Genomic DNA, 115343 nt, shown 5'->3' with positions numbered 1-115343 from the left:
TAAATCAACACTAACAGTTAATACTTTTACATTACCAAGAGTAGACGCTTCTTCGTTAAAACGACGCGTTTGAGCATCACAAACACCTGTATCCAGTGATGGAACCACACTGATTAAACGTACAGAGCCTTTTGAATCTGCAAGTGTTACAGGCGATAAATCATTTGCAAGTACTGTAAAGTCTGGTGCTTTATCTCCTACTTTCACTTCAGAACCTAATAAAGTAACTGGATTTCCCTTAAAAGTAACATTCGCCATAATAAAATCCTCCCTTAAAATATGTATACACAGTGTAAATGATATCCATAATTGGAGTCGAATGCAATCATTATGAATATTAACTCTACATTGAAAAGTTCTATATTTTTATTAATAAATCCTTTTTATTGCAGTAAAAAAGTTAACTGTACACTTTATACAGTTAACTTTTTAGACTATATATCAAAGTCCTGCTTAGAACTATCCTGGTTATTTTGTCCTTGATCTTTGTTATGTCCTTGTCCCTGGTTGCTCTTTTTCATCATTTGCTGGATTTTTTCTACAGCTTGAGGAGCTAAATCAAGTAATTTTTCGAATAAATGCGTACTCTCATCTAAATGGAGCATTTTTACACCCTGAGAACTTACAATTAAGAAAGCAATTGGTGTGATGGATACTCCACCCCCGCTACCTCCACCAAATGGAAGTTTTGAGTTTTGTTTTCCACCCTCACTATCTTCACTATCTTTTCCACCCCCACCTTGAGTTTTAAATTCACTACCACCCGCAGCAAACCCAAAGCCTACCTTTGAAACCGTAAGAATCACGCTTCCATCAGGTGTTTCAACAGGGTCTCCGATGATTGTATTAACATCAATCATTTGTTTTAAGTTTTCCATCGCAGTCGTCATTAAACCCTGTATTGGATGTTCAGACATATCTAATTCCTCCTGACTCTCTACACTGATTTTTTATTAGAATCTGTACCGTTCAATTTTGAAAGAAGTGGGGATTTGAACCTCGGTACTCCACCTCTCCACTTTTTAATCAATCTGATTCCTGCTACCATAGCATGCCCGATTCGAAAGTGAAACATGCATACAAGCTTAGTTTCAGAAACAGCTCTTTGAAAGGAAGGAGTTATAGAATATTCAGGATGTGCCTTTAGTTTCATATAGTTACTAATTAATCCTACCAAGGTACCTTTTATTGACCAGCCGAGACCTGCTAATACCCCTGTATGGGCTGCGTCTCCAACACCTATATGACTGTGCCACTCAAGCTTTGAAATGGTGATTTTAGATATAAAGTCCTTTATAATGCTTGTCATACCAATTACCCGCTCTAAGATAGTTCTTGAATCCTGGATACTTCCTAAGAATTCACTGAAAGAATATTTCTTTTTCTTCTTTGATTTCTGTTCTTGAACATTTGCCTTCTTTTCTTCTTTAAAAACAATACTTGGTGTATCTTCATCAACTTTGACCATCGGTATTTTTATGGTATATCTAAGGAGTCCAAACCAAATACTGAATTTTATTTTAATGCGATCATCATCTTGTGAGTGATTTAAATCTATATATATGGTTAATTTAGTAATGGCAATTAGAAGGAGGATAAGTATTAAGATTATAAAAATAAGTAATAGCCATTTCACGCACTCACACCCTTTCAATGTACCATTATCGCCTTTTAACTAATAAAATAAACAAAAAAGCACATAGGGTTTTACGTGTAAATAAAAAAGGATAGGAAACAGAGTTCCTATCCCATACAATTATTTTTCATGAATTACCGTTGTATCTGCAAACATATCATGTATTCCTTGCTTCTTTGGAAGGAACGCAACTATGATATAGCCAATAAAAAACAGTTTTGATATATATCGTCCTATCCATTCTCGGAAGATAACGGTTTGCCAAGTGAGCGGCTTTTCGTTTAATGAAACAACTCTTAGTCCAAAAACCATTTTTCCAAGAGTTTGCCCAAAAAACTTCGTTAAAAGAATAAAGTACAAATAAAAAACAATTGCAGTTACAATAGTAGCAGCACTAAATATCTCATCTTTATCTGCTGATATGTCTAGAGCTCTAAATACCGGGTAAATAAGAATACGGTTCAGGCTTCCAATTACAATCAAGTCGAGCAAATATGCCCAAAAACGCATCCAAAATCCTGAGTACCTAATACTTGCTTGTGTAAGAGGTTGACTATTATTATCATTTACATATTCATTTGGTAAACCTTCACTAGTTAGATCCATTTTTAGTCCCCCCTACTCTGCATATAAGTACATCATACGTGGTGAGTTAGGCTGTGACAAAAGGTGTACCAGAGTAGCCATTTCGATGTCCTCTGCGAATAATTTTTTAGCACTCATTGTAAATAAAGAACCAAACCCGTAATTAGCACTATATTCAACAACCGATGCATTTTCTAAGTTATGATCCTTCTTCATTCCTTCAATTGTGTCCTCAAAAAATCCTAACTCGTCTATTAAATCAATTTCTTTTGCTTGGCGCCCATCATAAATACGGCCATCTGCTATTTCCCGCACTCTGCCTTCGCTCATATTTCGACCGCTTGCAATTACATCTACAAACCCTTGGTAGGCATTATCAACCATGTCTTGCATGATCTTTCGTTCATCATCTGTCATTTCTCGACTTGCGGACATAATGTCCTTGTATGGACCACTTTTTATGGTCTCAAATTTAACACCATATTTCTCAGCAAGACCACTGTAATTAATCCCTTGCATAATTACGCCTAATGAACCAGTCATAGTGTCAGGAGTTGCATATATTTTATCTGCAGGTGCAGAAATATAATACCCCCCTGAGGCAGCCATTGCACCCATAGAAACATAAATTGGTTTCTTTGTAGATTCCTTATAGTCATTTAGCTTCTTATGTATTTCTGCACTTTCTACAACACCGCCACCAGGTGAATTTATTTTAAGAATAATTCCCTTAATACTTGAGTCTTCTTCTGCCTGCTCAATCATCTTGAGAAAAGAGCGGTGCTGATAACCGGCTGTTTGAAAAAAGGAGGTAACATCTTCCCCTGTGTCCTGTATCACCCCATCAACATGCAAGACAAGTATCTTATCTGTCCCCTTACCTTCAACAATAATGTTTTCTAAAAACTCGTCGTCAGCTGCTGCAAAGAGTTCGTCAGAAAAACTACTAAAATTATTCGATGCTAAATTAGTTGCTACGTTGAAGATAATTGAAAAAACAAATATGACAGCAGCTATTCCTAATGCTGCCCAACGCTTCCCATTCATTTAAAATTCCTCCTAATTGTGTGGATACTATTCAAATAATGTTCAAAAATAAATACGAATGACTTTCCAAATAGTTTCAAAATAATGTTACACTTTTACCAATTACTAATTGTAACAGATAGTTTTTAGTTATTTTACTTTATGAGATAGATAATGAAGGAGGAGAACATATGAATCGTCGTAATGTTTATTTTTTCTATAAAAAAGAGGATGATACAATAGAATATGTAAAAAAACTACATAAATTGGCGGATGAGAATCAATTTACAGTGGTTGAGGACCATGCAAAAGCAAATGTTATTGTTAGTATTGGTGGGGATGGTACCTTTTTACAGGCAGTTCGAAAGACTAACTTTAGAGAAGATTATCTTTATGCCGGTATTTCAACAACAGGTTCGCTTAATCTTTACTGTGATTTCCATGCGGACGATACTGAAAAGATGCTAGAAGCAATGAAAAATGAGTTAATCGAAGTACGTCGATATCCTACGATTGAGGTAAAGGTTGACGACAATCCGTCATTTTACTGTCTAAACGAATGTTCAATTCGCTCAGCAATTATTAAGACCTTGGTTCTTGAAGTGTATGTTGATGATTTGCATTTTGAGACATTCAGAGGGGATGGCTTGATTATCTCCACACCTACTGGTAGCACCGCCTATAATAAGTCTGTAAATGGTGCAGTTGTTGACCCGCTACTTCCATGCATGCAAGTAAGTGAACTTGCCTCTTTAAATAATAATCAATACAGAACATTGGGATCTTCTTTTATTTTAAGTGATACTAGAAAGTTAGTCTTAAAAGATGTTCAGGATGGCAATGACTTTCCGACTATCGGAATGGATAATGAAGCACTTAGTATTCGAAATGTACAGCAAATTGAAATTAAACTGAGTGAAAAAAGAATAAAAACTGTAAAACTAAAAGATAATTCATTTTGGGAGAAAGTAAAACGTACATTTTTATAGAAGATGTAGGGCCAAGCACAGGTTTGGCCCTTCCGTTTTACATTGCTTTATTTGCTTTTCTTTTTCTTTCAAACATGATTGTATTGTCTACTACAGTCTTCATTACTTTAACATCTATTATTTCATCTTCAGGAATTGAAAATAGGTCTTTATCTAGTATAGTAAAATCCGCCTTATACCCAGGGGCTATCTTTCCCATTCGATCTTCCTGTCCAATGGCATAAGCACTTCCTGTAGTAAATAAACTTATCGCTTCAAACATTGAAAGTGTCTCCTTAGGTATATAACTACCACTATCCTTATCATCTGGATTCTTTCGTGTCACGGCTGCATGAATACCTAGAAGAGGGTTAACAGGTTCAATAGGTGCGTCAGAGCCACCGGCACAGTGAAAGCCTTCTTTTAAAAGAGTTTTCCATGCGTAGCAGTAAGAAAAATTTTCTTCTCCAATTCTATCAATAACCCATGGGAAGTCTGATACTACAAACCTTGGCTGAATATCCAAGATAATTGGTAAATTTTTTGCTCGTTCAATCAAATCCTTTCTCAAAATTTGCGCATGAATTAGTCTGTCTCTTTGCCCACTTATTCCCGGGTACTCCTCAATTACATCTATAACATATTCAAATGCTAAGTCTCCAATGGCATGAACTGCGATTGGCATTTTATATTCCCTCGCCTTTTTCACAAGACTTTTCAGTTCCTGTAAACTATGAATAGCAACTCCAGATGTATCAGGAGAGTCATTATAAGGTTGACTTAATAAAGCTGTTCTTCCACCTAACGCACCATCAGCAAATATCTTCATAGCCCCAAATTCGACGAATTCTGTTCCATCTTTATATGAGTAACCATCATGGTGCATGTCATCAACCGCTTCATGATGAACCAGTAAATTTGTTCTGAATTTTACTTTTTGTCCATCTATCACTTGTTGAAAAGCATGAAATGTTCGGTGAAATCCTCCATAATAATGTAGGTCCTCTGTATGTGCACCTACTAGTCCTAGTTCTAAACAATTTTTAATTGATAGAGTCAGGGCTTGTTTTAAATAGTCTTCAGAAACTGTAGGTATTACATCCATTACTAAGTCCTGTGCTCTATCCTTTAAATAGCCTGTTGCTTTTCCTGCTTCATCTCTAACTATAACTCCCCCAACAGGATCTGGAGTTTCATCCGTAATACCAGCTAATTCTAAAGCTGTAGAATTTACAATTATAGCATGCCTGCAAATTCTCTTTAACACCAACGGATTGTTAGGTGAAAGCTCATCTAATTCTTCTCGTTTGAAAATTTTTTGATCTGGGAGGATATTTTCATTCCATCCTTCTCCTGTTATCCATTCACCTTTATTTGCCTTACTCACATGTTCTTTAATGGCATCTATAAGTTGATGGGAAGTAGTCATTTCAGAGAAATCCAGTTTCATTAGTTTCTCTCCATGCCCAATGATATGCATATGACTATCTACAAATCCCGGATACATTGTGCATCCTACTATATCAACGACATGTTTCACTCTATCTTGAAATTGTTTTCTCAACACAGCTTCCTGCCCTGTTGCAATTATGATTCCATTTTCTACAAACACTGCTTCCACTTTTTCATTTTCTTTTACGAAAGTATAAGCTTGTCCACCAGTCCATAACGTTCCCATAGAATCAATCCTTACCTAGAAGATTTTTCCTTACTACCTTATCATAAGAAAAGCGCAAGCGCCTTGGTCAGCCCCGAAAAGCGCTGGCCGGCTAACGTGCCACGTCCTGTGGCAACGCCGGCACTAGCACGTCCTGTGCGTCGAAACCCTGACGAGGAGGCTCTAAAAATTGCTAAAGCAATTTTTCTGCGAGGCTTATGCTCACGAAGCATTCCTTAGTGTTGCCGCCGCAGGAGGGGTGAAGCGACCTCGAGGGGCTAGGCGCTGGAGCTAGACATCGAGAATTCAGTTAAAATCTTTATACATTCTTATCATTTCTAAAAAGGCAGATAGTAAATTTACTATCTGCCTGCTGCTTATCACGCTCTTGCTTTATTAGCTTCATGCTGTCTAAGTTCTATTCTTCTAATCTTACCAGATGTTGTTTTTGGCAAATCCTCAACAAACTCAACTTTCCTTGGATACTTATAAGGCGCTGTTAATTGTTTTACATGATCTTGAAGTTCCTTTACTAAACTTTCTTGATTAGCACCAATTCCATCTCGTAAAACAACATATGCCTTTACGATATGGCCACGTATCTCATCAGGACTTGCCACTACTGCACATTCTTTAACTGCAGGGTGCTTAACGAGAGCATCCTCCACCTCAAATGGCCCAATTGTATACCCCGAGCTAATGATAATATCATCCCCACGACCTTCAAACCAAAAATAACCGTCTTCATCCTTTTTTGCTTTGTCTCCAGTAATATAAAAGTCCCCCCGGAACTGCATCTTAGTTCTCTCAGAGTCTTTATAGTACTCCTTAAACAATGCTGGAGTATCAATATGTACTCCTATATCTCCTACTTCACCAACTGCACATGGTTTACCAAATTCATCAACTATTTCAACATGATTACCTGGGGTTGGTTTTCCCATCGAGCCAGGTTTGATTTCCATCCCCTTCAATACACCAACTAATAATGTATTCTCTGTCTGTCCATAACCATCACGTACTTCAATACCAAATTCTCTCTTAAAAGTATCTATTACCTCGCGATTTAATGGTTCACCCGCTGAAACAGCACTATGCAAATGCGGAAGCTTGTACTCCGATAAATTATCTACTTTTGCCATAAGACGGTATTCTGTAGGTGTACAACATAAAACATTTATTTGATATTGACTAAGTAGCTCAAGATATTTATTAGGATCAAATTTACCATAAAAAACAAACCCGGCTGCACCACTACCTAATACTGATAAAAACGGACTCCAAATCCACTTTTGCCAACCCGGACCAGCTGTTGCCCATACTGTATCTGTCTCACTAATACTTAACCAATGTGCAGCTGCTGTTTTTAAGTGTGCATATGCCCATCCATGAGTATGAACAACACCTTTTGGATTTCCAGTAGTTCCAGATGTATAAGATAAAAAAGCAGTATCGTCACGAGTCGTTGCTGCTCGTTCAAATTCCTCGCTTACTGATTCCATCTCCTTATCTAAAGATATCCAACCGGGAACTATTTCTCCAATTGAAAATGCCAGCAAGTCATTTTTATCAATCTCAGTAAACTGCTCGATATATGGAAAATAACTAATGACAGCCTTAACATCACCGTGAGAAATACGATATTGTAAATCTTTTGTACGTAACAATTCAGAACTTGGAATGACAACTAATCCAGCCTTTAATGCACCAAGGTAAACCATATAAGCCTCTAAAAGACGTGGAATGATTACTAGGACAGTATCTCCTTTTTTCAAACCTTTTTCTTTAAACACATTACCTACTTTATTTACTTTTTTTAATAACTCTATATATGTAATTTCTTTTTTATTACCTTGTTCATCTTCCCACTTTAAGGCAACTTTTTCAGGATTCGTAGCAAACTTTTCAACTTCTTGTACTAAGTTATAATTTACTGGTGCAATTAAATCTTCTCTTTTCATGATTTTTCCTCCCAGTTATTATTATTTATATTTCTAATTATACAAAAATTTTAATGAGTTTGGGTGGATATCTGTGAATTTTTTATGAGTAAGTTTTATTACCAGGTCATAAATATTTAAAAACATAAAAAGGACGGGATTTCTCCCGTCCTTGTAGCCATCTATTTTTTATTTTTAGAAAGAACCGCCACTCATATTTTGTTGAGCGAAAGATACTAAACGCTTAGTAATTTCTCCACCAACAGAACCGTTAGCGCGAGAAGTTGTATCTGCACCAAGGTTTACACCAAACTCTTGTGCAATTTCGTATTTCATTTGGTCGATTGCTTGTTGAGCACCAGCTACTAGAAGTTGATTACTATTGTTGTTGTTTGCCATGTGCTTTCACCTCCTTGTGAGTATATATTGTGTAAAAACACATGGCATCATTCATTTTAGTAGTTGGTAATTCTTCACAACAATTACACGATTTTCTAACAAGATACAGCTTACTAGTTAAAACAAATCATCAAGATCGTTATCATTAGCACTCTCATAGGTAAACACAAGAGTTTCTGTATGTTCAACAGCTTTTTGGATTAAGCTTTCAAAATCCACGAAACTTTCGTAATACGTAACCTTTTCCAATTTTGGTCTTGTTTTTGGTGCAGCTGGAGCAAAAATGGTACAACAGTCCTCGAAAGGACGTATGGAAATATCATGAGTGTTTATCTTTTTTGCTATATTAATTATTTGGGTTTTATCTGCTGATATTAGCGGTCTAATGATTGGAGTCGATGTAACATTGTTAATTACATACATACTATCTAATGTCTGACTTGCAACCTGGCCTAAACTTTCACCGGTTGCAATTGCCAATCCATCATGTTGTTGTCGTATCGCATCAGTAATGCGAAGCATCATTCTTCTTGTTGAGATCAACGAGTAGTTTTCCGGAACCTGCTTTTGTATCACTTCTTGAATCTCTGTGAATGGTACAATATGCAACTTAATAGAGCCTGAGAAATTTGTAAGTTGCTGTGCTAGGTCAATGACCTTTTGCTTTGATCTCTCATTTGTGTATGGGGGACTAAAGAAATGAACTGCTTCGATCTCAAGTCCTCTTTTCATGGACAAATAGCCGGCAACCGGACTGTCCAATCCACCTGACAACATAAGCATTGCTTTACCACTTACACCAACTGGTAGGCCACCTACTCCCAGTTCGTCTTTAAATGTGATATATGTTGCTTCCTGACGCACCTCAACCCGAATGTCTATATCAGGGTTATGTACGTCAACACGTAATCCTTCAACACTTTTTAAAAGATGGCTACCCAGTTCATAGTTTAATTCATTAGTATCTAGGTGAAATGTCTTATCAGACCTTTTGGTACTAATTTTAAACGTCTTATCTTTATACTCCAATTGTGATAATGCAGCTAATACTCCTTGTTTAATTTGAGTTAGTTCACTTTCCGTTTTCATAGCAAGGCTGAACGATTGAATCCCAATAATTGTTTTTAAATTGTCCATTATTTCCTCATGAGGGTCACCATTTAGTTTTATATAGATCCGATCGCGAGTTTTCTCAAAGCGTATTTTTTCATACTTTGTAAGCTTTACTTGAATATTCCTGGTCAACTTATTAATAAAACGACCACGGTTTCTTCCTTTTGTTGTGATTTCTCCAAATCTTATTAAAATATGATCATATTCCATAACTATTACCTCATTACATTTTTCAGTTTTTCTAATGCACCTTGAATGGTTTCAATCAAAATAGAGACATCTTCAAAGCGATTTTGAGCTGATAAACTTATTCGAATAGAACTATTTGCTAACCCTTTTGAACGACCCATGGCAAGTATTGTTTTACTTGGTAAATTCTTTTTCGAGGAGCATGCAGAAGTTGTTGAAACATAGATTTCTTTTTCTTCTAATAAATGAACAAACACCCCTGGCTTTAGCCCTTCGATAGAAAAATTAATAATATGTGGAGCACTCTTTTTATAAGGGGTATTAATTGATACTCCTTCTATCTTAACTAACTCATTAATAATTGACTCTTTTAAATGTGTAAGATAGGTAATCTTCTCTTCTTTATCCTGTAAAGTAAGACGCAAGGCTTTTGACAGTGCCACAAAGCCTGCCACATTTTCCGTCCCAGCTCGAACCATCATTTCTTGTTCTCCACCAGCAATTAGTGGCTTTAATCTAATACCCTGACGTATATAAAGCACCCCTGTGCCTTTTAGACCGTTAAACTTATGGGCAGAGATGGTGCACAAATCAATATTTGCTTTATATATATCCAGTGGTACTTTTCCAATTCCCTGCACGTGATCCACATGAAATGTAATTTTAGGATATTTTTCTAACATGCGTCCAATTTCTTCTATAGGTTGAATCGCTCCAACCTCGTTATTAACATGAATAACAGAAACAAGTATTGTATCATCTCTTATTTCATTTTCTAGGTCTACTATAGAAACCATTCCATTATTATCTACAGGAAGATACGTAATTTCGAACCCTAATTCTTCAAGTTGATAACATGCTTCACTTACAGACGGATGCTCAATTGAAGTTGTAATAATGTGTTTGCCTCTAGATTGATATTGTAGTGCAATCCCTTTAATAGCTAGATTATTCCCTTCAGAGCCTCCAGAAGTAAAATAGACCTCCTGAGGTTTTGTTCCCAGCAGACTTGCAACCTGACTGCGCGCCTGACTTAGAAGCTTTTCAGCTTGTCCACCAATTCCATGAAGTGAAGAGGGATTTCCAAAATAGGAACTTGCCACTTTTGTATAGGATGCAATTACTTCTTCAAATGGTTTTGTCGTCGCACTATTATCAAGATATATCATATATTTCACCTCACATAGGGCAGAAAATTATTCAATTTGGTCAATATCTATCTTTTGATTGCATCAAAATCATACCATACTATTGTTTTGTAAGAAAAACAATTCTATCTACCTAAACGCAAAAAAATAAAGGCCTTAGCAGGCCCTTATTATTCTTTCTCTAAAAGTTTTTCAATTTTCTTTAATGCACCAGGATCAACATCTTCAATAGCAGTTGCTGCTTGTTCAAGTGCTAATGCATAATCGTAATTTCTAAATGAAAGCTCAGCCTCAATTAAACTGCTCGCAATTCTGTAATTTTTACTGCGGTATCTATTTCCATATTGAATTACCTTCTCTGCAAGATAAACTTGATCAATCATCTCTTCTGTTGTCTCAAATGTTTTGGTTACGAGATCGAGTGCTTCTTGTAGAGCTTGATTTACAGCTGACATATTGAGCGGTTTCTCTTCCAATCTTGCCATTACTTGACTTAAACTTACATTTGACTCAGACATAAGTTCCATATACTTTGGTGGAAGTCCAGGTATGTTACTCTTAGCAATAGTTCTTTTCGAGTCAATTAACATTTTTTTCATTTTTGAAATTTGTTCTCTTGCATGTAGCTCGTCTTTACGAAGAGTTTGAAGCATCTCGGAATAGTTTAGATGATCTTCTTTCACTTCTTGAATATCTTCATACACTTTCTCCAGCTCTGCCCTTACCAACGAATACGCTACTTGGTCTTCTTCTAACTTAGTTTGAACTGCTACATATTGTTTAACCAATTGTTTAATTTGTTTTACAATGTTACGGTGTCTTTCCAAATCCTGTTCAGTAAGATGATAACTTTGTTGAACAAAAGCCGTTTCCTCTTCCGTCTTTTTGCTACCTTCAACTAATAGATGTAAATCTTCTTCGATTTTGTCAACCTCAGTAGCAACAAATTGATTTGCCTTTACTTCCTTCTCCAATAAGTCATATAAAGTTTCTATTGATTCTCTAATTTCTTCGATTCCATTTTTCACTTCGTCTAATTCTAACTCTTCAGTAAGTGTGATGAAGTTGGCTAATTGCTTTCTCATTCTCTCAATTTCTTTATCTACTTGAATATGTTCAAGTAAGTACCCATCATTCCCCATCTGACTATATCCTTCATGTATTTCATCCAGTTGGTTAGGCAGTATACTTTGACACTCCTGTAAAATATGTGGAATCTCATCCATTTGGACTTGAGTAACAGCCAAGCTGTCCTTTATAACCAATACAACCTCTCTTGCTTCAAGATAATTCCCATTGGTAGTTGCTTCCTCAAAGTCCTTAAATTTATCATTAACATCATCCAGTTTTATTTCTAACTTAATCTCAGCTCTTCCAAAAGTATGCCGATGTGCCAATAAAGTCTTCTTTAATTCTCGGTAGAGCTTATTTAACTCGTCTACTTCAGTTCGGTTTTTTTCTTCACTACCCACTAAATCCTTTAATTCATCTAGTATGACTGAAATATTATTTTCTGCATCATTTAAAATAGCTTCGATCTGACTTAGTACACGTTTCGCCTTAGAAAATCGATACTTATCAGCATAATCTTCAGCATCAAACAATAGTTCCTCAACATCTGGTAATGAAACAGTTACAATTTCATCCCATTGCCTTCTCCACTTTTCAAACAATTCTTCTGTTTGGCCAGTCATATTTAACTCTTTCACCTTAGAAATCTCATCCGTTACAGGCCGATTCATCATATCAATCTTCCAGGCCTCGAGTTTATCTACGGCTTTATATATTTTTTTCCTTGAATAGAATCCATATATTGCAATTCCACCCACTACTAGTATTATGCCGATTATGATTTCCATAACTTGGCCCCCTTGCTCCACGAATCATCTATCATTCTAAAATTTATCCCGGTGTAACCGCACCTAAAACATCTACTCATAACATGAAGTGAAAAGGTGTTTAGGCGGGCAATAACGGACACTAACATCTATATTGCTGAGATGGTCTTTTTAGGGCTAGCCCTTAGAAATATCAATCAAGATTTTCGTTACTAACACTTAACAGAAATGATCAAATAACCCACTGATTGATGTTTAAAATTATGTAAAAACCATCATTATCTCGATAAATTTATATCAGAAGTTTTTTTAATGTATTTATAATGTATTTATGATACCATGTAAACGACATTTTTTGACTAAAACTTTTAAAATTTTTTACAAATTTTATTTAAAAATGAGGGATTTGTCGATGAAGGCAGACGGTCACATCCATACTCCATTTTGTCCACATGGAACAAAGGATTCATTTGAGAAGTATATTAAGAGAGCAATTCAATTAGGTTATCGTGAAATATCATTCACTGAACATGCTCCGCTTCCTAGGAATTTTGTGGATCCAACTCCTGATAAAGATAGTGGAATGGATATAAATAGACTTGGGGAATACTTTGCAGATTTATCTTTTCTAAAGAAAAAATATGCTTCTGAATTAAAAATTAATATTGGATTAGAAGTAGATTTTATTATAGATTTCGAAAAGGAAACAAAATCCTTTTTGGATGAATATGGGCAGTTTTTAGATGACAGCATTCTTTCAGTACATTTCCTAAAAAAAGATCAAACATACTATTGCATGGATTATAGCCCAGATGTATTTCAGGAAATGATTGTAGCATTTTCATCAGTAGAAGCTGTATACGAGGCGTACTATGATACTCTTTTACATTCCTTGGCAGCAGATCTAGGAGTCTATAAACCTAAGCGAATTGGCCATATTACACTCGTTCATAAGTTTCAAAAAAAATTCCCACCCACTTACCGTTTTGAAAGTAAAGTAGGGCAGGTATTGGACCGCATTGCAAAACAGGGGTATAGCCTTGACTATAATGGGGCCGGAATTAATAAGCCGCTCTGCAGGGAGCCTTATCCACCTAGTAGCGTAGTTAAAGAGGCAATCAAACGAAAAATCCCTCTAGTCTATGGCTCTGACTCTCATAGCTCGAAGGATTTACATCAAGGTCATGATTTTCTTTATCCAGAGGCGAATCTAGTATCACCAACTCAAAGTTAGTAATTTACAGGTATCGGTGACAATTTATCCTTTACTTTTTGAGTTGGGAGGCAAATTGTATAATTGACCCACTTCTCAACTTCCCTGCTATACTGTTCTGTTACATACACCTCATATGGCATAATATGTAGAACTTCGGACATATATTGCGGGTGTAGGTATGGCATGGAGAGCATACCTTTAAGCTGCATAATGGCATAAGGAATTGGCACCATGTTGAATTCTTGTTGTTTGATTCCTGTTTCAAAGATAACTTGGAAATAGTACTTTTCCTTCGTCATATATGTCGTCATAATTTCGCGAATTAAAGTGGTATCGAACGTAATTTCTCTCAGGACAAACCTTGTAAGATGACGATTTTCTTTTTGGTAGTTCATGATTCCTCTTATAACCAACAATAAACATTCGCGTGCTGAACGACTATCTAATTCAATATAAGCTCTTTCAATAATGGCTACATATCCTTCTAGATAGGAGGATACAAGATATTCTAGTAGACCTTCTTTGTTACCAAAATAATAGGAGATATTAGCAACATTACAATTCGCCTTCTTGGCAATTTCACGGACTGTTGTGCCATCATATCCTTTCGTATTAAATAAAAATGCAGACGAATCAATAATTCTTTGCTTCATACTCGTATTTTTCATAACCGCCTCACCTCACCCGTATAGTTATATATATACGTTTCTAGAAGGAAAGTAAGATTCCTTTAAGATTTTATCGACAAGTCATGCGGATATTAAGATATTTTGATATGATTATGTAGTATTAACTCAATTGGAGGGGGATTTTCATGTTTAATGTCGAACAATATAAAGGCAAAAAAGAAGAAAATTATCAGCTTGTTATAAAACAACTACAAGCTTTAATAGAAGACGAATCAGACCAAATTGCAAATTTAGCAAATGCTTCTGCATTACTTAATCAATTTTTAGATAATATCAATTGGGTTGGGTTCTATCTCACAAAAGAAGATGAGTTGGTATTAGGACCATTCCAGGGGTTACCAGCATGTGTGCGAATTAAATTTGGCCGTGGAGTATGCGGAACGGCTGCCCAAAACAAACAAACAGAAAGAGTAGCAGATGTACATTTATTTCCAGGACATATTGCATGTGATAGTGCGTCCCAATCTGAGATAGTAGTACCTATGGTTAAGGACGGACAAGTTATTGGAGTTCTCGATATCGATAGCCCAATAAAAGATCGCTTTGATGAAGTCGACCAAAAATGTTTAGAAGAATTTGTTGAGGTTCTTGTAAAGTACGTATAATATGAAAACCACTTTTCACTCTAGAAAAGTGGTTTTTTTACTAACTCTTTTGATTTACCTGTCTCTTTTCTCCACTCAGCTTTTTCATTAAGAGGACAAGCGTATCAATATCTTCTGGACTTAACTCCTCATATCGGTCTAATTCTCTTTTTATAAAAACAACAGTCGTATTCTCAACCTTTTTATCTCGAATAAAATATGTAGAAATTGAGCCAGTTACCATTCCAATTAAACCAATTCCAAATAACATTAAAACAATTGCTATAACCCTGCCAAATCCTGTTTCGGGAGAAATATCCCCGTACCCAACAGTGGTAGCTGTTACAATAGCCCACCAAATTGCATCTTCATATGTAGCAATATTAGGTTCTAATAGTTTAATTGGAATTGCAGCAATAAATATTAATAAAAATGTCCATACAATTACTTTGTCAAGATTGTTCGTCTTTAAGATTTTCCCCATTGGTAAACGTGAAAATATGGCAAGTAAACGAAACAATCTAATAAGCCTTGCAAACCTTGCAAAACGAAATATTGAATCTAAAGGAATTATTGCAATAATGTCAAATGGGTGAGTTTTGATGTACTCCCACTTCTTCTTACTTTTGAACAGTCTAACCGAAACATCTATTACAAATATTCCCCAAATAAATCGGTCCACGAGCAACCAACTAGGTTGATTAAACCATATACCTATTACAGACGTAATAGCGAGTATACCCATAAAAGTTTCATAGTACAGCTCCTTTTTATTCACTTATACGCCCCTCCCAAGTATTTTGTATATGGTGGTAAACAAAAGACCAAATCACATGATTTGGTCTTTTTAAAACGTATTACTAATTGCAAGCTATTAATTAAATTTTATTCAGCGCCTGTTCTAAATCATTCCAAATATCTTCCCAAGACTCGAGCCCTACTGATAAACGAATTAAGTTATCGGTAATGCCCATTTCTAGTCTTGCATCCTCTGGTACAACTGCATGTGTCATGGTTGCAGGATGTTGAATTAGAGTTTCTGTATCTCCTAAACTAACTGCTATCTTAATCAATTCGAGCTTGTTAAGAAATAACTGGGCATCCTGTTTAGTTCCATTTATCGTAAAAGATATTAATCCCCCAGGTTTACGCATTTGCTTTTTCATAATCTCATAGGCAGGATGTTCTTGATCGCCTGGATAATAGATATTTTCTATATTGTTATGTTCCTTTAATAAGGATGCAATTTTCTCTGCATTTTCACAATGTCGGTCCATACGGACTGGAAGTGTTTTTAACCCACGTAATAAAAGCCATGCATCAAAGGGTGATATAATTCCACCAATGTCTTTTCTAGTTGTCATTGCTACTTCTTGAATGAACTCGCTTTTACCTACAACAAGCCCAGCAATTACATCACCATGCCCGCCAATATACTTTGTTGCACTATGGATAACGACATCACACCCTAACAATAGAGGCTGTTGCAAATAAGGCGAACTAAATGTATTGTCTACGACTACCAAAAGATTATGTTGCTTCGCTATAGCTACAACCTTCTTTATATCTATTAATCTCATTGTTGGATTAATCGGAGTCTCAATATAAATTAATTTAGTTGTAGGTTTAATCTTCGAGACAATCTCATCTTCATTCGTCATGTCGCTAAAATCATGCTCAATGTTGTACTTTTCCTCCATTAACTGCAATAAACCAAACGTACAACCATAAAGGCCTTGTGAACATAAAATATGATCTCCAGACTTTGTTAAAGCAAGCAATATTGCAGACACAGCAGCCATTCCTGAACCAAAGGCTAATCCTGCCTCGCCACCCTCTAATAACGCTATACGCTCCTCTAACAGCCTAACTGTGGGATTACCGAGTCGTGAATAAATGAAACCACCTTCCACTCCCGCAAAACGATCCTCTCCTTGTTCAGCTGTTTCGAACGTAAATGTGGATGTTTGATACAAAGGTGGTGTCAGACTTCCACTTTGTGCTGAAGATGAATACCCTCCATGAATGGCTAACGTATCAAAACTTTTACTCTCACTACTCATTACCTTTCCTCCTTGGCAACTCTGTTACTATATTTAGCATATGACATACAAGCTTGTATTGAAAGCGTTTTCTTTTTTCGTAGCGGATTACTCGCTTTTTAGAAATAATAAAGTAATGCTCTAAAGGGATAAATTGGAATTTAAAAAGTCGGTTTATACTTAGACCTAAAAAAAGACATCCAAGATTGGATGCCGTTCTTAACAAACTGTATTTTCACTTGCAATAACCTGATTTTTACCTGATTGCTTAGCCATATATAAAGCATTATCTGCCCTATGGAATAGACTTTGAAACGTTTCTTTGCATTCCTTATTCCATGTTGCAACACCACAGGAAATGGTAATTTTAGGATTAGAGTGTATTTCTACCCTCTCTACTAATCTCTCAGCGACTATTAATCCAGCCTTAAGATCTACCCGTGGTAAATAGATTGCCAACTCTTCGCCGCCCCACCTTGCTCCAATATCATCATCACGGATATTCTCTTTAATAAGGTCAGCAATTTGAACAATGGCAGCGTCACCAACTTGATGCCCATACGTGTCATTGATACCCTTAAAATTATCAATATCCACTAAAATAAAAGTACCATAAGCATCGGTGTCCATTGAATATTGAACCATATTCTCAAGATGGTTTCTAGAATATAATTTTGTTAAATAATCAGTTATAACCAATTTTTCTAGTTCTTCTCGTAAGATAGAATTAGAAAAAGCTAATGAAGAATGATGAATCAGAGACTGTAAAAGCTTAAACTTATCAAATGAAAAATAATATGGACTTTCGTGAAGTACAATTGCTGCACCAATTATTTGATTTTGTTGAACCATCGGTACAGACATCATTGATCGATAAATACTATCCATGAAATGAGAATCAGTCTGCAAGTCTCCTATAAAGAGGGGTTCATTTTCATTGAAAACTTTGTAATAGCAATAATCTATATATTTTTTTCCATGGTCGTCCTCAAAAAATTGTGTACTCCCAGGCAAGACCTCCATATGCTCTTTTCCAAATAAAAAGAACCCTACTTCTTTCGCACCGAATGATTTTTTTATTTGAGTAGACATAAAGGTCATTGTATCGGTTAAACGTAAGTTGGAATTTAGTCGATGGGATGTTTCATTTATTAATTGCAAATCTGCAATTAACTGTTTAGATTGTTGATAAAGTTGGGCATTTTCAAAGGCATTTCCAGCAGTATTTGCTAACAATTCGATAAACTTTATCTCTGATTCCGGGAATTCCAATGCATTATGGGCATTAATTTGTAAGACTCCATAGATCCCTTGTCTACCTTTTAAAGGAGCATACAGATTCGATTTCTTTTCAGCAATTGAATCCTCAATCTGAATAGTCCCCGAAACAAATGCCTGCATTACTGCAGTATTTTCACCGTTTTCATGATGCTGAATTGCTTTAATCGGAATAACATTATGACTGGTATTGTCATGTGCCAAATATAATGTGTATGTAAATGATGGGTATACATCTTGTAATGTATGTATAACCTCCTCAAGCACAGCATCTATATCCATTGTCGAATGAAACTTAGCAGTTACCCTAAATAACTGCTCATATCTCACTTCATCATTTTGAAAATTCATTTTTATCACCCATCTACCATTTGAAGATACTTCTTCTATATAATACTATTATATACATAACCGATGGATTTTTCTTTAAAAAAGTATAATTATATTCTCAAAAATTCAAATTTATTGTAAAAACAAACAGAAAAAGGTAATTTTAGCTCAAGTTTTCGTTATATATCCTCAATAAATAGAAAGACTCCACTTACTAATAATTCTTCCTAATTTGCTTTCTTACAAGACTACTTGACTTCACCTCGTAAAAATCATATAATGGTCGTTGTGTAAAATATTGCAGCAAATGTGAGTAGGTTTTTGTTCTATTTTGTTCCTCTGCGAGTTTTTAAAGCTCAAAAGAAGGTGTATCTTGTAACTCTCTGCTGCTAGAGCGAGGATACATGAAAACAAAATAGCCAGGAACATCTAGCACATCTGTTTTTATTTTACAACAAAATAAAAACATTGAAGGAGGAGTCATTCATGGCTCGTTATACAGGTCCAAGCTGGAAATTATCCCGTCGTCTTGGCATTTCATTAAGTGGTACTGGTAAAGAATTAGAAAAGCGTCCTTACGCTCCTGGACAACATGGTCCAAACCAACGTAAGAAGCTTTCTGAGTATGGTTTACAATTACAAGAGAAGCAAAAGCTTCGTCATATGTACGGTATGAATGAGCGTCAATTCCGTAACTTGTTCGACACTGCTAGTAAAATGAAAGGTATCCTTGGTGAAAACTTCATGATTCTTTTAGAATCACGTTTAGATAACCTAGTTTACCGTCTTGGTCTTGCTCGTACTCGTCGTCAAGCACGTCAATTAGTTAACCATGGTCATATCCTAGTTGATGGAGCTCGTGTAGATATTCCATCATACCGCGTTAAACCTGGTCAAACAATTGCAGTTCGTGAAAAATCACGTAACCTATCTGCAGTTAAAGACGCTATCGAAGCAACTACTTTTGTGCCAGACTATGTAACATTTGATGCTGATAAATTAGAAGGAACATTCACTCGTTTACCTGAGCGTTCTGAACTACCAGCTGAAATTAACGAAGCATTAATCGTTGAGTTCTACTCACGTTAATCATCCTAAAGAAGAGGATGGGGACATGGTCCCTGTCCTCTTTTTGGTTTTATTCTGAAGCTCGATGGAATATACCACGTTCCTAATTAATGACAATCACATACGCTTGTTGAAGGAAATTACGAACTAAAAAAGCAAACGGCTCAAAGAACCGTTTGCCTAAATGTTAATATTTAATTAAATAATATTTCTTCTTACCTCGACGGATCACTGTAAATTGTCCTTCAATTCGTTGTGCTCCTGAGATCACAGCATCAACTTCTTGAATTCTTTCGCCATTCACATATATTGCACCGTTAGCAATGTCTTCTCTTGCTTGACGTTTTGATGGAGAAATTTTACTCATAACTAATAAATCTACTAGACCAACTTCAGCATCTCCCTGATACTCGAAAGAAGGCACATCTTTGAATCCTTGAATAATTTCTTCAGCACTTAATTCACTTATTGTACCACTAAATAATGCGGTGGAAATTTTCATAGCTTGCTCTAATGCCGCTTCGCCATGAACCAACTTGGTAACTTCTTCAGCTAATGTCTTTTGTGCGATACGTTTCTCAGGTGCTTCAGCCATTTCAGCTTCAATTTTTCCAATTTCATCTTGTGTTAGGAACGTAAAATATTTTAGATAACGAATCACATCTCGATCATCAGTGTTAATCCAGAATTGGTAGAATTCATATGGAGATGTTTTTACTTTATCTAACCAAATCGTTCCACCCTCTGTTTTACCAAATTTAGTACCATCTGCCTTTGTTACAAGGGGAATCGTTAATCCAAATGCTTTTGCATCATCTACTGATTTTCGAATTAACTCTAATCCTGCAGTTATATTTCCCCATTGATCACTTCCACCAATTTGGAGCTTACATCCTTCATTTTCATATAACTTCAAGAAATCATAAGATTGTAAAATCATATAACTAAATTCAGTAAAAGAAATACCAGCGTCTAAGCGAGATTGTACTGAATCCTTGGCAAGCATATAATTCAATCCAAAGCTCTTCCCAATATCACGTAAAAATGTGATTAGATCCAGGCTACCAATCCAATCGTAGTTATTTGCAATTTGAGCTGGATTTCCTTCAGCTTCAAAATCTAAAAATCGAGAAAGCTGTCCTTTAATACTAGCACTATATTGCTCAACTACTTCCTGTGAATTCAGTGTTCTCTCAGCCTTTTTCCCACTAGGATCACCGATTAATCCGGTCGCTCCACCAACTAATGCAATTGGTTGATGCCCAGCAATCTGGAATCTTCTTAAACAAAGAATTCCAACTAAATGTCCAATATGTAAGCTATCTGCTGTAGGATCAAACCCACAGTATAATTTTACCTTTTCATCTTTTAATATGGTTCGCAATCCATCTTCATCTGTAACTTGATTTATAAGGCCTCTAAATGCCAAGTCCTGTAATACATCCATGAGCAAATCTCCTTTTACCTTTATTAGAGTGTAGTCCTCACTATATATGTGGGTTTTGATAGAAATACTTTCGATTGCTTTCATATCCACGGATGCCCAAATTTTATAAGTTTGCCTCTAAAACATATTAGAAAACTCTGGGCAAATATACGCTGAGTTGTATTTGATTGATATAGCTTTTTCTAACATATACCGTTTGTTCTTGTCAAATTAAATACTGGAAATTTACAAAATAATACTAATATCTACACCGTATATGCTATAATGTACTTGATTTTAGGGGGATGATTATGAAATTAAATAAATCACAAATTTTTGAAAGAATAAGATCTTTTTGGCAAAGCATTTATACAAATAAATTCATTAAAGGAATAACAAGTAGAAGATTGCGTAAAGGCGCTAGAGTTACATATGGTGTCGTTTGGAACCTATTTTTACTCTTCTTTATAATAGGGCTTATGGGATTGGGCTTTGCTGGTGGTGCTGGCGCAGGCTATTTTGCTTCTTTAGTAAAGGATGAACCTATACGTACCTATGATAGTTTACGCAAAGACATCTATAACTACGAAGAAAACACAGAACTGTATTTTGACAATGAAGTCTATTTTGGGCAACTAAGATCGGACTTACAGCGTGAAGAGGTTAAACTTGAAGATGTTTCGGACTATGTCATAGATGCTGTAATCGCAACAGAAGATCAGTATTTTTATGTTCATGATGGTGTCGTTCCTAAGTCAATCTTACGTGCTATTGTTCAAGACGTAACTAACTCTGCTACACAAACGGGAGGAAGTACGTTAACTCAGCAACTAATTAAAAATCAGATATTATCAAATGAAGTATCATTTGATCGTAAGGCAAAGGAAATTCTAATTGCCCTTCGACTTGAAAAGTTTTTTGACAAAGATGAAATACTCGAAGCATATCTAAATGTAATTCCTTATGGACGTAATTCATCCGGACGTAATATAGCAGGTGTTCAAACTGCTGCTAAAGGGATATTTGGAGTTGATGCTAAAGATTTAAATTTACCACAGGCGGCTTATATTGCTGGGTTACCACAAAATCCTTATGTATACACACCTTTCTCTAATAAAGGTGGACAGGTAAAAGAAAATCTGGAGCCCGGACTAAATCGAATGAAAACAGTATTAAATCGAATGCTCTCTGCGGGATTTATAAATGAAAAAGAATATGAAGAGGCATTAGCCTACGATATTACAGCGAATTTTGCACCTCCTAAGTTTGAACCTACAGAACAATATCCTTGGTTAACGGCTGAGGTTGAAAAAAGAGCTACAGAAATTTTATTACTAAAAATTGCTAAAGAAGACGGCTACGAAGAGGCTGATTTAAAATCAAATAATGAACTTTATAAATATTATGAAGCTGTGGCGGATAAAAATCTTCGCCAAAACGGCTATAAAATTTATACAACCATTGACAAAGAAGTTTATGATGTAATGCAAGAAGTTGCTAGAAACTTTGAATACTATGGCCCTGATAAGGAAGAAACAAAGAAAGATCTAGAAACCGGTCAAGATGTTAAAGTTATGGAACCTGAGGAGCTAGGCTCTGTATTAATTGAAAATAAAACAGGTAAAATCATTAGTTTTGTTGGTGGTCGTGATTTTGAACGTGAACAGACTAACCATGCTCTAAAGGCTAAGAGATCTAATGGTTCAACAATGAAACCACTACTTGATTATGCACCTGCTTTGGAAAGCGGAAAAGTACAACCTGGTAGTGTCATTGCTGACGTAGTTTTTCAACATGGCGTTTGGGCACCGAAGAACGTAGGTGGCTCGAATGACTTTGATGGATTAATGTCTGCAAGACACGCATTAAAATGGTCAAAGAATATTCCTGCTGCAAAAGTCTATCTTAGTAATTTAGATAATAAACCTATCTCTTATTTAGAGAAAATGGGCTTTACTTCTTTACATGAAAGTGACTATAGTGCCCCTTCTCTGTCTATTGGTGCAATGACAGACGGCGTGTCAGTTGAGGAAAATGTTAATGCATATGCAACATTCGCAAATGAAGGAAAATTCATTGATGCTTATATGATTGAAAAAATCGTTTCAAACGATGGTGAAGTCATTTATGAACACGAGGTAAAACCGGTTGAAGTATTCTCACCACAAACAGCTTATTTAACGCTCGATATGATGCGTGACGTTGTTAATGGTGGTAGTGGTGCTGCTCTAAATGGTTATTTAAAGTTTAACGCTGATTGGGCAGGTAAAACTGGGACATCTCAAAACTGGTGGGATATTTGGTTTGTTGCTACAAACCCAAATATTACATTTGGTAACTGGATAGGATATGATACTCCTAAAAAAGTAGAAAATGCAAAAGGACTGAATTACTCAAGAAGAAATATCCTTTTATTTGCAGAGCAAATGAACGCAGTTTTTGATATTCGACCTGATTTAGTTCAACCAAAAGAAAACTTTAAAATGCCAGGTGGAATTGTAACTCGTTCTTACTGCGGACTATCTGGATTGCTGCCTTCTGATTTATGTAGAGAAGCTGGATTGGTTCAAACAGATATTTATAATGCCAAGTTTGTTCCGAATAAGGTTGATGATAACCTGGTTAGAGGTAAGTATATAGAGGTCGATGGTAAAGCATACCGCGTTCCAGAAAGTGCTCCTTCTGAATTTGTTCAGGAAGGAATCATGATAAAAAAAGAGTTCCTTGAACTACATGATTTAAAAGATGATACAGCTATACGCCAATTACTACCAAGTAATAATAATTGGAGTAAATTAGTAATAACTGAAACAGACGAGTTAATAGATAATGGCTCTGTCCCATCTCAAGTCAAAGGTGCATCTATAGCCTCCGGAGTATTGAAGTGGGCTAAGCATGAACACAACGACGTGATCGGCTATCGAATTTATGCAGCAGCTAATTTTACAACTGATTTCAAAAAGATTGGGAGCATACCAGCTACAAAGGTTCTCCAATTTAATGTTGGAAATACTGTGGCGGCTTATTATATAACTGCCGTCGACGTGTCAGGTAACGAAACACCACTTACCAACTCTGTTTTAATCAAAAATGGGGATTATCAACCGGAACCTATTGAAATTGCACCGCCAGTTCCCGAGGAAGATGGAAATGATGAGGGGACCGGCGATGGTGAAGGTAATGGAAATGGAAATGGGAATGGCAGAGGTAATGGTAGAGGTAATTAAAAGAGAAAGAGGTGGTCCAATGGACCACCTCTTTTTTACCTTTATTCAGCAGAAACCCCCTACTTTTATAAGTAGGGGATGGAATGTAAAAAGAGTATACAATTCAGTCGGGGTACAAACTCCGACTGAATAAAGTTAAAGCCCCGGCGGATGCCTCGATTTTTAAAAGGAAAATTTTCCTGTGGGCTGCAACTAACAATCAGTGGGGAACGCAGAACCCCCACTGATTGAAGTTTCACTTTATCGAGCAAGCTCGAAAAAAACGGACGCATTTGTAATTTCTATTAATCTTCCATTGTAGATAAATCACCAGTAGGTAAATCTAATTCCCAAGCTTTTAGCACGCGTCTCATTATTTTACCACTTCTTGTTTTAGGAAGTTTATCCTTAAACTCTATTTCACGAGGTGCTGCATGTGCTGCTAGACCTCTTTTAACAAAGTTTCGGATTTCTTCTTTAAGTTCATCTGATGGTTGATGCCCTTCACGAAGCGCAACAAAAGCCTTAATAATTTCCCCTCGAACAGGGTCTGGTTTTCCGATAACGCCGGCTTCTGCTATTGCCGGATGCTCCACAAGCTTACTTTCAACCTCAAATGGGCCTACACGCTCTCCTGAAGTCATAATTACATCATCTACTCTTCCTTGGAACCAGAAGTAGCCATCTTCATCCATATAAGCAGAATCACCTGAAACATACCAGTCACCAGGCATGAAATATGATTCATACTTGGCTGGGTTATTCCAGATCTTATACATCATTGATGGCCAACCTTTCTGAATAGCCAAGTTACCCATGCGATAAGGTGGCAGTTCATTTCCTTGGTCATCAACAATTGCTGCTTTTATACCAGGGAATGGTTTCCCCATTGATCCGGGTTTAATGTCCATACACGGATAATTACTAATCAATTGCGCACCAGTTTCAGTCATCCACCAGTTATCATGAATTCGTAGATTAAAGACTTTAGCGCCCCATCTTACTACTTCAGGGTTAAGAGGTTCACCAACGCTTAGGACGTGGCGAAGAGAACGCAAGTCGAATTGTTTAACAAGTTCATCACCAGCACCCATAAGCATTCTAAAAGCTGTTGGTGCGCTATACCACACTGTAATTCCGTAATCTTCTATTGTTTGGTACCAGCTTTCTGGTTTAAAACGCCCTCCTACAATTACATTAGATGCACCGTTAAGCCATGGTCCAAAGATTCCATAAGATGTACCAGTAACCCAACCTGGGTCTGCCGTACACCAATATATATCATCTTCTTTTAAGTCAAGTACCCATTGTGCTGTTTGATATTGTTGAATCATCGCATTGTGGACATGTAATACACCCTTAGGCTTTCCTGTTGAACCTGAGGTATAGTGCAGTAGCATTCCATCTGTACGTTCAACCCACTCAATTTGAAGGTCTTTACTAGCTGTTTTCATTCTTCCTAAGAAATCAACAAAAGGTCCGTCCTCTTTAACATCTTCACCAACTAACACAATGTGCTTTAATGATGGCAATTCTGTAAAAGGTACTCGGTCAACAAGCTCTGGTGTTGTTACAATAACCTTCGCTTCACTATCCTCTAAACGGTCTCTTACTGCACCTTCCATAAATGCTTCAAAAAGTGGTCCCACAATGGCACCAAGCTTAATAGCACCAATTACTGTAAAGTAAAGTTCAGGAGAACGTGGCATAAAGACAAATACACGATCACCTTTTTCAACATCTGCTGCCTGCTTAAGCACGTTTGCAGCACGGTTTGAATTTTCCTTCATTTCTTTAAATGTATATTTTTCTTCCCTGGATGGATCACGGTAATACAATGCTACTTTATTTTTTCTTGCCCCTTCTGCATGTCGGTCAATTGCTTCATAAGCAATATTTACTCTACCTGTATCCGACCAAGAAAAATTCTTCTCTACATCCGACCAATTAAAACTTTCATAAGCTAGATCATAATCTTTTAAATTAAAATCGCCTTTTGTTGCTGGTAGCGCTTCCACTTTCACTTGTTTATCCCCCTTATGTAAGTATTATCTATTATATTATAGTACAATTTTTTCCTTTTCTCAATTTTTTAAATTTTTTATATATAATAATAGTAGCTTCAATTGTATAATAAAAGTGAAACAACTATTAGGTGGATTACCTTAATAGTTGCTTGTTTAGAATGATTGCGTACATGTCATAAAATGTGGACTACTGTTCATACCTGTTAAACGTAACTTTATGTGAAAACGCTTTATTACGAATTAATTCATGTATAATGGTAGATGAAATAATTAACGGTGGTGAAATTGTGGAACATAAAAAAACATATAATGCAAAAGAGCTTAAGACACCGTATGGGAGTCTCATTATAGAAGGACCAATAACTGGCGAAGCACTTGCTGGTTATGAGTTCCATCATGATTTAGTTGCTTTTCGTCCGCCTAATCAACAGCATAAAGCATTAGTAGAAATCGCAGACTTACCAGAAGGAAGAATCATTATTGCCAGAGATCAACACACTGTTGTTGGATATGTTACATACCTCTACCCAGACCCGCTAGAACGTTGGTCAGAAGGAAAAATTGAAAATTTAATAGAATTAGGTGCGATTGAAGTTATTCCAAAATATCGGGGTTGTGGAGTTGGTAAAAACCTTCTAATTGTTTCAATGATGGATGATGCCATGGAAGACTATTTGATTATAACTACCGAATATTATTGGCATTGGGACTTAAAGGGTACTGGCTTAAATGTTTGGGAATATAGAAAAGTAATGGAGAAAATGATGAACGCAGGAGGATTAGTTTGGTTTGCAACTGACGATCCTGAAATCAGTTCTCATCCTGCAAATTGCCTTATGGCCCGGATTGGTAACCGTATTGATAGAGAAACCATTGAAAGATTTGATAGACTCCGATTTATGAATCGATTCATGTATTAGGTATTGAATATTCTTATCCCAATTACCTAAAGAACAAGGGGGATTTCATCATGATTATAGAAGAGATTATGAAAAAAACTGTGACGACACTCTCATCCACAGATACAATTGCAACAGCAATTAAAATAATGGATGCACAAAAGATAAGACATATTCCAATCGTGAATCCAGGTAATGAAATTGTTGGGTTAATCAGTGATCGAGATATTCGTGATGCAAAGCCATCAAAATTAGACTTTACAGATCAAAAAAAATTACTGGATACACAAATTATTGAGATTATGGTCAAAGATGTTATAACAGGTCACCCATTAGATTTTGTAGAAGAAGTTTCTGCTATATTTTATGAACGACGGATAGGCTGTTTACCAATTGAGTCTGATGGAAAGTTAGTCGGGATAATTACTGAAACTGATTTACTTCATACATTAGTACAACTTACTGGTGCACATCAACCAGGATCCCAACTTGAAGTAAAGGTACTAAATAAAACAGGTGTCCTTGCAGATGTAGTAAATGTTATAAAAACTCAAAAAGTTAATATTAATAGTGTTCTAGTCTATCCCGATAAGGATCCACAATATAAAGTATTAGTATTTAGGATTCAAACAATGAATCCTACGGGGATTATTACTAATCTAAAAAAAGAAGGTTACACTGTTATGTGGCCTAATATACCAGGGATGCATTATGAATAGAGAATCTGTGTTTGTCTATTCCGATCAATTTCTAAAATACAGATTTAGTAATGACCATCCCTTTAATCAGACTCGGGTAAAACTTACATATGATTTATTAAAGAGCTTGAATGTTTTAGATGACAATCAAATTATTGAACCACGAATAGCTACTGATGAAGAATTAGAGCTTGTCCACGATCCAAAATTTATACAGGCAGTAAAGCTTGCTGGAGAAGGAAAGTTGCCAGAAGAGACAGCAAATAATTACGGAATTGGTACAGAGGACACACCTATTTTCCCTGGAATGCATGAAGCAAGTGCATTACTTGTCGGAGCAACTTTAACTGCTGTTGACGAGGTAATGTCTGGAAAATCGAAGCATGCTCTTAGTTTAGGAGGGGGACTTCACCACGGTTTTAGAGGGAAAGCATCCGGATTTTGTATTTATAATGATAGTGCAGTAGCTATCCGTTATATGCAAAAAAAATATAATGTCAAAGTCCTCTATGTCGACACTGATGCTCATCATGGAGATGGTGTACAGTGGACATTTTATGATGATCCTGATGTTTGTACTCTGTCCATCCATGAAACTGGACGCTATTTATTCCCTGGAACAGGCAATATTAACGAAAGAGGAGCCGGCAAGGGGTATGGGTATTCTTTTAATATACCTGTAGATGCCTTTACCGAGGATGATTCATGGCTGCACGCTTATACAACAGCATTTAGGGCAGTAACTGAGTTTTTCAAGCCAGATATCATCTTTACTCAGAATGGTGTAGATTCACATTATTATGACCCTTTAACCCATTTATCTGCAACAATCAAAATTTACCGAGAAATTCCAAAACTTGCCCATCAATTGGCACATGAATATTGTGATGGTAAATGGATAGCAGTTGGTGGAGGGGGCTATGATATTTGGAGAGTTGTACCAAGAGCTTGGTCGTTAATTTGGCTGGAGATGATTGATAAGTCAGACATAACTGGTCCACTACCTGAGGAATGGATTAACCAATGGCAACCAAAAACAACAGTAAAGTTACCTTCGCATTGGGAAGACGACCAAGATCTCTACCCACCTATCCCTCGTAAACCGGAGATAGAAGAAAAAAATGCATTAACAGTTGAAAAGGCACTGTATCCAATCCGAAAGAATACAAATAATACTTCAATATAAATGCCTGCTCAACAGGATCAAACCAGATTAACCCTTACAATTCTGAAAGTGGGAAATAGGATTCATCATCAGTCATCGTTCCTTTAATGAAGTTACTCTTTATTAAAGCATAAAAAATCACGGCAACATATTGTATTTGCCGTGATTTTTTATTTATTGCTTCGTAGAATCTCTATACTCAATACGATGTGGAAGAACAACAATTTGTTCGTCTACTTGCTCTTTATTCATATATTTAGTTAATAATCTCATTGCCACAGCTCCAATATCATACATTGGCTGTACTACTGATGTTAGTTGTGGACGGACCATTAACGCAAGACGAGTATTATCGAAACCAATAATTTCAATATCATCTGGTATTGAAATCCCGAGATCTTGCGCACTGTGAATAACTCCTAGAGCCATTTCATCAGTAGCAACAAAAATTGCGGTTGGTTTATCTGCTAACTCATTTAGACGTTCAAAGCCCTCTATTCCAGAATCATATGTATAGTCACCCTCAACAACATATTCTTCATTAAAAGAGAGTCCAGCAGTCTCAAGTGCACGCTTATATCCCGCTAACTTTTTCTCTGAATTGACTGGCTCACTCATCGGTCCACTTACGAATGCAATTTTTTTATGTCCTTTAGCTGCTAATTCAGAAACTGCATCAAATGATGCTTGTTCAGAATCGATGGTTACAGAAGGAACCGTATTACTTCTTTCAACAGTCGCAGCTAAGACAATAGGAACTGGCGACTTTTCAAATTCGCTAATATGTTCCTCAGTGATATTACCACTCATAAAAACAATACCATCTACTTGTTTACCAAGCATTGTATTCAATAAGTGGAATTCTTTGTCCTTATTTTGGTCTGAGTTACTAAGGATAATATTATACTTATACATCGTAGCGATGTCTTCGATTCCTCTAGCTAATTCAGAATAAAAAATACTTGAAATATCAGGGATAATTACCCCAACGGTCGTTGTTTTTTTACTTGCCAAACCACGCGCTACAGCGTTTGGACGGTATCCTAGTCTCTCAATTGCTTCGAGTACCTTTTTCCTTGTAGTTGGTTTAACATTTGGATTTCCGTTTACAACACGAGAAACGGTTGCCATGGAAACATTCGCTTCTCTGGCTACATCATAGATTGTCACATTCATTGACAACACTCCTTATATCTAGTTACCTATAGTATATATTAACATCTATTAAACAAAACATTGTCATGTTTGCTCACTTTATGTAGATAATCATACGATATTAACGACGTAAAGAGCAACGTCTTTGTGCACTTTTTAACAAAATAATTATTGAAACCGTAAACAACCCCAGAATAAAATGAAAACTCCTACTTACAGTAGGAGTTTTCGATAATACATTTATTTACACACGAACAGTTTGTAAGGATTTTAGTTCAGTGATCCATCGATCGAACTGATCAAAATCCATCTGCTGAGCAGAGTCTGATAATGCAACTGCTGGATCTGGATGAACCTCTGCCATCACTCCGTCCGCACCAATTGCAAGTGCAGCCTTAGCACATGGCAATAATAAGTCACGACGTCCAGTTGAATGAGTTACATCCACAACAACAGGTAAATGAGTTTCTTGCTTAAGAATTGGAACAGCAGAAATATCTAAAGTATTACGAGTTGCTCTTTCGTAAGTACGGATACCTCTTTCACAGAGAATAATTTGATCATTCCCCTGTGCTATGATATATTCAGCTGCATTGACAAACTCATCAAGAGTAGCAGCTAATCCACGCTTTAGTAAAACTGGTTTTTTCACTGAACCTGCTGCTTTTAATAATTCAAAGTTTTGCATGTTACGTGCACCGATTTGAATTACATCAAGATATTCAACTGCTACCTCAATATCTGCAGGGTTAACAATTTCACTTATTACTGCCATATCATATTCATCTGCTACTCGTTTTAAAATTTTTAATCCTTCCAAACCTAATCCTTGGAAATCATATGGGGATGTTCTTGGTTTGAACGCTCCACCTCGAAGTAATCGTAAGCCATGCTTTTTTGCCACCTCTGCAACAGCAGCAGTCTGTTCATAGCTTTCAACTGCACACGGACCTACAAAGAAGAACTGATTTCCATTCCCAATTTTTTCACCTTTAACATCCACAATTGTATCTTCGGGCTTTTTCTTTCTAGAAACAAGAAGAGCTTTACGGTGATCATCTTCCTGTATTTCTAATCCCGCTTTAAAAATTTCTTTAAAAATATGTTGAATAGTAGATGTCTCAAAAGGCCCCTCATTATGCTCCAAAATATTATTTAACATTTTTCTTTCACGTACAGGGTCATAACGATTTACACCTTGTGCTTCTTTTACTTTCCCTATTTCTTGAACAAGTTTTCCACGTTCACTTATCAAATTAAGGATTTGAAGATTAATCTCTTCGACTCTTTCGCGTAAATTATCTAATTCTACTTTACTCATCTCACTCTTCCTTTCTCACCTTGTTTAAATCACATAATTAAAAGAATATATTGCATTTTTTAGTAATTAGAATTCATTATAAACGAAATGATTCTAGTTGTCACTAATAAACTTTATTAATTAAACGCTTTTAAGCGATAAAGTATTGTATGTTATTGACTATAGGTAGGTGAAGAAAAATTCCAACATAATTATCTTTATTTTCCTATAGAAGAGTAAGATCTATTCTAGTGTGTTTTATAGGTTATTTTACTATAAAAGGGACTCTTTTAATTAGTAATTTTTTGTTTCCTTGTAATTAATAGCTAATTATATATAAAAAGCCCTTGGAGTTATCCAGGGACTTTACTTATCTTATGCACTTGCATTCGCTAACGTTTCTTTAGTTATTTTACGATGTGAGGCATCCCACTTAACTGCTCCACCTTCAAAAAGAAGAGCTTGTGGAGATTCATGTCTAATCGAAAATGTCTCAGCAATAAAGTTTGATAAAGGCCTTGCTTCTTGTACATAAAGATAGTATGTAGGTATACTCTCATTTTGAGATACAAAGTCCTCATATTCATCAAACGCCGCCTTACTAATTGGACAAGTTAAACTGTGCTTTACTAAAATAAATTTCTGCTCTCTTTGAAGAACTTCGTTAAATTCATCAATTGTTTCAAGTTTTTGTTTACCCATTAGTATCCTCCTTATTAATTAAGTATGAAGTCCATTCTCAGCGTCTTCCAGAGCTTTTTGCGCTTCGGCTAGTTTTTCTTGGAAAAGCTGTTCATTCGATGAATCCTCAACTTGAATGCCAGGCTCGCTATTATCAACCTCATCGAAAACCTCTTCAATGGCAGGTTCCTTAGGTTCTTTTGTTTTGGTAAGTAGTTGATTTGACTGTTCAGCAAGTGTTTTTGAAAATGAGTTAGTCTTTTCTTTTACAATGGACGCTTGTTCATTCAATTTTTGACGAAGTTCCTGTCCAGTTTTCGGTGCTAAAACAAGAGCTGTTGCAGCTCCAACAATTCCACCTACTATTGCACCAAGGATAAAAGTAGACCCATTACTTTTCGACATACAAACTCCCTCCTACTGTTTTTGTTTCTTATCTTTCCATTTATCCCAAATCTCTATGACAGCATTACTTACTTGAATAACCTGTGAGATTTTATCTTTATTTCTCTCAACTTGGTCTGTGACTTCAGTTGACACTTTTCCGATTGACTTGTTGAATTTTTGGATTGATGTACCTACATCTTTTATGGCATCAACAACAGTATTTAAACTCTCGGATTTCTGCTGAATATCATCTGCAAGCTTATTGGTCTTATTTAAAAGAGCAGTGGTTTCGCTTGTCACTCCCTCCATTTGCTGTTCAAGGCCAGATAACGTGCCAGCAACATTATCTAAGGTTTTTTGCAGTGAGTTTAGAGTTCTTGATAAATAAATGACTAAAATTAAAAATGCGACTGCAATAACTGCAACGCTTATGTATACGATTAAAATCATATTAGTAGTTGCACCTCCTTATCTCTTTCTTACCCCATTTTACTGCTTATAAACAGATTGTCCATATTCTTTTACTTTCGACATAATTCTTTTATTTCCTTCACCTAATTTTATGCCTCTCATATTAGTAACATTTTTATCTTTTTTCGGTTACAATAAAAGTTGTACATATGAAGAAAACACGGAGACAAATTAGAGTCGAGCCGTTGTTATACTTAAAACTATTTATATTGGAGGCATTTTGAATGAAAGATCCACGTATTGAAACATTAGCTCGTAACTTGATTAATTATTCTGTACGTCTGCAAAAAGGAGAAAAGGTTCTTATTGAAAACTTCGGGCTTCAACGCGAATTAGTAATTGCTCTTGTAAATGAGGCGTACAAAGCTGGTGGCTATCCATTTGTATCATTAAAGGATCATCAAGTTGACCGTGCACTATTAATGGGAGCACAAGAGGAACAATTTGAAATGAAGGCAGATTTCGAAGCAAATGTTATGGGTAAAATGGATGCTTACATTGGGCTTCGCTCAGGAGATAATATAAATGAACAAGCTGATGTACCTGATGAAAAAATGAAAATCGAAGGTAACACGGTTGGTAAAAAAGTACACCGCGAAATTCGTGTTCCAAAAACTAAATGGGTAGTACTACGTTATCCAAACTCTTCAATGGCTCAACTCGCGAAGATGAGTACTGAAGCATTTGAAGATTTCTACTTTGATGTATGTAATCTTGACTACGGAAAAATGAGTAATGCAATGGATGCGCTTGTTGAATTAATGGATAAAACTGATAAAGTCCGTATTACTGGGCAAGGTACTGATTTATCGTTCTCGATCAAAGACATTAAGTCTATTAAATGTGCTGGGGAGATGAATATTCCTGATGGGGAAGTCTATACAGCACCTGTACGTGACTCTGTTAATGGAACACTAACTTATAACACACCTTCTCCTTACCAAGGCTTTACATTTGAAAATGTTTCTTTAACTTTTAAGGACGGTAAAATTGTTGAAGCATCTTCAAACGACACTGAACGCCTAAATAAAATTCTTGATACAGATGAAGGCGCTCGTTATATCGGTGAATTTGCAATTGGGGTAAATCCATTCATCCAACATCCAATGCAGGATATTCTATTTGATGAAAAGATTGATGGAAGCTTCCACTTCACACCTGGACAGTGCTATGATGACGCTTATAATGGAAACAAATCAAATATTCACTGGGATATGGTAAATATCCAACGTCCTGAATATGGTGGTGGCGAAATTTATTTTGATGATGTGCTAATCCGTAAAGACGGACGATTTGTTATCCCTGAACTTGAAGCGCTAAACCCGGAGAATTTAAAATAAATATAGTAAAAGGGACTTTGCAGTTGCAAAGTCCCTTTTCTTTAAACAAGCACCTTTTCATAAGCATCCTGAAATTTTTGAATATCGCCGGCGCCCATAAATATGAGTACACTGTTTTCATGTTTTTTAAGTACGGACGTATTATCTTCTGTGATTAGATCAGCATCCTGAATTTTAGACTGCAAATCAGCAATTGAAAGTTCGCCTTTGTTTTCACGTGCTGATCCGAAAATATCACATAAGTACACATAATCAGCTTTTGAAAGACTAGAAGCAAACTCCTCCAAGAATGTTTGAGTTCTCGTAAATGTATGCGGTTGGAAAATCGCTACGATTTCACGGTCCGGAAACTTTTGTCGTGCTGCTTCTATTGTTGCTGTAATTTCGGTTGGATGATGGGCATAATCATCAATTATAATTTGATCTCCAACACTTTTTTCAGTAAATCTTCTTTTTACTCCCTGGAACGTTAATAAACGATCTTGAATAATGGAGACATCAATATTTTCATAATGGCAAAGAGCAATTACGGCCAGTGCATTTAACACATTATGGTCACCATATCCACGTGTTGAAAAACTCGCAAAAAATGTGTTTCGTACGAATACATCAAATGTTGAACCTTCTGTGCTTTTTATTATATTACGTGCTTGGAAATCATTTTCTTCCCCAAATCCATAAAACACCATAGGAACCTTTGATTGAATACTTTGAAGCTGTTCATCGTCGCCACAAGCAATTATTCCCTTTTTCACTTGAAGTGCCATCTCTTGGAATGCGTTAAAAACATCCTCAATATTAGCAAAATAATCCGGATGGTCAAAATCAATATTTGTCATAATTGCGTAATCTGGATGGTAGCTTAAAAAATGACGTCTATATTCACACGCCTCAAATACAAAATATTTATTATTTTCGGCACCTTTTCCACTACCATCTCCAATTAAATAGGAGGTTGGTTCCGCTCCATCCATAACATGTGCAAGTAACCCGGTAGTTGATGTTTTTCCGTGAGAACCTGTAATAGCAACGCTCGTATATTTCTTCATAAAATCACCTAAGAAACGGTGATAACGAATAACAGGAACTCCTAATCTGTTTGCTTCTTCAATTTCTTCATGAGTATCTGGATAAGCATTTCCGGCAATAACCGTTTGACCTTCACGGATGTTATCTTTACTAAATGGCAAAATTTGAATACCTCTAGCCTCTAGTGGCTTTTGAGTAAAATAGAACTTTTCAACATCAGATCCTTGGACCTCGTGGTTCATATCGTGAAGTATCTGTGCTAATGAACTCATGCCAGTACCTTTAATTCCAACGAAATGGTAAACTGTCATATAAAGAACCTCCAACAATGTCTATCTGTAAGACAGTATATGAAATTCATCTTGTTTTGATAATTGTACCCATTAAATGAGATGAATGACTCCAAAACAGAACTTATGTATACACTATCATCTCACATTTTTTCATTATAGCACTAATCAACTTTGAAGACCATTAGGAAAAGATAACTATTATGTTTCAGAAACATGTTAACTGTAATCTTTAGTACTTATGTAGCATTTTTTTATTATTGACCTTGTGAGTTATAAATAATCTATGATTTGGTGTTTTTTGGAACATATTTATAAATCGTGTTCCTTTTATTTAAACATGCCAATTACACATATATGCTCAATGAAGGAGATTATGCATTTAATCATGTCGGAAACAAGTATATTGGCTGTTTTTGGTTCTTTTATTATGTATGTAATTGGAATCTTGTTACAATTGGTTCATAGAGCATTTCTGTCTTCCCTTCAACATGAATTAACTGGTTTGAAAGGCTCGTAGAATACTTCTATTTTACCTTCAGAAGAGTTCAACTGCTTTGAACGGCTCATAGAACGTTTCTATCTTACCCTCAGCTGAGGTTAACTGCTTTGAACAGCTCATAGAACGTTTCTATCTTACCTTCACCTGAGCTTAACTACTTTGAACGGCTAATAGAATACTTCTATCTTACTTTCAGCTAAGAGTAGCTGCTTTAAAAGGCTCATAGAACGTTTCTTTACCTCAGCTGTTTTTGACTCTTTTTAAGACACATTGAACTCCTCTTTTCATAATACCAACCTTGTACCCCACACTAACTTTAACCGTTCCCAAAACCATAAGACTGCTTGCTTATCGCTTTATTACCTTCTCATCGACCAAAACAAAAAGCCGATAACAAACTAAATGTTATCAGCTTCACTTCTTTCTTAGTTCTCATATATATTTGAAAGTTCTTCCTCGGTTATTAGGACTTCTCTCGGCTTACTCCCACGTGATTCAGAGATAATACCTTGTTCCTCCATCATATCAATTAATCTTGCAGCTCGGTTATAGCCAATGCGGAAACGACGTTGCACACTTGAAGTGGATGCTCCTCCGTGTTCCAAGACAAATTCACATGCTTCTAAAAATAATTCATCTTCCTCATTCGAAATCGTTGCCTTTTTTAAGAGTTCCTCTTGCTCAAACATATAGGTTGGCTTCATTTGTGTTTTGACAAACCCTACAACATGTTCAATTTCATCATCGGAAACAAAGTTTCCTTGAACACGGATTGGTTTTGAAGAACCGTTTTCAAGGAACAACATATCCCCTCGTCCCAGAAGTTTGTCAGCACCGCTAGAATCTAAGATTGTTCTTGAATCAACTTGAGATGATACTGAAAAAGCAATACGTGTAGGTATATTTGCCTTAATTAATCCAGTAATTACATCAACGGATGGGCGTTGAGTTGCTAGTATTAAATGAATACCACAGGCTCTCGCCTTTTGTGCGATACGGCAAATAGAATCTTCCACTTCACCAGGTGCAACCATCATTAAATCAGCAAGCTCATCGATAATAATCACGAGATATGGAAGTTTGCCACTTTTTTCATCATGCTTTTCAACCATTTCATTGTATCGGCCAATATCCCTTACACCTGTATGTGCAAAGAGCTCATATCTTCTTTCCATCTCTTCAACTGCCCACTTTAGAGCTGCAGTGGCAGCCTTTACGTCTGTAATTACAGGGCTCACTAGATGGGGGATATGATTATATGGTGCCAGTTCCACCATCTTTGGATCTATTAAAAGTAGTTTAACCTGGTCTGGAGTAGCCTTATAAAGCAAACTAACTAACATTGTATTGATACATACGCTTTTTCCAGAACCTGTAGCCCCTGCAATTAATCCGTGAGGCATCTTCTGTAAGTCTGTTACGATAGGCTTTCCTGAGATATCAAGCCCCAATGCCACCGTAAGTGGAGACCTATTTGTGGAGAACTCCTGACTTTGTAGAATTTCTTTTAATAATACTGCCTTACTTTTTCTATTTGGTACTTCAATCCCAATCGTGTTTTTGCCTGGGATTGGCGCTTCAATACGGATGTCTTTCGCTGCTAGACTCAGTTTTATATCATCAGATAGATTGGTAATTTTATTTACCTTTACCCCAGCTTCCGGGTGAACTTCGAATCTAGTTACAGCTGGACCTTGCGTTACATTAACAACTTTAGCACGCACCTTAAAATTACGTAAGGTTTGGTCAAGGGTTGTTTTTTGCTCATAGAGCCAATGATTATCATCAACGTTTTCAACAGGAGGTGTATTTAAAAATGATAAGCTAGGAAATGAATATACTCCAACCATTCGTTTATTGTCATCTACTTTCTCAGGTTGAGGTTTGAATTCACTTACTTCAGATTGCTCTTTCGTTACCTCATGTTGAAGCTGTTCATCTTTTGCGCCTTGTTGTGGCGATTCTTTCCGGATTTCATCTTGGGGTTGTACGCTTCCCCCTTGATGTTGTCTCTCTATCTTTATGTTTTGTCCGGCAACTACTTCTTGCTGACTCTGCTCTGTCCGACTTTCTTGTCGAGGTTGCACGTTCTCTAACTCTCGTAGAGGCTGTACTTGTTTTTGTTGATTTAGCCTTTGCTTATCCTTCTTAAACATCAAGACATTGAAAGGAATTGAAGTTTGCCTTCTACGTGTCTCGTCTCGGGATTTCTCCACTTTCTCTTGTATTTGCTCAGTTTCAATGTGTTCTTGTTTTTCAGTAGTTATATCATTAAAATCTTCTACCACATCAATCTGTGCAACAACATCATTAAAATCTTCTCCCGCATTAATCTGTTCAACAACATCATTGAAGTCTTCTTCTACATTAATCTGTTCAACAACATCATCAAAACTCGCTACAGGATTACTTGTAGTCGGTGAATTAATTGTTTGGTCTTCATCTAACAATTCCCTAATTTGTTTCGGAATTTCTTTCTCTTCTTGCTCAGTCACATCACTGCCTATTAGTCTAGTAGTTTCAATACCAGCATGTTCCGAATAAATGAAATCAGCTTCTTTTGCAGGAACTTCTTCATACAATTCCTCAGAAATGGTTGCAGCTACTTCAACTTGTGCTTGGTCAGCAATATGTATGTTTTTTCTTGAATTTGCGGTTGGTAAGGTAGGTAATTCATATTCAACCACTTCTATCAGCTGTGGTTTAGTAAGTCCATATACAGGAGATGGCGTCTCTGTTGGGCGAAAAGGTTGTTTGTTCTCGCTTTTGTTAACGGGAATCGGTCTCTGTTGCTGTCTTGTCTCTCTTTTCTTAAAGGAGGTCTCATGGTTTTGATTGTTTTTTTTGTTTTCTGTACTTTGCTTAACTTCTTTAGTGTGTTTACGTCTTTCTCTAGGAGGTTCACTACCATTATCAGGTATTAAAGGAAATCTAAAGTTTCCTTTCGGATATTGATAGGTAACTCTTGCTTCAATATTCTTATTTTGACGAATATGTTCTGGATGATATTCGCTTGGACTTTCATCATCTGAATTTAAAAATCGTAGTAGTCTTTTCATTAAGTTCACAGCTATCACTCTTCCATTTACAATTACTAGAAATGTCCAAATAGTCATCAAATAATCCGTTTACGAAATTCTACGTCAGATTAAGCTGCTAAGGAGTATCAATTCACTTCCGTCTACCTATTTCTAGTTCAAGGTTTCAAGCTATTTCATTACTACCCTGTCATTTCTGACTATTGCTTTTTCGATACGTCAACTTTTGGAACACATATTACTATTATTTATTTTAACAATATTACATAAAAAAGCCACTAGTTTTCCTAGCGACTTTTGATTTGATAGTAAAGTAGGATACAGCTCTCCTACTATTTTCTCGGTCTATTTTTTCCAAGAATAAAGATTGGTTCGAGCTCATTTTCTTCATATAAAAACGATAAGGCTGTAATTGGAACTCTTCCCGCAGCAAAGAAACTCATCGTCATTTGGGCGAGTATATCATAACCAGTATCATTTTTAATATCTGCTAAAATAAGAACGTCTTGATGTGGTACAGCAACTGCCATGGCACCTTCCATTTGTTGTTTCATTTTTAGTAGAAAGGTTTCATTTAATATCCGACTCGCGTCGTACCCATCATTCGAATTTACAAAATAAAAAGTGTTTCCTGCAACAAGATCTGTTTTATAGTTTATTTCTAAAGAGCGTAAATTGAACCTTGCAATTTCTCGTATTCTTTCTGGTTCCCATTCCTCTTTTTGTAGTAAGTTCTTATCAATTAATCGATAGGTTGTCCCGAGGTCAAGTGCGTAATAAACACGAGTTTCTGCCGTATGTTCGTCATTTAATAAATCAATTCCATCACTTGATTGAGTTGGGAAAGAAGTAGAGCGAATTACAGGATAGATATTCTTTTCCTTACCCTGTAATTTTTGTTCCGTCCCCATTACAGAGAGAGATTCTTCAATATAATAAATGACTTCATCTAGACTGGCAGAACCTTCTTCTTTATACTTTGCGATAATACCTGGAAGCTCCACAGTCATTCCTTTTTTCGTTTCTTTATCTTCAATCCGTAACGTATCCTTCTCTTTGTCAAACGTAAACTCCCAATTGTGCTTTGCTAGCTTTTCTTCAATGATGTTTTTAAGCTTCTTTGAATCCATACTTCATACCCTCCTCTCTTTGTGTAGTAAGGAATTCTTAAGAAAGTCCATCAATAAATTGCTCGATTTCTTCCTTAGTTTTTCGATCCTTACTTACAAAACGGCCAGTTTCTTTTCCATTTTCAAATGCAATAAAACTTGGAATACCAAATACTTGTAAGGTTGCACATAAATCAATAAACTCATCACGATCAACATAATAAAATGTATACTCAGGGTAAGAATTTTCTATATCAGGTAAAAACGGGTCAATAAACCTACAATCTGGGCACCAGTCTGCTGAAAACATGAGTATATTTTTCCCATTTTTGCTTAATTCACTATATTGTTCCATGCTTTCTAACTTTTTCATTAAGATACCTCCGTTTATACTTCTTTGGTGAAAACTCACATATACACATTATGATATATTCTCCCTTTAAAGACAAACAAAAAACCCCCAGTTTATACTGAGGGACAAGTATCTTAGTATTTTACTGATGAGACAACTGTCATCATTTCTTTAGCGCTTTCGGATACTTCACTAAGCTTTGCTTCTGTAGTCATTTTTACTCCGCCAATACCTACAGATACAAGATAGAGCTTTTCATCAATTTCATAAACTTTTACATAGCCAAACCGTTCTTTATCTGTAAAGGTTTTATCTACTGAGAACTTCTTCTTTGATTCAATTGATTTATACATCACATCACTGTTTGCAGGTTCTACTGGATTAACAAACAAAATAAAAGTCTGATCGTCTTTGTTAATAATCACATTGTTTTCTTCCCGCTCTTCAATCTTCATAGTTGACGGTATATAAAATGATATATCCTCATTCTTACTGTTGGCTTCTTCTGCTTTTCCTTTAAAGGTTTCTTCAACTGCAGCGATTGTCTCTTTCGTTTCGTCCTCTATTGATGAACAACCGGTCAAAAGTCCTATAACGATAAAAAAAGACAAAAAAAGACCCTTTCCATGTTTCATTCTCTCACCCCTTACATAAGGTTGTATATATCTCTCTATTATTTATAATAAACCTATTAAATTCAGTGTTGCAAGGTTATTCTACAAATTTCATTCAATAACCTATTATAAGAAGATTGTACCAGTCGTTTTGTCGAATCTGTAGTCTGAAATATGACAAAAGAACGGCATTCACAATATCGTTATAGACTAAAAGTTACAAGAGAAATTTTGGCTCTTTTTAAGAGATTGTTACTATTAGCTTCTTTCTTTGAAAGTGAAAGGTACAAGGTTTAGTGCAACATAGTTTAGAAAACAGTCCTATTTATTATCTATTTAAAAATGTATATTGACCTACTAATAGTTTTACAACATGAAGAAACATATCAGTGCGATTTACATATCCATTTGTAAAAATGCCGATAGCTCCTTCATTTTTTCGGATATTCTTTTGTTTTGTATATTCCTCCATAACATCACCAAGTTCTTTACCTTTTAAAAGTTCACTGGCAATATCCTCAGGTAACAGTATACGTGCTCCTCCTGCAATAATCGGAGCAGTCTTCTCATCTACAATTGCACCCCAGTTACATAAAAAAATACCGAACTCTGTTTGTACAACTCCACCTTCTAAGCCAACTCCCAATTGGGTATCCTCTTTTTCAAGAGCATTTTGAGCTCTATTCACAGCACCTTTTATTGTTTCCTCATCAGAGAATGGCTGAGGCGATACACCAGAAGGGACAGATGTCGGAATGAAATCCGCTTGGATTCCTTTGAATCCGTTAACAATTGCATCAACTTTAGCAGGATTCTTTGTACCAATTGCAACTTTTAACATTTATAAACACCTCATCAACCAATCTAAGTATACATCCTAAGACTAACTTGTATCAGATAGAAGGACCCGGCATCTGCCGAGTCCAACTCATCACTTTACCCTCTTCGACTAGCTATTGTTTCTTATTGCATCAACTGTAGCACGATCTGAAGACTTAACAAGCTTAACTATTAACTCTCTAGCAGCTGCATAATCATCAACATGTACTATAGAAGCATGTGTATGGATATAACGAGAACAAATACCAACAACTGCGGATGGGACACCCTCATTTGACAAGTGAACTTGACCGGCATCAGTACCACCTTGAGAGATAAAATATTGATAAGGAATATTATTAGATTCAGCAGTATCTAAAACAAATTCACGCATACCGCGATGTGTTATCATTGAACGGTCATAAATACGTAACAATGCACCTTTACCAAGCTGGCCGAAAGAATTTTTATCACCAGTCATATCGTTTGCTGGACTTGCATCTAGCGCAAAGAAAATGTCAGGCTTAATCATATTCGCAGCAGTTTGAGCTCCTCTAAGTCCAACCTCTTCTTGAACAGTTGCACCTGAATACAATGTGTTAGGAAGTTGTACTCCTTGAAGGTCTTTTAATAATTCAATAGATAGACCGCATCCATAGCGATTATCCCAAGACTTAGCCAAGATTTTCTTTTCGTTTGCCATAGGTGTAAATGGGCAAATTGGCAGGATTTGTTGGCCAGGTTTAATACCTATGCGAATTGCATCTTCTTTGTCATCTGCACCAATATCAATCATCATGTTTTTAATATCCATTGGTTTATTTCGTTGTGCATCTTCAAGTAAATGCGGAGGAATTGATCCAATTACTCCTACTACTGGACCAGCATATGTAATAATTTGTACGCGTTGTGCCAATAATACTTGACTCCACCAACCACCAAGTGTTTGGAAACGAATCATTCCGTTTTCAGTAATAGACGTGACCATAAAACCAACTTCATCCATGTGGCCAGCAACCATAACAGTTGGGCCATCTGAATCCCCGTGTCTCACTCCAAAAATACTACCTAATCCATCTTGTACAACCTCATCTGAGTATTTTTCAAGTTGTGAGCGCATAAACTTTCTTACTTGATGCTCATTGCCTGGTGCTCCAGGTAGTTCTGTTAATGTTTTGAAAAGCTCTAATGTTTCTTGATTCAAGTTGTATTCTCCTCTCAAGTGAAATGACAAATATCGTTTGTCTATTAGTGTTACCAATTATGTACTATTATTTAGTATATCGAAATTGTTTTTCTCTTACCATAGTTTACATAGCGAAAATATTAAATTTATGTATACTTAAAGTATAGATGTAGATCGTTGTTATCTAAGGAGGGAATATAAATGAGCTGGAAGAAGTTTCTACTAGGTGTTGGTGTAGGTTTTGCAGGTGCATATCTTCTGAAAGAGGCAATGACCGAAACATTACTACCAGGCGACAAAGCACTCAAACAAGCTAAAGAAGTATTTAAGAAAAACGGACCAATCGACGGATCCTGGATACAAATGAATCCAGAAGAATACACCAAATCAGGTATTTTATACAAGGTTTATAAAGGTGGAATTACTCGCACTGTTAATAACGAGAGCCGCCAGTATGAATTTATCGCGGACGCAAAAACTGGGACAATACTAGAGGTCAATCCACTATAAGTATATAATAGCTAACTTAGCCTATAGGAGAGAATCCAATAGGCTAAGTTTATCTAGTCTCGAACTCTTTTCAAAGAGTCTAAAATGTCACCATTTTCATTCCACTTTATAGCTCGATAATAGGCATCATGATAAAAACTATACCACACCTCTTTTTCAATTCCATACTTCATCCACTTCTGTTTTTGCTCAATCGATGTCATCGGGTAATCATCATAAGCCATTACCCATAAGACATTTTGATGGGCGTGCGTTGGCATTATATCTGCCATATGAATAAGCTGTTCGTTTTGGCTTTCAATCACGATAATTGAATGTCCGTCACTATGTCCACCTGTATGTATTATTTTAATGCCTTCTTCAATTTCTAATTCATTTTCAAACGTTTTAACCTGCTCATGAATAGCTTCCCAATTTTCCTTCCAATACGTGGCCTTTGATCGTATATTGGGATTTCTCATTTCTTCCCATTCTATTTTAGAAGTAATAATGGTAGCGTTCTCAAAAGTAGGTACCAATTTATCATTTTCCCATTTTGTTAACCCACAGGCATGGTCGAAATGCAGATGTGTCATTAAGACGATATCAATATCTCTTGTAGACAAGCCTAGTTCTGCTAGAGAAGTTTCTACTTTAGATTCCTCAAGCACACCAAAATTTCTCTTTAACTTATCTGACATTTTATGATTCCCAATCCCCGACTCAATTAAGATATTTTTTGATTCAGTTTTTATTAAAATTGGGTCTGTACGAAGCTCAATCTGATTTTTTTCATTATGAGGATATTTCCTAGACCATAGTGGTTTTGGGACGACTCCAAACATTGCTCCACCATCTAAATTTGTTACACCGCCATTCAGCCATGTAAGTGTAATATCTCCAACCTCTAGCTGTTCCATTATTTCCCCACCCTTCTATGTACTCTCATCCATTTTAGCATTATTATGAATCTTTTTTAATGAGTATTTAAAAATGGGATTTTCCCGAGCTCTCTTCTCTACAGCAAAAAATCCACGAACCTAAGTCCATGGATTAGTTCTTCTTATTCATATATTTTACTTCTGAACGGTAAATAGGGTATCCCATCTTTGAAAATTTTTCTTCGTATTCAGTCATGATATTTCCCTCGAAGTCTGACTTATGCAAATCAAGACTTACATATGTTAAAAGAAGGCCATACTCAGAAAAACTTCTTAGTGAGTATTCAAAAAGACCACGATTATCTGTTTTGAAATGAATTTCTCCATCATCAATCAAAATATCTTCATACATTTGAAGAAAAGTTTTATATGTTAGACGTCTTTTTTCGTGTCTTGTTTTTGGCCAAGGGTCTGAAAAGTTGAGGTAAACTCGATCCACATCACCTTTTTCAAAGTAGTCACGAAGATTTTTTGCATGTACGTTTAATAATTTCAGGTTAGGAATTTCCGCTTCGATAGCCCTGTCAAGTGCAGCTACAATTACACTGTCGGATAATTCAATGCCGATATAATTTATTTCTGGATTAGCCTTCGCCATTCCTGAAACAAATCTTCCTTTACCCGTTCCAACCTCTATATGAATGGGATTATTGTTTCCAAAAGCATTTTCCCATTTTCCTTTACATTCTTCTGGATTACTAATTACATATTGGGGATGAGCTGCCAGTTTGTCCTTAGCCCACGGTTTGTTGCGTAAACGCATTTTATGCCACCTCATTTATGTTCTTCGCACATCAGAATACCATGTACAAGGGTTCTATGCAAGAGCTAACCTGTTGTATACCATCTCATAGCATTCTCAACTTAAATTAAAAAAGCTCACCAGCTGTGAGCTTTAATTCGTCTTTTAGAAAACTTTAGTAAAGTATAAAAAAGGTCAATTCATGGAAATGTAGTATATATGACTATTACATGAAGGAGTGCTAGTATGCCGATTGACTATACACATCAAATGGATATCTTAAAAGATATCTTATCAAATCATCAAATGGACTGCTGTGGAACTGTTGCTGAATGTGAACAGTTAGAAAGACTTATCCAATCACTTATTGCAAACCCGAATATTGACCAGGGAGTAAAGCAAGTACTAACAGATATTTATTCTTATAGCCAAGACGGTAAATATACACAACATCTTGATAATCATATATTATCTCATCAAAATCAACTTTCGGAATGGATTGACGATATCGACCAACTATCTTAAAAGTTCTTCTAAATACGTCGTCCAATAAAGAACTTCTTTATCTTTGTTCTTGGATTTATACCAGATAATTGATAACAGTGTTTGAGCTACCACATACCATTTCATTCGTAATTGTAAATGGTCAGTGAGCTCCATCCCGTACAGACTGATCCATGTTGACCAGTCTTCTTTTTTTATATACCAATGAAGAAGCATTCCAATATCCATTGCAGGGTCTGCAATCATCGCCCCATCCCAATCAATTAGAAAAAGCTCATCATTTTCTGTTATCAACCAATTATTATGATTCACATCAGAATGACAAACAACCTTTGAATCATAAGACACATTACGCAATTCTTCTTTTAGAAAATGAATTGCCTTTTTTATCTGTTTCATCTCAAGTAATTCAGAATCTAATATAGGTAAAATATCCTGTAAGATATCTTCAGGTAAGATTGGTTTTTTACCTAAGCGTTTCAGCATTTCTAATAATTCATTTGACTCATGAATTTTTTTCAACATGGTTGCTACGTTTTTTCCGTACATCTCACCCGGTTGCAATTCTCTCCCGCTTAACCAATGCTGTGCCGTTATTACGTCACCGTTTTCAAGACGTTTTGTCCAAATTAGTTTTGGAACTATCCCTTCCGCAGAAAGGACCGCTAGAAATGGAGAAGAGTTTCTTTTTAAGAATAACTTTTTTTCATCATATTGAGCAAAATACGCATCTCCAGTTGCTCCGCCTGCTGGAGAGATTTCCCACTCGTTTCCTAATACGTATTTAAGCCAGTTCATCTTCAATTTCAACACAACATTTCCATAGTAAGTAAGAATTCGAAATAAAAAAGACAGCTATTGAAAACCTTAGTAGAAAACAATAGCTATCTTAATAAATTTTAGCGTTTATTTACAATTAAAGTCAAGAAAAAGTGACTTTTGATTGATAGAAAATAGAGCTTTTACGATCGGTAAATGATGGAAAAGGACTATTTTACGATAAATGGTATTTTTTTATGTAGTATCTCAGCCTGAAGCGGCATTTGACCGATTAGTTCACCATCCGCATGAACTAGCATACTCTCAGATGACTCTATACTTACCTTCGCACCTTTGAGTTGAGACACTTCTTTAAAATTCGTATGCTTACCAAAAAACACCGTTACAAAGACAAATAATAGCTTTACTCTCGAGAGATTATGAACAATTGTAATATCTAATAAACCATCAGTTGTAATGGCCATTGGGGCTATTTTCATACCACCACCATAGTATGGCTGGTTTGAAATTGTAACAAACCAAACATTTTCATATGTGTATGGTTGCCCATCAATAGTAATTGAAACATCCGTCAAGCGATAAGTAAATAGCTGCCTAAACACAGCCCCAACATAGGAAAGTGAACCTAAATGAATCTTATTTAAGTATTTTTTCATTTTTGATTCATTTGTAAGTTTGGCGACAGCTGCATCAAATCCTGCTCCCATATTACTTACAAAATAATGAGTCTTTGTAACACCTTTAACCTTACATTTTCCTATATCAAAGAACTTCCCTTTACTTTTCCTATTTCTTACTATAAGAGAAAGTGCATCTAGCGGAGAATTGGGAACATGGAAACCACGAGAAAAATCATTTCCAGATCCCGCAGGTATATATCCAACCTTTACATCTGGATAATAGACCATCCCATTTAACACTTCATGAAGTGTACCATCTCCACCAACAGCAATAACAGCATCTATTTTTTCTTCAAACATCGAACCAATCTGCCTTGCTAATTCTTCCGCATGTGTAGGGTATTTTGTTAGAAACGAACGATATTTTATATTATTTTTCTCAAGTTCTTGTTTAACTTTATTCCATACCTTTAAAGACCTACCATTACCCGCCTTCGTGTTGACAATAAAAAATAATAGTTTCATAGATAAACCTCAAAATCTGACATGTATGCTTTAATAGTATTTTATCTTTTGAATGATTACAATATGTTTCCACTTAACTATTTGCAAAACAATTGGTGCAAAGAGCAATGAAATGCACAGCATCATCGCAGAAAAATGCATAGTAACTCTAAGATGTGCCAACAAAGAAGTTGCAACAAGATATGTACACTATGTCTTTGTACCTTTGTTTCTAAAGAGTTGCACTAAAAAACCCGGTCAATAACCGAGTCAAGTAAAAACGATCTGTTTAATCCATTCTACGAACATATGTCGTTTGGCAATATTGTAATAACGCATTTGCCGCTTTAAGCTGCATATGCTTTAAAGGTGAAACCATATTTCGCGCCCCTGTAAACCAAGCCTCATAATTCCTCTTGTCAACTAATTGAATATCAAACGGTACTGATGGATAGTCAAAATAACCTGACCTATTTAATATAACCTTTCGTATTGGTAAATCAATTTCATATAATGAATAAATTTTACGAACGATTCTATCCATTCTTTGTAGTCCAATGACCGGTGAAAGAAGCTTTTTCTCCTTGTCCCCATTTCGTTCAATCCAAAATCTTTCTTTTGACCCTACAAATACACTGTTGTCATCACCTTCAAGAATCGTTATACACCAAGTCGTTGTTGGGCTTAAAAGAATAATTTCAACCTCAACCGGGGCTTTTTTCAATAGAAATATTGGCTGATACAGAACAAGATATGTGTCAGGGAACCGCTGTAAGAAATATTTTAAGGTAGGATCATAAAAAAACTCACGGTCTACATATGATTTTTCACGAACAGTTGAACTTGCCCACTTCATTTGAAAATCAAAAATATGATCAAGAAACACTTGTTTAAGCTCATCAATAGTCTTTGGCTGGTTCTCATAGACAAAGGAAAAGTCTATTTCGTCATTTAATTCCTCATTGATTTTTATAAGATTAACTTGACTATCTTCAACCTCGTCGTCACTCTTTCTTTTTCTTTTAAAAAATTGAAAAAGTGAGGTTTTTTCCTCTATGTGTTGAGGTTCTGTTTGGATAATAGATTTTTCAGGGGAAGTTAACCCTCCCTCAACCCACGCATTCTTAACTTTTTCCCAGTGTTGTTTCTTCAACCGAATAAATTGACCCGGGTACCGATACGTATCTATTTCGTATCGGGATATATAATCTTGTAATTTTATTAATTGTCCCAACAGAATTCCACCTTACTGAAATTGACTCTTATATAAAGGCTCTTCTAAAAGATTGTGCAATTTGCAGCTGTAAATAAAATATGGTACGGATTAGAATGATAGGTGATTTCCGCTCCTGGCACCCGCTTTCCGCGGGCGTGAGAGGCGCCTTTTGCCTCTGACAGAGGAGTTGAAATTTCTCGAGTTTCTAGCCGCTGAAGCTAGACAAGTCGCAAGCTCCTGCGGGGTATCACCAGGTCACGCTTTTCCCGCAGGACTTTGAGAAGCACCTTTGAATTCTCCCAAGCACGAAGAAAATACAAAGCATTTTCGAGGAGTCTTCGTGCCATGCGCTCCAATCACCTTCCTGTAAACATGTATTCGACTTTATATAGCCTAATATTAATTACATTAAAAGCAACAAAGTTTACGAACAACAACCTATATAAATAACCCAACCAAAACCGGGAGAATAATAGCCGTATATATTGCACTTAAAATCATAGCTACCGAGCTAATCGCCCCTTCATTAGTTCCCATTTCCAATGCCTTAGCAGTCCCGATTCCGTGAGAAGCTGTTCCAAGGCCCAAACCTACTCCAATATAATGATCAACCTTTGTTATTTTCAATAAGATTGGTCCGAACATGGCTCCACCAATTCCTGCAATCATCACATACACAGCAGCTAGAGCTGGAACTCCCCCAATTACATCCGCTATATCCATAGCTACAGGAGAGGTTACCGACTTTGGAGCTAATGAAAATAGCACTACTGGACTTACCGAAAACAGTTTAGCTAGGTATAAACCTGATAGGACTCCAGCTGTTGATCCTACTATGACACCAATAAAAATTGGTTTAAAATACGCCTTTAATGCGTTTCGGTTATGATATAAGGGATATGCCAACGCTACTACTGCTGGTCCAAGTAATTCATCGATCCACTTTCCCCCTAGCATATATGTTTCATAAGGAATTGAGAAAAGTAGTAATCCTATAATAATAACTAGCGTTGTAGTAGCAATCGGTACAAGTAATGGAAAAGGAATAAGCTTATATAACTTGGTCATACCAAAAAATATGATGACGGTGCCTATAATAGTACCAATAGCAATAAAACTATTCATACATCAAAGCCCCCCTCGATATCTTTCCTTAGGTCAGTTTTTCTACCTTTAGCAATTAATTGTCCAACTTTACTTGATAGAAGCATCACGAGAAAAGTACTAGCTAATACTATCCCCACAGTTACTAATCCTTTCCCTCTAAAAAAAGGTAAATAATCAATAAGACCAACAGTGGCAGGGACAAATAAGAGAGCTAGGTACGTAAGCAAAAACTGTGCTCCTGAGGCTAGCCAATTTTCTTTTACTATTTTTAACTGAAGTAATAAAAAGAGTAGAAGCATCCCAATTATGCTGCCAGGGATACTTGTACCTACTACATTTTGAATAAGCGTCCCTAAGAAGTAAAAAAGATATAAAATCGAAATTTGAACACATACTTTTATAAATTTCATAATAAATCCCTTCTCTTAAGAAAGTGGGAAAATGGCAAGCGGTTGATATTTAGGTGTACGATTCATATGAGTTTGATACAAAACCACATTCTCCGCTTCAAAGATACTATACTCTTGCTTTGGTTGCACGATTTCATTTACCGTTTCAAAAGGGAATTTTTCATCAGACTTCCATCTTCTCGCTAACGTAATATGTGGAGAATACGGACGCTTGTCTAAATCAAACCCAACTTCCGTACAAGCTTTAAAAACATCTTTCTGTAGGGAAATCAGTTCTTCGCTTTTATTGGCACCGGCCCAAAGGATACGTGGAGCGTCTTTTCTCCCAAATGTTCCAATGCCGTTCAATTCCAGTTCAAATGATGTATGCTGTTGAACAATGACTTTTATACTCTTTTTAACCTCATTTAATTGTTGAAAAGACGCAGTTCCTCCCAAAAAGGCAAGCGTAATATGTAAATCTTCTGGATGGACCCAACTTTTAAAAGGCAGCCTAGGTTCTAAAAGCTCCCTCCACTTAAAAAGAACTTCTTTTGTTTTTTCTGGTATTGCAAGTGCAAGAAAGTAATGGGTTTGATGTTCCATTTCAAGACCCCTTTGTAGGTATATTTCCATCATTTTATCAAAGTTTGTGGTAAAGTAAAACTAGCTTAACGGTATATAATTACCTTAGGTCCTAAAACACCACTCTACATTTTATATCATTAAAATACACAAACTACATAGGTCTCTGTGTGTAATTAATCATCAAAGGAAGTGTAATAGTTGAAGGTTGTAAACACTATCTCTGACTTAATTGGTGAAACACCATTAGTCAAATTAAATAAAATTAGTCCCAAAGGGAAAGCCTCTATCTATTTAAAATTAGAATATTTCAATCCAAGTGGTAGTGTAAAGGACCGTGCAGCATTTAATATGATTATTGAAGCAGAAAAAGCTGATTTGTTAAAACCAAACTCAACGATTATTGAACCGACAAGTGGAAATACAGGAATTGGTCTTGCAATGAATGCAGCAGCAAGGGGATATAAGGCAATACTTGTCATGCCCGACACGATGACTCAGGAAAGAATTAACCTTTTAAAAGCATATGGTGCAGAGGTTGTATTAACGCCTGGGGACGAAAAAATGCCAGGGGCAATTAATAAAGCAAAAGAACTAGCACAGCAAATTCCCAATAGCTTCATTCCGATGCAGTTTGAAAATAATGCAAATCCAGATGCACATCGGTATTCAACAGCAGTTGAAATAATTAACGCCATGAATTCTATAGGAAAGAACCTCACTGCATTTGTTGCGACTGCTGGAACCGGCGGTACAATTACAGGAACAGGAGAGACTCTGAAAGCTCATTACTCCGATTTATCAGTTCATGTTGTAGAACCTGCTGGTTCTCCAGTCTTATCAGGTGGAAAACCCGGGAAGCATAAACTTGTTGGTACAAGTCCCGGTTTTATACCAAAAATATTAAATCAAGATGTTTATGATGAAATCTTTAAGATTGAAGACGAAGACGCCTATAATACAGTAAGAAAACTTGCTCAACAAGAAGGAATATTAGTGGGACCATCATCAGGTGCTGCATGCTATGCTGCTATTCAAGTAGCTAATCGTTTAACTGCTGATGACGTTGTGGTTTGTATTGCATGTGACACAGGTGAAAGATATTTATCAAGCGATTTATTTAATTAGCAAAGCTCGCCATCTGGCGAGCTTTTGTTTTTAATTATTATTTTGCTAATTCATAAATCGCTTGAGCATAAATAGCTGTTGCCTTTATTAAATCATCTACCATGATATATTCATCTTTTTGATGTGCAACATCCGGTCTTCCCGGGAACAATGGACCGAATGCAACACCAGCTTTTAATGACCTTGCATATGTACCTCCACCAATTGATACGAGTGTTGCTTCTTCCCCTGTTTGTTGCTCATAAACAGATTGAAGAGTTTTTACTAAATCATGCTCCTTATCGACATGATGTGGACGAGAGTTGCTAAAATTCGATATTTTGAAGGAGTATTGTTTACATGTTTCCTCAATCAACTTCTTTGTAGAATCCATATCATTTGTTACTGGATATCGAAGGTTTAAACCAAGACTGCCTCCATTTTCTCTTACGTACGTGAGTTTACCAACATTAATCGTTAAATCACCTGTAATATCATCTGAATATGCAACGCCTAACTTTTTACCACGTGAGTCTCCGACAAAAAACTCATTTACAAAAGTGAGAAATTGCTTTGCTTTTTCATCTACGCTGTAAGACTGTAAAAAGCTTGCTAAAAATAATCCAGCATTTTTCCCATGGTCAGGTTCCATACCATGTGCAGACACACCTTCTACTTCTAAAAGTAATGTGTCATTATCACACATGCCGCGCCCTATCAATGAATTCTCTTCGAGAAAACCATGAAATTCATTAACTATTTTTTGAAGATCACCTTCGCCTTGAATTTTTGCTTCAGCAAAATCAGGCACCATATTGTAGCGACGCCCTGACCTTACATATTCTAATATAAGAGAAGTTCCTTCAGCAGAGGCATTCGAATTCTGAACGATATCAAAATCTGAAATCCCTTTTTCTGCATAGATAATTGGAAAATCAGCGTCTGGAGCAAAACCCATTGTTGGCATTTCTTCATGCTTAAAGTAGTGCTCTACACAACGCCAATCACTTTCTTCATCTGTTCCAATAATCATCCGGACACGCTTGGATAAAGATAAATTTAGTTCCTTGACTATTTTCATTGCATAGTAGGCGGCCATTGTTGGACCTTTATCATCTAGTGAGCCTCTCGCAAAGATTTTCCCATCGCGTATTTCAGCTCCAAATGGATCACTAGCCCATCCATCCCCTTCAGGAACAACATCAATGTGACATAAGATACCAATCAAATCCTTACCTGATCCCATTTCAAGATGTCCAGCAAGTCCATCTAGGTTTTTAGATGCAAATCCTTCATCATTCCCTTTATCTAATAAATAGTGGAGTGCCTCATCAATACCCGCTCCAAAAGGAGCCGTCGGAGTCCCGTTCTCCTCATCAAGAACACTCTTTATGCGAAGAAACTCTTGGGTATCCTTTACTAGCTGCTCTTTTCGCTTCATTACTTCTTCTAGCCAATTAATAGATTCCATAATTCATACTCCTTCTACATCATAGTAAGATGACGCTTAATGTAATAATACCTACAATACATATTACTGGAAGAGAAAAGGCATTTACAACAAATCTCTCCGCCTGAAAGCGAACTGGGTCGTCCTTTCTTACTGTCACAATGAAATGGTTTGCCATAACTCGCTTATAAACTACCTTCAACCACGATTGGATAAGAAGTGAATACCCAAGTAAAAGTAAGCATTTAATCCAGACCGGTGGAATAACAAGTATAGCAGTCACCGTTACACCGGTTATTTGAAGATACTGTAAAAGATAGCCTTTGTTTCGAATAAAAACCTTTATGTATAGTTCCTGCAACGCTTTTCGACGATTGCGGATATTGTAGATACGTTTTGAATTCCTATAAAATAACGGATTTCGTTTACGTTGTTCCGGTACTTTTTCAACATATTCAGAAAAGATAAATATCATTTTCATTAATTTCAACTTTTGAATCTTATCATTTTTAACGTCCTGTAAAAAAGTAGTCTTTTTTTTCATTCTCAAACTCGAGTAAAAGAAACTAATCACAAGCTGGATTAGCCCTACAAAAATCAGCAGATACTCAAATGAATATAAAGACCATTGTATAATTGATAGCGTAAATAAACCTAGTAGTATAAATAGTAGACTCGAATATAACCATTTCTTCCACGTTGACTGAATATCATCTAAATACTGCTTGGTTATAAGGATAGCCGTCCTCAAACTACAAAGATAAAACCCTATAAGAGATATTTGTATCCAAGTTAACGAAAAGTGATTATACAGGAAGGGCAACATTATGATAAGTATACTTAAAATACCTAGTATGTATCCGTATAAATAGAAATCTCTAGTCCTCTTCTTTAGTTCAATCAATGCTTTGTTTTTTTGAATCAAAAATAATTGGTCCGCTTCTTCTAAAAATGTTCGTATATATCCCTGCCAACAAAAAAAGTAAAGTACTGATAAATAAACAGGCAAAGGAATTGCAACTACCCAGTCAGGTTGGGAAACCCACAATAAGTAATAGTTATAACCAATTATTGCAAGTGCTGGAACAAATAAATAGATAAATATCGTCCAATCAATCACACTTCGAAAAATGTTCCACTGAAATGACAGCTCTTTTCGTAGCCTTTGTAAAAAAATATTACTCCCCATTTCTCTTCTCACCTTGTAGAATCTTATAGAAACAATCAAACAATGAACCATTTGGAAGATAGGCTTTTTCTTGTATATCTGAGAGATTCCCTTCTGCTTTTAATTGTCCATTGGAAACTAATAAAAATCGGTCACAAACTTTTTCAGCAGTATCAAGGACATGGGTAGACATAAGGATTCCCGCACCTCTATTTTTCTCCACATCAACAAGTTTTAAAAAATCCTGCATCGCCATAGGGTCCAACCCAACAAACGGCTCGTCAATAATATAAATATCTGGTTTTATAAGAAAGGCCGTTATTAACATTACCTTCTGTTGCATTCCCTTTGAAAATGTACTTGGTAACTTATGAATTACGTTCTCCATATGAAAAAGTCTTACTAATTCCTCCGCACGTTTTTTAAATTGTCTATCATCTATTGACATGACACCTGCGGCTAAATCAAGATGTTCCCATAATGTTAGTTCATCATAAAAAATCGGACGTTCTGGGATGTACGCATATGTATAATCATTTACAAAATCTATTTCCCCATTACTATTTTCTAACAATCCAAGAATGCATTTTATAGTTGTGCTTTTTCCAGCACCGTTTGGCCCTATTAGACCAACAATTTCTCCACGATTTATTGAAAATGAAATATCCTCAACAACTTTGTTTCCTTCTTCATACCCTGCATTTACAATTGCTACGTTTACTAATTTACTATGCAAGAAAAATCGCCTCCACCTCCATATACGTTACAAATCACCAAAAGTTCCAATATGTAAGTTAAGAAACTGTAATAAAACTGTAAAAGACAGAATAATAGAAATACTTTATGATAATAATAGAGAAAATTGAAGGATTATGACAAATAATGTAGAAATAGTCATACTATTCAGATACAACTATATATATATAGCGAACGCACCTAAAAGGAATGAGGTGATATGAGAAATATATATAATTTGATAACTCTTGATAACACCATACTCTGGCCATGCAGTAGTAAATAACTGAGATTAAAAATGAGTATAACCTATAGGATTAAAACTGCTAACTATTATTTTTAAATATTTTTAAGAACTAAAGTAGTTAATTAGGTAAGACTGAGGCATGATTTTGATCATGTACAATTCGATAAGGAGTGGTTTTTTGAAACCTTCAACAAACCGTATGTTAACTCGTATCAAATCAGTCTACATGTTTATTAATGAAAAAGGGACTGTTACAACACAGGAGCTTGTGGATGAATTCGGAATAACATCACGTACCATTCAACGAGATTTGAATGTGTTAGCATATAATGATTTGGTTCGCAGCCCTAGTCGAGGAAAATGGACGATTACGAAGAAGAAGGTAAAAATATCATCCTAACATACAGCGTAGGGGCGTAAGAAGAAGAAGGTAGCAATCAAGACCTACTATAGAAAGTCTTTTAGCGATAATATACATAGAGAGATACGTAAAGAACAAAAGCGGCGCCTTGGATAAAGGAACATCGACTAATAGCTCCACGTCCTGTGGCAACGCCGGCACTAGCACGTCCTGTGCGTCGAAACCCTGACTTGTCCAGCTTCAGCGGCTAGAAACTCGAGAAATTTCAACTCCTCCGTCAGAGGCAAAAGACGCCTCTTTTGTCGGAGTCTCCAATTTCCTCGTTTCTGACCAAGCCGCTTCAGCATTTCAGTGAGGAGGCTCGAAAAAAAGCAAAGCTTTTTTCCTGCGAGGTTTATCCTCATCAAGCATCCCTTAGTGTTGCCGCCGCAGGAGGGGTGAAGCGACCTCGAGCTGCTTAAAAGCGGAGCTTTTGCGCAAGATACTCGAAGAAGCCTACTCAGGTAGGAAAACTGGCTAGGCGCTGGAGCTGGACTTGGATAACCCTTATTTCAAGTTATTTACATCATATAATTTTAAAATTTCCTAAACATTAGGAAAGGCTGTCGAGAAATCGACAGCCTTTTAATCATGTACTATTACCCTTTTTGAAAGTTTTTCAGTGAAAGAACTTCTTCATCTGTTAATTCCCGATATTCACCAAGTTCAAGTGTTTCATCCAAGGGAAGTGGTCCCATCTGAATTCGTTTAAGGTAAATAACTCTTTTACCAACAGCTTCAAACATTCTCTTCACTTGGTGGAATTTCCCTTCTTCTATGGTTACTTGAATCTCTGACCGTAAACCACTACCAATAATGTGTAGTTGAGCCGGCATCGTCTCATACCCATCATCCAAAGTTACACCAAGACGGAACGCAGCAACATCATCCTCATTTACCACACCATCAATAATTGCAAAGTACGTTTTTGGAACATGTTTCTTAGGTGATAGTAACTGATGGGCTAACTGTCCATCATTTGTTAGCAACAAGAGTCCTTCGGTATCTTTATCTAGACGACCTACTGGAAACGGATTAAACACTGCATCCTCCATTTCTAGTAAATCAACTACGGTATCATGTAAATGATCATCAGTAGCAGATATTACTCCCTGTGGCTTGTTAAGCATAAGATAAATATACTCCTTATATTCAACAACCTCACCGTGCACAGTAACAGTCTCTGAATCAACTTTTACATGCTTGCTTGAATCCTTTACAGTTACACCATCTATTTGTACAGCTCCGGATTTCAAAAGACTCTTAACCTCTTTACGACTTCCGAAACCTCGATTTGACAAAAGCTTGTCTATTCTCACTTTTACATTCCTCCTTCTCGCTCCGCTAATACCCAACTTTCCTATATTTAGGCGTTTTATTCATTGCACAAATGTCCAACTATCATACACTATTATCGTAATTTTAAAAGAAAAAGGAGCGATACCACATGTATTATGATTATGATTATCGTCAGCAGCAACAAGGTTTCCCTGGATTTCCTGGTGGTGGATTCCCTGGTGGCGGATTTCCTGGAGGAGGTTTCCCTGGTGGCGGAGGAAACGTAGACCGTCGCCTTGAAAGATTAGAGCGTCAAATTCAACAACTAGAACGTCAAATTAATCGTTTAGACCGCCGTGTAGAACGCATTGAGCGTCGTTTAGGTTTTGGAACTTTCCAAGGTTAAAAGATTAGAAAGCTGCTGAAAGTAAACATAACCTAAACAAGGAAAAAGGCTGTTATTCTACAGCCTTCTTCTTTTTACCTCTTGATAGAAACGAAAACCTATTTCCAAGTAGAATTTCCATAAGACGAGTACGATATGCTAAATATAAATAAACGACTGCTCCAACAATTACTCCCACAGCCAAAATAATGGTAGATTGGACCCTTCCGTCTGATTGGGTAATACCAAAGGAAAGCAACCATTGAACAATCAGAATGCTTCCAGCCATAAATGCAGCGAAGATAGCCATTAATAAAGACCTTCTTGCAAAAAATGAAAAGCGGTATTGTGCATGTCTTGCAATAATTGCAAAATTGTAGGTTATTGCCACAAAATATCCTAAAGCTGTTGCAAGGATCGAACCAATTTCCCCAAACCATGTAATGAATGGGACATTGAATATTAACTTTATTAATAATCCAAAAACTAAGCTAATTACGGCAAATCGTTGCTTATTTAATCCTTGCATGATAGCAGCCGTTATCGAGAAAAAGGAAAATAATAATGCAACAGGCGCGTACCATCTTAGTACATTCCCACCCGCTTCATTCATCCCGAAAAAGGAATTATACATTGGAAATGCTAAAACTGACATACCCACCACTGCAGGAAGTACTAAAAACACGCAAATCTGAAAGGTTTTATCTATTTGCTGACGTAGTCCATTAAAATCTCCAGATGTAAAAGAATTCGTGATGGTTGGAACAAGTGTAAGACTGAATGCTGTTGCTAGTGATACAGGAATCATTACTAGCTTTGGCACCATTGCAACCACGATACCAAACAATGGTTGGGGGGATTCTTCTCCAAAAGCCAACATTGCCTTATTAAAAGTATATTGATCAATATATTGATAAAGTGGCATCGCTAAACCAACAAATACAAACGGTCCTGCATATGAGAGTAATTCTCTATACATTTCTCTTGTCGTCATATCCGTTTGCGGTTTACTAGTCGCTAATAGTTCATCAAGATGGGGTTTCCGTTTAAACCAAACGAAAATGAGAACTGCTAGACCACCAATAGCACCAATAAGAGCTGCAAAATTTGCAAAACCAACGGCGGTTACTTGCTCACCATTTAACCCTTTAATAACAATAAAACTTGAAGCTAATAAAAAGATAACGCGAGCAATTTGCTCAATTACTTGTGAGACGGCAGTAGGTCCCATTGACTGATGCCCCTGAAAGAAACCACGTATGATGGACATTATTGGAACAACTAATAGTGCAAAACTAACCATCCGAATGACGTGAATAACGTCTTCGACCGAATTATGCTGGTCATCACCACCAAGTTGAATTGGTGCTAATACAGGCGCTAAATAGTAAAGTAAAAGAAAACTTATTAATCCAGTGATTGACATAACAAGTATTCCGGATTTTAACATCCTTCTACCTGTATAATAATCTCCTAGTGAATTATACTTTGAGACAAATTTTGATACAGCAGCAGGAATACCAATCGTTGATAACGCTAAGAAAATAGTGTATTGACCATACCCATATTGATAGAGCGCTAACCCCGTTTCACCAACTAAATACACAAACGGGAACAAATAAACCATACCTAAAACACGAGAAATGTATGTACCAAGCGTTAATATAAACGTTCCACGTAACAACTTAGATTCTGACATGTATAATCCCCAATCTATTATTCAAATACACCATGGCATCTAAAGCCAATATTTTACTCAAGTTTGAAGTCTTACTAGTATATTTTACTTAGGCTATTAAACTAAACTACAGAAAAAGTGACTGTAACTTATCTATATTAGCATATTTCAATACTACCACCCAGCAATAGTTTGTCTAACAAATGAAATAGTAGAAAGTGTCACATAAGGGGTATCCTCACTTAATTCTATAAAGGGTTGGTCAGTAATAACAATAGAAAACTCTTCTTCTGATTCTTGTTCTTTTAACAGTTTGCCAGCATGATCTTTATGAAAAATAATGGCAAATTCTTCTTTATTGTCTAATCGAAAGCAGAAAATATATGCATCAAGATTTCCATCATATAGCCACGCATAATCAAATGTATCTATCTGATAAGAGAGTACCTCAGTAAGCAATGGGATAGAAAGTAGTAAAACCGCAGTATTTCCTTCATTCGTCCATCCTGCATCCTCTGGGTAAACTCCTTGTGAAATCGAAGGTGTGTAGCTCATTGTTATTCCCCTTTCTTTTCATGTATAGTTTAGACTTGTTAAGATTGAAATTCAATTATAAAGTAAAACTTCAAGTAATAAGGGATTTTGTTCTACCCAATTAGATGAAAATGCTGTCAAACAATAATATGGTGGAATCGGGCCTACTGCAGTTGTACTTAGTAAAATATTTCTCTATTTACAAGGTATCCCGCAGCTGCCTTCGACTTCTTTTGAAGGTTATATGACCAGTTGAATCCAGGTGATTACAGTAAGGAAGTTTACACATACTTTCAATAACCATGATATGATGAAGGTATACAATACGTAGAGTTGGTGAACAAAATGAATAGTATAGTTCTTTTTGATGGGATATGTAACTTTTGTAATTCGAGTGTACAATTTATTATTAAAAGAGATTCAAAAGGACATTATCAGTTTACATCCCTTCAGAGTAAGACAGGGGTATCTCTACTTGAAAAGTACGGGATCACTAAAAATATTGAAAGTATTGTATTAATTGAAGGGGATCAGTTTTACACTCGTTCAACTGCTGCACTTCGGATTTGCAGGAACTTAGAAGGTCCTTATCGTCTACTTGCAGTATTATTAGTTGTGCCCGCCCCTATTCGAGATGTATTTTATAATTTCATTGCGAAAAATAGATATAGATGGTTTGGTAAACAAGAAAGTTGTACAATTCCTTCTCCAGAAGTAAGGAGCCGGTTTTTAGATTGAAATAGGGAGTGACATTTTTGAAGTATGATGTTGTTGTTATAGGTGGAGGACCTTCTGGACTAATGGCCGCTATTGCCGCGGGTGAACAAGGTGCGAAGGTACTTCTACTTGATAAAGGAGAAAAGTTAGGCCGAAAGCTTGCGATTTCAGGAGGAGGGCGTTGTAACGTAACAAATCGTCTCCCAATAGATGAAATTATTAAACATATCCCTGGAAATGGGAGGTTTTTATACAGCGCTTTTTCGGTTTTTAGTAATGAAGACATAATTAAGTTCTTTGAAAACTTAGGAATACAATTAAAAGAAGAAGACCATGGTCGGATGTTCCCTACTACTGACAAAGCTCAATCAGTTGTAGATGCGCTTATTAATCGCTTAAAAGAACTAAAAGTACATATTCAAACAAATACACCTGTTTCTATGGTTGAGTATAAGGAAGGTCGAGTAAAAGGACTCTTGCTGAAAAACGGGGAATACATTGAAACTACTTGTGTCGTCATCGCTGTAGGCGGTAAGTCAGTTCCACAAACAGGATCAACCGGTGATGGATATGCGTGGGCAAAAGCTGCCGGACATACAATAACTGACCTTTTTCCCACGGAAGTACCTGTAACATCTGATGAAGAGTTCATTAAACAAAAGTCACTTCAAGGATTAGCACTTCGAGATATTTCACTAAGTGTATTAAATCCAAAAGGAAAATTAGTCATTACTCACACGATGGATATGCTATTCACACACTTTGGAATTTCTGGTCCTGCTGTTTTACGCTGCAGTCAGTTTGTTGTAAAAACGATGAAAAAGTTCAATGTAGACCGGGTAACAGTTAGTATTGATGCTCTACCTCAGATGAATCTCGAGGAAATATTCCAGCATATATTGAAAGTGACGAAAGAAGAACCTAAGAAGGCCATTAAAAATATACTTAAAGGCTTCTTACCTGAACGGTATTTACTATTCCTATTAGAAAAAAATAATATTGACCCTCAAGTAACTTCTGCCAATCTTTCTCATGAAAATATCCGTTCCTTTGCAAAAGATTGTAAACAATTTCAATTCCAGGTAAATGGAACATTACCAATTGAGAAGGCATTTGTAACTGGTGGTGGTGTCTCAGTCAAAGAAATACATCCAAAAGAGATGGAATCAAAGCTAATGCAAGGACTATTTTTCTGTGGAGAAATATTAGATATTCATGGCTATACAGGTGGCTATAATATTACATCTGCACTGGTCACAGGAAGATTAGCTGGTGAAAATGCAGGGAAACAAGCAATAAAGAAATAGTAAAAAATAGAACCTAACCTGTCAGTTATCAACTCTAGGTTAGGTTCTATAAATAATCATTGCTGAAAAACAAAAGATTTGGTCATCATCTTGATTACACGACACGCCAACTTGATACTTAATTTCTATTAAATCAGTTTCATCTATTTTATCTAAAAAACGATTTATCTCGTGCTCTAAATCCTCTTCATGTTCTTCATCAAATACTTTAACCTTTAAAGACAATCTCTCCACCTCCGTATAATACTAGTATTACCAGAGTTGAAGAATTATAAGCTAGTATTCTATTTTCTTAAAAATCTTTTTCGTACAATAAAGACTCCACTAAGTATTAGCAGACAAATTGCCGCAATAGAGAGGTACATATTGAAGGCTGAACGCTCTTGTAAATCTACCGATTCTGTAGGTGTATTGCCACTCCCTAGAATTTCTTTATCCTCACTTGCCTCAGACAGTAATTTCGTACGTTCACATATACCTGTCCCTAAATCTCCATTTTCACCATATGCATAAACGATATATTCTTTTTTAGATTTAAACTCAAATCCACAGCTCGCACTATCTAAACCCGTATGAACGATTACTTGAGATTTATTGGATCCCTTCCAAACTTCATTCACTTCAAACAATACCTCTACTGGTTCGGAAGAAGATTGTAACAACACATTACTTGATCGATTGATGTCAATTACCTTACCTGAAAAAACGGCTGTCTTCTGTTTTAATTCCTCTTCTACTGAACCAGGCATTGCACACGAGCAGGCAGATGCTGGCTGCGGGAAAAAACTAAGCAGCACAGGTACTAACAAAAGTAAAAGGAGTATCCCCTTTATAAATCGCATCACTTCTCCCCCTTTTTTGAAATAGACGTAAATAAGGATGGAAAGTTGCACTAACTAATGTGAGCATTTTGTACAGTCAGTAAAATGTTGTCACATCCATTACAAATAAGAATTTGATAGAATTTTTAAAAATGGATGGGTACGATTACAACAAATTGTTGGAGTAATTTTTACAGTGCTCTTTTTCTCATAAAACCCGTTATGTAAAGACAAGTTATAAATGCAACAGTCGTAACAAAGATACCCATGACTAATCCTATAAATGCCATAAAAGTGTCATCGCCTGGGAATTGTGGCTCAAGTGTAACAATCCAGTATAGAAATACAATGGTTAAAATAAGGTAAAAGCTACTACCGAGAAAACTACTTATTAGTCGCTTCTTTTTACTACCATTCCATGCATTATGTATAATCAACCAAGCGTAAATACTCACTATTACCGCTCCAGCCATGATAATTAAATGTACGAATGGTATCGTCAACATACTAATACCGTAAAGTATGACTAGCGTTAACCCAAAGAAGATCGCATTAACTAAAAACAAAAACATTCCACTGAGCCATGGATTTTGAAACCATGTTAAAGTTGATAATCTAACTACTAACGAGTTATTACTACCTATTAGATGTTTGTATTTATTTCTACTTAGAAATAAGAGAACGATAAAAATAAAACCTATCAGCAATACTAAAGTCATATGCTCCTCCCTTTCATTCTATATTTATTTAATTATATACTTAGAAAATCTATATAGAGAAGATACAAAAAAATAAAAACCCCTATTTAGGAGTTCTTACATTTCATACAAATTATTTCTTTTCACCGGTCCACTCAAGCATTCCACCAACCATATTTCGAACCTGATAACCTTGATCTTCTAAATAAGCACATACATTTTCACTTCTTCTACCTGAACGACAGATGAAAATGTATTCCTTATCTTTATCAAAATAATCCAGGTTAACTGGAATTTCTCCCATTTTAATATGCTTCGCTCCTGGAATCATACCTGTAGCAACCTCTTCATCTTCACGTACATCCACTAACTCAAGATTTTCCCCGTTTTCAAGCTTTTGCTTTAATTCCTCAGTCGTAATTTCATTTATCATAATAATTCCCCGCTTTCCTTTTCATAGGACTATTATAGCAGAGGTTTTTCTTAGAAAACATTGCGATGCTCATTCTTTTAAAGTAAACGGCCATAAGCGGTACTTCTCTATAGCTAACACTATTTAACCCAATACTCTTTGCAATAATCACTTCGTTCCAGAAAGCGAAACTCAATTAATTCTCTTCTCACTGTTGCGTAATCAATATAAATCTTTTTTAAAATTTCATTTACCTCTTTTTCTGTATACGTAACATTGCGTATGAAAAATTGAGCGGTTATATACTCTAGCAATATTGCAATTCGTTTTGCCTTACTCGGAAATTGCCTTATAGTCTTTTGATCCCCGAAGTAAGTAGAAATAATTTTTTGTTTTTCAATTGATTCTACCCCATCTAATAAATATTTCACAACAATTATCCCCCCTTTAATTAAACACTTATCTAATTAGATGATATTCTAATTTAAATCATAAGTCAAACAGTTATTATAGAAATTTCCTGTCCAAGAGAGTATGATGGTACTAGTTAGAACGAAAGGGGTTTTACTAATGACATATCCTAATACCGAAGAAACCATTAATCTTATAAAGGATTTGGTTTCGATTCCAAGTCCATCTGGAAATACGAATGAAGTAATTACGTTTGTGGAAAAGCTTTTAGCGGAAACTGGAGTACATACATATCGAAATCGAAAAGGTGGTCTAATCGCTACAATTCCAGGGAAGGATCAACAAAAGCACCGTATGTTAACGGCTCATGTTGATACATTAGGTGCTATTGTAAAAGAAATCAAAGCAAGTGGACGTTTAAAGCTAGACCTAATTGGCGGTTTCAAATATAACTCCATTGAAGGAGAGTACTGTCAAATCGAAACTTCTTCAGGAAAAATGTATACAGGCACCATTTTAATGCACCAACAATCAGTTCATGTATATAAGGATGCTGGTAAGGCCGAACGAAATCAGGATAATATGGAAGTTCGTATTGATGAGAAGGTAAAAACTGCAGAGGAAGTACGTGCATTAGGAATCGAAGTTGGTGATTTTGTATCATTTGCCCCTAGAGTTGAAATTACACCTAACGGCTATATTAAATCACGTCATCTAGATGACAAAGCTAGCGTAGGCATACTACTCCAATTAATTAAACAGGTACAAGAAGAAAAAATTGAACTCCCTTATACAACGCATTTTCTCATTTCAAATAATGAGGAAATTGGATATGGCGGGAACTCTAATATTACACCTGAAACCGTTGAATACCTTGCAGTAGATATGGGGGCCATGGGAGACGGACAATCCACAGACGAATACACAGTATCAATTTGTGTGAAAGATGCAAGTGGACCTTACCATTATGCATTCCGTAAAAAATTAGTAGCACTAGCCGAAAAATATGGTATCGGCTATAAGCTTGATATTTATCCATATTACGGCTCAGATGCATCTGCTGCCATTCGTTCTGGACATGATATTATCCATGGACTGATTGGACCGGGAATCGACTCTTCACATGCATTTGAAAGAACTCACACAGATTCCATTGAAAACACTACTAAGTTAATTTATCATTATTTACTATCTGAAATGGTTGAGTAAATGGATAAAGCCCCAAGTTGCTTGGGGTTTTTTGATTCATTTGATATTTTTCTTTTAGGTATTGACTTTTTAAGGTGCAATAAGGGATTTACGATTTTTAATTTGGATTTATGGTTTTTATTTTGGATTTACGATTTTTAATTTAAACTTATGGTTTTTAATTTGAATTTATGGTTTATACGAAAAATTTACGGTTATTAGCTATAACTGCTTGAACAAAATCAAAGCCCCTCACACAATATGGATGAGGGGCCAAGACATTAATTAGCGACTATATTTACTAGCTTACCTGGTACTGCGATTACCTTACGAACGGTTTTTCCTTCGATTTGTTCCTTAATTGGTTCTGCACCCATTGCAATTTCTTCCAAGGTTTCTTTTGTTGCATCAGCTGGAACGTGAAGCTTTGCTTTTACTTTTCCATTTACTTGGATTACAATTTCCACTTCATCTTCCACTAACTTTGCCTCATCAAATGCCGGCCAAGCTTCGTATGAAATTGATTCTGTATTTCCTAGTTTTTGCCATAACTCTTCAGAAAGATGTGGTGCAACCGGAGATAGTAATTTTACAAAGCCTTCTAAAAATTGCTTAGGAAGCTCAGGTGCCTTATAAGCTTCATTAATAAACACCATTAATTGTGAGATAGCTGTGTTAAAACGTAATCCTTCATAATCCTCAGTTACTTTTTTCACTGTTTGATGGTAAACACGTTCAAGCGTATTACCTTCAGCACTCACTGTAATTTTTGTATTTAAGCTTCCATTGTCTTCAATAAACAAACGCCAAATTCTGTCTAAGAAGCGACGAGATCCATCTAAGCCATTAGTTGACCAAGCAATCGATGCGTCTAGAGGTCCCATGAACATTTCGTATAAACGTAAAGTATCTGCACCATGAGATCCGATAATTTCATCAGGATTTACAACATTCCCCTTAGATTTACTCATCTTCTCATTGTTTTCTCCAAGAATCATCCCTTGGTTGAAAAGCTTTTGGAATGGTTCTTTTGTTGTAACGACACCAACATCGTACAATACTTTATGCCAGAAACGAGCATATAGTAAATGAAGAACCGCATGCTCAGCTCCACCAATATAAATATCAACTGGTAACCATTCTTTTAATTTTTCAGGATCCGCTAACGCTTTGTCATTATGTGGATCAATATAGCGTAAATAGTACCAACAGCTACCTGCCCATTGTGGCATTGTATTCGTTTCACGACGGCCTTTTTTACCTGTTTTCTCGTCAACAATGTTAACCCAATCAGCAATATTCGCTAATGGAGATTCACCTGTACCTGAAGGCTTAATTTCCTTTGTTTTAGGTAACATTAATGGTAATTCTTCCTCTGGAACAGTTGTCATTGTTCCATCTTCCCAATGAATTACCGGTATCGGTTCACCCCAATAACGCTGACGGCTAAACAACCAATCACGTAGCTTATAGGTAATTTCCTTTTTACCAATTTTGTGTTCTTCTAACCAAGCTATCATTTTGCTGATTGCTTCTTCTTTACTTAGACCATTTAAGAAATCAGAATTTACATGCTCACCATCACCAGTGTACGCTTCTCTCGTAACATCTCCACCAGCAACAACTTCTTTAATCGGCAAACCAAATTTTTGAGCAAATTCATGATCGCGCTCATCATGTGCTGGAACCGCCATAATAGCACCTGTTCCATAGCTCATTAATACATAATCAGCAATCCAGATAGGCATTTTTTCTTGATTCACAGGGTTGATTGCATACGCACCTGTGAATACACCTGTTTTGTCCTTAGCTAAATCTGTACGCTCCAAGTCACTCTTACTCTTAATTTTATTGATATAAGCCTCAACAGCTTCTTTTTGATCTGCAGTTGTAATTTTATCAACGAATGGATGCTCTGGAGCTAAAACTGCATAGGTTGCACCAAATAATGTATCAGGTCTAGTTGTGAAGACAGTAAACGTCTCATCATGCCCATCAATTCCAAATGTCACATGTGCACCCTCTGAACGGCCAATCCAGTTACGTTGCATTTCTTTTAAACTCTCTGGCCAATCTAACTCTTCTAGGTCCTCTAATAAGCGTTCTGCATAAGCAGTAATTTTTAATACCCACTGTCTCATCGGACGTCTTTCAACAGGGTGGCCGCCACGCTCACTTTTTCCATCAATTACTTCTTCATTCGCTAAAACTGTTCCTAAAGCTGGACACCAGTTTACAGCTACTTCATCAACATAAGCTAAGCCCTTTTCAAAAAGCTTTGTAAAAATCCATTGAGTCCATTTATAGTAATGTGGATCTGTTGTATTAATTTCACGATCCCAATCATATGAAAAACCTAGTTCTTTAATTTGACGACGGAATGTATTGATATTCTTCTCAGTAAATTCAGCCGGGTCATTTCCTGTATCTAAAGCATACTGCTCAGCCGGTAGACCGAATGCATCCCATCCCATTGGATGAAGTACATTATACCCTTGCATACGCTTCATTCTTGCAAGAATATCTGTAGCAGTGTAACCTTCAGGATGACCTACGTGCAGGCCTGCACCAGAAGGATAAGGAAACATGTCTAATGCGTAAAACTTACGCTTCCCTTTATCTTCAGTTGTTTTAAAAGTCTTATTCTGTTCCCAATAGTGCTGCCATTTTTTCTCGATTTGCTGGTGGTTGAAACTCATTAGACTTCCTCCTTATTTAATTTGCTCATACGATTTTATTTTAAGGATATCAAGTATGAACACTATTTATAAACAATAAAAAACCTCTAATCCCATAAAAGGGACGAGAGGATATGTATATTCTTCCCGCGGTACCACCCACATTAGTGACAATCTGTGCACTCACTTCATTCATCCTTAACGCGGACAGTCACGATAAACACTATTCTGCAACTGCATTTCATGTTTATAACTCAAAGGCGAGTTCATGTTCTGACAACGATTGACTTGCACCACCCGTCAACTCTCTAGACGTGTTCCAAACACTACTACTCCTTATCAACGTTCAATCATATTTTGTTATATTCAGTATTGTATAGAATTTACATAAGAACTGCAAGTAAAATAGTAAAAAACGGGCTTTTCCCTCTATCATCATTTCCAATTATAGTTACGATTAAACATAATATGACTTTTTGATAGCCCACTTTACTTTTATGTGGCGCTTCTGTCTCTTTTCTATGGAGCACCACCCGATTTCTTCACTTGCGCGTGGAATGCTTCTATTTCTCCTCCTGAGATCACCACTTTCCTCAGATTGTCTTTCCTCAAACCTCACTCTAAAAATGGCAAATTGCATAATCCATATCCAACGTAAGATCTTCCAAGCCAAACTGGAAAAACTACTCATTTTTGTGAAGAAAATGTGGCGAAAAACACAAAAATGTAAGCGTTTAAACCCTTACCACTATTGATACATTGCTTATATGCTCAGTTTTTCACAAAGTGTCCACATATACGCACGGAAAACGTGATTTACATCACGCTTGAAGGTTGCTTACAGAATTATTATTAAGGTGTAGCAAGCGATAAATATTTAATATCCTAGGGGGAAAAAGTAATGAATAAAAAAATGAAATTTATTGTTGCTTCTTTGATTGGAACATCAATTATTTTATCAGGGTGTGGTAAGGAGGATATCGCATTAGAAAAGAAAGTTGAAGCACAGACAACTGATTCAACTAACTCAACTGTAGAAGTAATCGCTCCCCACAAAGACCTTAACCAAGAACCTGTTCCTTTAAAAGTTGAAAGAGTTTCTGAAAATGTAGTTAATGTAGAAATGACAGCACAGATCACTGATATCGAGATAGATAAAGGTTATATCTATAAAGCTTGGACATTCAATGGAGAAGCACCAGGACCAGTTATTGTTGTTAACGAAGGTGACACAATTAACTTCACCTTAAAGAATATGGATCCAGCAATTCCGCATAGCATGGACTTTCATGCGGTACATGCAGCACCATCAGTTGATTTTTCAAATGTAAATCCTGATGAAACTGGTTCATTCTCTTATCCAGCTAACAATCCAGGAGTATTTATGTACCACTGTGGAACAGCACCAGTACTATCTCATATTGCTAACGGTATGCATGGAACTATCATTGTAAAACCAAAAGATGGTTATCCAAATGACAAAGAAATTGATAGAGAATACCTAATTATCCAAAACGAATGGTATAAATATAACGACTTAAACGACTTTACGAACGGTGTACCTAGCCAAGTTGTATTTTCTACTAAGGCACTAAAAGATGGTGACCAAAACACAAATGGTGACACTTTCAGTCTAAAAGAAAAGCCTCTACTTGCTAAAGTTGGTGACCATGTGAGACTTTATATTAACAACGTTGGTCCAAATGAAGTTAGTTCATTCCACGTAGTTGGAACTGTATTTGACGATGTATACATGGATGGAAATCCGTACAACCATATGCAGGGGTTACAAACTGTAATGTTACCGGCAAGTGGCGGAGCAGTTGTAGAATTCACAGTTACAAAAGCTGGGAACTATCCAATTGTTACACACCAGTTTAACCATGCAACAAAAGGTGCTGTTGCATATTTAAAGGTAACTGAAACAGGAGAAGACGATGGCGAAGCAGTTGGTGGCCATTAAAAAAGCCTTATAAAAGAAAGAATATAACTCCTTCTTCTACAAGGTCAAAATAAAAAATATCCAATAAAATCTTATCATAAATAAATAAAAAGAAAAGAAAAAGAACTCAGCTTGAGTTCTTTTTCTTATATAGTGCCAAATTGACTTTCCTAAACCAACAAGTGCACGTCTTGTTACTACATCTTTGGTTAACGACCCCTGTACGTCAAAGGCTTAACACTCGCCTAAGTATCTTTACTGTGCAGTATAACCCCCGTCAATCACACATGCCTGACCTGTTATTCCCTTTGTCTCTTCACTAGCTAAAAACAAGACGTAATTTGCAATCTCATCTACAGCTAAAAGACGCTTTTGTGGTACTAATGGATAAATTACCTCTTCTAAAACCTTTTCCAACTCTACATTTCGAGTTTTGGCAAGATCTACTAGCTGATTTCGAACAAGTGGTGTGTCAACATAACCCGGACAAACAGCATTCACTGTTATTCCGTGCTCTGCTCCTTCTAATGCTGCAACCTTCGTTAACCCGATTACCCCATGTTTTGCACTATTGTATGCAGCTTTTCCTGCAAAGCCAATTAGACCATTTATAGAGGCCATATTAATAATACGTCCAAATTTTTGCTTTTTCATAATCGGAAAAACATGTTTAATTGCTATAAATGGTGCAGTTAACATAACAGAAAGGAGCAATTCAAATTTTTCCTTAGGAAATTCGTCAATTGGCGAAACATGCTGTAATCCTGCGTTATTAATTAAACAATCAATTTTACCAAATTCGTTTATTGCTTCATTTAGAGCACCGATAATTTCGTTTTCACTAGTCACGTTGCACCGTAGTCCAATTGCTTCAAAGCCGCTTTCTCGGAGTTTCAAAGCAGATTCCTTCACAACTTCTTCATCTAAATCTGTTAAGACAACTCTTGCTCCCTTTTGGGCAAATGCCTTTCCTATCTCATAACCAATTCCTCTAGCTGCTCCCGTAATAAATACAACTCTATTTGTGAACATGTTGTCCTCCTATTTTTTAAATCCCCAAACCTAGTGAGAATAAAATTATAGCTAAAATTACTCCAATGGTTGGAACAATTACTGTTACTGCCCCTACTGCTCCATATGCATCCTTATGAGATTCTCCACAGATGGATCGTACTGTCGTCACAACGTAACCATTATGAGGTAAAGAATCTAAAGCACCAGAAGATATGGCAACAACCCTGTGAAGAGCTTCCGTATTTACGCCTGTCTCAATATAATGAGGTGCCAGTAAAGGTAGAGCGATCGCTTGACCTCCAGATGCTGAACCAGTCATCCCCGCAATAACACTGACCGCAATTGCTCCACCAATTAATGGACTTCCCGGTATATTAGTCATCGCATCAACAGCAACCTGGAATGCTGGAACTGCTTTAGCTACTCCACCGAATCCTACAACAGCCGCTGTGTTACCAATAGCTATTAAAGCACCAAGAGTACCATCGGAAATGGCTTTACCAAAGGATTTAAAATATTTTCTATTAAGTAAATACGTTGAAATAACCCCACCTAATAATGCGATAATGAGTGCGGATTGCGCCAAATAGTCATGGAAGATTAACGCTAAAATAAGTACAACTACTAACGGAATTAGTCCAGTAATAGGGTGTGGAAGTTCTTTGTCTTCTACAAGTGGGTCATTGTCTCTAGAAACGAACGTCTCCCCTTTTGCTACTGCTTTTGAAATCATTCGTTTTAACCACCAATAACCAAAAATGATCATAAATAAAGCAACAATTGCACTAACTTCCCATCCTGCATAAGGTGATGTTCCTAAATAATCAATTGGGATCCAGTTTTGAATTTCAGGAGAACCTGCAGACGTCATTGTAAATGTAACTGAACCAAAGGCAAGTGTAGCTGGAATAAATCTTCTTGGTAAGTTTGCTTGCTTAAATAAGCTAATTGCCATTGGATATACCGAGAATGCTACAACAAATAGACTTACTCCTCCATAGGTTAATACCGCACATGCTAAAACAATCGCAAAAACAGCATATTTCATACCTAATTTATCAACAATCCATTTCGACACACTGTCTGCAGCTCCACTATCCTCCATTACTTTTCCAAATATCGCTCCGAGTAAGAACATTAGATACCATGAAGTAACAAAGCTTGAAAAGCCGCTCATATAGTTTCCTACTAAGTTAGCTTCACCTTCTCCAACCAATTGTGGAAACAAAGGTAAGCCGCTACAAACAGCAACAAATAGCGCACTAAGTGGTCCAGCAACTAGTAAATTCATGCCCCTCATCGTTAAATAAATTAAAAGTGCTAAACCTCCAACTAAGCCAATCATACTAAGCATTTCGTATCCCCCTTATTTAAACCTTCTATTTTTTACATCTTCTATTAACAAAGGTGGTTCAGTTATAGCGACAATATCTTCAATTGTATAATCATTAAAAACTTCTATTAGTTTAAGGCCATTATCAGTAACATCAATTACTGCACGGTCCGTGATAATTCGATTTACTACTCCTTTACCAGTAAGTGGTAAGCTGCAGCTTTTAACAATTTTAGAAGAACCAGTTTTACTTACGTGTTCCATAATGACAATGATCTTCTTTGCACCATGTACAAGATCCATGGCACCACCCATACCTTTGATCATTTTTCCTGGTATCATCCAATTTGCTAGATCACCAGTTTCGGAGACTTCCATCCCCCCTAATATGGCAATATCTATATGTCCACCCCGTATCATTGCAAACGATTCAGCACTATCGAAAAATACAGATCCCGGAATTGCCGTAACGGTCTCCTTTCCAGCATTAATTAAATCAGGATCAACAGCTTCATTTTTTGGGTACGGGCCTATTCCCAGTAACCCATTTTCAGACTGAAGCACCACTTGTTTTGATGGATTTATATAGTTCGCAACTAAGGTAGGCATGCCAATCCCTAAATTTACATAGTAACCGCTTTCAATTTCCTCTTCTGCACGTTTTGCAATTCGTTCTCTAACCATGAATTTTTCAGCCACTATTCACATCCTCCTATTTAGAAACCGTCAATCGCTCAATTCTTTTTTCTTGAGTTCCCACAATTAATCTTTGTACATATATGCTCGGGGTGTGAATTTCATCAGGATTTAAATCTCCGATTTCGACTAATTCCTCTACCTCAGCAACTGTAGTTTTACCGGCTGCAGCTATCATCGGATTAAAGTTTCGAGCAGTTTTGTTATAAATGAGATTTCCCATTTTATCACCTTTATGTGCTCTTACTAAACTAAAATCTGCAGTTAATGCCAGCTCAAGCACATACTCTTTCCCATTAAATTCTTTAACCTCCTTACCTTCAGCAATTGGAGTCCCCACTCCTGCAGGGGTATAAAAAGCGGGAATACCAGCACCACCAGCACGAATTTTTTCAGCTAAACTCCCTTGAGGAATTAATTCCACTTCTAGTTCACCTGATAAAACCTGTCTCTCAAACTCCTTGTTCTCTCCGACATATGACCCAATCATTTTCTTGATTTGATGGTTTCTTAATAAAAGACCAAGGCCCCAATCATCAATACCGCAATTATTAGAAATAACCGTTAACTCTTTAACCTTTGCTTCAACAAGTGCAAGGATTAGGTTCTCAGGGATACCCACAAGGCCAAATCCTCCAACCATAATTGTCGATCCATCCTCGATGTCTTTAACAGCTTCAATAAATGTTTCAAATACTGGTTTCAATCTCTAAACCTCCTTTTCAATTGACTCACTTTCAATATTGCAACTAATGTGCCAAGTTAAAAAAGTCACAAAATAGTCATTTTTAATAATTAATTGATACTTGCACGTTTTTAAAATTCCGAAAATCTGGAATACTAGAATTTGATATTTCGGAAATCCCTTACAAAGAACAAGAAAAAAAGATTCCAGAAATCCGGAAATGCATTCCGGTTTTCTGGAATCTACTAATCTATCTTTAACTTCTTTACCTTTTCATACATACTGGATTTACTTATTCCTAAAGCATTCGCTGCCAATTGCTTATCATTTCTGAATTTCTGCAGTGTTTTCTCGATTACTCTTTTCTCTGTTTCCTCAAGAATTTCTTTTAGATTTTTTTGCCCAATTAATAACTTAGGGTCATCTACTAAATACTCTGGCAAGGAATGAACCGTAATTCTCTCCCCATTTGTTAAATGTGTGGCAGCCTCAATAACATTTTCAAGTTCTCTCAAATTTCCTGGCCATGTATGTTGATGAAAAATTTTTAAAACCTCATCATCAATCGAAGTAATTCGTTTTCCTGTTCGTTTTGTTATTTTTCCGATAAAAAAATGAGTTAACAGATTGATATCTTCTGTTCGTTCCCTTAATGGCGGTATCGTAAACGGAACAACATTTATTCGATAAAATAAATCCTCTCTGAATCGTTTCTCTTCAATCATTTGTTCGAGTGGTCTATTTGTTGCTGCAATAACTCGAACATCAACAGGTATCGACTTTGTTGCACCAATTGGTTCTACTTCTTTTTCTTGGAGAACACGTAATAACTTAATCTGCATATGTAAAGGCATATCTCCAACTTCATCTAAAAAAATAGTACCTCCATGGGCAAGTAAAAACTTTCCCTTTTTCCCACCTTTTTTAGCTCCTGTAAATGCGCCGTCTTCATAGCCAAACAATTCTGATTCAAGGAGGTGCTCAGGTATTGCACCACAATTTATTTTAATTAATGGATTTTTACTTCTCCCGCTTAGTTGATGGATACTATGAGCGAAGAGCTCCTTACCAGTCCCACTTTCCCCTCTTATTAAAACCGATATGTCACCAGATGCTATTGATTTAACTTTATCCTTAAGTTCAAGCACCTGTTTAGAATTTGTTTTTATATCTGAAAGTGTGTATTTCGCCCCGTTATTTTCCTGCCAGTCTTCAATATAAGTTTGGAATTGGGACATCAAACTCTTTATATGGCTGTTCATCTTATCCCATTCCTTAGTATCTCTAAAAATGACTGTCCCTACAGCTCCAACAATTCGATTATTTGAATAAATAGGGATCCGATTCGCAATCATATAATTCCCTTTTATGTAGTGCGGGTTTCCAATCTCTTCTTCTCCTGTTTGAACGACTATATGCATCCTTGTATTTTCAATCACACCTGTCACATGCTTACCAAGGACTTCCTCCCGTAGAACTCCAAGAAAATCACAGTAATTTTTATTAATGTAAACAACTTTACCTTCATGGTCAACGACAACAATCCACTCGTATGCACTATCAATTATGGTTTCAAGTATTTTATTCTTAAACTGAATATCATCATTTGTAAACATGTTGTAAACAACACCTTCTCTATGCCCACTTTTACCAACATCATATCATTACGCAAGAACCTCATAAAGAAAATATTTGTACATAAAAAAGACTTGAACGGAGTCAAGTCTTTTACTTTATGCACTAAGTGCAACTTCCTTTGAATCTTTAATTTTTTTATCATAGATAACTGTAGTAAAGATTGAAGCGAGCAATAATACTGCTAACACGGTAAATAGCATACTCATTCCATACAAATCAACAAGTATTCCACCCAGTAACGGGCCAATCATTCTTCCCCCTGTTGCAGTACTGTTTACGATTCCCTGGTAAAAGCCCTCTCTTCCTTTTGGTGCAAGATCGTTCGCGATTGTTGGGACTGCGGGCCAGATAAACATCTCCCCGACTGTAAGAACAACCATTGCAGTCATAAATCCACTAAATGATCCAGCGTATGAAGCAACCACAAACGAAGATATAAAGATTAAAATCCCAATTACAATTTGCTTTTTTAACGTCTTAGCAATATAACGAATCACTACGTTGATCGCTGGCTGTGCGAGAACGATGAGTCCACCATTAACAGTCCAGAGCAAACTATATTGAGTTAGAGTAATTCCAATATCTTGTGTGTAACTTGAAATTGTTGATTGCCACTGAACATAGGCCACCCAACATAATAAGTATCCAACACTGAGAACTAATAGTGCATTTAATTTCGAACGATTTTTAACTACTTTTGATTGTTCTAGTAAATTTGTTTGAGTTCCTTTTATTCCCTGGAAACTGCGATAGAAGATTGCAACTATAAAAAACGCAATAAACATGAGTGCATTCGCTATAAAGATATATTCAAAAGAGAATGAAGCAACAAAACCACCTAATGCTGATCCTGCTGCTACCCCTAAATTCTGCGCAACATACAACGCATTAAAAGATTTCCTTCCACCTTCAGGCCATACCGAACCAGCAAGTGCATACATCGCCGGAAAAATAATGCCTGATCCAAACCCAACAAATCCTAACAAAATAACATAATCTGGCCATCCATGAAAAAAGACTAAGCCGATTATCGCAACCAAGGTAATGGCAATTCCAGACAATATTGTTTTAAAGCCACCAATTTTATCAAACAAGGTGCCACCAATTAAGTTTCCTACAACACTCGCACCTGCATTAAGCATAAGTACAAGACCAGCAACAGAAAGTGATTTACCAAGATGATCGTGTATATATATTGTATTTAACGGCCACAAAAAAGAGGATCCAGTTACATTTATAACCATTCCAATAACTAATAACCATAGTGCTCGAGGCATTTTGAGGCACCTCCAATTTCACATAAATTTCGGATTCCAGAATTATTCTATTCCTTTCCACAATTAGAATCAATTAAAAAAATTATTCAGATAAAGTGAAACTTCAATCAGGCACTGATTGTTAGTTGAACTAATCGGACTTTTACGGGCAGTTCTTGAAGTTCTACTGCCCGTTAAAGCGGGATAAAGATGAGGATTGTCGGAAAAACAAAAAATCGACAAGTGACGAATCACTTGTCGATTAAATCTACTCAGTACGCTGCTTTGACTTAATAGGTTGACCCTTTTTTTGATACTTTTGCTTAGATACTTTTACTGGATCATAATCCTGACCTAACTCAATATCGTTACTATTAACACCGTTTTTTGTCTTTTGCTCAGGATTGTTTTGTTTTGAACGTTTTCTCATTACCTCATCCCCTATTTGTACTCTTGGATAATATTTTCATCTAATGTCATATCATTTTGGAGCTGTTGTAATTGCAATCTCATCCGATGTAATTGCTCCCGCTGTTGTCCATTACAGCTTTGAGAAAGCTTTGCGAGTTCATTAGTAACTTCTTCTAATTGCATCTGAGCATCTGTATACTCTGTTGTATTGTAATGTTCTTGGTGTCGAGCTATTGTGATTTGTTCCTGAGCGTTGCTAATCGAATCCTCACAGCGCTGAAGAAAAGAGTCAACAGATTGTCGAGTGGCCATTCTTTCCCCTCCTAATCAAACATAAGAAGCAACTGCTTCTCATCTATAGTTTGTTCATCCTGTATTACTTCTTTCAAAAATTTATTTCCAGTTCACCAAGATGTATTATTTACATTTGTGATTTTAAAAGCTAACATGCTAAAATTTATAGTTGGGGATATTTTATATAAAATAAGGAGGGATCTGAGGTGACTCAGGTAAACCCATTTCTATATACAACAGATAATAAACGTTATCATACATGGAATTATCATTTACGAAATACTTTTGGCCATAAAGTTTTTAAGGTAGCGCTTGATGGAGGGTTTGATTGTCCAAACCGCGATGGTACTGTTGCACATGGCGGTTGTACGTTTTGTAGTGTTGCTGGTTCTGGTGACTTTGCGGGCAATCGAGCTGATGATATCTTAACTCAATTTCATACAATTAAAGAGAAGATGCATGAAAAATGGAAGGATGGAAAATACATGGCCTACTTCCAAGCTTACACAAATACTCATGCTCCAGTTGAGGTACTTCGTCAAAGATTCGAACCAGTCCTGGCTGAAGAAGGAGTAGTTGGTATTTCAATAGCCACCAGACCAGACTGCCTTCCCGATGATGTTGTAGAGTATTTAGCTGACTTAAATAAAAGAACTTATCTTTGGGTTGAACTTGGCCTCCAAACGGTTCACGAAAAGACAGCCACGTTAATTAACCGTGCCCATGACTTCCAATGCTATGTTGATGGTGTTAATAAGCTACGAAAACATGGAATTCGTATTTGTTCTCATATTATTAACGGACTTCCACAGGAAACACCTGAAATGATGATGGAAACAGCTCGTGAAGTTGCGAAGCTTGATGTACAAGGTATTAAAATCCACCTTCTTCATCTTTTAAAAGGTACTCCTATGGTAAAACAATACGAAAAAGGTCTTTTAGAATTTCTCACATTCGACAATTATGTAAAGTTAGTATGTGACCAACTTGAAATTTTACCACCGGAAATGATTGTACACCGTATTACTGGTGATGGACCTATTGACCTGATGGTTGGCCCGATGTGGAGTGTAAACAAATGGGAAGTTCTTAATACTATTGACGCTGAACTTAAACGTCGAAATAGCTATCAAGGAAAGTTTTATAAAAAGGTTGTTGAATCGATATGAAGTTAGATCGAATTCTTCCCTTTGCTCGTAGATTAGTTGAACTAGCCGTGAGCGAAGGAGATATTGTAGTTGATGCAACGATTGGCAACGGACATGATACCGCCATGCTCTCATCATTAGTAGGCATAAACGGCCATGTGTACGGTTTTGATATACAAGAGGAAGCATTAATAAATACTACTGAACGATTATCGAAAGTTGGGACTTCTAGCAATGTAACTTTGTTTCAAGTAAGTCATAATCAAATCAAGACAAATCTACCAGAAGAAACACACGGAAAAGTTACTGCAGCAATCTTTAATTTAGGATACTTACCAGGCGGGGACAAAGAAATTGTCACAAAGCCTAATTCAACAATTGAAGCTATTGAGCAATTACTAACTATAATGTCTCCAGAGGGAATTATTGTACTAGTTGTTTACCATGGACATGATGAGGGCGCAATAGAAAGAGATATACTTTTAGAGTATGTATCAACAATTGACCAAAAACGTGCACATGTTTTAACATACCGATTTATCAATCAAGTCAATAATCCTCCCTTTATAATTGCAATCGAAAAAAGATAGAGCCAAATGCTCTATCTTTTTTTAACCAAATACCGTCTGTATTCTCCGGTATGCCCGTCCATTAATATAAAAGAAAAATGATGTACTGCCGCCAAGCTTAATGATTTTCTTAGCAACCTTAAAAACATTACGTTGACTACGCACCTTTTCATCTGATAAATACAAGCCTAAAAGTCCTCTATTGATCAGTCGATGAAATTTTTCATTTGGTAAACCTTCGGTATGTTTATCAGCTTGAATGATAAAATGTTTTAGTCGTTCAACTAACTGATGTTCATGTTGATAGTAAAAACAGAAGTTTAAGTCTCCACCTTTTCGGTCTTCTTCTTGATCGATAAAATAATCTAATAAGATATGTAATCCTTGTACATAAGGGAAATATCCGTCTCGTATTTTTTGTGCCATCTCTTCCTGGAAATCATCCTGAAATGCATACGCCACTAAACAGAAAATACCTAATGTTGAGCCCGAGCAAGCTGAGAACTCATACCATTCCATTTTAGGTAGTTGAGTTCGATGAAGCTGGAACCAATTTTCTAACCTTGGAACCCGCTCTTCAACTTGTACATGTTTATGAATTTGCAAGTCACAGTAATATTGCGCTAACTCCTGAAGATAAGTAGAAATTTTTTGATAATGTTTTGTTTTTTCCAAGCTCTTCTGACAAGTTGTCACTAGGCTCTCTAAATAGCCTCCATCATTCTGCTCCGCTCGATATTGATAATAATTTTTAGTGTTTTTCCCAGGGACTAAAGCATCTGGCATTGAATCATGTAATGATTGAAAATCAATCGGATCTAGTGATGTACTACGGTCACACAGATTATCTAAGTAATCGCTAATGGTTTGATAAGCAACAATAAACCGAATGCATTCCTTAATATGGTCTGGAGTTAAAAGGGCAAGTATAGCCCCACCCTCACAGTGAAATGTCTTTGTATTAATACTTGCCAGAGCTTGCTTTCGCAACTCATCATCAGGTATTTCCTCAGCCTTTTGTTTCCATACTGCCAGTTCGCGATGTACGATTGGAAAGACATCACGATATACTTTCTTCATTAATCCAAGTGGATGTGTCGGTACCAAGAAAATCACCTCATTTTTGCTTTCTGAAAAAAGGTATGTCGATAGAATTTACGGTAAGGAAGAAAGTTGATACACTTACCTTAAATGAAATTTTAGTAAATATCAATTTTTACGAAAGGAAAATGATATATGATCTACCCATACAAAGGAATCTTTCCGAAAATTGCAGATTCTGTTTTTATTGCTGACTACGCAACAGTTACAGGTGATGTCATAATTGGAGGAGAAAGTAGTGTTTGGTTTAATACAGTGATTAGAGGAGATGTTGCTCCTACTATAATAGGTGAAAGAGTTAATATCCAAGATAACTCAATCTTACACCAAAGTCCAAATAACCCATTAATTGTAGAAGATGATGTGACGATTGGTCATCAGGTTATTTTACATAGTTCCATCATTCGAAAAGAAGCCCTAATTGGCATGGGCTCTATCATTCTTGATGGCGCTGAAATTGGTGAAGGTGCGTTTATTGGAGCAGGTAGTCTTGTGCCACAAGGAAAGAAGATTCCTCCTAATACACTTGCATTTGGTCGTCCCGCTAAGGTCATTAGAGAGTTAAATGATGATGACAAAAAGGATATGGCCCGAATACGTAGAGAATATGTTGAAAAAGGACAGTTTTATAAGAGTTTGCAAAAATAAGAAAAGCGCAAGCGCCTTGGTCAGCCCCGACAAGCGCTGGAACCCTGACGAGGAGGCTCGAAAAAAAGCAAAGCTTTTTTCCTGCGTGGATTAACCTCAGGAAGCATTCCTTAGTGTTGCCGCCACAGGAGGGGTGAAGCGACCTCGAGGGGCTAGGCGCTGGAGCTAAACACCGAAAACTCGGTTAAAATTTTTATACTTTATTATTTAACAAAAGCTCGCCACTAGGCGAGCTCTTCAATTCTTAATTAGAAGCTTGTTGTTTTAGAGCTTCAGCTTTGTCTGTACGCTCCCAAGGTAAATCTACGTCACTTCTTCCAAAATGACCATATGCAGCTGTCCGCTTATAGATTGGTCGGCGAAGATCTAACATCTTAATAATCCCTGCTGGACGAAGGTCGAAGTTTCCACGTACTAAATCAACTAGTACATCTTCAGAAACAGTTCCAGTTCCGAATGTATCAACTGAGATAGAAACTGGTTGAGCCACTCCAATCGCGTATGCTAATTGGACTTCACACTTATCAGCAAGTCCTGCAGCTACAATATTTTTTGCAACGTAGCGTGCAGCATATGCAGCCGAGCGGTCTACTTTTGTAGGATCCTTGCCCGAGAATGCTCCACCACCATGGCGTGCATAACCACCATACGTATCAACGATAATTTTACGTCCTGTTAGCCCTGCATCCCCTTGTGGTCCACCGATTACAAAACGTCCTGTTGGGTTGATAAAGTACTTTGTATTTTCATCAATAAGCTCTTTTGGAACAACTGGATTAATAACATGCTCCTTAAGATTACGCTGAATTTGCTCCAGTGTAATTTCAGGATGATGTTGAGTAGAAATAACAATGGTATCAATTCTAACTGGGTTGTTATTTTCATCATACTCAACAGTAACCTGAGTTTTACCGTCTGGACGTAAATATGGAAGAATCTCTTCTTTACGAACTTCAGTTAAACGACGAGCAAGCTTATGAGCTAAAGAAATTGGTAAAGGCATTAGTTCTTTTGTTTCATTACAAGCAAAACCAAACATCAAACCTTGGTCTCCCGCACCAATTGCATCAATTTGCTCATCAGTCATTTGACCTTCACGAGCTTCTAACGCTTGATCTACACCCATAGCGATATCTGGTGATTGCTCATCAATGGAAGTTAAAACTGCACAAGTCTCAGCATCAAATCCATACTTTGCACGAGTATATCCAATCTCTCTTACAGTTTCACGTACAATTTTAGGGATATCTACATATGTAGAAGTTGTAATTTCTCCTGCTACAAGAACTAATCCAGTAGTTACAGAAGTTTCACAAGCTACGCGTGCATTAGCATCACTAGCTAAAATAGCGTCCAAGATAGAATCTGAAATTTGGTCACAAATTTTATCTGGATGACCCTCTGTAACAGACTCAGAAGTAAATAATCGGCGTCTAGTTGTCACAACGCTTCCTCCTTTTACATTCAGAACATCGAGTGTACTCAATTTCTGACTTTCTTTTTGATACGGTACTCATTCCCTTAGTATTGTTACATTTTGATTTTTTATCCTGTATTCACGTACAGTAAAACACTTTGCGGCTGACCTAACGTGCACGAAAAGTGATTACAAACACAAACTTTTCTCTAATTAAATTTGAATTTACTTTCAAGATTGTATATGTGAATGTAACATCGTATGAGTTAAGCAAACAGATAGATATTCTAAAAGTTGCCCCTGATATCAAGAAATAAAAAACCTTCCCTGCTAATGAGGAAAGGTAAATTTGTCATTCTCGCCTTTCACTCTTATCGATCAAGGTCATGCCTTGCTCAGGTTAGCACCTTATCACTATTTAAAAAACCAAGAAGTTATATGTATAGAATAAACATAAATTTACTTCTATATGTATACATAGTGATGGTTGCCGGGTTTCATTGGGCCTGTCCCTCCGCCAGCTCGGGATAAGAGAGTATCCGTTCAATGACATATCATAACGTAGTAAACCTTTTACTGTCAACAATATTACGGAAAATAAAAACAAAAAATATGATCAGTACTTTTAAAATAAAAATCTAGCTTTTATTCTTGTTTAAATTACTATTTTTACCTATAATTTTAAAGCGCTTACTTTTTTTATCTTTACATAAAGTGCATGAAATCATAGTTTTTTAAATTGGTTGGTACACTTTGGAGATAAGTTACGTAAAATACGTTAAATAGTATAGACTAATTGAATTAATGTGTTATACTAATTATAATTCGAATGATAATAATATTTAGATAAAGGATGGTTTTTTTCATGAATTCAGTTGAAGTTTCAAGTGAGCAGCTAATGGAATTAGTGAATGGAAATAACGTACTTCATGATCTCTCTGTCTCGGTATTAGTCGAAAAAGTACTAGCTAGAAAAGAGGGAATTCTTACTTCGACTGGTGCTGTACGTGCGACTACAGGAAAATATACAGGTAGATCACCAGAAGATAAATATATTGTAGAAGAAGCTTCTACAAAAGATAAAATTGACTGGGGAAAAGTCAATCAACCTATTTCTGAAGCAACCTTTGAAAAACTTTACACAAAAGTACTTACCTATCTAAAAGAGCAAAACGAAGTCTTTGTATTCAATGGATATGCAGGTGCTGACAAAAAGGTACGTATGCCAATTCAAGTCATTAATGAATTTGCTTGGCATAATTTATTTGCTCAGCAACTTTTCATTCGCCCTACTGAGGAGGATTTAGAGAATCACAAGCCGGAATTTACTGTAATAAATGCTCCTAATTTTAAAGCTGACCCTGCTGTTGATGGTACTCATTCTGAGACATTCATCATTATCTCATTTGAAAAACGCACTGTTTTAATTGGTGGTACAGAATATGCTGGAGAAATTAAAAAATCAATTTTTTCAGTAATGAACTTTGTTCTGCCTGAAGCTAATATTTTATCTATGCACTGCTCGGCGAATGTTGGCCAAGAAGGGGATGTAGCCTTATTTTTCGGCCTATCAGGCACTGGAAAAACAACTCTATCAGCTGACCCTAAGCGTCGATTGATCGGCGATGATGAACACGGTTGGTCTAACTCAGGTGTCTTTAATATCGAGGGTGGTTGCTACGCGAAATGTATCAATTTATCACGGGAGAAAGAACCACAGATTTTTGATGCAATTCGTTTTGGATCGGTCCTTGAAAATGTGGTTGTTGATGAGGAATCCAGAATTGCTGATTATGATGATGGCTCACTTACTGAAAATACAAGAGCAGCATACCAAATTGAGAATATCGACAATATTGTTGTTCCTAGTATTGCTGGTCACCCGAACACAATTGTATTTTTAACTGCTGATGCTTTTGGAGTATTACCACCGATTAGCAAATTAACAAAAGAACAAGCAATGTACCATTTCTTAAGTGGTTATACAAGTAAACTCGCTGGAACAGAGCGTGGAGTAACATCTCCTCAAGCAACTTTTTCAACATGTTTTGGTTCACCATTCCTACCACTTCCTGCAACTGTATATGCTGAGATGCTTGGTAAAAAAATTGATGAACACAATGTGCAAGTATTCCTTGTAAATACCGGTTGGACTGGTGGAGAATACGGTGTTGGAAACCGTATGAAGTTAAGCTACACACGTGCAATGGTGCAAGCTGCTTTAGAAGGCGAATTGAACAACGTCGAAACGGTAAAAAATGATATATTTGGTTTAGAAATTCCAATTCATATTGCTGGAGTTCCAGATGATGTTTTACAACCTTCTAAAACATGGGCCGATCAAAGTGCATATTATGTGAAAGCAAAGGAACTTGCACTTAAATTTAAAGAGAACTTTAAAAAATTCTCTAATGTTCCTAAGGAAATTGAATTATTAGGTGGTCCAAGAATATAAGCAGGATAAAACCTCGAGAGTTTCCCTCTCGAGGTTTTTAATTTATAGAATTCAGGGATTGCAGTTCGTATGTAATAGTTGTTTTATCATCTTCTAGTGTAATCTTTTTTATAATGGCATCCCCAATAGACTCGCTATCTTTTGTTCGTCTTACCTCTAAAGGAATGTCTATTGGATATAGTCGATAACCATCTTTGATTAGAGTAAAAAGATTGTCTTTCACTCTCTCTTCCCTGCCTTTTGTAACAATCATAGTGTTTAATTCGAATGGCATTCCCACTTTTGGTTCCCCCTCATTATTTAGTAGGTCTTGATTTCATCCACTCAGTTAACCTTTTAACAGTAACTCGATTCTCAGCTGGCGGAAAATAATGTGTAAATTCAGGGTAATACCAGCTATCTACATACTTTCCTAACTCTTTGACCCTTTTTTCAAGACGATACGAATGCTCAACCGAAACATTTTTATCTTTTTCTCCATGAATAATAAGCAAAGGTGCCTCAAGTTCTTCTAGATTGTATAAAGGTGTTCGCCAACGATACCGCTCGGGATATTTTGTTGGAGTTCCCCCAATTACTCTTTTCATCATTTTGCGTAAGTCATTTCTTTCTACATAAGTTAAGCTTAAATCACTCACCCCACCCCAAGAGACAATGGAACATGCTTTTGGATGATGAATTGCAGTAAGTAAGGCCATTACTCCTCCACGCGAGAAACCGAAAATATGAATTCTTTTTGGATTTACTTTTTCATGTTGTTCTAGAACCTTATATGCTGAAAAAGCGTCATAACGATCTTTTCCTGCAAAATCCTCGTTACCTTCTCCTCCTTGATTTCCCCGGTAAAATGGAGCCATTACAACGAATCCTTCAGAAGCAAATTGAATAATTCTGCCTATCCTTACTTTGCCTACATTTTTTATACCACCACGAAGATATAAAAAACCATCATAGTGTCCCTCAGCCTTGGGTTCTGCAAGAAACCCTTTCACTTTTAACCCTTTACTACAATATGTAACCAAATACAAATTAATGGCAGGGTTTGGTGAAGGGAAACGCTGTTTTTCGATTATCATTCCATCAATCATTTCGACAACCCTTTCAATCAACCTATTTCATATTTCCTATTTTTTAAACATGTAGTGCATAACAGCTTTTAAAAAATAGGCATTCACACATTTTTGTCACGTTTCATACTCTATCTTAGATAAAGTGAAACTTCAATCAGTGGGGGTTTTTTATCCCCACTGATTGTTAGTTAAACCAATCGGGGTGTTAGCGTCCGTTATCTCTCTCCTATACGTCTTCATGTTCCTGCTATGGAGTTTTCCGGACGATTACACCGGGATAAAAATTACTATTCGACAGAAAACCTGTCAAGGAGGAATGACTACATGCGTTATTTAGTTAGCATGCTTGTTCTATTACTTATTATCCCACTTGCGGCTTGTAATAATGAGCAAGTACAGACTTTACGTGTAGCTGAAGTTACCCGTTCTGTTTTTTACGCACCACAGTATGTTGCGATTACTGAAGGCTTCTTTGAAGAAGAAGGATTAGAGATTGAATTGACAACAGTTCCTGGTGGGGATAAGACAATGACTGCTCTTATTTCGGATGGAGCTGACATTGCATTGGTAGGTTCGGAAACATCCATTTATGTAGAAGCACAAGGTTCAACCGACCCTGTCATCAACTTTGCAGCTCTTACACAAACGGACGGTACTTTTTTAGTTGCAAGGGAAAACATTGAAAATTTCAGTTGGGACCAATTAAAAGACAGTACCTTCCTTGGTCAGCGTAAAGGTGGCATGCCGCAAATGGTTGGTGAATTTGTGTTAAAAAAGCATGATATTGATCCACAAGCCGACCTAAATCTGATTCAAAATATAGATTTCGCTAATATTTCTAGTGCCTTCGCATCTGGTACAGGTGAATTTGTTCAATTGTTTGAACCAACTGCCAGTCTATTTGAAAAGGAAGGCCGTGGCTATATTGTAGCTTCATTTGGTGAAGAGTCTGGTCGTGTACCTTATACAACTTTTATGACGAAACAAAGCACTATCGAAGATGACGAAGAAGCTATTGAAAAATTCACTCGCGCTGTTTATAAAGCACAGCAGTGGGTTGATTCACATAGTGCAGAAGAAATCGCTGAATCAATCCAGGAATTTTTCCCGGATACTCCACTAGATCTAATTACCTCATCCGTTAATCGTTATAAGAGTCAAGGCTCATATGCTACCGACCCTGTACTAAGTGAAGAAGCTTGGAATAACTTACAGGATATTATGGATGAATCTGGTGAATTACCTAAGAGAATTGACTATGAAACACTTGTAAATACAAGTATTGCTGAAAAAGTAATTTCCAAATAGGAGTGTTACTATGAGCTTTTTGTCCGTAAAAGATTTAGATCACGTTTATTTTACAAAAGATTCTACAACAATAGCACTTGAAAATATATCACTCACAATCGAGGAGGGAGAATTCATCTCTCTTCTCGGCCCAAGTGGGTGCGGTAAAACAACTTTGCTTTCCATCATCGCAGGGTTACTTACTCCTACTACAGGAGAAGTAACTATTGAGGGAAAGCCAATCGATAGAGCCAAAAAGGACATCGGCTATATGCTTCAACAAGACTACCTTTTTCCTTGGAAAACGATTGAAGAGAATATCCTGGTTGGCCTCCAAATCATGAACCAAGTCAATGAGCAATCTACGAAAAATGCGCTTTCTCTACTTGAAGAAATAGGATTAAAAGGCGTGGAAAAGTCCTATCCAAAACAATTATCAGGTGGAATGAGACAGAGAGCAGCTCTTGTTCGTACACTTGCTACTAACCCAAAAATATTACTATTGGATGAACCGTTTTCCGCTTTAGATTTTCAAACAAAGTTAAAATTAGAGGATCTGGTATCTGAAACATTAAAGGAATATAAAAAAACAGCTATTCTCGTCACACATGATATCGGAGAGGCAATTGCAATGAGTGATCGAATCTTTTTGCTATCAAAGGGTCCAGGTAAAATCGCAAAAGTCTTTGAGGTTCCAGAAATTCTAAAGAATCAAACACCTTTTGATGCTCGTCAGGATTCCAACTACTCGGACCTATTTCAGGAAATATGGAAGGAGTTAGATATGCTTGAAACAACCTCTGAACATTAGCAAACTTCATAATGATTATTTACATGCCATCAAAAAAGAGAAGCGGCTGGTCCGATTTTATCAAATCCTCATTTTCCTTGTTTTCTTTGGTCTTTGGGAACTAGCAAGTAGAAACCATTGGATAGACCCACTTATTTTTAGTGCTCCATCAAAAATATGGGCCTTATTTTTAGATAAAGTCCAAGATGGAACATTATTAAATAACCTTGCTGTAACACTGTTCGAAACAGTCTTGGGTTTTATTTTAGGTACATTACTAGGTGCCATTTTTGCAGCGGTATTATGGTGGTCTGAACGAATCTCAAACATACTAGATCCCTACTTAGTCGTTTTAAACGCAATGCCTAAGGTTGCACTTGGCCCTATTTTAATTGTAGCACTGGGTACAGGATATATTTCGATCATAGCCATGGGGGCAATCATATCTGTTATTATAACAACCATCGTTGTTTACACATCTTTTAAGGAAGTTGATTACAACTATGTTAAAGTTATGCAGACTTTTGGTGCGAATCGAAAGCAGATATTTCGTGAGGCTATTCTTCCCTCATCATTTCCAACAATTATTTCAACACTGAAGGTTAACGTTGGATTGTCATGGGTCGGGGTAATCGTTGGGGAATTCCTTGTCTCAAAACAAGGGTTAGGATACCTAATCATTTATGGTTTCCAAGTTTTCAATTTTACGCTCATCTTCCTGAGTCTCTTATTAATTGCAATATGTGCAACGCTTATGTATCAAGGAGTCGAGTTACTTGAAAAGAAACTTATAAAAAATTCACAATAAGAAAGCTCTTCTAGTTCATCTAGAGAGCTTTTTTGGATTTTAAGTATTCCTCTATATACGTAATACTGTGTGTTAACACATCGTCTTTCATAATAAAACTAAAGCGGGGATCATGCTTTAGAGTAATCAATGGAAGTTCATCAAGTAATACTGGACCCTTTGTTTCAAAGTAAGTTTGCTGCTTATGTATTTCATTGATAGTTGCAAAATAGATATTTTTAATTATCGTTTTGCCTTTACCGTTGACCTTATATTGACCGATATATTCGATGCTCTTTACATCTGCTCCTGTTTCCTCCATGACCTCTCGAATAGCGGCATCAACGGGGGATTCTCCCTCCTCCACCTTACCTCCTGGAAATTCAAGACCACGTTCTGAATGCTGGGTTAAAAGCCACTGTTTATTAAAGCGACACACAACCCACACATGCTTAGGATTAGTAGAAAAAGGGTTCTCAGTGAATGATAAATTTACTTCATTATGATACATATCCTGAAAAACAATCATTTTGGTTTTCTCCATACCTTTTTTTTTACTTTATCATACCATAAAATATCGTAGAGTAGTTTTCTCTACTTGTGTTTATTACTTACTCCTCTCATCTGTAACGTGGACCCTTCTTGCTCATGCGATACCCACACACCTAAGGATGTAATGAAAAATAGACCGCTTCTTAGATGAAGTGGTCTAATCAATATATCCTAAACTACTAATAATTCCTTGAGTTTTAATAAACTCCCTTGCTTCTTCGTCGCCTAATTCATATATCATTTTAAACACCTTTAACATGTTTTCATCATATTTATCATTTGAGGAATCGTTATGATATTCAACAAAAGGTACATGTGCTCTTAAAAATCCTTCAACATCATTTGCGTAATTTTCATCGAAAAGTTCCCGTAACCTTATAATTTCATCATCAGTGGCTTCAATCTTATATTCCCATGAAGAAGCAGATTTAACTTGTGAGATCTCTCCACCTTCAACAGAAACATAATACGTCTTTTTTGGTTGCTGTTCCAACTTAATTCACTCCTAACAACTGATTCCCTTCCATTATCATTTTCCTAGGGGTGCAAAAATATTCATTATAAAGCGTCAATCTCAGTTATTGTCCACTTTTTAGTATCTTTTGTCACATTGCCCCATATACTAATTTGCAAGAATAGAAATGCAGTAACACAAATCCATAACATAAGACGAATTTTATATAAAAATACATGCCATTTAATAATATGGAAAAGAGGAAACTACTGATGAAAATAATTGATGAAATTTATGAGATGTATCGGGATAAATTAACTGGGGATGAAGAGGATGCAGATATTATTGCTTTTTCAGTACTCGAGCAATTTGATCGTGAGGACCTCCTTTCTTTACTAAACGATTTAAGTGACCAGGAGTTGAATAATTTAGTTGGATTTTACATGATTGAAAACCTAAAGGCGAAAATGGCACGTGACGGTATTGGGCATGCAAAAATGTTAACAATCGAGCAATTAAAAACGATTCACTGAATCATCAAATTAGAACATATTGATAGTAAAAAAGCCGAGGCTAACTCGGCTTTTGATAATTACAATCCGTTAATAATGTTCAAAGCTTTATTGATTGAGTCTTTTGTTACATCATAATGGGTAGTGAACCGAACAATCTCAGGGCCAAATGTAGATACTAATACTCCATTTCCCTTAAGTAACGCAGCAAATTGTGCCGAGTTTACCCCTCTTTCACTTACATCTACTAAGATTATATTTGTATCAACCTGGTTCATTACTTTTATACCTTTTATATTGTTTAATCCTTCTGCTAACATTTTAGCATTTTCATGGTCATAAGCTAATCGTTCAACCATTGTTTGTAACGCTACTAATCCAGGAGCAGCAATAACACCAGCTTGTCTCATTCCACCACCTAGTCTTTTTCTCCATTTACGTGCCCGTTGGATAAACTGATGACTGCCCGCAATAATTGAACCAACAGGTGCACCTAAACCCTTCGATAAACAAAATTGAACAGTATCTGTATACTTGGCGATATCACTTACTGGACGCCCTAGAGAAACCGCTGCATTAAATAATCTTGCCCCATCTAAATGAACAGGGATGTTGTGAGTAGCTGCAACTTCATAAATCTCTCTCATGTTATCTATAGGAACTACAGCTCCACCGGCGCGATTATGTGTATTCTCGAGGCATATTAACCCAGTTTCTGCAGCATGCACATCCTCTTCTTGAATGGCAGCTTTAACCTCCGCCGGGTTCATAGCTCCTCTTATTCCTTTTAAGGTACGTGGCTGTACACCAGCAAAAGCAGAAATGGCAGCCCCTTCATAATTAAAAATGTGAGAGCCTTCCTCAACAATGATCTCGTTACCTGCTCTGCAATGTGTAAGAACAGCAATTTGGTTCCCCTGTGTTCCACTTGTAACAAACAAAGCAGCCTCTTTGCCAAGCATCTGTGCAGCAAACTCTTCAAGTTTATTTACTGTTGGGTCTTCTTGATAAACATCATCACCAACCTCTGCCTCATAGGCCGCTTTTCTCATCTCTGCAGTTGGTCTTGTTACTGTATCACTACGTAAATCAATCATTACCTCTCCCCCTTATCTATTTATATAGTAATACAAAACCCCTCTTTCAATAAAGAAAGAAGGGTTATATACTATTATTTTCCTAAGAAGGATTGAAGCATCCAAATATGTTTTTCTAGACTTTGATGGATAGCTAGTAGCATATCACCAGTTGTTTCGTCATCTACTTCCTCAGCTACCTTCATGCCTTCTTTTAATTCACCTGTTAAAATTGAAAAATCATTAGAAATGGTTGCAACCATCTCCTCGGCATTTTCGCCTCCACCCGCTTCTTTAATTGAAGATGATTCAAGTATTTCTTTCATTGTTGCAACTGGTTGTCCACCTAACGCTAATAGACGTTCCGCTAATTCATCAATATGAACTGCAGCTTCATTGTAGAACTCCTCAAATTTCACATGTAGTGTAAAAAACTGCGGACCTTTCACAAACCAATGATAATTATGTAGCTTAATATAAAGAACACTCCAATTTGCAATTTGCTTATTAACAATTTCAGTTAAGTGTGCTGACATTTATATCTCCTCCTTATTTTTAACATTCCCTCTTTATATACCAAAAAAACATTTCTTTCATTTTTTGTATTGAAGGAAAAATACATAAATTTGTAATTTTTTTGCGATTCATATTTAAAAGTAATGGCAACCATATTTGTCCATGATAAAATATAAGAATAGGAGGGGTAACATGCTTACCATATTAATTATTTCGATCATTATTGTTTTAGTTGTCTTATTCCTTGCCGTTGGAACAACTTCAAAGGCTTACCAATACAAACATACGGTAGATGAACTTGATAAGAATCCAAATATTAATAACGAACAAAACCAACCAAATACTAAGAACGAGGAGTAAAGTAACATGGAAAACAAAGATTTACAGTACTTATGTGAAAACTGGCTGATTGAAGCAACCATTGAGGATTTGCAAGATAAGCTTTCCTCAGGTGAAATAACTTCTAAACAATTGGTACTTATGTATTTACATAGAATTTCTTTATATGATGGTGAGTTGAAATCAGTTCTTGAAATTAATCCTGATGCATTACATTTAGCTGCTGCACTAGATAAAGAGCGAACTATTACTGGGGCTAGAGGTCCCTTACATGGAATCCCAGTTCTCTTGAAAGACAATATCGCTACACATGACAAGATGCACACTTCTGCTGGCTCTCTTGCACTAGCTGATTCTTATGCACCAGCTGATTCACATGTAGCTCACGTCTTACGTGATGCAGGTGCTATCATTCTAGGAAAGACTAATATGACAGAATGGGCAAATTTCATGACGGAAGGTATGCCAAGTGGTTATAGCTCTCGTGGGGGACAAACCTTAAACCCTTATGGACCAGGAAAATTTGATGTAGGTGGTTCAAGCGCCGGCTCTGGTGCAGCAATTGCAGCTAATTTTGCAGCTGTTGCTGTTGGAACAGAAACTTCTGGTTCCATCTTGAGTCCAGCAAGTCAAAACTCACTCGTTGGTATTAAACCAACTGTTGGCCTTGTGAGTCGTACTGGGATAATTCCAATTGCTCATACACAAGACACCGCCGGACCTATGGCAAGAACAGTAAAAGACGCAGCAATTTTATTAACTGCGCTTGTTGGAACTGACTTTGAAGATTCAATCACACTTACTGGTGATGATTTAGCCGAGGTTGACTTTACGAATTACCTAGATGTAGATGGATTGAAGGGTGCACGCATAGGGGTAGCAAGAGAAGTGTATTTTGATTACCTTAGCGAAGAAAAACGTGTAGTACTCGACAAGGCTATTCAAGAACTAGAAAAACTAGGTGCTGTGATAATAGAGGATGTTAAAATCCCATCAACTAAAAATAAGTGGAGCTATCATGTTTTAACATACGAATTCAAATCAGACCTTAATGCTTATTTACAAAATGTAGACCCACGTTTAAAAATAAGATCCCTTGCAGACGTAATTGCGTTTAACGAAGCAAATGAAGATAAAATGTTGAAATATGGTCAAGTTATCCTGAAAGAAGCGGAGGAAACAAGTGGAACATTAACAGAAAAGGACTACTTACAAGCACTCGAAAATGACCATTATCATTCAACTATAAATGGAATTGATTATGTTCTAAAGGAACATCAACTAGATGCCATTGTATTCCCGAATAATTTTGGAGCAGGAATTCCAGCAAAAGCTGGATATCCTTCAATTACAGTCCCTGCAGGGTATTCTCCAGAAGGAGAACCTGTAGGAATTACATTTACTGGAACGGCTTTTAGTGAACCAACTCTACTAAAACTTGCATATGCATTTGAACAAGGAACAAAATATAGACTCCCTCCTAAGCTATAGAAAAGTAAAAGAGGAATCAATTCGACAGTGTTGTCAAAATCATACATCCCTTTGCAAGTACTACATTTCTCATAAAAGTTAAAAAACACCCGAAGAATAATATCTTCAGGTGTTTTTATTATTATCCGAATACTTTATGAAGGTCTTCTTTTGATTGTTCTAACCAGAAACGCATTAAACGCTTTGCTCCATCTAAATCATGGAGTTTCGCTTGACCACATTGTGTTTCATTCGCAGCCGGCACCTCAGTAATTTCTACAGCATCCTTCATTGTATCTTCTAGTAAATCAATAATTTCAGATACAGTAGGTTCTCCACTAACTACAAGATAATATCCTGTTTGACATCCCATTGGTGAAATATCAATTATATCAAAGTGATCATATTTTTCTGAGTGCTTACGAATATTAAAAGCTAATAAATGCTCAAGCGTATGGATAGCATCAGGCTTCATTGCTTGTTTGTTAGGCTGACAAAAACGGATATCATATTTATTTACAACTCCATCGGTACCGACTTTGTGTACACCACAATGTCTTACATATGGGGCTTTAACTGCACAATGATCTAGTTCAAAGCTTTCAACTGATGGCATTTTCACGACACTCCCTATATTTTGTTTCTTTTCTATCATAACGTGAAATCCGATTTTTTTCATCTATTTAATTTGAATTTCTACTAAAAAACAATATTGGGCAGCTGTAGTGCTTTTAATGACAACCTATAGTATAGTAGTATAAATACTTAATACTCGTAAGGGAAGTAGACATATGCTTCAATCCATTTTTATTGGAATCATACGATTTTATCAAAAATTTATATCACCTTTAAAGCCACCAACCTGTCGTTTTTACCCGACATGCTCTCACTATGGTCTAGAAGCTATAAAACGATTTGGTCCAATTAAAGGTGGATGGCTTACCATTAAACGCATTCTCAAATGTCATCCGTTTCACCCAGGTGGTATTGATTTTGTTCCAGAAAAAAACGAGGGAAAGCATACTCATTAATGCTCCCTCGTTTTGACTATTTAACTTCTATTGTTTTCTCTATATGCTCGTGGATATCTTCTTTTTCTACATGAACTTGAACATGATATGTACCATTTTGCTTAAAGGTATAGTCTACGTTGTATACCCCACTCTTTTCTTCAGAAGTTTCGATAAACTCATGTTTGTCATTACCTTCAATCCATATTTCAAAACGCACATTCGCATCTTCTAATGGTAATCCTGCTTCCTCTATATATGTTTGTAGCTTGGTTTCTTTATTTACTTCAATTACTTCTTCGAATTGCGTTTCAATAGCTACATGTCCATGGCCATGCTGACTTGTAGGGTGTTCATGTGTATTATTTGAACCTGTTGTTTCCTCTGTTTTCGCGTCTGGAGAACCAACAACAACTTCAACTTTCGGCATATTATGCATACTTCTGGCAGTCACATGTGCTGTTACGTAATAAATAGCATCTTCTTCAAATGTTTTTGTAACAACATACTGACCATCTTTAGAATGTTCTCCCTCAAGAAATTCACTTTCATCCTTACCATCTTGAGAAATTTCAAACTTCACTTCATCAGCATCCTCAACAGCATCTTCGCCCTGAGTTACTGTGGCGCTGATTGTTACTTCATCACCTGGATTTATTGTATCTGGTTGTATTGTTATATCTACTGCAATCGGAATTAATTCTGTTGATCCAGTATCTTTTTCCGTAGTTGTGTTACAAGCTACGAGTCCAAGTGTTAAACCCAAAACTAAAATGACAATTATCTTTTTCATGTCCTCACCTCTATCAATAGAGTACACCAAATGTACATATTATCCTGTGTCTTTTTTATGACATTCTTTTTTACTCATCGTTGCCAAAAGTACCCATGATATAAACGTTTTAATTACACAACTTATTGTAATTGTATCTATCTTCAAACTAGAAAAAGGAGGCTGCTATTCAGACCTCCCTGTTACTGATTTAATATCCTTTTACAACTACATCGAGCAAACCTGTACTTGGGTCAATAACTAACCCGTGTACTGGAACATCTTCTGGTAGTAGTGGATGTTTGTCCACCATTTCAACACTATGCCTAACACTTTCTTCGACACTGCTGAATCCTTCAAACCAACGCCTTAGATCGATACCTGAATACTTTAACGTATCTACTTTTTCTTGAGGTACACCTCGAATATGTATTTTTTCTAACAGACTCTCTGAGTTAATATTACTCATTCCACAGTCATGATGGCCAATAATACATACTTCATTTGCATTTAGCTCATATACGGCAACCAAGATACTTCTCATTACACTTCCAAACGGATGTGTTACAATACCACCTGCAACTTTAATAATTTTGACATCACCGTTTTTTACATTCATTGCTTTTGGTAATAGCTCAATTAGGCGGGTATCCATACACGTAACAATAACCATTCTTTTATCTGGTAATTTAGTCGTTTGAAATTTTTCATATTCCTTATTCTCTACAAACTGCTTGTTATGCTCAAGAATGTTATCAAGTAATTGCATTTTTTCACCTCTTCAAGTTAGTGAGTCTTTTTCAATTTGCTTTTTTTTATAACTTGACCCTATTTTATCAAAAAGGAAATGGAGTTAATATTATTTTTCATTAATATACGAAATAAGTACTATACAAATACCCTATTAAAAATAAAAAGAAAATTTAAAGCTGCTTTCATACTTTGTTCATATTTCCAACACTGGTCTTTAGTTACATGTTTTTTACCACTTTCAATGGGAAAAATAAACCTGCTAGACCATTTCCCAACGAGAGAGGTGTAGTAATTTGGCACAGGATGTTCTTTGTGAGGTTAAAAATTGTCACTATTGGAAATCTGGTAATAAATGTACTGCAGATGCAATATATGTTGTAAGTAGTACAGGTAATACTGCAGCAGAACAAACTGAAACGGATTGTAAAACTTTTGTTCCTGATGGTGAGATTTAATCTAATGTTGAGCAGCTGGTACTACTCTATGTGAGTATCAGCTGCTTTTTTAGTTAATTGGTTTTACTAAAACCTTACCTCAACCTCTAGCACCACACAATTTTAAGAATAAGGATTAAGAATGTGGTTTTTTTTGATAACTGTTTGCTAGTACTTCCTTGGAAAAGCTCAGCAATTTCTTCGCAAAATGGTAATGTATAAGAAGCTTACTATATCCTGTGTGAAAGGCTTTGCAATTGCGTAGTTTTTAGATAACACCTAACTTCGCTTACATGCATACTAATAATTCGGAAACGCAAAAGCACTTTTTAAAAATTATAATTATTCTTAAATCAAATTTATTGACAAAATCTCAAAATGAACATATGATACTCTTAAAAGTTGCATTAAGGAAACATTTATTCGTTTGGACAATAAGTTAGTTGAAAGGAAACATATTAAGTTATATTTTCAGGTCTTTAAGCTTCATTTATATTGCCTTAGGATTAATAAATAAAAAGAAAATTTAATGAGAGGAGAAAAGGCCATGCATGAAAATTTATTACTTGCGTTTGGTCTGACTTTGTTTGCAGGTCTTGCAACAGGAATTGGTAGTCTCTTTGCTCTCTTTACCTCTAGAACAAATACAAAATTCTTATCTTGGACCCTTGGTTTTTCTGCCGGGGTAATGATTTATGTATCAATGATTGAGATTTTTGTTAAAGCAAAAGTTGCTCTTGTTTCAGAAATGGGGGACCAGTTGGGCAATTGGATGACTGTAGGTGGTTTTTTTGGAGGAATGCTTCTTATTGCTTTAATTGATAAGTTTGTTCCAGCAAGTAGCAACCCTCACGAAGTAAAAAAAGTAGAGGATATGACTCAACCCGGCACATCAGTAAATGACTCCTCTTTACTTAAGATGGGAACTTTTACTGCATTAGCGATTGGTATTCATAATTTCCCTGAGGGAATTGCCACCTTTACCTCAACTTTACAAGACCCTGGACTTGGGATTGCAATTGCAGTTGCTGTAGCTATTCATAATATTCCTGAAGGAATAGCAGTTGCTGTACCTGTATATTTTGCAACTGGAAACAGAAAAAAAGCTTTTAAGCTTTCTTTCCTTTCTGGGCTCGCAGAACCAATTGGCGCAATTGTAGCATTTCTAATACTAATGCCGTTCTTAAATGACGTCATATTTGGGATGATTTTCGCAGCAGTTGCTGGAATAATGGTGTTTATATCACTAGATGAGTTATTACCTGCCTCAAAACGATATGATAGTGGCCACCTGTCTATCTATGGCTTAATTGCTGGAATGATTGTGATGGCGCTAAGTCTGTTATTGTTTATTTAATACTTCTTTCTCTAAAGAGCCAGCATTAAACTGTTGGCTCTTAATTATTATAGTTAAGTAAGTAACTGGTTTATAATCCGAAGAGTCTCTTTGTCACTTCCACTTGGGATTTGATAAGTTTGTTGATAAGACTCGTGTCCTTTCCCAGTTATAACAACCCAGTCTCCTTTTTGTCCTGATGTAACCGCATATTTAATTGCGAGTGTGCGGTCAGGAATCACTAATCCGTGTTCTTTGCCACTTTTGTTCTGGATCGTTACCAATTCCTGCTCCATTTGTCGTGGCGTTACTAAATTTAAATCATCAAACGTCAGAATATATTTATCGCATAGTCTAGCCGATACCCTAACCATTTCGTCCCTTTTGCTAACGTCCCTATTTCCTCTAAAACCAAAGACATGTATAACTCGGTTAGAATCACAGGATTTTACTGCTTCTAAACAATAAAAAATAGCTTCAGGTGTGTGTGCATAATCAATTACAGCGGTTACACCGTTCTTCAAATGTATGATTTCAAATCTACCAGCTACACCGGGGAAACAATCAATTGCTTTTACTATTTCATCTCTTCCCACACCTAAATGATGACTAGTCACATATGCCATTGCAGCGTTATATAAATTATGTATACCAGGTAAAGGCATCTTGATGAAAAAATCGTCTGAATCCTGTTTGAACTTCATGGGTACGTGAGAGCTCATGCTCAAGGATTGCTAACGAGTTTGTTACCTCTCTTCCGATTGAAATGACCTTTTGATTTTTTCTGTTTGTGAAGGACGTGAGTATTCTGTTTCCGTAGTGATCATCGGCATTTATGACCGCTACACCATCAGGCTTTAACTTATCAAATAATTTCTGTTTCGTGTTAAAGTATTCTTCTATAGAAGAATGATAATCGAGATGGTCATGTCCCAAATTTGTAAATAAACAATAATCAAACTCTATTCCCTCAATTCGATGCTGCGCAAGTCCGTGTGAGGAAACCTCTAGAATTACAATTGGGTCATTACTTTGCTGTAAAAGTTTATGTAACTCTAATGTACTAGGTGTTGTTTGTGAAGCAGGCTGAATATTACCATTAATAATATTTTGATTTGTTCCTATGACAGAACAGGTTATTCCTTGTTCTTCCAGGACATGTCTAATTAAATAACTTGTCGTTGTTTTGCCATTTGTACCTGTTATTCCTATCATTACTTTTCGCTTAGATGGATTATTGTAGTAATTCTTCGCTAACATACCTAGGGACTTTCTTGAATTTGTTACCTTAAAATATGGTACAGTAAGTGAGTCAGTATCTCTCTCGCCTATTATTGCTAATGCCCCAGCCTTTATAGCATCGTTAATAAAATCATGTCCATCTTTCTGATATCCGCTTATAGCAACAAATAAGTCACCTTTTGATATTTCAGAGGAATTGTCAGTTATTCCCTTTATCTCATAATCAAGTAACTCACTGGATATTTCATTTAGTAAGTCAATATTTGTAATTAAATCCTTCAAATTCATCCAGTAAACTCCTCACATGTCTTTATGACCAGTGCATCTCACTCTATTTTATAGAGTTAAACAAACCCATAAAAAACATGTAAGGAAATCTTTTTTATTTTTCAACCCGATTGATTATGTAGTCTTTTTTTGATTAAATCATTCAAACGTTTTACTAACCTTTGTTATTTTTCTAAGATGTTCGCGATTTACTTCGTAACCAATTCCTGGCTCTCTGGGAACCTTAATAGTGCCATTTTCTACTATTACACTAGGATTGATAATATCCTTTTCCCAGTACCTTGAAGATGCAGAAATATCTCCTGGTATCGTAAAGTTTGCTAAACTAGCCAATGCAATGTTATGAGCTCTTGATATACCTGTTTCAAGCATTCCTCCGCACCAGACAGGGACATTCTTTTCTTTACAAAGGTTATGAATTTGGATAGCCTCTGAAAGTCCTCCAACTCGTCCGATCTTAATATTGATCATTTGGCAACTTCCCAACTCAATTGCTTTCCGTGCATCATCAAGTGTGACAATACTTTCGTCTAGACAAACTGGAGTAGTAATCTCTTGCTGAAGAGTGGCATGGTCAACAATATCATCTGCTCCTAATGGCTGTTCAATCATCATTAATTCAAATTCATCAAGCGATTTCAACCTAGCGATATCATTTAGAGTATAAGCTGAATTTGCATCAGCCATTAATGGAACGGTAGGGAACTCTTTTCTTATCTGTGAAAGAAGTTTGACATCCTGACCAGGTTTTATTTTTATTTTTATTCTCTTATACCCTTCTTCAAGATGTGATTCTATTTTTCGTAATACTTGGTCTATCGTGTGAATACTGACAACAACCCCTGAATCTATTTTCTCTCTAGTACCTCCTATAACGTCAGAGAGTGGCAAATTCTGTTTCTTCGCATACAAATCCCATATTGCTGTTTCAACACTAGCCTTGGCCATATTATTTCGTTTAATATTTTGGGATATAGATTGAAAAGTAGCCGGATGTTCAATTGTAGTCTGCAATAGTGATGGTAATATGAAGTCTTCAAGCATATGCCAAGTTGTTTTTATGGTTTCCTCTGTATACCATGGGGTAGAAAAAGCTACTACCTCTCCCCAGCCAACCGTACCTTCATCATCCTCAACTTCTACTATAATGCTTTCCCTCACATTTACACTTCCCATACTAGTTACAAAAGGAGAGAGAAGAGATTGTTCAATTAAATGGAGTGTTACTTTCTTTATATTCATTTACAAATCATTCCTTTATGAGTTCCAATAGCTTTCGTCTCATTAGCTTATTTGAAGCGTTTCTAGGAAGTTGCTCTACAAAGTAAATAGACTTTGGAACTTTATAACGTGCTAATCTGTCACTACAATAGTCTTTAAGCTCTTGTTCGCTTAGAATTTCATTATTAGCAGACTTTACAAAAGCCACAGGGACTTGCCCCCACTTTTCATCCGAAAGCCCTGTTACACCTGCTTCTGAAATCATAGGATGTGCTAAAAGAACTGATTCAATTTCCGCAGGATATATATTTTCTCCGCCTGAAATGATGAGATCTGAGCGGCGGTCAACTACATATAAAAAACCTTCCTCATCTAAATACCCCATATCGCCAGTATGTAACCAGCCTTTAATTATTGTTGAATTGGTTGCGTCAGGTCTGTTAAAATAGCCTTTCGTAACATTCGGACCTTTTACAACGATTTCCCCAACTTCAAATGGCTTTGCTTTCTTTCCATTCTTCTCAATAAAAAGTTGCACCTGAAAAAGAGGCTTTCCAGCAGAACCGAGCTTTGTAATACTGTATTCTGGTGACAATGTGACTACTTGTGATGCTGTTTCAGTCATTCCGTATGTTTGGTAAACAGGAATATCTTTTTCTATGCAGGTTTCTAATAATGGTTTTGGTGCCGGCCCTCCACCTAACAGCATACATCTGAATGTGCTTGGATATCGTTGATTTTCTAATTCATCCAGCATTCGTGTGACCATCACACTTACTACTGATACTATTGTAACACCGTCATGAATAATCGCATCATTTGCCTTTATAGGATCAAAACCTTCATGAATTATAGCTGGTACTCCATAAATTACACTACGATATAGAATTGATAATCCACTAATATGGAAAAGTGGTACTACTACTAACCAGCAATCATCCTGATGAAGACCTAAATTCAAACTCGACCCAACCGCACTCCACCAATGATTCCCGTATGTATGAATGACTCCCTTTGGATTTCCGGTAGTACCCGAGGTATACATAATTGTGTCAGGATCTTCTAAAGAGAAAAACTCCTGTACTTCACATTCCCCCTCTGGGAGTTTATCCAGCACATCTGTTTCTATTGTTTTTACAATTAAATTCGCAACCTGTTTTTCAAAGAAAGATTGTGTTATAAGCAGTGAAGATTGTGAATCGGATAGCTGAAAATCTAATTCCTTTTCAGTTAAGCGGATATTTAAGAGAACCGTTATAGCACCGATATACTTTAGTGCATGTATTATTTCAATCATTTCAATACTATTTTTCATCAAAATAGAAACGACATCGTTCTTTTTTACCCCGACATACGCAAGTTGATTTGCTTTAGTCATAACTCGTTCATGTAAGTTCTTGAATGATATCTCTTCATTATTTACTTTTATTGCAATCCGATTAGGAGTTAAAAAAGCGCGGTTCTTCAACCAATTCGGAATCTCTGTTGTACTCATATATTTTAATCCCCTTACTAAATGTTTCTTTTATGTAAAAAAAGCTTGATGAGGGCTCATCAAGCTGTACTTTTTATTAAGGAAAACGTGGGAATTGCTTAAAGTCAGGTGTACGCTTTTCTTTAAATGCGTCACGACCTTCTTTTGCCTCGTCTGTTGTATAGTAAAGTAATGTAGCATCACCAGCAAATTGCTGTAGTCCTGCCAACCCATCAGTATCTGCATTCATAGCAGCTTTTAGGAAACGAAGAGCAGTTGGACTTTTCTCTAGCATTTCTTCACACCATTTAATTGTTTCAGCCTCAAGTTGCTCTAAAGGTACAACTGTATTTACAAGTCCCATATCTAATGCTTCTTGTGCATTATATTGGCGACATAAATACCAAATTTCACGAGCTTTCTTATGACCAACAATACGTGCTAAATAACCTGAACCATAACCAGCATCAAAGCTTCCAACTTTAGGACCAGTTTGTCCGAAGATTGCATTGTCAGCAGCAATAGTAAGGTCACATACTACATGTAAAACATGTCCTCCTCCAATTGCATAACCTGATACCATTGCTATAACAGGTTTTGGAATAACACGAATTAAACGCTGTAGATCAAGTACATTTAAACGAGGAATTTGGTCGTCTCCAACATATCCCCCATGTCCACGTACCTTTTGGTCACCACCTGCACAAAATGCTTCGTCCCCTGCACCAGCAAGAACGATTACACCAATATTAGAATCATCTCTAGCGTATGCAAATGCATCAAGTAGTTCCATTACTGTTTTTGGACGAAATGCATTTCGCACCTCTGGACGGTTAATCGTAACTTTTGCAATACCATTGTATGTTTCATACAGTATGTCTTCATACTTACGTTCAGCTACCCATTCAACTGTCACTAGCTTGTCCTCCTTTTATGTACTAATATATGTAGATTGAGTATGGATCATATTTGATCGAATACAAACTCAATTACTATTTTACCAAAAATCTCTGGCAGTTCCACATGAATTGCATGACCTGCATCTTTTATTTTCTTTACAGTAGCATTTGGTATAGTTTTACTCATGTTATCTGCAAGTAAACAAAACTTTGAATCGAACTCTCCACATATTAATAATGTGGGGACAGAGAGTGTTGAAAGTTGCTCCCAATATGACGGCTGTGAACCAGTTCCCATTCCTCGTAAGCTATTAGCTAGACCTAGTGGATTATTACGCAGCCTTTGACTTCGAATATTGTCCCGTTTTTCTACAGATAACCTTTTTTGTGAGGCAAATAACGGAATTCCCTCCCAATGGGATACAAACTCTTTAATACCCTTTTCTTCTATCATATTGGCCAGTATTCTGTCTAACTCGATTCTACTTTCTCGCTCTTCTTCGTTACGTAAACCGGGCGAACTGCTCTCTAATATAAGAGAAGACACACGCTCCTGATATAACAGTGCTAATGCTAATGCAAGTCTACCCCCCATAGAATATCCAAGTACATTAACTTTTTTAAAATGAAGAGAATCGAGTATCATAATTATATCTTTAGCAACCGTTTCAATAGAATATCTTTCATAATTGGAAGGACTGTCTGTTTTACCATGTCCGATAATATCTACTAATACACACGTGAATTTCGTCTCAAAACCCTTAATCAATTCATCCCAGTTACCAATGCTTCCTGTAAATCCGTGAAGAAGTAGAAGCGGCTCTCCTTGTCCAACAATTCTAACATTATAGTTGACACCATTAGACACAATATTCATGTTATCTTCCACTCTTGAATAAGTTATTTATTTCCTGGGAAACATTTTCCCACATTTTTCGATGAATCAAGACATTTTCCGCACGGTCAGTTCTTACTTCAATAACCTGAAATCCTTTTGATTGAAGCGAATCAGCAATAGCAGTTCTAAACTGATGCCAATGAACAACTTCAGTAAATTTTCCTCCATACATTTCTACAACATGCTTATACTCCAAACCAAGTGGAGTACCAAATAATAATTCAAAATGCTTTTCTTCAGTTGATTGAGGTAGAAAAGAAAAAATGCCTCCACCATCATTGTTAATTAACACAATAGTGATATTAAGCTTATGCTGTTTTGCAGCTAGCAAGCCATTTAAATCATGGTAAAACGAAAGATCTCCAATTACTAACACTGTATTATCATTTTGAGAGCTGACACCCATTGCTGTTGATACAATACCATCAATGCCGTTAGCACCTCTATTAGCCATTACTTTTATTGATTTATCGTTTGTTGTAAAGAAGCTATCAATATCACGAATAGGCATTGAATTTCCGACAAATAAAGTAGACTGGTTTGGTAGAACTTCTTGTAACTCAGTAAACACTTTTCCTTCGAATAAAGTCTCTTCAGTATGTATGTCTACTATATGTTTTTTTACAATATCATTTACTTGTTTCCATTTTTGAATCCACTTTGATTCTTTTTTCTTTTCTATTCCATTAGACAGCATGTTACAAAAAGCCACTTCGTTGCAATACACCATATCTGATGCTGTTAAAGTTGGATCTCTCCATCCACCATCACCGTCAACAATAATGTGAATTGCCTTTTCGTGCTTTTGAATGTACTGTGTTAACGCTTTTGACACTGGCATTGCCCCAAATCGAATGATTGCCTCTGGAACAAATTCTTCTTTATATCCTTCATTACGTAAAAATGCATCATACCCATCGATAATGTTGGAATGTGAATGATAGCCACTTCGTAACTGAGACAATGGATCTGCTAGAATTGGAAATTGCAGTTGTTCCGATAAACTAGTTACTGCATGTGTCAATTCTGGATCATCATGTGCCCCGCAAACAATTATCCCATGCTCAACATTTTCAAGTGATAAAATAAACTGGTTAATTTTATCCTCATCAATTTGCGGAGAGCCTACAACTACATTCACATGGCGTCTATTCCCCTCAGCTTCTCCCCAAAGATTATCAAGTCCTAAATTCGGAACGAGTGGTTCACGAAATGGAAAATTCAAATGTACAGGTCCAGCTGGTGCAGACATGGCAGTACCTGCTGCACGTCCGGCAACAGTTCTTACATATGCTAGCATCTTTTCATTTTCTTCAGGTATTGCCGCATCAATAAACCATTTTACAAAGTTCCCATACATTTGATTTTGGTCAATAGCTTGAGGAGCTCCAACGTCCCTTAATTCATGTGGTCTATCCGAAGTAATCACAATCAATGGAACTCTCGAATAAAACGCTTCTACAATCGCTGGGTAATAATTTGCTGCAGCAGTTCCAGATGTGCAAAGAAGTGCAACTGGTTCTTTTTTTGCTTTTGCAACCCCTAATGCGTAAAAAGCTGCAGAGCGTTCATCAATGTTAACGGTAATGTTCATATTCGGATGCTCTGCCATTAAAATCGCCATCGGTGTTGAACGTGAACCAGGACTAACGATTGTTTCTGTTACCCCGACACGTACCAATTCATCAACAAATGAAGCAACATATCGAGTTAATGCATTACTTTTCATCACTTTGTCCTCCTAATGCTGAAAGCATCGGCTTAAACTTAATCATCGTTTCTTTATATTCACTTTCAGGCTCTGAATCCCCCACAATACCACACCCAGCAAATAACGAGGCATTTTTTCCTTTTACTAAACCTGAACGGATAGCAACTGCAAATTCTCCGTTATCCTTTGCGTCAATCCATCCTACAGGACTTCCATACCATCCTCTATCTAGTACTTCAATTTCTCTAATAATTTCTACCGCTTTTTGCTTAGGCTGTCCACCTAAAGCTGGAGTAGGATGAAGTCTATCCACCATATTTACTAGCGAAATACCTTGCTTTGCTATCCCTTTTACAGGGGTGTATAGATGCTGAATATCTCTCATTTTATAAATTCCAGGTGTATCTGGAGAAGAGATACTAGTACAAACTTCGTTCATAGCCGATTTTATCATTTGCACCACTACATCATGTTCTATTAAATTTTTCCGATCACTTAGCAATTCGTTTTCTAGCTGTTCATCCTCTGAAAGTGTCTTTCCTCTACGAATTGAACCAGCTAAACAGGTGGTCAAAAATTCCTGATCCTCTTTCTTAATCAGCCTTTCGGGAGAAGCTCCAACGAAACAAGACTTTCCATATTCAAAAGCAAATAAATAACTCATAGCTTGTTCTTCCTTCAATTGATACAAAACACTCTCAATCGAAATACTACTTTCAAATTGAAGTCTCATCTCCCTTGCAAGCACAACCTTTTCGACAACTCCGTTTTGAACCTTCTCAGCTGCACTTCTTACGGATTCCATCCACTCTGTTGGTTCGACTTCAATCCTTTTATATCCTGAGACTTGCTTACTATGTTTGCTATTGATATTTTCAATATGTTTTATAAAATCCTCAAATGCTTCATAACGTGTAGGTAAATCTGAATTACAAACTACATTTATCGTTAAAAAGGATTTCCCATTAATAATAGAGAGCATTAATTGAGGTAATACAAACTTAACGTCTGGGAAGTCCTCCCACAATACAGTTTTAGGTTTTAACGGATCGAATGAAAATCCACCTAATAAAAGTGGCCCTGTCCCATAAGGTGCGTAATCTTCAATAAGCAGTGCATTTTTTAAAAATTCTTTCCAGCTCTGCTCTACAAAAGGAAACCGCTCACTAGTAGTCTTTTGATTAATTGTAAATGCTTCTCCAAGTCCAACTATTACAGTATCAAGAGTGGGAGTTGCCCAAAAACTACGAGTCCCAAAGGTCTCATTCTCCCCAGCAGCAAAGAACAACAGGGGGTCGATGCTCTTTATCTCCGTCACTTGACTAACAAGTACTGGAGCGGTGAGCTCCTTTGAACGTGCTATTCCTTTTTTTACATACTCCTTCAAGCTTCCATGCTGTATCATTACCAACTTAATCCCCCCGAAAACGTAACCTCTATATTTGTCTAAGTCATATATAGTATACCATTAACATTATTTTTAACTGTTTATTTAAACTTACATACATATAATGGCTTGTGGCCAGATATTTTTCGAAATTATATAGAAAATGTTAAATAGTCTGTAGTGTAAGCATCATTATTTAATAATAACATTTCCCGCTTAGTTAAGCTAAAACATTGTCACCAATCATGATTCTACCATACCATTTTGCCTATGACTACTTACTTACTTCCTTATTATAATGCTTACGGCACTCTATTAGTCTGGACAAAAAATCAATGTAAGCTTATTTATGTCTTTTCTGTTACATTAAACCATTGACAGTCCTTGTCCAATTAACTAAACTTTAGTGTGGATATACATGACTTGGATTTAGAGAGGGGAAAGTCATTTATGCAAACACAACTACAATCAAATCAAAAGCTTTCAAATAAACAAACGAATTTTCAGGTATGGTGGAGACTTATGCGCCCGCATACTCTTACAGCGGCGTTTGTTCCGGTATTACTAGGTACTACACTTGCTTTTTTAGAAACGAACATAGATGTTCTTTTATTTTCAGCTATGTTAATAGCCAGTCTCCTGATTCAGGCTGCAACTAATATGATTAACGAGTATTTTGACTATAAACGTGGACTTGATACTGAAGAATCTGTAGGAATTGGTGGTACAATTGTCAGAGATGGTGTAAAACCAAAGGTAATTTTAAATTTAGCATTTGTGTTTTTTGGTATTGCAACTTTATTAGGTGTATATATATGTATGAGCAGTAGCTGGTGGGTTGCTTTAGTAGGATTAATTTGTATGGCTGTTGGTTATCTATATACTGGTGGACCACTTCCTATTTCCTCTACACCATTTGGAGAGTTAGCTTCTGGTTTATTTATGGGTGTTATCATTATCCTATTGTCATTCTTTATCCAAACTGGATATGTATCAGCTATTAGCGTGTTAATCTCGATCCCAATTATGATTTTAGTTGGTGCAATTAACATGTCGAATAACATTCGTGACCTTGATGGCGATAAAAAAAATGGGCGTAAAACCTTACCAATTTTACTAGGTAGAAAAAACGCAATAAAATTTCTTGCAGTGTTGTTTTTAATTTCTTACGCTTGGATTATTGTTTTAGCACTTATGGGTACATCTACATTATGGAGTTTACTTGCTTTAGCAAGTATTCCAAAAGCTGTTCAAGCTGTAAAAGGATTCATTGGCAAATCAGAACCAATTCAAATGATGCCTGCCATGAAGGCAACAGCTCAGACAAATACTTTCTTTGGGTTATTATTATCAATTGGATTATTTATAGGCTATTTCATGTAAAACACGATTAACTAATCGTGTTTTTTTAATTCCTAATTTTTATACATGAACTTTTTTACATTTATGATTTTGATTTTTAAGCAAATAATACATATATAACAATGAGTAATTTGTTTGAAAACTTACTATGGAAGGAGTGCTTTTGATGTTAACAAATGAGCAATTATCAACCTTCCGTTCCCAGTTGATAAACGCAAAAAACGAGGTTAATGAACTGCTAAGGGACAGTGACCATTTTGATTTAGAACGTGGTCACTATCATGAATCTGTTGGAGAACTGTCAAGCATTGATAATCACCCGGCAGATGAAGCAACAGCATTATATGAACGTGAAAAAGATATTGCCTTAAACGAACATATAGAAAAAGAATTAGAAGACATTGAATATGCCCTACAAGCAATTGAAAATGGGACATATGGTAAGTGTGAAAAATGCGGAAAAGATATTCCTTTTGAAAGATTACAAGCAATCCCTACTACAACCTACTGCGTTGAACACAGCCCAACACAAGTGGTTTCGCATAATAGACCGATTGAAGAAGGTGTACTAATGCCTCCTTTTGGCAAGTTTGAATTAGACGAACAAGACGCAGAAACTTATGATGCAGAGGATTCTTGGCAGGATGTAGCAAGATATGGTACTTCTGAATCACCTTCCGACCTAACTAATTCTGTAGATCATTATAATGAAACTTATATTGAATCCGACGATATAGTTGGCTATGTTGAGGATTATGAAAACTTTATTGCAACAGATATAGAAGGTAAAGAAATAACTGTCTATCCAAACCATCAGCATGAAAGATATGAAGAAGTGCTAGATGAAGAAGGAATCATGACTATGTTTGGCGACCTTCCACCTTATGAGAAAGAACCTTATACAGAAGATGAAGCCGAGAATTAAGCTAAAAAAGAAGCAGTGAAAAACTTCACTGCTTCTCCTATCTTATTTAGAGGGTTTAAGTACTAACTTATGACTCCCTTCCATGAACTTTTTATCATCCATATATGTGATGTGATAGTTACCAGTTGTCCAATCAGTCACTTGATTATGATAATATTTACTTAACACATGTCCTGATTGACCGGGCCCGACCACATTGTAACTCTCCGCAATATTAGCAATATCTGTTACAGATCGCCATGCAGCACCATGAGTTACCGCTCCAGTTTCCCGATTAAAATTTGCTGCAGCTACTGTAATAGCACTTCCCCCCATAGGTGTGGGACTCTTAAAGTTAAATAAGTAATTAAGTGGCTTTATAGACGAAAGAGGATGCTTAAATGGTACCGCATGATAATCCCCCCATACCCACTTAGTTGGTGCATCTCCTTGTCGTTCTATTGCTTTATCCACTGCTCTTTGAAAGGATTCAAATGTTACTTCTTCTAAACCGCCCGCTTCAGTTAACCATATACCTGCATCCCCTTCAACTGCATCCCTGATCATTTGGTCTACTATTTGTGATTTCCCCTCAAATAAATCATCTACTTCTTCAGGAATATGCTCTTCAAATAAAACATTTGCAAACTCGGTCATCCATTGATGGAATACCAATGGTTGGCTATTTTCCTTTCGATCTACATAATCCCATTCTTCAAAAAGCTTCACTACCTCTTTATCTACGTCTCTTAACTTGCTTTCTCTAGCTTTCAATGCATTTAGTAACATAGGGACAAATTCTTCTGCTTGCAGGTTATGTTGATCAAATTGTAGAGTTAGCATATCTTCTACAGTAACCACATCTTTAGTGCTTAATACATCACGAATTCGTTGCTGTCGATATGGTTGTGCCCATGTATTCGTAATATGATATGGATAGTCATCTGTTACAATTTTGTTATTAGCAGTAGAGATAAATCCTTCTTCTGGGTTAACAATTGTCGGTAGTTCCTCCCAAGGAATATATCCCTCCCATTTATATTCATCTGTCCAGCCGGGAACAGGAACTGAGCTATCACCTTTCTTCCGTATTGGAATAAGTCCATTTGCTCGATACGCAATTGTTCCATCTGTAGAAGCAAATACAAAGTTCTGAGCTGGGGTATGGAAAAACGTAAGTGCTTCTTTAAATTCATCCCAATCCTTTGCTTTATTAAAAAGTAATACAGCCTCAAGTTCTGTTGAAGGATCTAATGCAGTCCATCGAAGAGCCAAAGCAGTATCCTCTTTATTGTCATGTGTGAATTCAGATATTATTGGACCGTGACGTGTAACCTGAACCTGATATGGAATGGTCTCGCCATCCTTGACCTTTATAGGTTCTTCAATAACGGTTGCATCTTCCCATTGCCCCAAATATTCGAATTGATTTGGGTTATCCGGATTTCTTTTTTCAATATATAAATCTTGAACATCAGGTCCTACATTGGTAACACCCCACGCAATTTGTTCATTTCTTCCTAAAATTATACCAGGTACTCCTGCAAAAATTACTCCACTAACATTTACATCTGGGCTTTCTAAATGACTTTCATACCAAATAGATGGAGTAGCCAGGCCTAAATGTGGGTCATCGGCTAATATGGGAAGTCCTGATTGAGTTTTCTCTCCACTTACAACCCAGTTATTACTTCCATTAAACTCATCTGGAAATTGTATAGTTGCTATACTTTTAGTAATATCAATACTATTTTCTTTAAGGGCTTGTAAAACTGTTGCTCCATCTTCTGGATATGTAGGGAATAGTTCTAACACCTTTTCATCCGAAAAATGCTGAGACATATAATAACGAAATGCTTGTCCTTTATAATGGCCCCCAAGGTCATACGCCATATATTTACCAATAGTAAGAGAATCAATTGGACTCCATGCAGTTGGTTCATATCCAGCAAGTGTAAACTCAACAGGTAACCTATTTTTGTCCTTTGCTTCTTCAATAAAAGCATTTACCCCGTCTGCATATGAGTGTAATACCTGCTTCGCTTCCTCAGAATATATCTCGTAAGAATCAATAGCAGCCCTTCTTAATCCTAGTGACCGGTAATACTTATCTTGATCTACCAAAGAAGCCCCAATTACTTCACTTAATTCACCAGATGCCTGTCTACGACTTAAGTCCATTTGAAATAAGCGATCCTGTGCTGTTACATATCCTTGTGCGAAATACAAATCATGACTATTATCTGCTAGAATATGTGGTACTCCATTTTCATCTCGATACACTTCAACTTCTTGTTGTACACCTTCTACTAAGACCTCACCTTCAACAACCGGTAAACTTTTTCGTAAAAATAAATAACCAGCGAAAATACTTCCAACTAACAATGCAAGCAAAATAATACTAGTTAGTAAAAGTGCACTCCATCGCTTTTTCCTTGGCCAAAATGACCTTTTTACAATAACCTCTGTACCCATAACTTCCCCCTTAGTAATCGTTTACAAATTATTGTAAGAAAATTCTAATTTATATTATAATTGTTAATCTGCTATTTGTCATTGCAAAAGAAATGTGAGAAACAACAATCTTCTATATAAAACGCAGAAAATGAAAAATTTTTTATACTAATTATTTCTCTTTAATAAAGGTTGATACTACATAGGTAGCGAATTATTTAAGGAGAAATCTAAAAAAATAAGGAGGAAGAATTTAAATGAATGCTCATGAAATTGAGTTCAAGTTACATGGTGATGACATGCAATTTGTTGAAATTGAACTAGATCCTAGTGAAAGTGTAATTGCTGAAGCTGGCGGGATGATGATGATGGAAGATGGTATCTCGATGGAAACCATTTTTGGAGATGGGTCGAATTCCGGTAGTACTGGTGGATTATTTGGTAAAATCTTAGGTGCAGGGAAAAGAGTTCTTACTGGTGAAAGTTTATTCATGACTGTATTTACAAATAATCATTCAGGAAAAAAACATGTCTCTTTCGCTGCTCCTTATCCCGGCAAAATCATACCTGTTGATTTAAGCGAACTTGGTGGAAAAATAATATGCCAAAAGGATGCCTTTTTATGTGCTGCAAAAGGAGTTTCAGTAGGAATAGAGTTTCAACGTAGATTAGGAACCGGATTCTTTGGTGGTGAAGGATTCATTATGCAAAAGCTTGAAGGTGACGGTTTAGCCTTTCTACATGCAGGCGGGACGATACATAGAAAGGACCTACAACCTGGAGAAGTTCTACGAATAGATACAGGATGCTTAGTAGCTTTGACAAAAGAGGTTGATTATAATATAGAGTACGTCGGTAAAGTCAAAACTGCTTTCTTTGGTGGAGAGGGATTATTTTATGCTACTGTAAGAGGACCTGGATCGGTTTGGGTGCAGTCATTACCGTTTAGCAGACTTGCTGATCGTATTTTTGCAAGTGCACCAAAAAATGGTGGGAACTCTGGCGAAGGAAGTATACTAGGCGGGATAGGTAATTTGCTAAATGGTGATAACAGATAATAAAAACTTGGCGGCCTTTATTTAGGTCGCCATTATTATTATGTTAAATACACACTTACACACGCCCCTAGATCTATAGGTTTAAAAGCTAAGCATTGCCTCGAGTAACCTATCTAATTAATTTCAATTCAATTTACTCTATACAAAAAGAATTAATTAGATTATTATCTAATTATATAATTATCTAAAAAGGAGATTATATAAAATGATAAGTCTCATAAAAAGTGACCAAAACAAAATAGAAATAGAAAAAAACATAATGAACTCAAATCCCTACTTTAATTTTATATCGATTGGAAGGGAAGAATTAACTGACGACGACTTACGTAAAGATCATCTAGAAGATAAGCAAATTAATAAAGAACGATATTTAGTAACATATCATGATAAGCATGTAGGAATTCTTGAATATACGATGTACAATCCCAATGACCATGCTCCCTGGCTTGGGCTCTTGGTTATCGATAAAAAGTATCAAAACTTAGGATTAGGACAATTGGTATACCAAGAATACGAACAAGAAATGATAAAAAGAAAAGCAACTGAAATAAGATTGGGTTGTTTAGTAAAAAATACAGAAGGATTTAAATTTTGGAGTAAACAAGGTTTTGCAACTTATAAAGAGATTTTATTTGATGAGAAACCTTTATATTGTTTAAAAAAGCACTTAGGTAATAAGTGATGGGCATAAGATAAGTTCAGACTGGAAACCTAAGAATGGAGGTGTTGAAATGAAACGAAAGTCAGAGGATATTGACTATAAGGGTGATGCACCATTATTTGAAGCACCAGATGATAAAATTCTTGCATTTGATATGTTTCGAGGTCCATCACCTGGTATCTTTTCAGATGTTGACCTTGATAACCCTGGAAGAAAGATTGAAGAAGATATAAATAATCAAGATTAGAGCACCTTTTATGAGGTGCTATTTTTATGGAATAAAATAAAAAGCGCCATGAGAATTTCTCATAACGCTTGATGACCCGTACGGGATTCGAACCCGTGTTACCGCCGTGAAAGGGCGGTGTCTTAACCGCTTGACCAACGGGCCAAAATATAAAGATAAGTATCTGGCGGAGAAGGAGGGATTTGAACCCTCGCGCCGCTTACGCGACCTACACCCTTAGCAGGGGCGCCTCTTCAGCCACTTGAGTACTTCCCCAGAATGGCTCCACAGGCAGGACTCGAACCTGCGACCGATCGGTTAACAGCCGATAGCTCTACCACTGAGCTACTGTGGAATAAAAACTATGGTGGGCCTAAATGGACTCGAACCATCGACCTCACGCTTATCAGGCGTGCGCTCTAACCAGCTGAGCTATAGGCCCATTGATAAAAATTGGAGCGGGTGATGAGAATCGAACTCACGACATCAGCTTGGAAGGCTGAGGTTTTACCATTAAACTACACCCGCATTAGACTTGTTTATTTACTTTTATTAGTTCTATATATACTGGCCTTACATGTCCCTTCCTCTAAAAGATAATTCAGAGAAGTGAATCCGTCGGAACAACTCGAAGCTTATTCAGTGTAGTAACGCTCGTGGCTGAGGTTTTACCATTAAACTACACCCGCATATATAATAAGGGGCGGATGATGGGAATCGAACCCACGAATGTCGGAACCACAATCCGATGCGTTAACCACTTCGCCACAACCGCCATTAATTAAGTTTTATTGAAAGAAAAAAGTGGCTCAGGACGGAATCGAACCGCCGACACAAGGATTTTCAGTCCTTTGCTCTACCGACTGAGCTACTGAGCCATTTTTTTATATGGCGGTCCCGACCGGGATCGAACCGGCGATCTCCTGCGTGACAGGCAGGCATGTTAACCGCTACACCACGGGACCTTAATTTGGTTGCGGGGACAGGATTTGAACCTGCGACCTTCGGGTTATGAGCCCGACGAGCTACCAGACTGCTCCACCCCGCGATAATAAAAACTATATTGTAAAGCCATGCGCTATGTTAGCATATGACTGTCCCTTCCTCTAAAAGATTAATCGAAGAGGCAATATCCGTCGGGACAACTCGCAGATTATTCATTGTAGCAACGCTCGTTGCTCCACCCCGCGATAATAAAAATTGTATTATTACAAGAAAAAAATAGTGGCGGAGGAAGAGGGATTCGAACCCCCGCGGGCTTTAACACCCCTGTCGGTTTTCAAGACCGATCCCTTCAGCCGG

The 115343-nt window shown here is 36.5% G+C and carries 115 protein-coding genes, 9 tRNA genes, 1 riboswitch and 1 other annotated feature (1 of these 126 running past the window's edge); of the genes, 38 read left to right on the top strand and 86 right to left on the bottom strand.

The window, feature by feature from the left end; translation table 11 throughout:
- The 5 genes from tpx to sppA form a co-directional block, all read right to left on the bottom strand.
- A protein-coding gene (gene tpx / locus AB3M96_RS17705) for a thiol peroxidase (protein ID WP_412968959.1) crosses the window boundary here: on the bottom strand, nt 1–258 show its 5' portion. It extends 243 nt beyond the left edge of the window; only the first 258 of its 501 coding nucleotides appear in the window; the start codon lies at nt 256–258; its stop codon lies off the left edge, out of view.
- 176 nt (nt 259–434) lie between these two features.
- Nucleotides 435–917 (bottom strand): GerW family sporulation protein, encoded by a 483-nt coding sequence (gene ytfJ, locus AB3M96_RS17700; protein ID WP_412968958.1) that lies wholly within the window; start codon nt 915–917, stop codon nt 435–437.
- Nucleotides 918–937: 20 nt separating this feature from the next.
- Entirely contained in the window at nt 938–1636 is a 699-nt protein-coding gene (locus tag AB3M96_RS17695; RefSeq protein WP_412968957.1) for a DUF2953 domain-containing protein, read from the bottom strand.
- Nucleotides 1637–1756: 120 nt separating this feature from the next.
- On the bottom strand, nt 1757–2242 hold the full coding sequence (locus AB3M96_RS17690) for an RDD family protein (protein WP_412968956.1): 486 nt from the start codon (nt 2240–2242) through the stop codon (nt 1757–1759).
- Between the two features lie 12 nt (nt 2243–2254).
- Nucleotides 2255–3268, bottom strand: a complete 1014-nt coding sequence (gene sppA, locus AB3M96_RS17685; protein ID WP_412968955.1) for a signal peptide peptidase SppA — start codon at nt 3266–3268, stop codon at nt 2255–2257.
- A gap of 170 nt (nt 3269–3438) precedes the next feature.
- On the opposite strand from sppA, the gene AB3M96_RS17680 reads away from it, so the two are divergent.
- Complete coding sequence (locus AB3M96_RS17680; protein WP_412968954.1) at nt 3439–4236, top strand: NAD kinase; 798 nt, start codon at nt 3439–3441, stop codon at nt 4234–4236.
- 37 nt (nt 4237–4273) lie between these two features.
- Here AB3M96_RS17680 and AB3M96_RS17675 read toward each other — a convergent pair whose 3' ends face one another.
- The 6 genes from AB3M96_RS17675 to ezrA all read right to left on the bottom strand — a co-directional run bounded on the left by AB3M96_RS17675 (nt 4274) and on the right by ezrA (nt 12520).
- Nucleotides 4274–5893 (bottom strand): amidohydrolase, encoded by a 1620-nt coding sequence (locus AB3M96_RS17675; protein WP_412968953.1) that lies wholly within the window; start codon nt 5891–5893, stop codon nt 4274–4276.
- A gap of 359 nt (nt 5894–6252) precedes the next feature.
- Nucleotides 6253–7833 (bottom strand): acyl-CoA synthetase MbcS, encoded by a 1581-nt coding sequence (mbcS, locus tag AB3M96_RS17670; RefSeq protein WP_412968952.1) that lies wholly within the window; start codon nt 7831–7833, stop codon nt 6253–6255.
- A gap of 174 nt (nt 7834–8007) precedes the next feature.
- Nucleotides 8008–8211, bottom strand: coding sequence for an alpha/beta-type small acid-soluble spore protein (locus AB3M96_RS17665; protein ID WP_412968951.1), 204 nt, complete (start codon nt 8209–8211; stop codon nt 8008–8010).
- A gap of 117 nt (nt 8212–8328) precedes the next feature.
- The gene (gene thiI, locus AB3M96_RS17660) at nt 8329–9534 is read right to left on the bottom strand and encodes a tRNA uracil 4-sulfurtransferase ThiI (protein WP_412968950.1); all 1206 of its coding nucleotides are present in this window, start codon (nt 9532–9534) and stop codon (nt 8329–8331) included.
- A gap of 5 nt (nt 9535–9539) precedes the next feature.
- Nucleotides 9540–10682, bottom strand: coding sequence for a cysteine desulfurase family protein (locus AB3M96_RS17655; protein ID WP_412968949.1), 1143 nt, complete (start codon nt 10680–10682; stop codon nt 9540–9542).
- 149 nt (nt 10683–10831) lie between these two features.
- Entirely contained in the window at nt 10832–12520 is a 1689-nt protein-coding gene (gene ezrA, locus AB3M96_RS17650) for a septation ring formation regulator EzrA (protein ID WP_412968948.1), read from the bottom strand.
- A 391-nt stretch (nt 12521–12911) separates the two neighbouring features.
- Between ezrA and hisJ the strand changes: the two genes are divergently transcribed.
- On the top strand, nt 12912–13733 hold the full coding sequence (hisJ, locus tag AB3M96_RS17645; protein WP_412968947.1) for a histidinol-phosphatase HisJ: 822 nt from the start codon (nt 12912–12914) through the stop codon (nt 13731–13733).
- Here hisJ and refZ read toward each other — a convergent pair.
- The gene (gene refZ / locus AB3M96_RS17640; RefSeq protein ID WP_412968946.1) at nt 13730–14383 is read right to left on the bottom strand and encodes a forespore capture DNA-binding protein RefZ; all 654 of its coding nucleotides are present in this window, start codon (nt 14381–14383) and stop codon (nt 13730–13732) included. The genes hisJ and refZ overlap by 4 nt on opposite strands.
- Before the next feature lie 146 nt (nt 14384–14529).
- Here refZ and AB3M96_RS17635 point away from each other — a divergent pair, with 146 nt between their 5' ends.
- A complete protein-coding gene (locus AB3M96_RS17635; RefSeq protein WP_412968945.1) occupies nt 14530–15009 on the top strand; it encodes a GAF domain-containing protein in 480 nt (159 codons plus the stop codon).
- A 40-nt stretch (nt 15010–15049) separates the two neighbouring features.
- Here AB3M96_RS17635 and AB3M96_RS17630 read toward each other — a convergent pair whose 3' ends face one another.
- The 3 genes from AB3M96_RS17630 to AB3M96_RS17620 all read right to left on the bottom strand — a co-directional run bounded on the left by AB3M96_RS17630 (nt 15050) and on the right by AB3M96_RS17620 (nt 18659).
- Entirely contained in the window at nt 15050–15766 is a 717-nt protein-coding gene (locus tag AB3M96_RS17630; protein WP_412968944.1) for a potassium channel family protein, read from the bottom strand.
- 100 nt (nt 15767–15866) lie between these two features.
- Complete coding sequence (gene megL, locus AB3M96_RS17625; RefSeq protein WP_412968943.1) at nt 15867–17051, bottom strand: methionine gamma-lyase; 1185 nt, start codon at nt 17049–17051, stop codon at nt 15867–15869.
- Nucleotides 17052–17249: 198 nt separating this feature from the next.
- Nucleotides 17250–18659: a sensor domain-containing diguanylate cyclase gene (locus tag AB3M96_RS17620; protein ID WP_412968942.1), complete on the bottom strand. Its 1410-nt coding sequence runs from the start codon at nt 18657–18659 to the stop codon at nt 17250–17252.
- 465 nt (nt 18660–19124) lie between these two features.
- On the opposite strand from AB3M96_RS17620, the gene rpsD reads away from it, so the two are divergent.
- Nucleotides 19125–19727 (top strand): 30S ribosomal protein S4, encoded by a 603-nt coding sequence (gene rpsD, locus AB3M96_RS17615; protein ID WP_412968941.1) that lies wholly within the window; start codon nt 19125–19127, stop codon nt 19725–19727.
- A 166-nt stretch (nt 19728–19893) separates the two neighbouring features.
- On the opposite strand, the gene tyrS is transcribed toward rpsD, so the two are convergent.
- Nucleotides 19894–21153: a tyrosine--tRNA ligase gene (gene tyrS / locus AB3M96_RS17610; RefSeq protein ID WP_412968940.1), complete on the bottom strand. Its 1260-nt coding sequence runs from the start codon at nt 21151–21153 to the stop codon at nt 19894–19896.
- A gap of 290 nt (nt 21154–21443) precedes the next feature.
- Between tyrS and AB3M96_RS17605 the strand changes: the two genes are divergently transcribed.
- Together AB3M96_RS17605 and AB3M96_RS17600 are read left to right on the top strand one after the other, a co-directional pair.
- Nucleotides 21444–24359, top strand: a complete 2916-nt coding sequence (locus AB3M96_RS17605) for a transglycosylase domain-containing protein (RefSeq protein WP_412968939.1) — start codon at nt 21444–21446, stop codon at nt 24357–24359.
- A complete protein-coding gene (locus AB3M96_RS17600) occupies nt 24301–24492 on the top strand; it encodes a hypothetical protein (RefSeq protein ID WP_412968976.1) in 192 nt (63 codons plus the stop codon). Before AB3M96_RS17605 ends, AB3M96_RS17600 begins: the two co-directional genes overlap by 59 nt.
- A gap of 151 nt (nt 24493–24643) precedes the next feature.
- Here the strand turns inward: AB3M96_RS17600 and acsA are convergent, their stop codons facing one another.
- A complete protein-coding gene (gene acsA / locus AB3M96_RS17595) occupies nt 24644–26362 on the bottom strand; it encodes an acetate--CoA ligase (protein ID WP_412968938.1) in 1719 nt (572 codons plus the stop codon).
- A 290-nt stretch (nt 26363–26652) separates the two neighbouring features.
- Between acsA and AB3M96_RS17590 the strand changes: the two genes are divergently transcribed.
- From AB3M96_RS17590 to AB3M96_RS17580, 3 genes are read left to right on the top strand one after another with little or no spacing between them, the layout of a single operon-like run.
- Nucleotides 26653–27285, top strand: coding sequence for a GNAT family N-acetyltransferase (locus tag AB3M96_RS17590; RefSeq protein ID WP_412968975.1), 633 nt, complete (start codon nt 26653–26655; stop codon nt 27283–27285).
- 50 nt (nt 27286–27335) lie between these two features.
- Nucleotides 27336–27983 (top strand): acetoin utilization AcuB family protein, encoded by a 648-nt coding sequence (locus AB3M96_RS17585; RefSeq protein WP_412968937.1) that lies wholly within the window; start codon nt 27336–27338, stop codon nt 27981–27983.
- Nucleotides 27976–29148, top strand: a complete 1173-nt coding sequence (locus AB3M96_RS17580) for an acetoin utilization protein AcuC (protein WP_412968936.1) — start codon at nt 27976–27978, stop codon at nt 29146–29148. The genes AB3M96_RS17585 and AB3M96_RS17580 overlap by 8 nt, the downstream gene beginning before the upstream one ends.
- 153 nt (nt 29149–29301) lie before the next feature.
- Here the strand turns inward: AB3M96_RS17580 and ccpA are convergent, their stop codons facing one another.
- The 5 genes from ccpA to AB3M96_RS17555 form a co-directional block, all read right to left on the bottom strand.
- The gene (gene ccpA, locus AB3M96_RS17575; RefSeq protein ID WP_412968935.1) at nt 29302–30303 is read right to left on the bottom strand and encodes a catabolite control protein A; all 1002 of its coding nucleotides are present in this window, start codon (nt 30301–30303) and stop codon (nt 29302–29304) included.
- Nucleotides 30304–30526: 223 nt separating this feature from the next.
- Nucleotides 30527–31603 carry a bifunctional 3-deoxy-7-phosphoheptulonate synthase/chorismate mutase gene (locus AB3M96_RS17570; protein ID WP_412968934.1) on the bottom strand — a complete coding sequence of 359 codons (1077 nt, stop codon included), beginning with the start codon at nt 31601–31603 and terminating at the stop codon, nt 30527–30529.
- A gap of 354 nt (nt 31604–31957) precedes the next feature.
- Nucleotides 31958–32284 (bottom strand): bacillithiol system redox-active protein YtxJ, encoded by a 327-nt coding sequence (ytxJ, locus tag AB3M96_RS17565; protein ID WP_412968933.1) that lies wholly within the window; start codon nt 32282–32284, stop codon nt 31958–31960.
- Between the two features lie 18 nt (nt 32285–32302).
- A complete protein-coding gene (locus AB3M96_RS17560) occupies nt 32303–32668 on the bottom strand; it encodes a YtxH domain-containing protein (RefSeq protein ID WP_412968932.1) in 366 nt (121 codons plus the stop codon).
- Nucleotides 32669–32680: 12 nt separating this feature from the next.
- On the bottom strand, nt 32681–33100 hold the full coding sequence (locus tag AB3M96_RS17555; RefSeq protein ID WP_412968931.1) for a DUF948 domain-containing protein: 420 nt from the start codon (nt 33098–33100) through the stop codon (nt 32681–32683).
- A gap of 245 nt (nt 33101–33345) precedes the next feature.
- Between AB3M96_RS17555 and AB3M96_RS17550 the strand changes: the two genes are divergently transcribed.
- Nucleotides 33346–34461 (top strand): aminopeptidase, encoded by a 1116-nt coding sequence (locus tag AB3M96_RS17550; protein ID WP_412968930.1) that lies wholly within the window; start codon nt 33346–33348, stop codon nt 34459–34461.
- Between the two features lie 41 nt (nt 34462–34502).
- On the opposite strand, the gene murC is transcribed toward AB3M96_RS17550, so the two are convergent.
- Nucleotides 34503–35801: a UDP-N-acetylmuramate--L-alanine ligase gene (murC, locus tag AB3M96_RS17545; RefSeq protein WP_412968929.1), complete on the bottom strand. Its 1299-nt coding sequence runs from the start codon at nt 35799–35801 to the stop codon at nt 34503–34505.
- Nucleotides 35802–36144: 343 nt separating this feature from the next.
- On the opposite strand from murC, the gene AB3M96_RS17540 reads away from it, so the two are divergent.
- Complete coding sequence (locus tag AB3M96_RS17540) at nt 36145–36300, top strand: hypothetical protein (RefSeq protein ID WP_412968928.1); 156 nt, start codon at nt 36145–36147, stop codon at nt 36298–36300.
- Nucleotides 36301–36707: 407 nt separating this feature from the next.
- Here AB3M96_RS17540 and AB3M96_RS17535 read toward each other — a convergent pair whose 3' ends face one another.
- The 6 genes from AB3M96_RS17535 to AB3M96_RS17510 form a co-directional block, all read right to left on the bottom strand.
- Nucleotides 36708–39350: a DNA translocase FtsK gene (locus AB3M96_RS17535; RefSeq protein ID WP_412968927.1), complete on the bottom strand. Its 2643-nt coding sequence runs from the start codon at nt 39348–39350 to the stop codon at nt 36708–36710.
- Nucleotides 39351–39652: 302 nt separating this feature from the next.
- The gene (locus AB3M96_RS17530; RefSeq protein WP_412968926.1) at nt 39653–40450 is read right to left on the bottom strand and encodes a DUF1444 domain-containing protein; all 798 of its coding nucleotides are present in this window, start codon (nt 40448–40450) and stop codon (nt 39653–39655) included.
- A 37-nt stretch (nt 40451–40487) separates the two neighbouring features.
- On the bottom strand, nt 40488–40802 hold the full coding sequence (locus AB3M96_RS17525; RefSeq protein ID WP_412968925.1) for a thioredoxin family protein: 315 nt from the start codon (nt 40800–40802) through the stop codon (nt 40488–40490).
- A gap of 113 nt (nt 40803–40915) precedes the next feature.
- Complete coding sequence (locus tag AB3M96_RS17520) at nt 40916–41416, bottom strand: hypothetical protein (protein WP_412968924.1); 501 nt, start codon at nt 41414–41416, stop codon at nt 40916–40918.
- Nucleotides 41417–41723: 307 nt separating this feature from the next.
- Nucleotides 41724–42236, bottom strand: a complete 513-nt coding sequence (locus tag AB3M96_RS17515) for a DUF84 family protein (RefSeq protein ID WP_412968923.1) — start codon at nt 42234–42236, stop codon at nt 41724–41726.
- A 108-nt stretch (nt 42237–42344) separates the two neighbouring features.
- Complete coding sequence (locus AB3M96_RS17510; protein WP_412968922.1) at nt 42345–43418, bottom strand: M42 family metallopeptidase; 1074 nt, start codon at nt 43416–43418, stop codon at nt 42345–42347.
- Nucleotides 43419–43601: 183 nt separating this feature from the next.
- Between AB3M96_RS17510 and AB3M96_RS17505 the strand changes: the two genes are divergently transcribed.
- Nucleotides 43602–43910: a PepSY domain-containing protein gene (locus AB3M96_RS17505; protein WP_412968921.1), complete on the top strand. Its 309-nt coding sequence runs from the start codon at nt 43602–43604 to the stop codon at nt 43908–43910.
- Nucleotides 43911–43963: 53 nt separating this feature from the next.
- Here the strand turns inward: AB3M96_RS17505 and AB3M96_RS17500 are convergent, their stop codons facing one another.
- Both AB3M96_RS17500 and trmB read right to left on the bottom strand, forming a co-directional pair.
- On the bottom strand, nt 43964–44809 hold the full coding sequence (locus AB3M96_RS17500; protein WP_412968920.1) for a YtnP family quorum-quenching lactonase: 846 nt from the start codon (nt 44807–44809) through the stop codon (nt 43964–43966).
- A gap of 133 nt (nt 44810–44942) precedes the next feature.
- Nucleotides 44943–45593: a tRNA (guanosine(46)-N7)-methyltransferase TrmB gene (gene trmB, locus AB3M96_RS17495; protein ID WP_412968919.1), complete on the bottom strand. Its 651-nt coding sequence runs from the start codon at nt 45591–45593 to the stop codon at nt 44943–44945.
- A 225-nt stretch (nt 45594–45818) separates the two neighbouring features.
- Between trmB and AB3M96_RS17490 the strand changes: the two genes are divergently transcribed.
- Entirely contained in the window at nt 45819–46097 is a 279-nt protein-coding gene (locus AB3M96_RS17490) for a YtzH-like family protein (RefSeq protein ID WP_412968918.1), read from the top strand.
- On the opposite strand, the gene AB3M96_RS17485 is transcribed toward AB3M96_RS17490, so the two are convergent.
- The 6 genes from AB3M96_RS17485 to thpR form a co-directional block, all read right to left on the bottom strand.
- Complete coding sequence (locus AB3M96_RS17485) at nt 46089–46874, bottom strand: phosphotransferase family protein (RefSeq protein WP_412968917.1); 786 nt, start codon at nt 46872–46874, stop codon at nt 46089–46091. The genes AB3M96_RS17490 and AB3M96_RS17485 overlap by 9 nt on opposite strands.
- Before the next feature lie 191 nt (nt 46875–47065).
- Nucleotides 47066–48001, bottom strand: a complete 936-nt coding sequence (locus tag AB3M96_RS17480; protein ID WP_412968916.1) for a diacylglycerol/lipid kinase family protein — start codon at nt 47999–48001, stop codon at nt 47066–47068.
- A gap of 268 nt (nt 48002–48269) precedes the next feature.
- The gene (locus tag AB3M96_RS17475; RefSeq protein WP_412968915.1) at nt 48270–49214 is read right to left on the bottom strand and encodes an NERD domain-containing protein; all 945 of its coding nucleotides are present in this window, start codon (nt 49212–49214) and stop codon (nt 48270–48272) included.
- Between the two features lie 420 nt (nt 49215–49634).
- On the bottom strand, nt 49635–50321 hold the full coding sequence (locus AB3M96_RS17470; RefSeq protein ID WP_412968914.1) for an LrgB family protein: 687 nt from the start codon (nt 50319–50321) through the stop codon (nt 49635–49637).
- On the bottom strand, nt 50318–50713 hold the full coding sequence (locus tag AB3M96_RS17465; protein ID WP_412968913.1) for a CidA/LrgA family protein: 396 nt from the start codon (nt 50711–50713) through the stop codon (nt 50318–50320). Before AB3M96_RS17465 ends, AB3M96_RS17470 begins: the two co-directional genes overlap by 4 nt.
- Nucleotides 50714–50728: 15 nt before the next feature.
- Nucleotides 50729–51298: an RNA 2',3'-cyclic phosphodiesterase gene (gene thpR / locus AB3M96_RS17460; RefSeq protein WP_412968912.1), complete on the bottom strand. Its 570-nt coding sequence runs from the start codon at nt 51296–51298 to the stop codon at nt 50729–50731.
- 180 nt (nt 51299–51478) lie between these two features.
- Between thpR and cysK the strand changes: the two genes are divergently transcribed.
- Nucleotides 51479–52405: a cysteine synthase A gene (gene cysK, locus AB3M96_RS17455; protein ID WP_412968911.1), complete on the top strand. Its 927-nt coding sequence runs from the start codon at nt 51479–51481 to the stop codon at nt 52403–52405.
- A 37-nt stretch (nt 52406–52442) separates the two neighbouring features.
- Here the strand turns inward: cysK and pepV are convergent, their stop codons facing one another.
- From pepV to AB3M96_RS17440, 3 genes are read right to left on the bottom strand one after another with little or no spacing between them, the layout of a single operon-like run.
- The gene (gene pepV, locus AB3M96_RS17450; RefSeq protein WP_412968910.1) at nt 52443–53855 is read right to left on the bottom strand and encodes a dipeptidase PepV; all 1413 of its coding nucleotides are present in this window, start codon (nt 53853–53855) and stop codon (nt 52443–52445) included.
- Nucleotides 53856–53874: 19 nt separating this feature from the next.
- Nucleotides 53875–55023, bottom strand: coding sequence for an ABC transporter permease (locus tag AB3M96_RS17445; RefSeq protein ID WP_412968909.1), 1149 nt, complete (start codon nt 55021–55023; stop codon nt 53875–53877).
- Nucleotides 55013–55738, bottom strand: a complete 726-nt coding sequence (locus AB3M96_RS17440; protein WP_412968908.1) for an ABC transporter ATP-binding protein — start codon at nt 55736–55738, stop codon at nt 55013–55015. Before AB3M96_RS17440 ends, AB3M96_RS17445 begins: the two co-directional genes overlap by 11 nt.
- Nucleotides 55739–56162: 424 nt before the next feature.
- On the opposite strand from AB3M96_RS17440, the gene AB3M96_RS17435 reads away from it, so the two are divergent.
- Nucleotides 56163–56384, top strand: a complete 222-nt coding sequence (locus AB3M96_RS17435) for a DeoR family transcriptional regulator (RefSeq protein WP_240254714.1) — start codon at nt 56163–56165, stop codon at nt 56382–56384.
- Nucleotides 56385–56983: 599 nt separating this feature from the next.
- Here the strand turns inward: AB3M96_RS17435 and AB3M96_RS17430 are convergent.
- Entirely contained in the window at nt 56984–57703 is a 720-nt protein-coding gene (locus AB3M96_RS17430) for a pseudouridine synthase (protein WP_412968907.1), read from the bottom strand.
- Nucleotides 57704–57831: 128 nt separating this feature from the next.
- On the opposite strand from AB3M96_RS17430, the gene AB3M96_RS17425 reads away from it, so the two are divergent.
- Nucleotides 57832–58068 (top strand): hypothetical protein, encoded by a 237-nt coding sequence (locus AB3M96_RS17425; RefSeq protein ID WP_412968906.1) that lies wholly within the window; start codon nt 57832–57834, stop codon nt 58066–58068.
- 52 nt (nt 58069–58120) lie between these two features.
- Here AB3M96_RS17425 and AB3M96_RS17420 read toward each other — a convergent pair whose 3' ends face one another.
- Together AB3M96_RS17420 and AB3M96_RS17415 are read right to left on the bottom strand one after the other, a co-directional pair.
- The gene (locus AB3M96_RS17420; protein WP_412968905.1) at nt 58121–59746 is read right to left on the bottom strand and encodes a putative polysaccharide biosynthesis protein; all 1626 of its coding nucleotides are present in this window, start codon (nt 59744–59746) and stop codon (nt 58121–58123) included.
- Nucleotides 59747–59899: 153 nt separating this feature from the next.
- Nucleotides 59900–60280 (bottom strand): hypothetical protein, encoded by a 381-nt coding sequence (locus AB3M96_RS17415; RefSeq protein ID WP_412968904.1) that lies wholly within the window; start codon nt 60278–60280, stop codon nt 59900–59902.
- A 324-nt stretch (nt 60281–60604) separates the two neighbouring features.
- Here AB3M96_RS17415 and AB3M96_RS17410 point away from each other — a divergent pair, with 324 nt between their 5' ends.
- Together AB3M96_RS17410 and AB3M96_RS17405 are read left to right on the top strand one after the other, a co-directional pair.
- Nucleotides 60605–60997 (top strand): thiol-disulfide oxidoreductase DCC family protein, encoded by a 393-nt coding sequence (locus AB3M96_RS17410; protein WP_412968903.1) that lies wholly within the window; start codon nt 60605–60607, stop codon nt 60995–60997.
- A gap of 17 nt (nt 60998–61014) precedes the next feature.
- Nucleotides 61015–62283 carry a BaiN/RdsA family NAD(P)/FAD-dependent oxidoreductase gene (locus tag AB3M96_RS17405; RefSeq protein WP_412968902.1) on the top strand — a complete coding sequence of 423 codons (1269 nt, stop codon included), beginning with the start codon at nt 61015–61017 and terminating at the stop codon, nt 62281–62283.
- A 39-nt stretch (nt 62284–62322) separates the two neighbouring features.
- Here AB3M96_RS17405 and AB3M96_RS17400 read toward each other — a convergent pair whose 3' ends face one another.
- The 5 genes from AB3M96_RS17400 to AB3M96_RS17380 form a co-directional block, all read right to left on the bottom strand.
- The gene (locus AB3M96_RS17400; protein ID WP_412968901.1) at nt 62323–62508 is read right to left on the bottom strand and encodes a sporulation protein Cse60; all 186 of its coding nucleotides are present in this window, start codon (nt 62506–62508) and stop codon (nt 62323–62325) included.
- Between the two features lie 59 nt (nt 62509–62567).
- Complete coding sequence (locus tag AB3M96_RS17395) at nt 62568–63125, bottom strand: hypothetical protein (protein ID WP_412968900.1); 558 nt, start codon at nt 63123–63125, stop codon at nt 62568–62570.
- A gap of 170 nt (nt 63126–63295) precedes the next feature.
- Nucleotides 63296–63823: a hypothetical protein gene (locus AB3M96_RS17390; RefSeq protein ID WP_412968899.1), complete on the bottom strand. Its 528-nt coding sequence runs from the start codon at nt 63821–63823 to the stop codon at nt 63296–63298.
- A gap of 112 nt (nt 63824–63935) precedes the next feature.
- Complete coding sequence (locus AB3M96_RS17385; protein ID WP_412968898.1) at nt 63936–64235, bottom strand: rhodanese-like domain-containing protein; 300 nt, start codon at nt 64233–64235, stop codon at nt 63936–63938.
- A 119-nt stretch (nt 64236–64354) separates the two neighbouring features.
- Nucleotides 64355–64645: a DUF2087 domain-containing protein gene (locus AB3M96_RS17380; protein ID WP_412968897.1), complete on the bottom strand. Its 291-nt coding sequence runs from the start codon at nt 64643–64645 to the stop codon at nt 64355–64357.
- Between the two features lie 139 nt (nt 64646–64784).
- Between AB3M96_RS17380 and AB3M96_RS17375 the strand changes: the two genes are divergently transcribed.
- Nucleotides 64785–65834, top strand: coding sequence for a M42 family metallopeptidase (locus tag AB3M96_RS17375; RefSeq protein ID WP_412968896.1), 1050 nt, complete (start codon nt 64785–64787; stop codon nt 65832–65834).
- 260 nt (nt 65835–66094) lie between these two features.
- On the opposite strand, the gene leuS is transcribed toward AB3M96_RS17375, so the two are convergent.
- The gene (gene leuS, locus AB3M96_RS17370; protein ID WP_412968895.1) at nt 66095–68512 is read right to left on the bottom strand and encodes a leucine--tRNA ligase; all 2418 of its coding nucleotides are present in this window, start codon (nt 68510–68512) and stop codon (nt 66095–66097) included.
- A 96-nt stretch (nt 68513–68608) separates the two neighbouring features.
- Nucleotides 68609–68843: a binding site (T-box leader), on the bottom strand.
- Nucleotides 68844–69392: 549 nt separating this feature from the next.
- Between leuS and AB3M96_RS17365 the strand changes: the two genes are divergently transcribed.
- On the top strand, nt 69393–70454 hold the full coding sequence (locus AB3M96_RS17365) for a multicopper oxidase domain-containing protein (protein WP_412968894.1): 1062 nt from the start codon (nt 69393–69395) through the stop codon (nt 70452–70454).
- A 234-nt stretch (nt 70455–70688) separates the two neighbouring features.
- Here AB3M96_RS17365 and AB3M96_RS17360 read toward each other — a convergent pair whose 3' ends face one another.
- From AB3M96_RS17360 to AB3M96_RS17325, 8 genes are all read right to left on the bottom strand, one after another.
- Complete coding sequence (locus AB3M96_RS17360) at nt 70689–71465, bottom strand: 3-hydroxybutyrate dehydrogenase (protein ID WP_412968893.1); 777 nt, start codon at nt 71463–71465, stop codon at nt 70689–70691.
- A 16-nt stretch (nt 71466–71481) separates the two neighbouring features.
- Complete coding sequence (locus AB3M96_RS17355; RefSeq protein WP_412968892.1) at nt 71482–72801, bottom strand: GntP family permease; 1320 nt, start codon at nt 72799–72801, stop codon at nt 71482–71484.
- Between the two features lie 12 nt (nt 72802–72813).
- Nucleotides 72814–73464 (bottom strand): 3-oxoacid CoA-transferase subunit B, encoded by a 651-nt coding sequence (locus tag AB3M96_RS17350; RefSeq protein WP_412968974.1) that lies wholly within the window; start codon nt 73462–73464, stop codon nt 72814–72816.
- Between the two features lie 28 nt (nt 73465–73492).
- Nucleotides 73493–74182 (bottom strand): CoA transferase subunit A, encoded by a 690-nt coding sequence (locus tag AB3M96_RS17345; protein ID WP_412968891.1) that lies wholly within the window; start codon nt 74180–74182, stop codon nt 73493–73495.
- 224 nt (nt 74183–74406) lie between these two features.
- The gene (locus AB3M96_RS17340; protein WP_412968890.1) at nt 74407–75777 is read right to left on the bottom strand and encodes a sigma-54 interaction domain-containing protein; all 1371 of its coding nucleotides are present in this window, start codon (nt 75775–75777) and stop codon (nt 74407–74409) included.
- A 117-nt stretch (nt 75778–75894) separates the two neighbouring features.
- Entirely contained in the window at nt 75895–77076 is a 1182-nt protein-coding gene (locus AB3M96_RS17335; RefSeq protein WP_412968889.1) for an MDR family MFS transporter, read from the bottom strand.
- Between the two features lie 247 nt (nt 77077–77323).
- A complete protein-coding gene (locus AB3M96_RS17330; RefSeq protein WP_412968888.1) occupies nt 77324–77485 on the bottom strand; it encodes a glycogen biosynthesis protein GlgD in 162 nt (53 codons plus the stop codon).
- Nucleotides 77486–77496: 11 nt separating this feature from the next.
- Nucleotides 77497–77778: a YtzC family protein gene (locus tag AB3M96_RS17325; protein ID WP_412968887.1), complete on the bottom strand. Its 282-nt coding sequence runs from the start codon at nt 77776–77778 to the stop codon at nt 77497–77499.
- 188 nt (nt 77779–77966) lie between these two features.
- Between AB3M96_RS17325 and mnmL the strand changes: the two genes are divergently transcribed.
- Nucleotides 77967–78929: a tRNA modification radical SAM protein MnmL/YtqA gene (gene mnmL, locus AB3M96_RS17320; RefSeq protein WP_412968886.1), complete on the top strand. Its 963-nt coding sequence runs from the start codon at nt 77967–77969 to the stop codon at nt 78927–78929.
- Complete coding sequence (mnmM, locus tag AB3M96_RS17315) at nt 78926–79498, top strand: tRNA 5-(aminomethyl)-2-thiouridylate-methyltransferase MnmM (RefSeq protein ID WP_412968885.1); 573 nt, start codon at nt 78926–78928, stop codon at nt 79496–79498. Before mnmL ends, mnmM begins: the two co-directional genes overlap by 4 nt.
- 21 nt (nt 79499–79519) lie before the next feature.
- Here the strand turns inward: mnmM and AB3M96_RS17310 are convergent, their stop codons facing one another.
- Entirely contained in the window at nt 79520–80557 is a 1038-nt protein-coding gene (locus AB3M96_RS17310) for a tetraprenyl-beta-curcumene synthase family protein (protein ID WP_412968973.1), read from the bottom strand.
- 156 nt (nt 80558–80713) lie between these two features.
- Here AB3M96_RS17310 and AB3M96_RS17305 point away from each other — a divergent pair, with 156 nt between their 5' ends.
- Complete coding sequence (locus tag AB3M96_RS17305; protein ID WP_412968884.1) at nt 80714–81226, top strand: gamma carbonic anhydrase; 513 nt, start codon at nt 80714–80716, stop codon at nt 81224–81226.
- 244 nt (nt 81227–81470) lie between these two features.
- Here the strand turns inward: AB3M96_RS17305 and metK are convergent, their stop codons facing one another.
- Nucleotides 81471–82670: a methionine adenosyltransferase gene (gene metK, locus AB3M96_RS17300; RefSeq protein WP_412968883.1), complete on the bottom strand. Its 1200-nt coding sequence runs from the start codon at nt 82668–82670 to the stop codon at nt 81471–81473.
- 341 nt (nt 82671–83011) lie between these two features.
- Nucleotides 83012–83177: riboswitch (SAM riboswitch) on the bottom strand.
- Between the two features lie 331 nt (nt 83178–83508).
- On the opposite strand from metK, the gene pckA reads away from it, so the two are divergent.
- Nucleotides 83509–85098: a phosphoenolpyruvate carboxykinase (ATP) gene (gene pckA, locus AB3M96_RS17295; RefSeq protein ID WP_412968882.1), complete on the top strand. Its 1590-nt coding sequence runs from the start codon at nt 83509–83511 to the stop codon at nt 85096–85098.
- Between the two features lie 37 nt (nt 85099–85135).
- Here the strand turns inward: pckA and AB3M96_RS17290 are convergent, their stop codons facing one another.
- Entirely contained in the window at nt 85136–85378 is a 243-nt protein-coding gene (locus AB3M96_RS17290; protein ID WP_412968881.1) for a DUF2584 domain-containing protein, read from the bottom strand.
- A gap of 16 nt (nt 85379–85394) precedes the next feature.
- Nucleotides 85395–86186 carry an alpha/beta hydrolase family protein gene (locus tag AB3M96_RS17285; protein ID WP_412968880.1) on the bottom strand — a complete coding sequence of 264 codons (792 nt, stop codon included), beginning with the start codon at nt 86184–86186 and terminating at the stop codon, nt 85395–85397.
- 306 nt (nt 86187–86492) lie between these two features.
- Here AB3M96_RS17285 and AB3M96_RS17280 point away from each other — a divergent pair, with 306 nt between their 5' ends.
- Genes AB3M96_RS17280 through AB3M96_RS17270 form a run of 3 tightly spaced genes read left to right on the top strand, consistent with a single transcriptional unit; the run spans nt 86493 to nt 89053 of the window.
- Nucleotides 86493–87476, top strand: coding sequence for an ABC transporter substrate-binding protein (locus tag AB3M96_RS17280; protein WP_412968879.1), 984 nt, complete (start codon nt 86493–86495; stop codon nt 87474–87476).
- Nucleotides 87477–87486: 10 nt separating this feature from the next.
- Nucleotides 87487–88266, top strand: coding sequence for an ABC transporter ATP-binding protein (locus tag AB3M96_RS17275; protein WP_412968878.1), 780 nt, complete (start codon nt 87487–87489; stop codon nt 88264–88266).
- Nucleotides 88244–89053, top strand: a complete 810-nt coding sequence (locus AB3M96_RS17270; RefSeq protein ID WP_412968877.1) for an ABC transporter permease — start codon at nt 88244–88246, stop codon at nt 89051–89053. The genes AB3M96_RS17275 and AB3M96_RS17270 overlap by 23 nt, the downstream gene beginning before the upstream one ends.
- 19 nt (nt 89054–89072) lie before the next feature.
- On the opposite strand, the gene ytkD is transcribed toward AB3M96_RS17270, so the two are convergent.
- Nucleotides 89073–89561: an RNA deprotection pyrophosphohydrolase gene (ytkD, locus tag AB3M96_RS17265; protein WP_412968876.1), complete on the bottom strand. Its 489-nt coding sequence runs from the start codon at nt 89559–89561 to the stop codon at nt 89073–89075.
- Nucleotides 89562–89741: 180 nt separating this feature from the next.
- A complete protein-coding gene (locus AB3M96_RS17260; RefSeq protein WP_412968875.1) occupies nt 89742–90077 on the bottom strand; it encodes a hydrolase in 336 nt (111 codons plus the stop codon).
- Between the two features lie 233 nt (nt 90078–90310).
- Between AB3M96_RS17260 and AB3M96_RS17255 the strand changes: the two genes are divergently transcribed.
- On the top strand, nt 90311–90571 hold the full coding sequence (locus AB3M96_RS17255; RefSeq protein WP_412968874.1) for a DUF6154 family protein: 261 nt from the start codon (nt 90311–90313) through the stop codon (nt 90569–90571).
- A 59-nt stretch (nt 90572–90630) separates the two neighbouring features.
- On the opposite strand, the gene ltaE is transcribed toward AB3M96_RS17255, so the two are convergent.
- Together ltaE and AB3M96_RS17245 are read right to left on the bottom strand one after the other, a co-directional pair.
- The gene (gene ltaE, locus AB3M96_RS17250) at nt 90631–91647 is read right to left on the bottom strand and encodes a low-specificity L-threonine aldolase (protein WP_412968873.1); all 1017 of its coding nucleotides are present in this window, start codon (nt 91645–91647) and stop codon (nt 90631–90633) included.
- A gap of 74 nt (nt 91648–91721) precedes the next feature.
- Nucleotides 91722–92162: a Dps family protein gene (locus tag AB3M96_RS17245; protein WP_412968872.1), complete on the bottom strand. Its 441-nt coding sequence runs from the start codon at nt 92160–92162 to the stop codon at nt 91722–91724.
- Between the two features lie 172 nt (nt 92163–92334).
- Between AB3M96_RS17245 and ytzI the strand changes: the two genes are divergently transcribed.
- Nucleotides 92335–92502 (top strand): YtzI protein, encoded by a 168-nt coding sequence (gene ytzI / locus AB3M96_RS17240; protein WP_412968871.1) that lies wholly within the window; start codon nt 92335–92337, stop codon nt 92500–92502.
- A gap of 6 nt (nt 92503–92508) precedes the next feature.
- Nucleotides 92509–93972 carry an amidase family protein gene (locus tag AB3M96_RS17235; RefSeq protein WP_412968870.1) on the top strand — a complete coding sequence of 488 codons (1464 nt, stop codon included), beginning with the start codon at nt 92509–92511 and terminating at the stop codon, nt 93970–93972.
- A 121-nt stretch (nt 93973–94093) separates the two neighbouring features.
- Here the strand turns inward: AB3M96_RS17235 and AB3M96_RS17230 are convergent, their stop codons facing one another.
- Nucleotides 94094–94567 (bottom strand): S-ribosylhomocysteine lyase, encoded by a 474-nt coding sequence (locus AB3M96_RS17230; RefSeq protein WP_412968869.1) that lies wholly within the window; start codon nt 94565–94567, stop codon nt 94094–94096.
- Nucleotides 94568–94742: 175 nt separating this feature from the next.
- On the opposite strand from AB3M96_RS17230, the gene yidD reads away from it, so the two are divergent.
- A complete protein-coding gene (gene yidD / locus AB3M96_RS17225; protein ID WP_412968868.1) occupies nt 94743–94982 on the top strand; it encodes a membrane protein insertion efficiency factor YidD in 240 nt (79 codons plus the stop codon).
- A 16-nt stretch (nt 94983–94998) separates the two neighbouring features.
- On the opposite strand, the gene AB3M96_RS17220 is transcribed toward yidD, so the two are convergent.
- Together AB3M96_RS17220 and AB3M96_RS17215 are read right to left on the bottom strand one after the other, a co-directional pair.
- Nucleotides 94999–95754 carry a FixH family protein gene (locus tag AB3M96_RS17220; protein ID WP_412968867.1) on the bottom strand — a complete coding sequence of 252 codons (756 nt, stop codon included), beginning with the start codon at nt 95752–95754 and terminating at the stop codon, nt 94999–95001.
- Nucleotides 95755–95944: 190 nt separating this feature from the next.
- Nucleotides 95945–96502 carry a beta-class carbonic anhydrase gene (locus tag AB3M96_RS17215; RefSeq protein ID WP_412968866.1) on the bottom strand — a complete coding sequence of 186 codons (558 nt, stop codon included), beginning with the start codon at nt 96500–96502 and terminating at the stop codon, nt 95945–95947.
- Between the two features lie 277 nt (nt 96503–96779).
- Between AB3M96_RS17215 and AB3M96_RS17210 the strand changes: the two genes are divergently transcribed.
- Both AB3M96_RS17210 and zupT read left to right on the top strand, forming a co-directional pair.
- Entirely contained in the window at nt 96780–96941 is a 162-nt protein-coding gene (locus tag AB3M96_RS17210; protein WP_412968865.1) for a DUF1540 domain-containing protein, read from the top strand.
- A gap of 526 nt (nt 96942–97467) precedes the next feature.
- Nucleotides 97468–98277, top strand: a complete 810-nt coding sequence (gene zupT / locus AB3M96_RS17205; RefSeq protein WP_412968864.1) for a zinc transporter ZupT — start codon at nt 97468–97470, stop codon at nt 98275–98277.
- 53 nt (nt 98278–98330) lie between these two features.
- Here zupT and AB3M96_RS17200 read toward each other — a convergent pair whose 3' ends face one another.
- The 8 genes from AB3M96_RS17200 to AB3M96_RS17165 form a co-directional block, all read right to left on the bottom strand.
- On the bottom strand, nt 98331–98921 hold the full coding sequence (locus AB3M96_RS17200) for a glutamate ligase domain-containing protein (protein ID WP_412968863.1): 591 nt from the start codon (nt 98919–98921) through the stop codon (nt 98331–98333).
- Nucleotides 98899–99786 (bottom strand): Mur ligase family protein, encoded by an 888-nt coding sequence (locus AB3M96_RS17195; RefSeq protein WP_412968862.1) that lies wholly within the window; start codon nt 99784–99786, stop codon nt 98899–98901. Before AB3M96_RS17195 ends, AB3M96_RS17200 begins: the two co-directional genes overlap by 23 nt.
- Nucleotides 99787–99924: 138 nt before the next feature.
- On the bottom strand, nt 99925–101028 hold the full coding sequence (menC, locus tag AB3M96_RS17190; RefSeq protein ID WP_412968861.1) for an o-succinylbenzoate synthase: 1104 nt from the start codon (nt 101026–101028) through the stop codon (nt 99925–99927).
- A gap of 7 nt (nt 101029–101035) precedes the next feature.
- Nucleotides 101036–102502, bottom strand: coding sequence for an o-succinylbenzoate--CoA ligase (locus AB3M96_RS17185; RefSeq protein WP_412968860.1), 1467 nt, complete (start codon nt 102500–102502; stop codon nt 101036–101038).
- A 76-nt stretch (nt 102503–102578) separates the two neighbouring features.
- Entirely contained in the window at nt 102579–103397 is an 819-nt protein-coding gene (menB, locus tag AB3M96_RS17180; protein WP_412968859.1) for a 1,4-dihydroxy-2-naphthoyl-CoA synthase, read from the bottom strand.
- A gap of 47 nt (nt 103398–103444) precedes the next feature.
- Nucleotides 103445–104257 (bottom strand): 2-succinyl-6-hydroxy-2,4-cyclohexadiene-1-carboxylate synthase, encoded by an 813-nt coding sequence (gene menH, locus AB3M96_RS17175; protein WP_412968858.1) that lies wholly within the window; start codon nt 104255–104257, stop codon nt 103445–103447.
- Nucleotide 104258: 1 nt separating this feature from the next.
- Nucleotides 104259–106007 (bottom strand): 2-succinyl-5-enolpyruvyl-6-hydroxy-3-cyclohexene-1-carboxylic-acid synthase, encoded by a 1749-nt coding sequence (gene menD / locus AB3M96_RS17170; protein ID WP_412968857.1) that lies wholly within the window; start codon nt 106005–106007, stop codon nt 104259–104261.
- A complete protein-coding gene (locus tag AB3M96_RS17165) occupies nt 105997–107394 on the bottom strand; it encodes an isochorismate synthase (RefSeq protein ID WP_412968972.1) in 1398 nt (465 codons plus the stop codon). The genes menD and AB3M96_RS17165 overlap by 11 nt, the downstream gene beginning before the upstream one ends.
- 432 nt (nt 107395–107826) lie before the next feature.
- Between AB3M96_RS17165 and AB3M96_RS17160 the strand changes: the two genes are divergently transcribed.
- Nucleotides 107827–108759, top strand: coding sequence for a 1,4-dihydroxy-2-naphthoate polyprenyltransferase (locus AB3M96_RS17160; RefSeq protein ID WP_412968856.1), 933 nt, complete (start codon nt 107827–107829; stop codon nt 108757–108759).
- A gap of 145 nt (nt 108760–108904) precedes the next feature.
- Entirely contained in the window at nt 108905–109663 is a 759-nt protein-coding gene (locus AB3M96_RS17155) for a TraR/DksA C4-type zinc finger protein (RefSeq protein ID WP_412968855.1), read from the top strand.
- A 42-nt stretch (nt 109664–109705) separates the two neighbouring features.
- Here the strand turns inward: AB3M96_RS17155 and AB3M96_RS17150 are convergent, their stop codons facing one another.
- Nucleotides 109706–112117 carry a penicillin acylase family protein gene (locus AB3M96_RS17150; protein ID WP_412968854.1) on the bottom strand — a complete coding sequence of 804 codons (2412 nt, stop codon included), beginning with the start codon at nt 112115–112117 and terminating at the stop codon, nt 109706–109708.
- Nucleotides 112118–112353: 236 nt separating this feature from the next.
- On the opposite strand from AB3M96_RS17150, the gene AB3M96_RS17145 reads away from it, so the two are divergent.
- From AB3M96_RS17145 to AB3M96_RS17135, 3 genes are all read left to right on the top strand, one after another.
- The gene (locus AB3M96_RS17145) at nt 112354–113154 is read left to right on the top strand and encodes a TIGR00266 family protein (protein ID WP_412968853.1); all 801 of its coding nucleotides are present in this window, start codon (nt 112354–112356) and stop codon (nt 113152–113154) included.
- Nucleotides 113155–113359: 205 nt separating this feature from the next.
- Nucleotides 113360–113836: a GNAT family N-acetyltransferase gene (locus AB3M96_RS17140; RefSeq protein WP_412968852.1), complete on the top strand. Its 477-nt coding sequence runs from the start codon at nt 113360–113362 to the stop codon at nt 113834–113836.
- A gap of 49 nt (nt 113837–113885) precedes the next feature.
- A complete protein-coding gene (locus tag AB3M96_RS17135) occupies nt 113886–114062 on the top strand; it encodes a hypothetical protein (RefSeq protein ID WP_412968851.1) in 177 nt (58 codons plus the stop codon).
- 72 nt (nt 114063–114134) lie between these two features.
- Here the strand turns inward: AB3M96_RS17135 and AB3M96_RS17130 are convergent.
- From AB3M96_RS17130 to AB3M96_RS17090, 9 genes are all read right to left on the bottom strand, one after another.
- Nucleotides 114135–114206 (bottom strand) — tRNA-Glu (locus AB3M96_RS17130).
- Between the two features lie 20 nt (nt 114207–114226).
- Nucleotides 114227–114317: transfer RNA gene (locus tag AB3M96_RS17125), tRNA-Ser, on the bottom strand.
- 4 nt (nt 114318–114321) lie between these two features.
- A tRNA-Asn gene (locus tag AB3M96_RS17120) sits at nt 114322–114396 on the bottom strand.
- Between the two features lie 10 nt (nt 114397–114406).
- Nucleotides 114407–114483: transfer RNA gene (locus tag AB3M96_RS17115), tRNA-Ile, on the bottom strand.
- Between the two features lie 12 nt (nt 114484–114495).
- A tRNA-Gly gene (locus tag AB3M96_RS17110) sits at nt 114496–114569 on the bottom strand.
- 174 nt (nt 114570–114743) lie between these two features.
- Nucleotides 114744–114816, bottom strand: a tRNA-His gene (locus tag AB3M96_RS17105).
- 30 nt (nt 114817–114846) lie between these two features.
- Nucleotides 114847–114919, bottom strand: a tRNA-Phe gene (locus tag AB3M96_RS17100).
- Between the two features lie 11 nt (nt 114920–114930).
- Nucleotides 114931–115006 (bottom strand) — tRNA-Asp (locus AB3M96_RS17095).
- Nucleotides 115007–115012: 6 nt separating this feature from the next.
- A tRNA-Met gene (locus AB3M96_RS17090) sits at nt 115013–115089 on the bottom strand.
- Nucleotides 115090–115343: the final 254 nt, after the last annotated feature.

The organism is Ferdinandcohnia jepli, assembly GCF_047246645.1.
Taxonomy (GTDB): Bacteria; Bacillota; Bacilli; order Bacillales; family Bacillaceae_L; genus Ferdinandcohnia.
This window is presented reverse-complemented; position numbering and strand designations above follow the sequence as displayed.

Bases quoted from the DNA above. Each gene is read 5' to 3' on its own strand.
- ytfJ (WP_412968958.1), bottom strand. From the start codon at position 917: ATGTCTGAACATCCAATACAGGGTTTAATGACGACTGCGATGGAAAAC.
- AB3M96_RS17690 (WP_412968956.1), bottom strand. From the start codon at position 2,242: ATGGATCTAACTAGTGAAGGTTTACCAAATGAATATGTAAATGATAAT.
- sppA (WP_412968955.1), bottom strand. From the start codon at position 3,268: ATGAATGGGAAGCGTTGGGCAGCATTAGGAATAGCTGCTGTCATATTT.
- AB3M96_RS17680 (WP_412968954.1), top strand. From the start codon at position 3,439: ATGAATCGTCGTAATGTTTATTTTTTCTATAAAAAAGAGGATGATACA.
- AB3M96_RS17675 (WP_412968953.1), bottom strand. From the start codon at position 5,893: ATGGGAACGTTATGGACTGGTGGACAAGCTTATACTTTCGTAAAAGAA.
- mbcS (WP_412968952.1), bottom strand. From the start codon at position 7,833: ATGAAAAGAGAAGATTTAATTGCACCAGTAAATTATAACTTAGTACAA.
- AB3M96_RS17665 (WP_412968951.1), bottom strand. From the start codon at position 8,211: ATGGCAAACAACAACAATAGTAATCAACTTCTAGTAGCTGGTGCTCAA.
- thiI (WP_412968950.1), bottom strand. From the start codon at position 9,534: ATGGAATATGATCATATTTTAATAAGATTTGGAGAAATCACAACAAAA.
- AB3M96_RS17655 (WP_412968949.1), bottom strand. From the start codon at position 10,682: ATGATATATCTTGATAATAGTGCGACGACAAAACCATTTGAAGAAGTA.
- ezrA (WP_412968948.1), bottom strand. From the start codon at position 12,520: ATGGAAATCATAATCGGCATAATACTAGTAGTGGGTGGAATTGCAATA.
- hisJ (WP_412968947.1), top strand. From the start codon at position 12,912: ATGAAGGCAGACGGTCACATCCATACTCCATTTTGTCCACATGGAACA.
- refZ (WP_412968946.1), bottom strand. From the start codon at position 14,383: ATGAAAAATACGAGTATGAAGCAAAGAATTATTGATTCGTCTGCATTT.
- AB3M96_RS17635 (WP_412968945.1), top strand. From the start codon at position 14,530: ATGTTTAATGTCGAACAATATAAAGGCAAAAAAGAAGAAAATTATCAG.
- megL (WP_412968943.1), bottom strand. From the start codon at position 17,051: ATGAGTAGTGAGAGTAAAAGTTTTGATACGTTAGCCATTCATGGAGGG.
- AB3M96_RS17620 (WP_412968942.1), bottom strand. From the start codon at position 18,659: ATGAATTTTCAAAATGATGAAGTGAGATATGAGCAGTTATTTAGGGTA.
- rpsD (WP_412968941.1), top strand. From the start codon at position 19,125: ATGGCTCGTTATACAGGTCCAAGCTGGAAATTATCCCGTCGTCTTGGC.
- tyrS (WP_412968940.1), bottom strand. From the start codon at position 21,153: ATGGATGTATTACAGGACTTGGCATTTAGAGGCCTTATAAATCAAGTT.
- AB3M96_RS17605 (WP_412968939.1), top strand. From the start codon at position 21,444: ATGAAATTAAATAAATCACAAATTTTTGAAAGAATAAGATCTTTTTGG.
- AB3M96_RS17600 (WP_412968976.1), top strand. From the start codon at position 24,301: ATGGTGAAGGTAATGGAAATGGAAATGGGAATGGCAGAGGTAATGGTA.
- AB3M96_RS17585 (WP_412968937.1), top strand. From the start codon at position 27,336: ATGATTATAGAAGAGATTATGAAAAAAACTGTGACGACACTCTCATCC.
- AB3M96_RS17580 (WP_412968936.1), top strand. From the start codon at position 27,976: ATGAATAGAGAATCTGTGTTTGTCTATTCCGATCAATTTCTAAAATAC.
- ccpA (WP_412968935.1), bottom strand. From the start codon at position 30,303: ATGAATGTGACAATCTATGATGTAGCCAGAGAAGCGAATGTTTCCATG.
- AB3M96_RS17570 (WP_412968934.1), bottom strand. From the start codon at position 31,603: ATGAGTAAAGTAGAATTAGATAATTTACGCGAAAGAGTCGAAGAGATT.
- ytxJ (WP_412968933.1), bottom strand. From the start codon at position 32,284: ATGGGTAAACAAAAACTTGAAACAATTGATGAATTTAACGAAGTTCTT.
- AB3M96_RS17560 (WP_412968932.1), bottom strand. From the start codon at position 32,668: ATGTCGAAAAGTAATGGGTCTACTTTTATCCTTGGTGCAATAGTAGGT.
- AB3M96_RS17555 (WP_412968931.1), bottom strand. From the start codon at position 33,100: ATGATTTTAATCGTATACATAAGCGTTGCAGTTATTGCAGTCGCATTT.
- AB3M96_RS17550 (WP_412968930.1), top strand. From the start codon at position 33,346: ATGAAAGATCCACGTATTGAAACATTAGCTCGTAACTTGATTAATTAT.
- murC (WP_412968929.1), bottom strand. From the start codon at position 35,801: ATGACAGTTTACCATTTCGTTGGAATTAAAGGTACTGGCATGAGTTCA.
- AB3M96_RS17540 (WP_412968928.1), top strand. From the start codon at position 36,145: ATGAAGGAGATTATGCATTTAATCATGTCGGAAACAAGTATATTGGCT.
- AB3M96_RS17530 (WP_412968926.1), bottom strand. From the start codon at position 40,450: ATGGATTCAAAGAAGCTTAAAAACATCATTGAAGAAAAGCTAGCAAAG.
- AB3M96_RS17525 (WP_412968925.1), bottom strand. From the start codon at position 40,802: ATGAAAAAGTTAGAAAGCATGGAACAATATAGTGAATTAAGCAAAAAT.
- AB3M96_RS17520 (WP_412968924.1), bottom strand. From the start codon at position 41,416: ATGAAACATGGAAAGGGTCTTTTTTTGTCTTTTTTTATCGTTATAGGA.
- AB3M96_RS17515 (WP_412968923.1), bottom strand. From the start codon at position 42,236: ATGTTAAAAGTTGCAATTGGTACAAAGAATCCTGCTAAAGTTGATGCA.
- AB3M96_RS17505 (WP_412968921.1), top strand. From the start codon at position 43,602: ATGAGCTGGAAGAAGTTTCTACTAGGTGTTGGTGTAGGTTTTGCAGGT.
- AB3M96_RS17500 (WP_412968920.1), bottom strand. From the start codon at position 44,809: ATGGAACAGCTAGAGGTTGGAGATATTACACTTACATGGCTGAATGGC.
- trmB (WP_412968919.1), bottom strand. From the start codon at position 45,593: ATGCGTTTACGCAACAAACCGTGGGCTAAGGACAAACTGGCAGCTCAT.
- AB3M96_RS17490 (WP_412968918.1), top strand. From the start codon at position 45,819: ATGCCGATTGACTATACACATCAAATGGATATCTTAAAAGATATCTTA.
- AB3M96_RS17485 (WP_412968917.1), bottom strand. From the start codon at position 46,874: ATGAACTGGCTTAAATACGTATTAGGAAACGAGTGGGAAATCTCTCCA.
- AB3M96_RS17480 (WP_412968916.1), bottom strand. From the start codon at position 48,001: ATGAAACTATTATTTTTTATTGTCAACACGAAGGCGGGTAATGGTAGG.
- AB3M96_RS17470 (WP_412968914.1), bottom strand. From the start codon at position 50,321: ATGAATAGTTTTATTGCTATTGGTACTATTATAGGCACCGTCATCATA.
- AB3M96_RS17465 (WP_412968913.1), bottom strand. From the start codon at position 50,713: ATGAAATTTATAAAAGTATGTGTTCAAATTTCGATTTTATATCTTTTT.
- thpR (WP_412968912.1), bottom strand. From the start codon at position 51,298: ATGGAACATCAAACCCATTACTTTCTTGCACTTGCAATACCAGAAAAA.
- pepV (WP_412968910.1), bottom strand. From the start codon at position 53,855: ATGGAATCTATTAATTGGCTAGAAGAAGTAATGAAGCGAAAAGAGCAG.
- AB3M96_RS17445 (WP_412968909.1), bottom strand. From the start codon at position 55,023: ATGGGGAGTAATATTTTTTTACAAAGGCTACGAAAAGAGCTGTCATTT.
- AB3M96_RS17425 (WP_412968906.1), top strand. From the start codon at position 57,832: ATGTATTATGATTATGATTATCGTCAGCAGCAACAAGGTTTCCCTGGA.
- AB3M96_RS17420 (WP_412968905.1), bottom strand. From the start codon at position 59,746: ATGTCAGAATCTAAGTTGTTACGTGGAACGTTTATATTAACGCTTGGT.
- AB3M96_RS17415 (WP_412968904.1), bottom strand. From the start codon at position 60,280: ATGAGCTACACACCTTCGATTTCACAAGGAGTTTACCCAGAGGATGCA.
- AB3M96_RS17410 (WP_412968903.1), top strand. From the start codon at position 60,605: ATGAATAGTATAGTTCTTTTTGATGGGATATGTAACTTTTGTAATTCG.
- AB3M96_RS17395 (WP_412968900.1), bottom strand. From the start codon at position 63,125: ATGCGATTTATAAAGGGGATACTCCTTTTACTTTTGTTAGTACCTGTG.
- AB3M96_RS17390 (WP_412968899.1), bottom strand. From the start codon at position 63,823: ATGACTTTAGTATTGCTGATAGGTTTTATTTTTATCGTTCTCTTATTT.
- AB3M96_RS17385 (WP_412968898.1), bottom strand. From the start codon at position 64,235: ATGATAAATGAAATTACGACTGAGGAATTAAAGCAAAAGCTTGAAAAC.
- AB3M96_RS17375 (WP_412968896.1), top strand. From the start codon at position 64,785: ATGACATATCCTAATACCGAAGAAACCATTAATCTTATAAAGGATTTG.
- leuS (WP_412968895.1), bottom strand. From the start codon at position 68,512: ATGAGTTTCAACCACCAGCAAATCGAGAAAAAATGGCAGCACTATTGG.
- AB3M96_RS17365 (WP_412968894.1), top strand. From the start codon at position 69,393: ATGAATAAAAAAATGAAATTTATTGTTGCTTCTTTGATTGGAACATCA.
- AB3M96_RS17360 (WP_412968893.1), bottom strand. From the start codon at position 71,465: ATGTTCACAAATAGAGTTGTATTTATTACGGGAGCAGCTAGAGGAATT.
- AB3M96_RS17355 (WP_412968892.1), bottom strand. From the start codon at position 72,801: ATGCTTAGTATGATTGGCTTAGTTGGAGGTTTAGCACTTTTAATTTAT.
- AB3M96_RS17350 (WP_412968974.1), bottom strand. From the start codon at position 73,464: ATGGTTAGAGAACGAATTGCAAAACGTGCAGAAGAGGAAATTGAAAGC.
- AB3M96_RS17340 (WP_412968890.1), bottom strand. From the start codon at position 75,777: ATGTTTACAAATGATGATATTCAGTTTAAGAATAAAATACTTGAAACC.
- AB3M96_RS17335 (WP_412968889.1), bottom strand. From the start codon at position 77,076: ATGCCTCGAGCACTATGGTTATTAGTTATTGGAATGGTTATAAATGTA.
- AB3M96_RS17330 (WP_412968888.1), bottom strand. From the start codon at position 77,485: ATGAGAAAACGTTCAAAACAAAACAATCCTGAGCAAAAGACAAAAAAC.
- AB3M96_RS17325 (WP_412968887.1), bottom strand. From the start codon at position 77,778: ATGGCCACTCGACAATCTGTTGACTCTTTTCTTCAGCGCTGTGAGGAT.
- mnmM (WP_412968885.1), top strand. From the start codon at position 78,926: ATGAAGTTAGATCGAATTCTTCCCTTTGCTCGTAGATTAGTTGAACTA.
- AB3M96_RS17310 (WP_412968973.1), bottom strand. From the start codon at position 80,557: ATGAAGAAAGTATATCGTGATGTCTTTCCAATCGTACATCGCGAACTG.
- AB3M96_RS17305 (WP_412968884.1), top strand. From the start codon at position 80,714: ATGATCTACCCATACAAAGGAATCTTTCCGAAAATTGCAGATTCTGTT.
- pckA (WP_412968882.1), top strand. From the start codon at position 83,509: ATGAATTCAGTTGAAGTTTCAAGTGAGCAGCTAATGGAATTAGTGAAT.
- AB3M96_RS17285 (WP_412968880.1), bottom strand. From the start codon at position 86,186: ATGATTGATGGAATGATAATCGAAAAACAGCGTTTCCCTTCACCAAAC.
- AB3M96_RS17280 (WP_412968879.1), top strand. From the start codon at position 86,493: ATGCGTTATTTAGTTAGCATGCTTGTTCTATTACTTATTATCCCACTT.
- AB3M96_RS17275 (WP_412968878.1), top strand. From the start codon at position 87,487: ATGAGCTTTTTGTCCGTAAAAGATTTAGATCACGTTTATTTTACAAAA.
- ytkD (WP_412968876.1), bottom strand. From the start codon at position 89,561: ATGATTGTTTTTCAGGATATGTATCATAATGAAGTAAATTTATCATTC.
- AB3M96_RS17255 (WP_412968874.1), top strand. From the start codon at position 90,311: ATGAAAATAATTGATGAAATTTATGAGATGTATCGGGATAAATTAACT.
- ltaE (WP_412968873.1), bottom strand. From the start codon at position 91,647: ATGATTGATTTACGTAGTGATACAGTAACAAGACCAACTGCAGAGATG.
- AB3M96_RS17245 (WP_412968872.1), bottom strand. From the start codon at position 92,162: ATGTCAGCACACTTAACTGAAATTGTTAATAAGCAAATTGCAAATTGG.
- ytzI (WP_412968871.1), top strand. From the start codon at position 92,335: ATGCTTACCATATTAATTATTTCGATCATTATTGTTTTAGTTGTCTTA.
- AB3M96_RS17235 (WP_412968870.1), top strand. From the start codon at position 92,509: ATGGAAAACAAAGATTTACAGTACTTATGTGAAAACTGGCTGATTGAA.
- AB3M96_RS17230 (WP_412968869.1), bottom strand. From the start codon at position 94,567: ATGCCATCAGTTGAAAGCTTTGAACTAGATCATTGTGCAGTTAAAGCC.
- yidD (WP_412968868.1), top strand. From the start codon at position 94,743: ATGCTTCAATCCATTTTTATTGGAATCATACGATTTTATCAAAAATTT.
- AB3M96_RS17220 (WP_412968867.1), bottom strand. From the start codon at position 95,754: ATGAAAAAGATAATTGTCATTTTAGTTTTGGGTTTAACACTTGGACTC.
- AB3M96_RS17215 (WP_412968866.1), bottom strand. From the start codon at position 96,502: ATGCAATTACTTGATAACATTCTTGAGCATAACAAGCAGTTTGTAGAG.
- zupT (WP_412968864.1), top strand. From the start codon at position 97,468: ATGCATGAAAATTTATTACTTGCGTTTGGTCTGACTTTGTTTGCAGGT.
- AB3M96_RS17200 (WP_412968863.1), bottom strand. From the start codon at position 98,921: ATGCCTTTACCTGGTATACATAATTTATATAACGCTGCAATGGCATAT.
- AB3M96_RS17195 (WP_412968862.1), bottom strand. From the start codon at position 99,786: ATGAATTTGAAGGATTTAATTACAAATATTGACTTACTAAATGAAATA.
- menC (WP_412968861.1), bottom strand. From the start codon at position 101,028: ATGAATATAAAGAAAGTAACACTCCATTTAATTGAACAATCTCTTCTC.
- AB3M96_RS17185 (WP_412968860.1), bottom strand. From the start codon at position 102,502: ATGAGTACAACAGAGATTCCGAATTGGTTGAAGAACCGCGCTTTTTTA.
- menH (WP_412968858.1), bottom strand. From the start codon at position 104,257: ATGAATATTGTGTCTAATGGTGTCAACTATAATGTTAGAATTGTTGGA.
- menD (WP_412968857.1), bottom strand. From the start codon at position 106,007: ATGAAAAGTAATGCATTAACTCGATATGTTGCTTCATTTGTTGATGAA.
- AB3M96_RS17165 (WP_412968972.1), bottom strand. From the start codon at position 107,394: ATGATACAGCATGGAAGCTTGAAGGAGTATGTAAAAAAAGGAATAGCA.
- AB3M96_RS17160 (WP_412968856.1), top strand. From the start codon at position 107,827: ATGCAAACACAACTACAATCAAATCAAAAGCTTTCAAATAAACAAACG.
- AB3M96_RS17155 (WP_412968855.1), top strand. From the start codon at position 108,905: ATGTTAACAAATGAGCAATTATCAACCTTCCGTTCCCAGTTGATAAAC.
- AB3M96_RS17150 (WP_412968854.1), bottom strand. From the start codon at position 112,117: ATGGGTACAGAGGTTATTGTAAAAAGGTCATTTTGGCCAAGGAAAAAG.
- AB3M96_RS17145 (WP_412968853.1), top strand. From the start codon at position 112,354: ATGAATGCTCATGAAATTGAGTTCAAGTTACATGGTGATGACATGCAA.
- AB3M96_RS17140 (WP_412968852.1), top strand. From the start codon at position 113,360: ATGATAAGTCTCATAAAAAGTGACCAAAACAAAATAGAAATAGAAAAA.
- AB3M96_RS17135 (WP_412968851.1), top strand. From the start codon at position 113,886: ATGAAACGAAAGTCAGAGGATATTGACTATAAGGGTGATGCACCATTA.